General features: G+C 43.2%; 99 protein-coding genes and 3 pseudogenes (1 of these 102 running past the window's edge). 50 read left to right on the plus strand and 52 right to left on the minus strand.

The features are described 5' to 3' along the window. The 5 genes from C2M32_RS19105 to C2M32_RS19125 form a co-directional block, all read right to left on the minus strand. A protein-coding gene (locus tag C2M32_RS19105; protein ID WP_105169895.1) for a lytic polysaccharide monooxygenase crosses the window boundary here: on the minus strand, positions 1 to 444 show its 5' end (the start). The gene continues 993 nt to the left of window position 1, outside the view; only the first 444 of its 1437 coding nucleotides appear in the window; its start codon is at positions 442 to 444; its stop codon lies off the left edge, out of view. 47 nt (positions 445 to 491) lie between these two features. Then, positions 492 to 3614: a glycosyl hydrolase family 18 protein gene (locus C2M32_RS19110; protein WP_105169896.1), complete on the minus strand. Its 3123-nt coding sequence runs from the start codon at positions 3612 to 3614 to the stop codon at positions 492 to 494. A gap of 563 nt (positions 3615 to 4177) precedes the next feature. After that, positions 4178 to 5143: a sensor histidine kinase gene (locus C2M32_RS19115; protein WP_105169897.1), complete on the minus strand. Its 966-nt coding sequence runs from the start codon at positions 5141 to 5143 to the stop codon at positions 4178 to 4180. Position 5144: 1 nt separating this feature from the next. Next, positions 5145 to 5690 (minus strand): heme NO-binding domain-containing protein, encoded by a 546-nt coding sequence (locus C2M32_RS19120; RefSeq protein ID WP_105169898.1) that lies wholly within the window; start codon positions 5688 to 5690, stop codon positions 5145 to 5147. Positions 5691 to 5693: 3 nt separating this feature from the next. After that, positions 5694 to 6818, minus strand: a complete 1125-nt coding sequence (locus tag C2M32_RS19125; protein WP_105169899.1) for an HDOD domain-containing protein — start codon at positions 6816 to 6818, stop codon at positions 5694 to 5696. A 90-nt stretch (positions 6819 to 6908) separates the two neighbouring features. On the opposite strand from C2M32_RS19125, the gene C2M32_RS19130 reads away from it, so the two are divergent. Continuing rightward, a complete protein-coding gene (locus C2M32_RS19130; RefSeq protein ID WP_105169900.1) occupies positions 6909 to 8252 on the plus strand; it encodes an HD domain-containing phosphohydrolase in 1344 nt (447 codons plus the stop codon). On the opposite strand, the gene C2M32_RS19135 is transcribed toward C2M32_RS19130, so the two are convergent. The 5 genes and pseudogenes from C2M32_RS19135 to C2M32_RS21190 all read right to left on the minus strand — a co-directional run. Beyond that, positions 8215 to 11331, minus strand: a complete 3117-nt coding sequence (locus tag C2M32_RS19135; RefSeq protein ID WP_105169901.1) for an efflux RND transporter permease subunit — start codon at positions 11329 to 11331, stop codon at positions 8215 to 8217. The genes C2M32_RS19130 and C2M32_RS19135 overlap by 38 nt on opposite strands. Further along, the gene (locus tag C2M32_RS19140; RefSeq protein ID WP_105169902.1) at positions 11328 to 12689 is read right to left on the minus strand and encodes an efflux RND transporter periplasmic adaptor subunit; all 1362 of its coding nucleotides are present in this window, start codon (positions 12687 to 12689) and stop codon (positions 11328 to 11330) included. Before C2M32_RS19140 ends, C2M32_RS19135 begins: the two co-directional genes overlap by 4 nt. Before the next feature lies 1 nt (position 12690). Further along, positions 12691 to 13341, minus strand: coding sequence for a TetR/AcrR family transcriptional regulator (locus C2M32_RS19145; RefSeq protein ID WP_105169903.1), 651 nt, complete (start codon positions 13339 to 13341; stop codon positions 12691 to 12693). A gap of 122 nt (positions 13342 to 13463) precedes the next feature. Next, positions 13464 to 14558: a methyl-accepting chemotaxis protein gene (locus C2M32_RS19150; RefSeq protein WP_442792730.1), complete on the minus strand. Its 1095-nt coding sequence runs from the start codon at positions 14556 to 14558 to the stop codon at positions 13464 to 13466. 126 nt (positions 14559 to 14684) lie between these two features. Further along, a pseudogene (locus C2M32_RS21190) lies at positions 14685 to 15014 on the minus strand (PAS domain-containing protein); the annotation flags it as partial. Between the two features lie 336 nt (positions 15015 to 15350). On the opposite strand from C2M32_RS21190, the gene hemH reads away from it, so the two are divergent. Next, the gene (gene hemH / locus C2M32_RS19155) at positions 15351 to 16370 is read left to right on the plus strand and encodes a ferrochelatase (RefSeq protein ID WP_105169905.1); all 1020 of its coding nucleotides are present in this window, start codon (positions 15351 to 15353) and stop codon (positions 16368 to 16370) included. 50 nt (positions 16371 to 16420) lie between these two features. On the opposite strand, the gene C2M32_RS19160 is transcribed toward hemH, so the two are convergent. Continuing rightward, positions 16421 to 17161, minus strand: coding sequence for a hypothetical protein (locus C2M32_RS19160; protein ID WP_105169906.1), 741 nt, complete (start codon positions 17159 to 17161; stop codon positions 16421 to 16423). A 168-nt stretch (positions 17162 to 17329) separates the two neighbouring features. Between C2M32_RS19160 and C2M32_RS19165 the strand changes: the two genes are divergently transcribed. Further along, entirely contained in the window at positions 17330 to 18436 is a 1107-nt protein-coding gene (locus C2M32_RS19165; RefSeq protein WP_105169907.1) for a sensor histidine kinase, read from the plus strand. After that, positions 18429 to 19070 carry a response regulator gene (locus C2M32_RS19170; protein WP_105169908.1) on the plus strand — a complete coding sequence of 214 codons (642 nt, stop codon included), beginning with the start codon at positions 18429 to 18431 and terminating at the stop codon, positions 19068 to 19070. Before C2M32_RS19165 ends, C2M32_RS19170 begins: the two co-directional genes overlap by 8 nt. A 62-nt stretch (positions 19071 to 19132) precedes the next feature. On the opposite strand, the gene C2M32_RS19175 is transcribed toward C2M32_RS19170, so the two are convergent. After that, positions 19133 to 20278: an acyltransferase family protein gene (locus tag C2M32_RS19175; RefSeq protein ID WP_105169909.1), complete on the minus strand. Its 1146-nt coding sequence runs from the start codon at positions 20276 to 20278 to the stop codon at positions 19133 to 19135. An 89-nt stretch (positions 20279 to 20367) separates the two neighbouring features. Beyond that, positions 20368 to 22536, minus strand: coding sequence for a putative bifunctional diguanylate cyclase/phosphodiesterase (locus tag C2M32_RS19180; RefSeq protein WP_234401361.1), 2169 nt, complete (start codon positions 22534 to 22536; stop codon positions 20368 to 20370). Positions 22537 to 23152: 616 nt separating this feature from the next. Between C2M32_RS19180 and C2M32_RS19185 the strand changes: the two genes are divergently transcribed. From C2M32_RS19185 to C2M32_RS19195, 3 genes are all read left to right on the plus strand, one after another. After that, positions 23153 to 23563, plus strand: coding sequence for a hypothetical protein (locus tag C2M32_RS19185; protein WP_105169910.1), 411 nt, complete (start codon positions 23153 to 23155; stop codon positions 23561 to 23563). 188 nt (positions 23564 to 23751) lie between these two features. Then, the gene (locus tag C2M32_RS19190; RefSeq protein WP_105169911.1) at positions 23752 to 24288 is read left to right on the plus strand and encodes a hypothetical protein; all 537 of its coding nucleotides are present in this window, start codon (positions 23752 to 23754) and stop codon (positions 24286 to 24288) included. Positions 24289 to 24415: 127 nt separating this feature from the next. Next, complete coding sequence (locus C2M32_RS19195; protein WP_070993569.1) at positions 24416 to 24601, plus strand: hypothetical protein; 186 nt, start codon at positions 24416 to 24418, stop codon at positions 24599 to 24601. 57 nt (positions 24602 to 24658) lie between these two features. On the opposite strand, the gene C2M32_RS19200 is transcribed toward C2M32_RS19195, so the two are convergent. Further along, positions 24659 to 26821 carry a S9 family peptidase gene (locus C2M32_RS19200; RefSeq protein ID WP_105169912.1) on the minus strand — a complete coding sequence of 721 codons (2163 nt, stop codon included), beginning with the start codon at positions 26819 to 26821 and terminating at the stop codon, positions 24659 to 24661. A gap of 193 nt (positions 26822 to 27014) precedes the next feature. Between C2M32_RS19200 and C2M32_RS19205 the strand changes: the two genes are divergently transcribed. Further along, the gene (locus C2M32_RS19205) at positions 27015 to 27431 is read left to right on the plus strand and encodes a nuclear transport factor 2 family protein (protein ID WP_158678284.1); all 417 of its coding nucleotides are present in this window, start codon (positions 27015 to 27017) and stop codon (positions 27429 to 27431) included. Here C2M32_RS19205 and C2M32_RS19210 read toward each other — a convergent pair. Further along, positions 27428 to 28012, minus strand: a complete 585-nt coding sequence (locus C2M32_RS19210) for a MarR family winged helix-turn-helix transcriptional regulator (protein ID WP_105169914.1) — start codon at positions 28010 to 28012, stop codon at positions 27428 to 27430. The two genes, C2M32_RS19205 and C2M32_RS19210, sit on opposite strands and share 4 nt — an antisense overlap. Positions 28013 to 28120: 108 nt before the next feature. Here C2M32_RS19210 and C2M32_RS19215 point away from each other — a divergent pair, with 108 nt between their 5' ends. The 8 genes from C2M32_RS19215 (at position 28121) to C2M32_RS19250 (ending at position 39890) form a co-directional block, all read left to right on the plus strand. Continuing rightward, entirely contained in the window at positions 28121 to 28720 is a 600-nt protein-coding gene (locus tag C2M32_RS19215; protein ID WP_105169915.1) for a carboxymuconolactone decarboxylase family protein, read from the plus strand. A gap of 554 nt (positions 28721 to 29274) precedes the next feature. Continuing rightward, on the plus strand, positions 29275 to 31686 hold the full coding sequence (locus C2M32_RS19220) for a TonB-dependent receptor (protein WP_105169916.1): 2412 nt from the start codon (positions 29275 to 29277) through the stop codon (positions 31684 to 31686). Positions 31687 to 31758: 72 nt separating this feature from the next. Further along, complete coding sequence (locus C2M32_RS19225; protein WP_105169917.1) at positions 31759 to 33342, plus strand: tetratricopeptide repeat-containing sulfotransferase family protein; 1584 nt, start codon at positions 31759 to 31761, stop codon at positions 33340 to 33342. Positions 33343 to 34032: 690 nt separating this feature from the next. Then, positions 34033 to 34623 carry a transcriptional regulator BetI gene (betI, locus tag C2M32_RS19230; RefSeq protein ID WP_105170147.1) on the plus strand — a complete coding sequence of 197 codons (591 nt, stop codon included), beginning with the start codon at positions 34033 to 34035 and terminating at the stop codon, positions 34621 to 34623. Beyond that, positions 34613 to 36112, plus strand: a complete 1500-nt coding sequence (betB, locus tag C2M32_RS19235) for a betaine-aldehyde dehydrogenase (protein ID WP_105169918.1) — start codon at positions 34613 to 34615, stop codon at positions 36110 to 36112. The genes betI and betB overlap by 11 nt, the downstream gene beginning before the upstream one ends. Before the next feature lie 11 nt (positions 36113 to 36123). Further along, entirely contained in the window at positions 36124 to 37791 is a 1668-nt protein-coding gene (gene betA, locus C2M32_RS19240) for a choline dehydrogenase (RefSeq protein ID WP_105169919.1), read from the plus strand. 172 nt (positions 37792 to 37963) lie between these two features. After that, positions 37964 to 39181: a choline transporter gene (locus C2M32_RS19245; RefSeq protein WP_105169920.1), complete on the plus strand. Its 1218-nt coding sequence runs from the start codon at positions 37964 to 37966 to the stop codon at positions 39179 to 39181. Between the two features lie 10 nt (positions 39182 to 39191). Continuing rightward, positions 39192 to 39890: a TorF family putative porin gene (locus C2M32_RS19250; protein ID WP_105169921.1), complete on the plus strand. Its 699-nt coding sequence runs from the start codon at positions 39192 to 39194 to the stop codon at positions 39888 to 39890. 95 nt (positions 39891 to 39985) lie between these two features. Here C2M32_RS19250 and C2M32_RS19255 read toward each other — a convergent pair whose 3' ends face one another. Further along, the gene (locus C2M32_RS19255; RefSeq protein WP_105169922.1) at positions 39986 to 40411 is read right to left on the minus strand and encodes a hypothetical protein; all 426 of its coding nucleotides are present in this window, start codon (positions 40409 to 40411) and stop codon (positions 39986 to 39988) included. A 568-nt stretch (positions 40412 to 40979) separates the two neighbouring features. Between C2M32_RS19255 and C2M32_RS19260 the strand changes: the two genes are divergently transcribed. The 9 genes from C2M32_RS19260 (at position 40980) to C2M32_RS19300 (ending at position 49234) form a co-directional block, all read left to right on the plus strand. Then, positions 40980 to 41228, plus strand: coding sequence for a hypothetical protein (locus C2M32_RS19260; protein WP_105169923.1), 249 nt, complete (start codon positions 40980 to 40982; stop codon positions 41226 to 41228). A 283-nt stretch (positions 41229 to 41511) separates the two neighbouring features. Further along, positions 41512 to 41778 (plus strand): hypothetical protein, encoded by a 267-nt coding sequence (locus tag C2M32_RS19265; RefSeq protein WP_105169924.1) that lies wholly within the window; start codon positions 41512 to 41514, stop codon positions 41776 to 41778. 115 nt (positions 41779 to 41893) lie between these two features. Further along, complete coding sequence (locus C2M32_RS19270) at positions 41894 to 42202, plus strand: hypothetical protein (RefSeq protein WP_105169925.1); 309 nt, start codon at positions 41894 to 41896, stop codon at positions 42200 to 42202. Positions 42203 to 42323: 121 nt separating this feature from the next. Beyond that, positions 42324 to 43316, plus strand: coding sequence for a hypothetical protein (locus C2M32_RS19275; RefSeq protein WP_070993589.1), 993 nt, complete (start codon positions 42324 to 42326; stop codon positions 43314 to 43316). Positions 43317 to 43439: 123 nt separating this feature from the next. After that, positions 43440 to 43973: a hypothetical protein gene (locus C2M32_RS19280; protein WP_105169926.1), complete on the plus strand. Its 534-nt coding sequence runs from the start codon at positions 43440 to 43442 to the stop codon at positions 43971 to 43973. A 136-nt stretch (positions 43974 to 44109) separates the two neighbouring features. Then, positions 44110 to 45573, plus strand: a complete 1464-nt coding sequence (locus C2M32_RS19285) for an amidohydrolase family protein (RefSeq protein ID WP_105169927.1) — start codon at positions 44110 to 44112, stop codon at positions 45571 to 45573. 441 nt (positions 45574 to 46014) lie between these two features. Continuing rightward, positions 46015 to 47715 carry a hypothetical protein gene (locus tag C2M32_RS19290; protein WP_105169928.1) on the plus strand — a complete coding sequence of 567 codons (1701 nt, stop codon included), beginning with the start codon at positions 46015 to 46017 and terminating at the stop codon, positions 47713 to 47715. A 367-nt stretch (positions 47716 to 48082) separates the two neighbouring features. Continuing rightward, the gene (locus C2M32_RS19295) at positions 48083 to 48499 is read left to right on the plus strand and encodes a hypothetical protein (protein WP_105169929.1); all 417 of its coding nucleotides are present in this window, start codon (positions 48083 to 48085) and stop codon (positions 48497 to 48499) included. A 258-nt stretch (positions 48500 to 48757) separates the two neighbouring features. Continuing rightward, a complete protein-coding gene (locus C2M32_RS19300) occupies positions 48758 to 49234 on the plus strand; it encodes a helix-turn-helix domain-containing protein (protein WP_105169930.1) in 477 nt (158 codons plus the stop codon). Positions 49235 to 49330: 96 nt separating this feature from the next. On the opposite strand, the gene C2M32_RS19305 is transcribed toward C2M32_RS19300, so the two are convergent. Continuing rightward, entirely contained in the window at positions 49331 to 50074 is a 744-nt protein-coding gene (locus C2M32_RS19305) for a hypothetical protein (protein WP_105169931.1), read from the minus strand. Next, positions 50067 to 50315, minus strand: a complete 249-nt coding sequence (locus tag C2M32_RS19310) for a thioredoxin family protein (protein WP_199886190.1) — start codon at positions 50313 to 50315, stop codon at positions 50067 to 50069. The genes C2M32_RS19305 and C2M32_RS19310 overlap by 8 nt, the downstream gene beginning before the upstream one ends. 107 nt (positions 50316 to 50422) lie before the next feature. Between C2M32_RS19310 and C2M32_RS19315 the strand changes: the two genes are divergently transcribed. After that, complete coding sequence (locus C2M32_RS19315; RefSeq protein ID WP_105169933.1) at positions 50423 to 50986, plus strand: MarR family winged helix-turn-helix transcriptional regulator; 564 nt, start codon at positions 50423 to 50425, stop codon at positions 50984 to 50986. Positions 50987 to 51275: 289 nt separating this feature from the next. Here the strand turns inward: C2M32_RS19315 and C2M32_RS19320 are convergent, their stop codons facing one another. Both C2M32_RS19320 and hutH read right to left on the minus strand, forming a co-directional pair. After that, positions 51276 to 53276 carry a urocanate hydratase gene (locus C2M32_RS19320; protein ID WP_105169934.1) on the minus strand — a complete coding sequence of 667 codons (2001 nt, stop codon included), beginning with the start codon at positions 53274 to 53276 and terminating at the stop codon, positions 51276 to 51278. Between the two features lie 12 nt (positions 53277 to 53288). Continuing rightward, positions 53289 to 54782 (minus strand): histidine ammonia-lyase, encoded by a 1494-nt coding sequence (gene hutH / locus C2M32_RS19325; protein WP_105169935.1) that lies wholly within the window; start codon positions 54780 to 54782, stop codon positions 53289 to 53291. Between the two features lie 148 nt (positions 54783 to 54930). On the opposite strand from hutH, the pseudogene C2M32_RS19330 reads away from it, so the two are divergent. Beyond that, a pseudogene (locus C2M32_RS19330) lies at positions 54931 to 55829 on the plus strand (LysR family transcriptional regulator). On the opposite strand, the gene C2M32_RS19335 reads toward C2M32_RS19330, so the two are convergent. Continuing rightward, positions 55822 to 56583 (minus strand): hypothetical protein, encoded by a 762-nt coding sequence (locus C2M32_RS19335; RefSeq protein WP_105169936.1) that lies wholly within the window; start codon positions 56581 to 56583, stop codon positions 55822 to 55824. The pseudogene C2M32_RS19330 and the gene C2M32_RS19335 overlap by 8 nt on opposite strands. A 244-nt stretch (positions 56584 to 56827) precedes the next feature. Between C2M32_RS19335 and C2M32_RS19340 the strand changes: the two genes are divergently transcribed. Next, positions 56828 to 58858 (plus strand): ATP-binding protein, encoded by a 2031-nt coding sequence (locus C2M32_RS19340; RefSeq protein WP_105169937.1) that lies wholly within the window; start codon positions 56828 to 56830, stop codon positions 58856 to 58858. Positions 58859 to 58998: 140 nt separating this feature from the next. On the opposite strand, the gene C2M32_RS19345 is transcribed toward C2M32_RS19340, so the two are convergent. From C2M32_RS19345 to C2M32_RS19360, 4 genes are all read right to left on the minus strand, one after another. After that, the gene (locus C2M32_RS19345; protein ID WP_105169938.1) at positions 58999 to 59349 is read right to left on the minus strand and encodes a hypothetical protein; all 351 of its coding nucleotides are present in this window, start codon (positions 59347 to 59349) and stop codon (positions 58999 to 59001) included. 395 nt (positions 59350 to 59744) lie between these two features. Next, positions 59745 to 60758, minus strand: a complete 1014-nt coding sequence (ltaE, locus tag C2M32_RS19350) for a low-specificity L-threonine aldolase (RefSeq protein WP_105170148.1) — start codon at positions 60756 to 60758, stop codon at positions 59745 to 59747. Between the two features lie 13 nt (positions 60759 to 60771). Then, positions 60772 to 62079, minus strand: a complete 1308-nt coding sequence (locus tag C2M32_RS19355; RefSeq protein WP_105169939.1) for a metal-dependent hydrolase family protein — start codon at positions 62077 to 62079, stop codon at positions 60772 to 60774. A gap of 93 nt (positions 62080 to 62172) precedes the next feature. Next, a complete protein-coding gene (locus C2M32_RS19360; protein WP_105169940.1) occupies positions 62173 to 63063 on the minus strand; it encodes a LysR family transcriptional regulator in 891 nt (296 codons plus the stop codon). A gap of 184 nt (positions 63064 to 63247) precedes the next feature. On the opposite strand from C2M32_RS19360, the gene C2M32_RS19365 reads away from it, so the two are divergent. The 3 genes from C2M32_RS19365 (at position 63248) to C2M32_RS19375 (ending at position 65486) form a co-directional block, all read left to right on the plus strand. Then, positions 63248 to 63799: a flavodoxin family protein gene (locus C2M32_RS19365; RefSeq protein ID WP_105169941.1), complete on the plus strand. Its 552-nt coding sequence runs from the start codon at positions 63248 to 63250 to the stop codon at positions 63797 to 63799. Between the two features lie 18 nt (positions 63800 to 63817). Continuing rightward, positions 63818 to 64804, plus strand: a complete 987-nt coding sequence (locus C2M32_RS19370; protein ID WP_105169942.1) for a questin oxidase family protein — start codon at positions 63818 to 63820, stop codon at positions 64802 to 64804. A gap of 100 nt (positions 64805 to 64904) precedes the next feature. Next, on the plus strand, positions 64905 to 65486 hold the full coding sequence (locus C2M32_RS19375; RefSeq protein ID WP_105169943.1) for a DUF6151 family protein: 582 nt from the start codon (positions 64905 to 64907) through the stop codon (positions 65484 to 65486). Here the strand turns inward: C2M32_RS19375 and C2M32_RS19380 are convergent. Continuing rightward, positions 65483 to 65884: a cupin domain-containing protein gene (locus tag C2M32_RS19380; RefSeq protein WP_105169944.1), complete on the minus strand. Its 402-nt coding sequence runs from the start codon at positions 65882 to 65884 to the stop codon at positions 65483 to 65485. The genes C2M32_RS19375 and C2M32_RS19380 overlap by 4 nt on opposite strands. A 357-nt stretch (positions 65885 to 66241) precedes the next feature. Here C2M32_RS19380 and C2M32_RS19385 point away from each other — a divergent pair, with 357 nt between their 5' ends. Then, on the plus strand, positions 66242 to 66658 hold the full coding sequence (locus tag C2M32_RS19385; protein WP_105169945.1) for a VOC family protein: 417 nt from the start codon (positions 66242 to 66244) through the stop codon (positions 66656 to 66658). Positions 66659 to 66755: 97 nt separating this feature from the next. Here C2M32_RS19385 and C2M32_RS19390 read toward each other — a convergent pair whose 3' ends face one another. The 3 genes from C2M32_RS19390 to C2M32_RS19400 are packed head-to-tail and all read right to left on the minus strand — an operon-like array spanning position 66756 to position 70176. Beyond that, positions 66756 to 68165 carry an alanine/glycine:cation symporter family protein gene (locus tag C2M32_RS19390; RefSeq protein WP_105169946.1) on the minus strand — a complete coding sequence of 470 codons (1410 nt, stop codon included), beginning with the start codon at positions 68163 to 68165 and terminating at the stop codon, positions 66756 to 66758. A 41-nt stretch (positions 68166 to 68206) separates the two neighbouring features. Beyond that, positions 68207 to 69115, minus strand: coding sequence for a citrulline utilization hydrolase CtlX (gene ctlX / locus C2M32_RS19395; protein ID WP_105169947.1), 909 nt, complete (start codon positions 69113 to 69115; stop codon positions 68207 to 68209). After that, a complete protein-coding gene (locus C2M32_RS19400) occupies positions 69112 to 70176 on the minus strand; it encodes an ornithine cyclodeaminase (RefSeq protein ID WP_105169948.1) in 1065 nt (354 codons plus the stop codon). The genes ctlX and C2M32_RS19400 overlap by 4 nt, the downstream gene beginning before the upstream one ends. A gap of 175 nt (positions 70177 to 70351) precedes the next feature. On the opposite strand from C2M32_RS19400, the gene C2M32_RS19405 reads away from it, so the two are divergent. Beyond that, positions 70352 to 70783 (plus strand): Lrp/AsnC family transcriptional regulator, encoded by a 432-nt coding sequence (locus tag C2M32_RS19405; protein ID WP_105169949.1) that lies wholly within the window; start codon positions 70352 to 70354, stop codon positions 70781 to 70783. 17 nt (positions 70784 to 70800) lie between these two features. Here C2M32_RS19405 and C2M32_RS19410 read toward each other — a convergent pair whose 3' ends face one another. The 6 genes from C2M32_RS19410 to C2M32_RS19435 form a co-directional block, all read right to left on the minus strand. Beyond that, the gene (locus C2M32_RS19410; RefSeq protein WP_105169950.1) at positions 70801 to 71652 is read right to left on the minus strand and encodes a DUF417 family protein; all 852 of its coding nucleotides are present in this window, start codon (positions 71650 to 71652) and stop codon (positions 70801 to 70803) included. Between the two features lie 188 nt (positions 71653 to 71840). Next, complete coding sequence (gene feoB, locus C2M32_RS19415; protein ID WP_105169951.1) at positions 71841 to 73943, minus strand: ferrous iron transport protein B; 2103 nt, start codon at positions 73941 to 73943, stop codon at positions 71841 to 71843. A 9-nt stretch (positions 73944 to 73952) separates the two neighbouring features. After that, a complete protein-coding gene (locus tag C2M32_RS19420) occupies positions 73953 to 74183 on the minus strand; it encodes a FeoA family protein (protein WP_105169952.1) in 231 nt (76 codons plus the stop codon). 228 nt (positions 74184 to 74411) lie between these two features. Then, entirely contained in the window at positions 74412 to 74663 is a 252-nt protein-coding gene (locus tag C2M32_RS19425) for a DUF2999 domain-containing protein (RefSeq protein ID WP_105169953.1), read from the minus strand. Between the two features lie 173 nt (positions 74664 to 74836). Further along, the gene (locus C2M32_RS19430; protein ID WP_105169954.1) at positions 74837 to 75901 is read right to left on the minus strand and encodes a DUF418 domain-containing protein; all 1065 of its coding nucleotides are present in this window, start codon (positions 75899 to 75901) and stop codon (positions 74837 to 74839) included. A gap of 118 nt (positions 75902 to 76019) precedes the next feature. Continuing rightward, complete coding sequence (locus C2M32_RS19435; RefSeq protein ID WP_105169955.1) at positions 76020 to 76607, minus strand: GNAT family N-acetyltransferase; 588 nt, start codon at positions 76605 to 76607, stop codon at positions 76020 to 76022. A 124-nt stretch (positions 76608 to 76731) separates the two neighbouring features. Here C2M32_RS19435 and C2M32_RS19440 point away from each other — a divergent pair, with 124 nt between their 5' ends. Beyond that, entirely contained in the window at positions 76732 to 77748 is a 1017-nt protein-coding gene (locus tag C2M32_RS19440) for a hypothetical protein (RefSeq protein ID WP_105169956.1), read from the plus strand. Positions 77749 to 77781: 33 nt separating this feature from the next. Here C2M32_RS19440 and C2M32_RS19445 read toward each other — a convergent pair whose 3' ends face one another. Together C2M32_RS19445 and C2M32_RS19455 are read right to left on the minus strand one after the other, a co-directional pair. Further along, entirely contained in the window at positions 77782 to 79788 is a 2007-nt protein-coding gene (locus C2M32_RS19445; RefSeq protein WP_105169957.1) for an alpha-amylase, read from the minus strand. Positions 79789 to 79979: 191 nt separating this feature from the next. Further along, positions 79980 to 80972, minus strand: a complete 993-nt coding sequence (locus C2M32_RS19455; RefSeq protein WP_105169959.1) for an L-threonylcarbamoyladenylate synthase — start codon at positions 80970 to 80972, stop codon at positions 79980 to 79982. A gap of 137 nt (positions 80973 to 81109) precedes the next feature. Between C2M32_RS19455 and C2M32_RS19460 the strand changes: the two genes are divergently transcribed. Further along, the gene (locus C2M32_RS19460; RefSeq protein WP_105169960.1) at positions 81110 to 82018 is read left to right on the plus strand and encodes a histone deacetylase family protein; all 909 of its coding nucleotides are present in this window, start codon (positions 81110 to 81112) and stop codon (positions 82016 to 82018) included. 7 nt (positions 82019 to 82025) lie between these two features. Here the strand turns inward: C2M32_RS19460 and C2M32_RS19465 are convergent, their stop codons facing one another. Beyond that, a complete protein-coding gene (locus C2M32_RS19465; RefSeq protein ID WP_105169961.1) occupies positions 82026 to 82745 on the minus strand; it encodes a substrate-binding periplasmic protein in 720 nt (239 codons plus the stop codon). A gap of 158 nt (positions 82746 to 82903) precedes the next feature. Here C2M32_RS19465 and C2M32_RS19470 point away from each other — a divergent pair, with 158 nt between their 5' ends. Next, entirely contained in the window at positions 82904 to 83773 is an 870-nt protein-coding gene (locus C2M32_RS19470) for a TPR end-of-group domain-containing protein (RefSeq protein WP_105169962.1), read from the plus strand. On the opposite strand, the gene C2M32_RS19475 is transcribed toward C2M32_RS19470, so the two are convergent. The 6 genes and pseudogenes from C2M32_RS19475 to C2M32_RS19500 all read right to left on the minus strand — a co-directional run bounded on the left by C2M32_RS19475 (position 83748) and on the right by C2M32_RS19500 (position 89009). After that, positions 83748 to 84638: a hypothetical protein gene (locus C2M32_RS19475; RefSeq protein WP_105169963.1), complete on the minus strand. Its 891-nt coding sequence runs from the start codon at positions 84636 to 84638 to the stop codon at positions 83748 to 83750. The two genes, C2M32_RS19470 and C2M32_RS19475, sit on opposite strands and share 26 nt — an antisense overlap. Positions 84639 to 84657: 19 nt before the next feature. Further along, complete coding sequence (locus C2M32_RS19480) at positions 84658 to 84984, minus strand: hypothetical protein (RefSeq protein ID WP_105169964.1); 327 nt, start codon at positions 84982 to 84984, stop codon at positions 84658 to 84660. A gap of 71 nt (positions 84985 to 85055) precedes the next feature. Continuing rightward, positions 85056 to 85796 (minus strand): ferredoxin--NADP reductase, encoded by a 741-nt coding sequence (locus C2M32_RS19485; protein WP_105169965.1) that lies wholly within the window; start codon positions 85794 to 85796, stop codon positions 85056 to 85058. A 74-nt stretch (positions 85797 to 85870) separates the two neighbouring features. Beyond that, positions 85871 to 86854 carry a hypothetical protein gene (locus C2M32_RS19490; protein ID WP_158678285.1) on the minus strand — a complete coding sequence of 328 codons (984 nt, stop codon included), beginning with the start codon at positions 86852 to 86854 and terminating at the stop codon, positions 85871 to 85873. A 224-nt stretch (positions 86855 to 87078) separates the two neighbouring features. Next, positions 87079 to 87780 (minus strand): purine-nucleoside phosphorylase, encoded by a 702-nt coding sequence (deoD, locus tag C2M32_RS19495; RefSeq protein WP_070983555.1) that lies wholly within the window; start codon positions 87778 to 87780, stop codon positions 87079 to 87081. A gap of 15 nt (positions 87781 to 87795) precedes the next feature. Further along, positions 87796 to 89009 (minus strand): annotated as a pseudogene (locus tag C2M32_RS19500) (phosphopentomutase). 303 nt (positions 89010 to 89312) lie between these two features. Here C2M32_RS19500 and udk point away from each other — a divergent pair. The 5 genes from udk to C2M32_RS19525 all read left to right on the plus strand — a co-directional run bounded on the left by udk (position 89313) and on the right by C2M32_RS19525 (position 93914). Continuing rightward, complete coding sequence (gene udk / locus C2M32_RS19505) at positions 89313 to 89942, plus strand: uridine kinase (protein WP_105169967.1); 630 nt, start codon at positions 89313 to 89315, stop codon at positions 89940 to 89942. Positions 89943 to 89959: 17 nt separating this feature from the next. Continuing rightward, positions 89960 to 91183 (plus strand): NupC/NupG family nucleoside CNT transporter, encoded by a 1224-nt coding sequence (locus tag C2M32_RS19510; RefSeq protein WP_105169968.1) that lies wholly within the window; start codon positions 89960 to 89962, stop codon positions 91181 to 91183. Positions 91184 to 91438: 255 nt separating this feature from the next. Continuing rightward, positions 91439 to 92293: a hypothetical protein gene (locus C2M32_RS19515; RefSeq protein WP_105169969.1), complete on the plus strand. Its 855-nt coding sequence runs from the start codon at positions 91439 to 91441 to the stop codon at positions 92291 to 92293. Positions 92294 to 92365: 72 nt separating this feature from the next. After that, entirely contained in the window at positions 92366 to 92848 is a 483-nt protein-coding gene (locus tag C2M32_RS19520; RefSeq protein WP_105169970.1) for a GNAT family N-acetyltransferase, read from the plus strand. Positions 92849 to 93002: 154 nt separating this feature from the next. Next, entirely contained in the window at positions 93003 to 93914 is a 912-nt protein-coding gene (locus C2M32_RS19525) for a glycoside hydrolase family 16 protein (protein ID WP_234401362.1), read from the plus strand. A gap of 5 nt (positions 93915 to 93919) precedes the next feature. Here C2M32_RS19525 and C2M32_RS19530 read toward each other — a convergent pair whose 3' ends face one another. After that, the gene (locus C2M32_RS19530) at positions 93920 to 95539 is read right to left on the minus strand and encodes a tetratricopeptide repeat protein (protein ID WP_105169971.1); all 1620 of its coding nucleotides are present in this window, start codon (positions 95537 to 95539) and stop codon (positions 93920 to 93922) included. A gap of 392 nt (positions 95540 to 95931) precedes the next feature. On the opposite strand from C2M32_RS19530, the gene C2M32_RS19540 reads away from it, so the two are divergent. Next, the gene (locus C2M32_RS19540) at positions 95932 to 96522 is read left to right on the plus strand and encodes a LysE family translocator (RefSeq protein WP_105169973.1); all 591 of its coding nucleotides are present in this window, start codon (positions 95932 to 95934) and stop codon (positions 96520 to 96522) included. Here C2M32_RS19540 and C2M32_RS19545 read toward each other — a convergent pair. Together C2M32_RS19545 and C2M32_RS19550 are read right to left on the minus strand one after the other, a co-directional pair. After that, positions 96512 to 97714, minus strand: coding sequence for an RsmB/NOP family class I SAM-dependent RNA methyltransferase (locus C2M32_RS19545; RefSeq protein ID WP_234401363.1), 1203 nt, complete (start codon positions 97712 to 97714; stop codon positions 96512 to 96514). The genes C2M32_RS19540 and C2M32_RS19545 overlap by 11 nt on opposite strands. A 402-nt stretch (positions 97715 to 98116) precedes the next feature. Beyond that, positions 98117 to 99559 carry a chitinase gene (locus C2M32_RS19550; protein ID WP_105169974.1) on the minus strand — a complete coding sequence of 481 codons (1443 nt, stop codon included), beginning with the start codon at positions 99557 to 99559 and terminating at the stop codon, positions 98117 to 98119. Between the two features lie 284 nt (positions 99560 to 99843). Here C2M32_RS19550 and C2M32_RS19555 point away from each other — a divergent pair, with 284 nt between their 5' ends. From C2M32_RS19555 to C2M32_RS19565, 3 genes are all read left to right on the plus strand, one after another. Beyond that, positions 99844 to 100401, plus strand: a complete 558-nt coding sequence (locus C2M32_RS19555; RefSeq protein WP_105169975.1) for a GNAT family N-acetyltransferase — start codon at positions 99844 to 99846, stop codon at positions 100399 to 100401. A gap of 21 nt (positions 100402 to 100422) precedes the next feature. After that, positions 100423 to 101760, plus strand: coding sequence for an NAD(P)/FAD-dependent oxidoreductase (locus tag C2M32_RS19560; protein WP_105169976.1), 1338 nt, complete (start codon positions 100423 to 100425; stop codon positions 101758 to 101760). 193 nt (positions 101761 to 101953) lie between these two features. Beyond that, positions 101954 to 103150: a right-handed parallel beta-helix repeat-containing protein gene (locus C2M32_RS19565; protein ID WP_105169977.1), complete on the plus strand. Its 1197-nt coding sequence runs from the start codon at positions 101954 to 101956 to the stop codon at positions 103148 to 103150. A 49-nt stretch (positions 103151 to 103199) separates the two neighbouring features. On the opposite strand, the gene C2M32_RS19570 is transcribed toward C2M32_RS19565, so the two are convergent. The 5 genes from C2M32_RS19570 to C2M32_RS19590 all read right to left on the minus strand — a co-directional run bounded on the left by C2M32_RS19570 (position 103200) and on the right by C2M32_RS19590 (position 109187). Beyond that, on the minus strand, positions 103200 to 104591 hold the full coding sequence (locus tag C2M32_RS19570) for a S41 family peptidase (protein WP_105169978.1): 1392 nt from the start codon (positions 104589 to 104591) through the stop codon (positions 103200 to 103202). A gap of 189 nt (positions 104592 to 104780) precedes the next feature. Beyond that, positions 104781 to 105473, minus strand: a complete 693-nt coding sequence (locus C2M32_RS19575; RefSeq protein WP_105169979.1) for a DUF4386 domain-containing protein — start codon at positions 105471 to 105473, stop codon at positions 104781 to 104783. Positions 105474 to 105561: 88 nt separating this feature from the next. Continuing rightward, the gene (locus C2M32_RS19580; protein ID WP_105169980.1) at positions 105562 to 106719 is read right to left on the minus strand and encodes a helix-turn-helix domain-containing protein; all 1158 of its coding nucleotides are present in this window, start codon (positions 106717 to 106719) and stop codon (positions 105562 to 105564) included. A 92-nt stretch (positions 106720 to 106811) separates the two neighbouring features. Then, positions 106812 to 107684: an AraC family transcriptional regulator gene (locus C2M32_RS19585; protein ID WP_325047884.1), complete on the minus strand. Its 873-nt coding sequence runs from the start codon at positions 107682 to 107684 to the stop codon at positions 106812 to 106814. A gap of 3 nt (positions 107685 to 107687) precedes the next feature. Next, the gene (locus C2M32_RS19590; RefSeq protein WP_105169982.1) at positions 107688 to 109187 is read right to left on the minus strand and encodes a DUF3612 domain-containing protein; all 1500 of its coding nucleotides are present in this window, start codon (positions 109185 to 109187) and stop codon (positions 107688 to 107690) included. A 172-nt stretch (positions 109188 to 109359) separates the two neighbouring features. Between C2M32_RS19590 and C2M32_RS19595 the strand changes: the two genes are divergently transcribed. The 5 genes from C2M32_RS19595 (at position 109360) to C2M32_RS19615 (ending at position 114906) form a co-directional block, all read left to right on the plus strand. Beyond that, positions 109360 to 109842: a malate synthase gene (locus C2M32_RS19595; RefSeq protein WP_105169983.1), complete on the plus strand. Its 483-nt coding sequence runs from the start codon at positions 109360 to 109362 to the stop codon at positions 109840 to 109842. Positions 109843 to 110038: 196 nt separating this feature from the next. Further along, on the plus strand, positions 110039 to 111955 hold the full coding sequence (locus C2M32_RS19600; protein ID WP_105169984.1) for a hypothetical protein: 1917 nt from the start codon (positions 110039 to 110041) through the stop codon (positions 111953 to 111955). A gap of 311 nt (positions 111956 to 112266) precedes the next feature. Beyond that, positions 112267 to 113130, plus strand: a complete 864-nt coding sequence (gene kynA, locus C2M32_RS19605) for a tryptophan 2,3-dioxygenase (protein WP_105169985.1) — start codon at positions 112267 to 112269, stop codon at positions 113128 to 113130. Between the two features lie 20 nt (positions 113131 to 113150). After that, complete coding sequence (locus C2M32_RS19610; protein ID WP_105169986.1) at positions 113151 to 114338, plus strand: kynureninase; 1188 nt, start codon at positions 113151 to 113153, stop codon at positions 114336 to 114338. A 202-nt stretch (positions 114339 to 114540) separates the two neighbouring features. After that, positions 114541 to 114906 carry a cupin domain-containing protein gene (locus tag C2M32_RS19615; RefSeq protein ID WP_105169987.1) on the plus strand — a complete coding sequence of 122 codons (366 nt, stop codon included), beginning with the start codon at positions 114541 to 114543 and terminating at the stop codon, positions 114904 to 114906. Positions 114907 to 115169: the final 263 nt, after the last annotated feature.

The raw sequence follows: 115169 nt of genomic DNA on the forward strand, positions 1-115169 counted from the left end.
AAAGCTTGGATTGTGTGGCGTGGTAGCTCTAAACCTTACTGCTACTTCACCATTAGCATTTGGCATAATTTCCGTACTTTGCCAATGTGCGGAAGGCACATCCATGCCTCGTTTTTGATTGTCTCCCCCAGCGCACAATCGACCGTTAGGTACATTGGCTTCAACGGCACTTTGATCGTTGTAATTCGCGGTATTGACTGAGAACTCATGCTCTTGAATAAACTGGACATAACCAGACTCAAGAAATGCCGCGCGACATGCTAGATTTGGTATGTTTGAGCCATCTTCAGGCCACCAGTAGCCACCTTGCGCTTCGCAAATTGATTGCCTTGCTTTGGGAAAATCCATAAAGCCATGGGCATTGACCTTGTAACTCACGGCGCTCATAAACACAGTGCTGATACTTGCAACCAGCAAAGGGGTTTTAAATAACTTGCTGTTCATCGTTGTATGCTCCAAAGATGGGCAGCATATTGCTGCCCGTCCAATCGTTACAGGCTACAAGCCAATTGATAATCGCTACTGCCTTCTGGGGCTTTGTTAGTCCACCATTTTGCTTTGTAGATAATGTCGCCTTGGCGCACTAAATCACCTTGTGCGGCATGTGTACCACGCGGTAGCGTTGGATATACAACAATGTCTTGAATCGGTGTGCCTTCACACTCTGTCACAGGTTCACCACCATCATCACCCGGTACGGCTTCAGGTAGTTGTGGATATTCATACTTGAAGGCGAACTTCTTACCATCTTTCTCTGCGATAAAGTTGATAGGCCCTGTGATTGGCATGTAGTACATCACTTGTGCGTTAACAGTCTCACCTGGTTTGAATGACTTAGCTGTACCACCCCATTCGTTCTTCAACGTGATTGAGAAGCGGTGGAACTCATTTTCAAAGCCGCCGATGTTATTACCCGCAGCGTTCGAGCCATTTACCTCAACCGCCATACCAAGCTTTTCGGTGGCATTCCAGTTTGATTTAAAGATGGCTGATGTTGCTACTGGCACATCGAAGGAGATTTTCGCTCCGGTTAAATCAATTTGTGAGTTGTTAGTAAACGAGAATGTTGGGCTAATTGGATAGTTTGCATCCCCTAATGGGAAGTCCTTCGCCACAAAGCTGACATCGACCGATTTGGCAGGTAACTGGAAGTCTGCGTTACCTTGATGAACGTTGTATGGTGCACCACTTTGGTTAAACTTGTTATAAGCAAGTTTGGTCAGGCTCGACCCCATAAAGTATTCACCGGTTGCGGCATTGTAATCAAAATCCCCAGCCAGCTCCCAGAACATGATACCGCCAAGGCCGTTGTTGATAACATAATCAACCTTCGCTCCCATTGACTCCTCATCTTCGATAGAAATGAACACTTTTTTCTGTTCATTCCACAACCATGGAGCCACGGCAACAGAATCATAATGACGAGTATAGGTGCCTGTCAGCTGATCAGTTGGATCGTTCTCAGGGTCAAGGCCATAGTCACTAAGGTAGCTTGGCGTAACGCCTTGCTGTAGGTTTTTAGCATGCCAAAGTGGGTTTGAACCTGCAGGAACTTCTAGCCCCACATCATTCTTATCGTGCCATAAGTTATCAATCCCTACCGCGCCATTACCACATTTGTTTTTATCGCCTTTACCTGTTCCTGGCGGACAGTTTGCTTGGTCTGCCAGTGCAGCTTGACCCCATAGACCATTGGTACCGCCTTGCACATTTTGGAAACCACGGGTGTAGTAAGGGATACCGATATTAATACGACCCGCTGAGATTGAACCTCTGAAGTAACGGACCGCCCAATCCGTATTTAAATAGCCAATGCCTTCAAACTCAGGCGTGCCATAGACGTTCCATTGTTTAAGCTCAGAATCTTCACCAGTATCAAATAACGCAGCATTGTGACCAACATGAGAGTTCCAAGCTCCATGTAAGTCGTAAGACATAATATTCACATAATCCAGATACTTAACTGACTGGAAAGTTTCCATACCACGTAGTAAGTAACCTGAAGATGGCGATGCAATCGTCAGCATATAGTGCTGGCCATCTTTTTCACCTTCTTTGTCTAGCTCTTCGCGTAAACGCTTCATCAGCACTTGATAAGAAGCATTTAAACCAGCGCGACGAGCGTTAGAAATAGGGAAGTCATCGGGGTGCCCAGAGTCGTCCATTGATGATGGGTATTCATAGTCAATGTCGACACCATCAAAACCATATTTTTTGATGAATTCAACCGCACTTTTTGCAAATGCATCAATACCAGCATGATTTACAGAACCATCAGCATTGGTTGTCATGGTGTAAAAACCACCGCTGTTCACACGTTTGCCATCTGAACCAAAGTATCCGCCAGTTTCTGCCCAACCACCCACAGAAATCAGTGTTTTCACATCTGGATACTGCTTTTTGTATTTGTTAAGCAGGTTAAAATGCCCTTTGTAAGGCAAGCTTGGGTCCATTTCAGCACCTGCAACACCAGGCCATTCCATGTTGGTTGCAGGGTTACCCGCTGCGTTTGGATCGCCAATCGAAACTTTGTTATTTGCATCAACATGAGCAAATGCATAGTTGATGTGCGTAATTTTGTCCCAAGGGATATCTTTTACCAGATAACTAGGCTGACCATTCGCACCATTTCTCCAACTGGTGAAATAACCAATAACACGGCGAGGATGGTCTTGCCCCATGATCTCGCGACCATTTTGATCATAAACCGTACAATATGGTGTATTCACACCCGGCGTTTGATATAGGCCCTCAGGTTTACAATCATCAGTGCCTGGATTATCACTCACCACGTTAATTTGCTTACTGATCTGACCCGTAGCACCTTCGTTGTCGGTCACGGTTAGGGTAAAGGTTACTTGACCCAGCTCCGTTGCAACCCAAGTGTGCTCTGTTGCTGTGCCATTTGTCGCCACTACCTCTGTGCCATCAACAGCAAAGCTCAATTTAGTCACAGAGCCATCTTCATCCGTACCTGAAAGCGCGAACTTAACACTAGAGCCCACGGTTACTTTCGGTGGTAAATTCACCAGATCAAGTACAGCCACAGGCGCTTTGTTAACAGGAGTATCGCTTTTCACAATCACTTGGTGACTGAGCATACTCGATACCGCACCTTCGTTATCCGTCGCTTTAACTGAAATGGTGTGCGTGCCTTCTACCGCAGTCCAAGCCGCTTCAAAATTGTCATTTGTACCTGACGTATCCGTCAAGATTAATGAGCCATTTACGTAAAAGTCAACTTTGCTAACTGTACCATCCTCATCAGTTGCATTAGCGATAATGGCAACGCTGTCATTAACATTAAACTCAGAACCTTCAATCGGGCTTAACTGGTTGATTTTTGGATCTTTGTTAATGACAACGCTGTCACAAGCACCCAAATTTTTCCATTCTTGCCACGGACCAGAATGTGTTTCTGGCTCTGATTGAGTCCACCATTTGGCCTCATAGGCTACGTCATTTTGTTGAACCACGTTACCCGCTGTAAGCGTCATACCTGGCTGCCATACTGGGACACCGGTGCAATCGTATGCGTGTGATTGCGCCCCCATTAACCCTAAAGTTAAGGCACTCAGTTTGAGTGCCGACTTGAGTAATTTTTGTGAACTCATGATTATCTCCGACCTTTACATGTAACTTTTGTTTAACAAATTAACATTAAAGCTAACACATAAATTAGGAGCGTCAATCACGTTTTGTTCACTTTTCATCCTGCCATGCAAGCCGTTCGGGGTAAGAGTAGTAATATATTCGTATAAAAATCGAAAAAAAACCAAACAAAGATCATCCCATTCTTTTCAGTAATTACATGAAATGGATTCATAATGAATTTACTAGAGATAAAAAATTTAATATCTAAAAACAAAAGGTTGTGAAACCTAAGTGTCATATTAAAAATAATTTTTATAGCTAAATCGAAGAAAAACTAATCCGAATGAGCTGCAATTTATATATTTCAAAAAAATATAAGAAGATCATTTTTGCTATAAATAAATATAACTCACAACCGAATTACGTTTACGTTAACGTCAATAAGAATTGTGCAAACCTATACTTTTTAGTTATTTAAACTTGTTTTGATATTCGTTATGGAGCTAATGAAATGACACTGACTCTACATCCTGTCAGATCCGAGAGGTCAAGAATACAACGAAGAACTAGATAAAAAGTATGATTAAAGGGTAGTGGAAGGTTCAGTTAAAACTGGTAGCTTACATAAAATTTTACTACCACGGCCCTGCGTGCTTTCGATTGTTATAACCCCTTGATGTTCAGTTATTATTCCATAAACAATGGCCATTCCCATTCCCGTTCCTTGACCGACAGGTTTAGTGGTAAAAAAGGGCTCAAAAATATGTGCAATCGTTTGTTCACTCATGCCGCAACCATTGTCCTCAACACTCAAATAGATACAGTCCTGTTCACTGTATAGTTCAACTACTATTTCAGCCTTTTGTACATGTCCTTCACACGCTTGTTGAGCATTGAGTAGGAGGTTAACAAACACTTGGTTGAGCGCCGCTAAGTTACAGTAGCTAAGTGGTATAGGCTGTATATTACAGATCAAATGTGTATTTTTTAGCTGGTTATGTAATAGCTTTATCGCGCCTTCTAAAGATTCACCGATATCTGCCATTGCCAACAAGTTGTTTTTAGGTCTAGCAAAACTCAGTAAATTTTTGACGATAGCGCCTATTCTTCTCAACCCTTCCTGAGCATCGTCCAATAGCTCATCAATATCGTCCAACAAAAAATTAAATGACTGCTGCTGATCTAAACGTTGCAACGCTACTTTAAATTCTTCAGGACTTAACTGGTCATCCAACACTTTCTTTGCGATGACTAACAGCTCATGAATAATCGGCTTAACATAATTGAGACTTTCTAAATTGCTCATGGCGTACGCCAATGGATTGTTGATTTCATGAGCCACACCTGCCGATAGCGTGCCTAATGTTGCCATCTTTTCGGTTTGCATCAGTACTGCTTGTTGGTTTTGCAGTTGTATTACCTTTTCCTCCAATGCTTTGTTTGACTGGTACAACTCTCTGGTTTTTTCTTCTAGGATATGCTCTAGCTCGTCCCTTGCTTGCTTCTCTCTCAGGTATGCACGATAGTATTCGTCAGTTGATTTAACCATGTTATTTTTCCTTGAAAGTAAGCAGCAAAGTACATTCTTGTTCACCTTCATGCATGCATTTTTGATGATCTATATTCACATTCATCTGGTAAAATGCGGCGGCACCATTAATGAGTCCCTCAGCACAAAAACACAGCTTTCTATTGGAACGATAAAACATCAATATATTGTTTTCATTGATTTTTTCACATCGAATTTGCGGCAAGTTAGGTTCATGATAGAGCTTCGCAACTTCAGCATGGATCACCGTATCGATTCCCATGATCAACGAACTAAAATCTTTAAACTGGAGCAAAATCTCACTATGTTTTTGAGTTAAATAGGCAAACAGAAACTCACCGAAAGTTCTCAAAATATCCGACAAAGGCTTATCAACGACCAGCGCAACCTCCTGCGCCAAAGCAAAAAGCTCTTCATCGGGATAGTTTTTCGCAGACACATATACCCGATCTTCTGGGGCATGTTTTTCCAGTAGCTTTTCCCACACCGAAATGTCATATGCTTGCACAACCAGCTCTTCCAAGCCTCTAAAAATGATCCCTTTCATAACTCACTCTACCTTGTGTTCTCTACTCTGATACCAAGCCCTTAACGCATCGAACTGACCACATACCTGTAATCGTGAATAAAGCTCAGGGGTGAGATCAAACACTTTTTTTTGCATCAGCTGCTCAGTCACAGCATGGAGTAACGTCAAAGATATATTTGGTTCAAGCGGCAGATCATTAACCAGTTGCGCTCGAACTAATGACTCGTCGAATCCCCACAATGCGAGGAGATAAGCAGCCAATGCGTAGCTTGAAACCGAGTTTGACGCATGCTGCGGCAAAACACATTCTTTGGTCAAAACCCCAACCGCACTTAGCAAGCAACACGCAAATGCATTTTGCTGCACATCGCTACTTTGCTTCAAATAACGTGTTAGCGATTTAGCCATTAAAGCCTTCTCCAAAGCTTCATCAATCAAAGCTTCGATTCGAGCTTGTTTTAGCCGATTAATAAATAGCTGTGACATCTCATAACAAGTGACTAATGCCTTCAATGCAACCAAGCCGATTCGAACGACCGCTTCTTTGACATCAGCAGTATGGGTTTGGTAACCCATGAATGCAGAATTTGCGATTTGCAGTAACTTACCAACCAAAGCAGGGTCATGATTCAACAAATCCACAAGTTCATTAATATCTGGAGAGCCATGTTGTAGCGCTTCCATCAATCCTGAGATACTCGCTGTTAAACAAGGCAACCCTGTAATTTGTCCCAACTTTACACGGGTGAGCTTAGTAAGTGGCAAGCTTTTAAGGATCAAAGTGTTAGTAATGACTTGCTGTAAATGGGTATGGGTAAATGGCTTGACTAGATGAAAATGAATGGTGTTATCGACTTGAAATCGATATTCCTCTTGAAGATCCCCGCTGAGCAAGCATCTAATCGCACAAGGACACAATACCTTGGCGCGAGACAATACCTCCAGTCCAGAAACCGCACCGAGCTGCACCTCACAAAGAATAATATCGGGTTCGCCCTGTTCATGAAGACATCTTTCAAACTCTTCACTGTGTTGCAGGCTGACAATCACTGCGTTTTCATACAAGCGGCTCAATGAACGAGACAGTGCCTTAAGCACTAACTCATCGTCATCAATCAGCAGTATGTTTATCGTCAGCTCAGTCATGTAACTTTTATCCTGCGATGGGAAATTGTGTATATAGACAGCTTAGTCTAAATTTATTTACATACACATTTTTGTAATTCACTGTTTTTTATGCAAGATATTGAGAAGCTTAGCCAACTAGAAAAACGTCCTGCACAGGTGCTGCTGTTGGACGACGAGCCGAGCGTGCTACGCGCTTTGTCGCGCCTTCTAAATCACCATAAAATACAAACGACTACATTTACTTCGGGCGAAGAAGCACTCTCGGCGATGGAAAGTCATGAATTTGATGTCGTGATCAGTGATATGAGAATGCCAAATATGGATGGCTTGGAGTTTTTAACAAGGGCAAAGAGTGCCGCACCTGACTCACAACGTATGCTGCTGACCGGCTATGCTGACATAGAAGCCACCATTGATGCCATCAATAAAGCTAAGATCCATGCATACATGAACAAACCTTGGGAAAATGACCATTTAGTTCACGCTGTTAAGCAAGCCATAGAAAAGTATCGACTAACCAAACATAATGCCATATTACAAGAGCATGTGCTGGCGCAAAATAAGCAACTTAACGAGTTAAATCATTCTCTTGAGCAACTTGTTGAAAAACGCACACAACAGATTAGACAAGTTCTCAAAAAGCTTGAGGCTCAACATAAACATGAGCAACACGAGCATCGTTCAACCGTTGAGCTGTTATACAACTTTATCAACGCCAATCCGTATATTGATGGCAAACTGGCCAGCAATATCGCAAAAACCTGTCGCCTAGTTGCTAAGCAACTCAAACTTGATGGAGAAACGATAGCCACCGCAGGTATGGCAGGCTTTTTAGCTCAAGTCGGTTTGCTTGCAATGGACCCCGCACTATACAAGGTGCCAACAAGTCAATTAACAGACCAACAAAAGAAACTGTACTATACCCACCCAGCAACAGCACAGTTGATGCTCATGCCGGCGCAACACATGAACGATGTAACCGAAGCCATCTATCATCAATATGAGAAATACAATGGCGAAGGCATACCTAAGGGCTTAAAACGCAATGCAATTCCTATATGCGCACAGATTCTTGCCGTGGCAAGAGATTATTGGCAATACATGGCACTTAACCAAAAAGCGGATGACGAAAAGCAACTAGACGCGCTATCCCACATAAAAGCGTTTAGTGAGCACTTTTATAGCCCACGAGTCGTCGCTGCGCTTGAGGCTTGCGCAGGACAGCTGCACAAGCGAAACAACGAACAAGCAGGCTCAATGCAGATCCTCAATAGTGAACAACTCCAACCAGGTATGGTACTGGGTCTTCCCGTACACAATCATCAAGGGATCATGCTACTACCAAAAGGTCACGTGTTTACCAAAGTCTCCATCGCAAAGCTCAGACAACTGGAGCACCACAAACCCACGCCATTCAGGTTGATGATAAGCCATCATGCAAATGGTGCTTAGACGTCAAGTTAAAGTCCTCCAAAAGCACATATATGGACGGCAGAACAAAGACAATTAATAATGTCGACAGTGCCATCCCAAACACCATGCTCACTACCAAAGGCTGCACGACCTGTGCTTGTAAGCTGGTTTCCAGTAACAGTGGCAAAGTGCCCGCTATGGTGGTGGCAGACGTGATAAATATGGCTCTAAATCGTGCTTTTGCAGCCATGACTGCGGCTTCTTCAAGGCTCTTACCATCATTTTCGTGCTGTTTTATAAACGCAACTAATAAGATAGAGTCATTCACAACGATGCCAGCCAAAGAAATAAAGCCAATCATGCTTGGCATAGATAAGTCAAAACCAATCAGAAAATGTCCCCATATCACACCGATTAAAGCCAGAGGAATTGCCAACATAACCATAATGGGTTCAAAATAACTACGAAACTGAAAACTTAAGATCACAAACACGCCAATCAGCCCAAGTAAAAATTTACCCGCCATTGATTGCCCTGTCTGTGTACCCGTTTTAATCTCACCTTCATAGCTAACACGTAACTGTGGATTTTGCTCAAGCAGAGGTTTTATAGTCTGTTTTTGTAACTGAGCGACTACTTCATTGGTGTTGGCTACGAGGGCGTCTACATCTGCGGTGACAGTCACTGTACGTTGACCATCCACACGGTTTATACGTGTAACGCTTTGCTCTAGGCTAAGTTGTGCAATACTTCCCAGCGGTACCTGCCGACCTGTACTGAGCTTGATTGGATAATTCAGCAAACTGTCTATGCTATTTTTATCTCGCTCCTGCAACCGTACATACACCTCAATACTGGTGTTGTCCCTTTGCACCTCGGTAGCAATTTGGCCAAACAAAGCACTGCGCAATTGAGTGGCGACCGCCTGACCATCAATGCCATGTGATAAAGCCCCTGGCTTCAAACTTACACGCCACTCGTGTTTGCCCAGCCGTAAATCATCCATCACATTTGATACACCGACATACTGAGCCAGCTGAGCTTTGAGGGTTTCAGAAGCTTCCATCAACTCATCCAACTCATTGCCATGCAGTCTAATTTCTATTGCTCGCCCCGCAGGTCCGAGGGTAGGTTCTTTAAACGATACGGCTCTCACCCCCGCAACCTCGCTAACTTCTGCTCGCCACAACTCAACTAACTGTGCCATTTTGGTTTGTCGTTGTTGTGCTGTGAGCAAATCCACGCGTATGGTCGCCAAATGCTCCCCTTGCTCATAGGCATCAGAATTACGGTTATATTGCACAGTCACATGTTCAACCAGCGGGCTGATTTCTTGTTCTGACAATGTGTTACTGACAAGCGCGAGTGACTGAGTGTATTTTTCAACAACGGCTTGTGTATCAGAAAAGGCGCTGTTGGGTGGCAGCAATAAGCGTACCTCCAAAGTGTCTCCCTCTAACTGAGGAAAAGCCTTGAACTTTACAATACCACCGGCCATTAAAGCGACAGAGACAAAAAATAGCAGCAATACTGCACCAATAAACCGATAGCGCTGTTGTACACACCAGTGCACCGCTATGACTAAAGTCGTCGTTCTGAACCACTCAAATGCTTGGGTAAAGCGTTGTTTAAACGGCCAAGGTGACACTGTTCTGTGTTGATTGTGACGCAGTGAATGCAGCAGATGATTTGGCAAAATAAAAAAAGCTTCAATGATGCTGACAAAAATGGTCGCAATTAACACCAGTGGAATATCTTTTAGCACCTTGCCAATATCACCACTAATAAAGGCCAACCCGATAAATACCACTATGGTCGTTAAAAATGATGAAAAGACACCCGAGGCAACTTGAATAACCCCTTCGACCACATCTTTATCCAACTCTTTACCTTGTTCAACCTTAGTCGCGATACTCTCCGCAATGACAATGGCATCATCCATCAAAATACCAATTGACATTAGCAACGCCACCATAGAAATCATGTTGATGCTCACTCCCATCAACATCATCAAGGCAAAGGACCCCAAGAATGACACCGGCAGTCCCATAGAGACCCAAAATGAATAGCGAAATGAGAAAAACAAATACATAACCACCAGCACAAGTACAAACCCTTGCCAGCCATTGCCTAACAGCATTGTCAGCCTGTCTTCTATGATTTGCGCTGTGTTCTGGGTCAATGTCAGTGTGACGCCTTGGGGAGCAAGCCGTTGTTCTTGAGCGACAAACTCATTTATGTCGGCGACAAGCGTTATGGCGTCTTGATGCTTAGCCTTTTTAATATTCAGTAACGCGACACGCTGACCATTAAACACGACTTGCTCTTCGTCCAGCTCAAAACCTTCACTTAATGTCGCCACGTCACGTAAATAAACTTGTTCACCATTACTGAGGCTTTTTATTGTTAAACCCGCAAGTTCTTGGGCCGCCACGCGTTGCTGATCAAAGCGTACGGCCATGGTTTTACCGTCTTGGCTAATTTCCCCAACTGGCAGTTTGATATTCTGCTTTTGCAACAATGCCGCCAAATCACTCGCAGACAATCCATACTCACGCAATTTAAATAAAGACAGTTCTACTTTGATCTGTTGGTCTGAGAATCCTTCTATATCTATGATGTCGATGTCGCTTTGGCGTTTTAATTTATCTTTCAATTGTTGGGCATATTGCTTTAGCTTGTGCAAGGGTATATCCGCGCTCACAACCAAAGATATAAGGTGTTGATCACGACCTAACTCTTTTACAATGGGCGCTTCTATCTGTTGGGGAAAGTTATCAACGGCATCTATTTGTGTTTTCACATCGAAGAGTAAAGTGCTTGCGGCGACTCCTTCCTGCGCCTCAATGAGCAAATTGGCTACTCCTTCTCGAGACTCACAACTAAGCGTTGCAATGCCATTAACCCCGTCTACGGCCTCTTCCATCACCACACACAATGCTTGTTCAACCTCACTCGGATTAGCACCAGGATAAATCACACTCACTTGTATTTTATCACTACTAAATTCAGGAAAGGTTTCCCGTTTCAGTTCAGGTAAAGCAACCAGACCAGCCATACATATTATCAGCATCAATAAATTAGCCGCGGTTGGGTGGCGAGCAAAAAAAGCAATCATGGATATTCCTCCACCACTGTCACCTGCATACCATCAAGGGTGGGTAGGATGTCTGATATTAATACCCGTTCACCTCTTTTTACGGTGTCTGCCAACTCACTGTCTATGGCAGCATACTGCGAAGTGGTGAACAGCACTGCGATTGGTTTTTTGTGCAGTCTCCCCCTTTCAACCACAAACACGTATTTGCCTCTAAGTGCTGACAATGGCAAGCTCAAATAAGACTGTGCTGGACTAGTAACTTTGACTTCTACAAACATGTCCTCCAGTAATGGTGGCTGCTTAATCGGATCGAAGTTAAGCCATTGGTTACGTGTCTCTAAAACCATTTGTAAGCTATTGCTATGGGCCTCACCACCTTGTGTGATCCGTGTTACTTTGGCCGGCCAATGCAAGCTTGCAGCCGATGGGTTGGCTTCAGTTGTAGCGGCTCCTTGGTAATAAACAAGCGTGGCTTGTAAAGGTAGTGCTCGCACATCAGGAAAGCCCTGTGCTTTGATATCCTGATTTTGCCAAACCCGACTGAGTAGCGCGCGAGCTTGCGAATGATTAAACTGTGCATTCACTTTCATGATGCCTAGGTGACGAGCTTCGAGCAATGTTGAACGTAGCGTAACTACCTGCTGCTGCTCAATATTTACCTGTGTAATACGGCTATCTTGTGGCAAGGTAATAATCGTTTTACTGAGCTTCAGCTCTGCTTCCTCAACCCGAGCGCGCTGCGCTAGTACACTTGCTTGTGCTACCGCAAAGTCAGAAGGAATAAGATCAATACTGGTTTTTAATTCCAAGACTTTTTGCTGCTGTGAAAATACCTGACTTTGCTGCTGATCAACCACAGACTGAGACACTGAACCTTTTTTCAGTAAATCTGTTTTTCGTTTGAGCTCTTGGCGCAAAATATCGAGTCTATCAGACTCCAAACGCAATGACTGAGTCATTTTCTGTTGATTAAACTCAATCATATCCGCACGAGCTTGCGCCGAACTCAAATCATATTTTGCTTGTGCTAACTTGAGCTCATAATCTGCGGGGTCAATTTTTAGCACCACCGTACCAGCAGTCAATAACGCGCCGACTTCTAAGTCGGGATGTTTGTATATCACTCGACCTTCAACTTCCGAAACAGCGCGCCATATTTTTTTGGCTTGTGCACGGCCATAACCAACAATATGCTGCTTTAACATGCGCTCCTCGACGACTCCCACAACCACGGCTGGTTTAACTGTTCCATCCGCCTTTTGCTCTGGTGCAGATTTTAATTTCACTAACACGAGCAACACTAGGATGCCAATCAGGGGCAAAACCAATAACCAGCGTTTTTTACCACCTGTCATCATACTAATAGTTAAGGCCATACTACTGCTCCTCTGTCGTTTGAAATAGCCCAGTCGTCATCAATAATGTGTTGTGTTCAACCAATGCTTCCAAAAATTTATCATCGTATTCAATACCTTCCATTTTGTGCATCAACTCTCTGAGATACCAAGGGTAAATCATCATGCTCATCAATGAGATGCGAAACATAATCGGGTCAACATTGGGCTTTATCTTGCCAAGTGCCGCAAAATGCTTATACACGCTATCAATCACTTTCAGATGAGAGTTGCCCATTTGCTCTAGAAAAAATGCTCGACAAACCCCTTGATTTAAAATGACCTCTTTGAGCATCAACAATGGAAACTCGGGTGACTGTTTCATCACTTGCGTAAAGCTGCGAAACACATCACTGATGGTAGAGAACTCATTGCCAGACAAATGGGTTTGAATATTCGCCATTACTTGCCCCGTTACTTCGAGGATCATGGCTTTATATAGGCCTTCTTTATTTTCAAAATAGTATTTGATCAGGGCAGAGTTCACGCCAGCATAGTCTGCTAGTTCACGAATACTTACTTTATCGTATGGCTTTTTCACGAACTTATCTCGTGCAGCCTTAATCAACGCGGCGCGTGCTTCGTCATGGTGCTTGGTGGGGCGTCCAGCTTTTTTTGGGTGGGGGGATGTCATGTAAGGTCGCTACTATTTAATCACATGGTTAAATAGTAGCGACCCATCAAAAAGATGCGAGACAAATAATTAATCAATATGCAGATTTTGATTAACTACCATCAAAACAGTTACATCGTCATTTAGCGTTTGAAACGTACCACTAGCTCATACATTTCATTGGCCACATTGCTCAGTTCGCCGCTCACTTGCTTAACAGAATCTGCGCTGTTTGAACTATCATTCGCCAAGCCTGCAATATTCACAATCTGCTGATTAATATCGTCAGAAACCGCAGCTTGTTCCTCAACCGAGGTCGCAATCTGCATCGACATATCGTGAATTTGACGCACCGCTTGCTGAATTTGCCTCAACATATCAGTGCTTTGTGCCAGTTGTTCAATACCAGACAAAGATTCCTGCTCGCCTTGTTGAGCAATGTTCACCGCATGTTGTGTACTGTCGCTAAGCTCATTAATGATGGTGTGAATTTCTTTGGTCGATTGCTGTGTTCTCTGCGCTAAGTGGCGGACCTCATCGGCGACCACAGCGAAACCTCGCCCCTGCTCACCAGCTCTTGCCGCCTCAATGGCCGCATTCAGTGCCAGTAAGTTCGTTTGCTCGGCGATTTGTTCGATAATTTGTGCCGCATCAGCGATGCGTGTGGTTTGCCTAGACACACCTAAAACGGAATCACGGATCTGTAATACCGTTTCGCCCAAAGCTTCAATGGCATGCTTAGTAAGTTCGCCAATACGTGCACTTTCATCCGCCATCGACAAAGCACTTTGCGCATGTTCAGCACTTACCTGCACATTGCCAGCAACATCGTTGATAGTGGTGCTCATTTCATTCATCGCAGTCGCGACTTGCTCGGTCTCAAGTTGCTGGTTTTGCAACTGCTGATAAGTATCACCAGCTTGTCCGAGCGCTTGCTTAGCACCGGAGGTAACATGTTTGGCAGCCTGCTCAATTCGGGTGATCACAGTATCTAAATGTGCTCGCTCGCTAAGTAGCCGAACTTGAATGCTGGCCATTTTACCATCCCACGTGGAGTACACCTGAGTGGCAACATCATCACAAAAACTATGAGATAAGCTCTGTTCCACTCTTTTTAACTGTTCACCGTCACGCCATAGGTTATAGCTACACAAACTTATACTATTGACTAACAACCAAAAAAAAGCACTGTCAGATGAGACAAACCACCACAAAGCTAGGCCGACAATGCTCATCATCACAGGCCAAATTAGCCGCAATTTGGGCCATGTGAATGAGGTCGTCTTTTGTTTCAGTAAACGGTCATATAACGCTTGAGCCCTAGTTACCGTCTCTTTGTCTGGGCAACGTCTTACCGATTCATATCCGACGACTTTACCTTTTTGAGTAACTGGTGTGACATAAGCATCAACCCAATAGAAATCACCGTTTTTACAGCGATTTTTAACGATCCCCATCCATGGTTTACCCGCTTTTAGTTGCTGCCACATAGTGGCAAAAGCCTGAGCTGGCATATCAGGGTGGCGGACAATGTTGTGAGGCTGACCAATCAGTTCATCTCTAGAGAAACCACTCACAGCGATAAAATGCTCATTACAATCAACAATTCGTCCTTGTAAATCAGTCACGGAAATTAGTTTTACATCTGACGCAAAATGTTTTTGCTTTTGTGTTACTGGTTGATTGAGACGCATATACCCTCTTCACATGCTTTAATTATATGCGCACAGCGCACGACGCTAAAATGGCTATGCAAGGTACTGTGCAGCTCGCCACCTTGCAAATTTATTTAGTCCAACACCCTAAAAAATAAGGCAAAAGCATGAAGAAAACGCAGAAAATCATGACAAAGCCACCCTTCATTCACCCTTTACTTTTGATAAACCCGACATTTGCAATCAGATAGATCCAGTTTACAGTTACGAACGTACTGATAATCTTGTAAAATTATCCAATATGATGAAAGTGAGCTTGAACACCAAGCTACTCACCTGTCATTATTTTCCAGCAGAAATTCAAAGGAGCCGTGTGTGTCACGTTTTTCAGCGATTACCGATAACCCCCATGATGGGCGATTCAATCACAAAACCGGTATTTTAGTTACCAATTTGGGAAGCCCCGATGCTCCCACAGCTAAAGCATTACGCGTCTACCTTGCTGAATTCTTATCCGACCCGCGTATTGTGGAAATCCCTCGGTTGCTGTGGTTAATGATCCTACATGGCATCATTTTACGTGTCAGACCAAAAAAATCAGCCAAAGCTTACCAGAGTATATGGACTGAGCACGGCTCGCCCTTGGTCCATATTTCACAGCAGCAAACCGATAAATTGAACACACTCATCAAACAACATGGCTTTGAAAATACAGAAGTGGTGATGGCAATGCGCTATGGCAATCCATCGATTGAAGCGGGGCTTGAGGCGCTAAGAGATAAAGGTCTCACCCGTATTATCGTATTGCCACTGTATCCCCAATATTCGAGCCCAACCACAGGCTCAACTTTTGATGCCGTTGCAAATGTATTGAAAAAATGGCGCTGGGTTCCCGAATTACACTTTATCAATGGTTATCACAAAAACCCCTTGTACATAGAGGCGCTAGCCAATTCTATAGCAGAAGATTTAGCGGCTAATGGTACGCCACAAAAACTGGTGTTTTCTTATCATGGTATGCCTAAAAGGTTTTTAGACCACGGCGATCCGTACCATTGCTTGTGCCAACAAACTACACGCTTAGTTGTAGAGAAGCTCGGATTAGACAAATCTCTCGTTGAAACGACGTTTCAAAGTCGCTTTGGGAAGGCCGAATGGCTGCAACCCTATACCGATGCAACTCTAGCAAGCTATCCCGAACAAGGCATCAAAGACATTGCGATTATAAGCCCGGCATTTAGTGCCGATTGTTTGGAAACATTAGAAGAACTTGAAGAAGAAAACCGCGAAATATTTGAGCACGCAGGGGGCGAAAAGTACCGTTATATTGCCGCATTAAATGACCGTGATGACCATATCAATGCGTTGTTTGATGTACTCAAACCATTGTTATAAAGAACAAATGGCACAGTTTGTCATAGAACTGTGCCGTTAACTCAGCCACATTAGCTGGCCACTTTAAACTTTGCTGTGTAATAACGTCGGCCCCACGATATGGCGACAACTCCAATTACAGAAGGCATGATCCAACTCAGAAATACCGCCTGCTCACCCAAAATATAACTAAATACATGACGCCCACCAACAGCTGAAAATGCCGTGTAGACACCGATCCCTGAGCCCAGCATGGCCCCCATATGTTCAATCACCCAAGCTCTTGGTGCCACTTCTGACTGTACAATATACCGCAGCATTTTAGTGCCGACCAACAATGACACGCCCGCAAACACCACTAACAATGTCTGCGAAAACTGTATTCCCATCAACAAGGAAAGCGCCGCAACCACCAACAATAAAATCAGTAACGACAAGTGCAAGGGAGTGCGTAGCAAGTTTGTATTACCTTTGACTTTTAGGACTCGCTCACCATGATAAATGGATGCTAAAACCAACAGCGATAACATCAATAAGAACAGTGCAAAAATTCTACTTTGTTGAATATAGTTTACTTGCTGTTGAATATCAGCAAAGTCTCTGGGTTTAGCACTGAGTGGGTCAGCCAACACTAGAATGCACGCCAACACCCCCAGAAAGGACGTACCGTACATTGCCAAGTTGTAGTATCGTCCAAAACGATTGTGCATATGGCTACCTTTGTTAGTCATTATGGGCACCCAAAACAGCACCAAAGCTAGACTACCTAAAATGATATGTGTGTATACTGCAAATTTGTGGATGTATTCCATGACTTTTCCTTACTCACAGTTTATGTTGTATAGATTAGGAAAAAGCAGTGCATACACACAGTCACGAATGTCATGTTATGACTATGACAATTGTCATGGCCCTAAAACAAACTCTAGCAAGTCGCTCAGATGGGCGTTATGATGTGTGTAAAAAAGGCATAGAATTCAGTGTTTAAGTACCAACCTACTTGGCTATTAACCGTTTTACTGACATGGGCAGCAGTCGCTTTCCCCAGCCTGTTTAACGCAACCTCGCAAGTAATTAGCACTTCAGAATACATGCTTCACGGACTATTTTTGATACTTACTCTGTTTGTAGTAAACGAGTCCACGCGCATTGGTTATCGCATTCGATATATGGTTTTAGCCAGCCTTGTTACGGTGCTGTGTAGCTTGTTTTTCATCAGTGATGAAAATCTCATACTGATTTATAGCGTTATGCTGTGCTCCATATTAGTGTTTTATATCCCTGCTCTGGCCTGCTACGCATATATTTTCATTATCCATGGGCTTTTTTTGATCAGTCATGCGCTGTACTGGCAACATGGCTGGTTGTGGGCCAATGCAGCTATGTTTACGGCGTTCCATTTTTTTGCCTTGGTGGTTACACAACGTATGATCAGCGAGAAACAAGCAAAAGAGCAACTCGCCCTCACCAATGCCAAACTTGAAGCCACACAGAGTTTACTAAGCACTGCTGCTGAACAAAGTGAGCGACTGAGGCTTGCCAGAGATCTCCATGATGACGTGGGCCACTCACTAACCTCTCTTATTATTAACCTAGATATCGCCAGACGCACCTGTAGTGACGATCTTCAGCAACAACTACAAGCTTGTTATGAACAAGCTAAACAAGCGCTGCAAACAACGCGCTCCGTGGTGAGTGATAAGCGAAACAGTGTTGGCTTCAACTTGGTTGATTGTCTGCATAAATTAACACAGCAAATTCCTAGGCTTGATATACAACTTGAGATAGCGCAACATCTTGATAAGGTTCAACTGGATACGGCACAGTGTTTATTAAAATGCACACAAGAAGCCATCACCAATACACTTAAGCATGCACCCAGTGCAACGAGCATGAAAATTAAATTAGAGCATGTTGATTCTCAGTTAGTACTTACCATTTGTGATGATGGTGTATTTACTGGTGCCGTTGTGTACGGCAATGGCCTAAAAGGCATGCAAGAACGCGTTTCATTGCTCGCTGGACAACTCAATTTAAGCAATTCAAAGCAAGGGTTTTCCTTAATTATCAGAGTGCCATATGAATAAAATAAAAGTACATCTGGTTGATGATCAATGCCTCATAAGACAAGGTATGCGCTCATTACTACAACTGAGCGACAGCGTAACCGTCACCGGTGAAGCCGATGGTGGCGAGCGTTTTTTACAGCAACTAGAAAATAACCAAGTGGATGCAGACGTGATATTACTCGATATGCGTATGCCGAAAGGGTCTGGTTTGGATGTGCTCAATGCGCCTCAGAGTCAACAAAGCGATTTGAAGTTTTTGATTTTAACAACCTTTAACGAGAACGAATTGCTATTAGGCGGCATGGCAGCAGGGGCAAAAGGCTATTTACTCAAAGACGTGTCGTTAGAAGAGCTAGTCGCTGCGATTAAGCGTGTACAGCAAGGCGAAATCGTGTTGCAAAGTGAGCTAACACAACAATTAATAAAGGCTAAGCTAGACGTCGAAACTAGGAATTTTCCCTCACTCACCGCTAAAGAAAAACAAATTTTATCCCTAATGGTATCCGGTTTATCAAATAAAGAAATTGCCGCAAAAGTATTTAACGCCGAAGGGACGGTGCGCAATCACGTTTCAAATATTTTAAGTAAGCTGCAAGTCCGAGACCGTACCCAAGCCATTCTAAAAGCGTTAGAAACGGGCATACTCAACTGAAAAAGCACCGCTTATAAAGGCTAATTATCCACCATCTTGTTAGGTATGATGGTTCGCGATGCTCAGGTCTTTTGCGCCGTTTTGGCTGGGCTATCATTAGAAACTGGCTTTACTTTTAGACCAAAGATGTAACGACAAACATCAAAAGGCTTAATGACATACACACAAAGTAAAATACAGATAAACAGTGAACTTAGCAGCAAGCTCAGCGACTTTATCGCAATACTCGCCTGCCACTGTACAATGTAAAAAGCCAGTATCACAATCACCGTTTGATGTAATACGTAAAATGGATAGATTAGCTGATTGGCGGCTTTGAGCCATTTTGGCGTAGTTTTACAATAAGTAATTGCATATCCCATAAAAACCAACAAGCCCGACCATGAAACCAAGGTACATACCAACCACCACAGTTGCCAACGCATCTCTAATGATACATAAGCGCTGATATCAGGTTTAAAGTAATAACCATAAAACAGTACAGAGCTCGCTATAAACCATATTAGATTCGTCTTGCGCTGCTGAGCCAGTGCCATCCATATCTTTGGGCTTTTTATAAACATCATGCCAGTTATAAAGAAAAACAAAAAGAATAGAGAAACTGATAGGTTATCAATGCTATGACTTTGAGATGGCATAAAGAATTTAGCGGTTAATCGTAGTACAACAAGCACTCCGACGAGTAAAAATAAGCCATGGGGGTTATCAGATATCCGCTCAATTTTAGCTATTACAAAATCCAAACTGGACCGCTTCAATAACTTAAATACAGGCACGGCAAGGATCATAAACACAATAAGAAACTCGATAAACCATAAGTGGTTTGCTTCAAATGCCAGCAGTAAATCTTGGTATGCCTCCAGCATACTTGCATACTCATCGATATGTTCAAAATAACTCTGTGGTGGAACAATAAACATCATACCTATCAAAAGAGGTACCAATAAACGATGAAACTTACTCATCAAAAATGTGCTTGTAGTAGTGCGCTGTAAGAGCAGATAACTGCCAGCTCCGGCGATAAAAAATAGTGTTTGTAAGCGTAACTGTTCAAAATACACCATAATATCATCAAGTAACTTGCTGGATTCACGGTTCATTACATGCCAACCGTCACCATTAAATGGCATAAAGACATGATGTAAAAATACCGCCAAAATCAACATCACCCGCAGCCAATCCAACTCTGAATATCTTGCTTTATCCATTACGCAATCCCTGTATAGCTAGATAAAATAGCATACGATTAGAATGTTACACCCACCACTTTGGTGGGTGTTTTTTAACCAATTATGACTCAGGCAAATTCCGCCGTCACACGCTTTTCACGCTCTAACATGTCTAAGCACTTCTCGATGGGCTTAGCTTGGCTGTAGAAATAGCCTTGGATGAGATGACAGCCAAAATCTGCGAGCATACTCTGTTGCTGTTGCTGCTCTACCCCTTCGGCTATTACTTCTATTCCCAGTTGTGAGCTCAAGTCTATCAGACACTTAATCATCACCTGCTTATTAGCGTCTTCCACCATACTGTCGACAAACGATTTATCTATCTTCACATAATCTATTGGGTTATCAATTAAGTTACTCAAAGAAGAATAACCCGTACAAAAATCATCTAACGCGACTTTGACACCCTTAGCACTTAAGGCTCGTAACATTTGCCAAGTATAACTATTGGCAGCCATAGATTCTGTCACTTCGATAGTGATAGATTCGAATGGAAGCGCAAACTCTTGTATCGCTTCACTGATCAACACTAATTGATTGTTACTTGCCTTAAATTCATTGATTGAACGATTAATAGAAAAGCTAATGTGTTCAAATCCTCGCTGATGAAGCAATGCTAAGTCACGACAACTGGTACGCAACACATATTGACCTAGTGAATGAATTAACCCGAATTCCTCAGCGATCGGAATAAAGCGGGCTGGTGAGATAAAACCCAACTCTTCATCATGCCAGCGAATAAGGGCCTCAAATTTAGCCGTTTGGCCGCTTTTTACGTCTACAACGCTCTGATAGTGCACCATGAGTAACTCATGTTTTAAGGCATGTTTGAGTTTGTCTTTGAGTCTCAGCTTGTCTATGTAGGCGGCTTGAATGGCTTCGTTGTGTAATGCAACACGTCCTCTGCCTTGTTTTTTGGCGGTGCTCAGGGCATGTGCGGCATTGCGCACCAAAGTTGCCCCCGTTACGCGCTCCTCTGGCAAACAATGTGCAACGCCAATACTGGTGGTCAATTCTATCGTCAGTTCATCAAATACGTAAGGCTCGCTTAATGTTTGTTGCAAATCTTGGGCATGCGCCATCATATTATTTAAACTTTGCTTGTGTACAAGTACCGCAAACTCGTCTCCACCATATCGACTGGCGATATCCTTTCTTTTAAGCGTTTTTTGTAGTCTATCCGCTACCGCTAAAAGTACTTTATCTCCCATCTGTGGACCATATATGTCATTGACCTCTTTGAACCTGTCTAGACCAACGAATAGCAATGTTGCAGCACCTTGTTCGCTTACATCTTTTGCCATACTCTTCTCAAGAGTCTGCATAAAGCTACGACGATTTAGCAAGCCCGTGAGCGTTTCATGATTAGCAAAAAAAGTCAGTTGTGCTTCATTACGTTTCCACTCGGTAATATCTCTGAAAATAGCCACATAGTTAGTTATCTCGCCGTCTTCTCCTTTAACCGCGTTTAAAATCAACTCCTCTGGAAATACCTGTCCATTCTTTCGACGGTTATAGATTTCGCCTTTCCAAACCCCAGTTTGTTCAAGCTGCTGCCACATTTCTTGATAGAACTTTTTGCTTTGTTTACCAGATGACAAAATGCTTGGATCTGCGCCATACAACTCTTGTGCGCTATAACCTGTTTGTGCTTCAAAAGCACGATTGACCATCACTATTTTATTGTGTTGATCGGTGATCATAAATGCTTCTGATGCATTCTCAAATACCACATTGGTCAGCTCTAGTTGCCGATTCAACGCGGTGGTGTAAGTGATATCTTGTACCGTAGCTCTCATCACTCGTTCAGACGGTCGGGTATCACTGACATCTACCTCAGCCACAATATGAAACAAACCATCACTTTGGTTCTTATATTTGTGAGAAACAACCAGCTCGAACGAGTCAACTTCCCCATGACTAATTTGCGCCATTTGGGTCAATAATCTACCTTTGTCTGAATCTAACAAACTGGCCAAAAAACTCTCTAATGACACCTGCTCTTCTTGTGTATTGAGCAAATTTTGCATTTCCTGACTGAAACAATGCACATTTTGTTTGGTATACCAAGTCCATGAACTCAACTTAGCAATGCGCTCCCCCGCAGCCAACTGCTTAAGTAACCGTTCCTTTGCACTCATTTCTAGGTTATGGCTAAGTTCAGTAGCGACAATGTGACCCAGCTCGGCAAACCACACTTTTTCTTGCTCACTAAAGACTTTGGGATGATTAAACATACACACCAATATACCGATTGGCTGATGATTTGGTGCTCGTAACGTTAGTCCAATATAGCTATTGATGTTTAGCGTCTGTAGCAAATTATCTTGTGGGTATCGCTCTGCAAATCGTACTCAAACGTACAAACTTCTCGTGTACATGTGGCATCTTTACAAGGAGTGTCATGTAAATCATAAACAAAATTGTCTACACACCTGCCATTTTGCAAATAATGTAACGTTTTGACACGCTTTCCCTCATCTATAAACTCGCCGATAAAGCAATGATCACAACTAAAGTGATGACTAAGCGTATCAAGTACAAATTGGTAGCGCTGTGCACTACTTTGTAAGCTATAAAATTGACTGATCGACAAGCGCATAAAATCCCGTTACTTAATTAGCCTTTAACAAAAAAGCCGATGCAAGCAGCAAATAATAACAAACTAAACTACAGACAACTTTTAACAGGATCAATAAAACTGCGATTGAAGCAGTAATTATCTGCTCACTTAATTGTTAACACTCTACCAATGATTACAATACATTTGCGCAGTTTCTTACAGTTTATTACTGGTGTGCTTTAGGTTGCTTCTGAATAATAACAAGTACACAAACTGTTCAGGAAAGTCCGATGAAAAATGTATTAATCGCAGTCACTACTGCAATCATACTCAGCGCTTGTGCGCATCATGATGATGTTAGGCCAAGTAACAATAATCAGCATTATGTTGTCATACAGTCTGTTGATAGAAGTGAGGGAGTAAAAGAAGCGCTGGGTCAGGCAACCCATTATTGTGACCAAAGCAAAAGCACTATGGTCGTTTTAAATGAGAGCGTTGATTACCAAGGGGACATACCAGAGCAAGATTATTTAAAAACCCGTTCAGCCGCAGAAGCTGTAACGGAGGTAGGGTCATGGTTGTGGGTACTTGGAGATGGATATGTTGATGATGTTGCCGCCGTAGCAACGATCGCAGGTGCAGGTAAGCTTCACAGTATGGGCGCACCTTACTCTGTCACTGTTAACTTTCGCTGCACATAATGTTTATTATCTCGGTCTGGGTAAGCACTTTTATCGCAAAACGTTTACCCACCGAAGCACATAAAAAACAACACATATACTCACAATCTCGCTCCAGGCTATTTTAACTTCCAGAGCGCGTTGTCTTTTGTTTTATAGAACAATCCTTTATATTGACGCCACAGCCATTCATATTAAGAAAAAAATCAATGAGAAACCGAATGATTCCACTGCTATTCGCATTGAGTATCACCACTTATGCCAACGCAGCTCAACCCGATGTAACCGAGTTTTTGCAAGTATTGCCCCAGTATGTTGAATGGGCAAAACACATAGATGAAGAAGGTCAAAAGGCGGGGAAGCCCCTTAACAAAGCTGAATTACAAATCGCAAAAGATGTCGGCGTTATTCACCCTGAAAAGATACGAATTGTCTATGTTGACAGCGTGCCTTACCCATATGAAAACCCCATACTCAAAGAAATGGGTGAACGCATCGGTTTTATTGGTGAAGGGATCACCAACAATGCTCAAGTATTTGGTTACTCCATATACGTACGCAAAGGCTTTACCTTAGATACTCCTAAGCTCGCGCATGAATTTGTACATGTGAAGCAAATAGAGCAAGCCGCGTCGCTACTGGAGTACTCTAAAAAGCACTTGGTTGATATGGCAACATATGGTTATGCAGATGCACCATATGAGAAAGAAGCATTTAAAGCCAATGAGAAATATAAAAATAAGTAGAAAAAGCTTATAGCTCAAAGCGTTGAACTAGCAATGTGCGAGATATAATTGCATTCGTACCTCGCACTCCCATTGCAACTCTGTATAATTACAAAACAGGTAGTCGTACAATACACAGAATGCGAGCATGAAAAATAAAAAGGTTAACCCTCTTGTATCACATTTCACCATAGCTTTTACGGTTTTGGCTGCGATTTGGATGTTTGTAACAGATAAAGAAATGCTAATTTTGGGCAACTCTTTGGTGTTAATCTATATTGTCTGTGCGCTGGCATCTAGAATGCTTAAAAAGAGCAAATCAGACAAAAAATAAACCGCATATCATAAAAAAGCCCAGTTAATACTGGGCTTTTACTATTTTATTCAATGCTTACAAGCGACCGTTAGCCAGTTCGATGAAAAAGGCATAGTTCAAAGCGGTATCTTTAATTCTTTTAAAACGCCCTGATGCACCACCGTGACCAGCTTCCATATCCACTTTAAACAGTAACTTATTGTCATCAGTTTTTAGTTCTCTTAACTTTGCAACCCACTTTGCCGGTTCAAAGTACTGTACCTGAGAATCATGTAACCCTGTGGTAACGAGCAAATTTGGATAGCTTTTGGCGGTCACTTGATCATAAGGTGAATAAGAGCGCATATAATCAAAGTACGTTTTGTCGTTTGGGTTACCCCATTCATCATACTCATTTGTTGTCAACGGTAGGGTTTCATCAAGCATGGTATTGATCACATCCACAAAAGGCACGGCAGCATGCACACCATGATAAAGTTCAGACGCTTGATTGATGACTGCGCCCATAAGTAATCCACCGGCACTACCACCTTGCGCGTAAACTCGCTGTTTGTCTCCATATCCTTGTGCTACAAGTGCTTTTGTAACATCAACAAAGTCATTGAAGGTATTTTTCTTGGTCAGTTTCTTACCGTCTTCATACCAAGGACGTCCCAACATTTGTGAGCCGCGAATATGCGCAATTGCATACACAAACCCTCGATCAAGTAAGCTCAAACGGCTAACCGAAAATCTTGGATCAACGGTGTAACCATAAGACCCATAGCCATATTGCAATAACGGGTTAGTGCCGTCTTTTTTAAATAATGACTTCTTGTAAACAATTGAGACTGGCACTTGTTCACCATCACGAGCAGTAATAAAAATACGCTCAGACTGATAATCGTCAGGCTTAAAGTCGCCAAGGACTTTCTCTTGCTTCAAAGTTGCTTTTGAATAATCGTTTAAATCAACTTCAAAGGTTGTTTGAGGCGTGGTCATACTGGTATAAACCACTCTCACACTATCACTGTCGAGCATCGTATTACTTGTCATATACACTTGATATGCAGGATCGTTAAAAGTAAGTTCATGCTCTTTGTTTTTATGCAATTCACGAATCGTTACTTTTGACTGCCCTTGGGCACGACTTTGATACACCAAGTGATTTTCAAACAGGTTAAAGTCTTCCAGCTTCACGTTTGGACGATGCGCAATGACAGTTGTCCAATTATTTTTGTCCGAAGCTTGGTCAACTTTCACCTTCATAAGCTTGAAGTTCACCGCATCCAAGTTGGTCATTATGTAGTACCAATCATTTAATTTTGCGATGCTATACTCATGGCCCTTCTCACGAGGGATCAAGCGTTTTGGTTGTGACTTACTGTCATTGGCAGACAACACTGAGACACCTTTAGACTCTGTGCTTGAATGGTGTATAAAGATCTGTTCACCATCTTTACTCTTACTCACGCCCGTGTAGTAAGTATTGTCTAGCTCTTCGTACACCAGTTCGTCTTGCTCTTGCGAAGTTCCTAATGTGTGTCGGAACACTTGAGTACCAAGCAAAGACACCGGATCTTTCTTAACGTAATACAGTGTTTTATTGTCATTGGCCCAAATCACACCACCTTGTGTACCTGTCAATTCATCACTTAGTAGCTCACCTGTTTCAAGATTCTTTACCTTAACGGTATAAATCCGACGACTCAATGTATCTTGTGAATAAGCCATTAACTTAGCGTTTGGGCTTACTTCAATACCACCGATAGCAAAATAATCATAAGCTTTGGCAAGCTCATTAATATCGAGTAATAACTCTGGGTTATCGCCTTTTACATTGACGCTACGATAAATCGATGCGTATTCCTGCTCTCCAACAGTCTCGTTAAAATAGTAAAACTGCCCTTGTCGCACTGGCACCGAACGATTGTCTTTTACTATTCGAGATTTAATCTCTGTAAACAACTGTGATTGCAGCGTATCGGTGGAGGCTAATACCGAGTTGGTGTAGGCATTTTCTTTTTCTAGGTGCGCGATTACCTCAGGTTTTGAGCGAGTGTCATCTCTGAGCCAATGATAGTTATCAACTATCTCATATCCATGGATTTTTGTTATATGTGGAACTTTTGCCGCCAAAGGTGCTGTCGCCACCTGAGCTTGAGTAAGACTCGTATCATTTTCAGGCTTAGTTAAGTGACATCCTGTAGCTAAAACAACCGATGACAGTGCAAACTGCCAAAGTATTAAACGTTTCATTATTATAATATCCTTGTTTAGTATATTAGGTGTAACCGTTACAAATAAAGTTACTTGAGCATAAATATAATTGAATTACAGGGTTATTAACAGTACCCTACTGTAAAGAAAAGTGAACCGATTATTGTATATGAAACAATTAACTCTCAGCATTATCCTGCTATTTATAATTACAGCTTGTAAGACAACACACATGGAAAATAACGCAGCCATTAAACTGTGTGAAAAAACCGTGCATGATTATATTCAGTATCGAGATCTTGGTCCCGTTGAGAACTATCAAGCCTTATTCACAGATGATGCAACCTTTTCGGTCCCCAAACTGAACATTGCTTTAAGCTCTAGTGAAGCAATTGCCAACAGGGCAAAAAACGCATTAATGAATAAGAAAAGTATTCATATGATTACCAGCACACATATCCAGCAACTATCGCAAAATAGCTACTCCAATGTGGCACATTTTATTCTTCATTTAAGCGATAAAAACACGCCCGATGCCCAGAAAAAAATATTCAACGGCCGCTATGTGGATACCTTAATTGTCGACAATGGCAAATGTCTAATAAAAACACGTGATGTGCTTATTGATAGAATGGATACGCTACCTTAACCAGACTTGCTCGAACGTTTGTGCCAGCGGATCAATTCAGCTTGATCTCTGGTAATGCTGTGACCTTGTGCTGCAAGGTCCTCAGCACTTTGGGCCAGTTTAGCCTCAGCACGCAGCTCTATTTTCTCTAGCAAGCCTAGTAGCAAGCGCTTTTCTTCTTCGGTTACATCTGACAAAACGTATGCTTCACGTTGACGCATGTGCTCTATCACTTGTTGATATAAAGGCAAGCCCAGCTCACTCAACTTGACCAACTTGCTTCGCTGCTTCACATGATCATTGTCAGGACAGATCAAGCCTTGTTTGAGTAATGTATTGATTGCTCTGTTCACCGAGTAAGGGTCCAATCGTGATTGATACGCTATGTCAGCGGCGTTTATAGGGCCGTACGACCCGATATTCAACAGCACACGAATTTCTCGTGTTTCAAGCCCCGTTAGACTTTTGATATACGCATCCCGATCCATTGCAAGCAAGTTACTTGCAACAGCAATACGATAAGGAACATGATTATATAAATCATAGGGTTGCTCTATATTTTTGGATAGCTCAAAGGCCGCTTTACGTGCTTTGTTGTTCATATACTGACCCTATTTTTAACTTCAATGTCTAATTTTTGTAGACAGGCGCTTTAAAAGCCTCTAAATTATGTTGCAGATGCAACATATAGATATCAACAGGAATACATTATGGCTTTAGTTACACCACTGGCACAAGATGCTAACGCTGAGGTTGCAGAGTTAGCAAAGTTTTTCAATGAAACACTGGGCTTTTGTCCAAACAGCGTACTGACCATGCAGATCCGCCCTCATATCGCAAAAGCTTTTATCAACTTAAACAAAGCGGTCATGGAAAACCATGGCAGAGTCACCAGCGAGTTAAAACGATTAATTGGTTATATCACCAGTGCAAACACTGGATGCCGCTACTGCGAAGCACATACGATTTTAGCCGCACAACGCTATGGTGGCTCTGATGAACGTCTCCAAAATATATGGCAGTTCAGACAAAGTACGCTATTTAACGATGCTGAAAAGGCCGCGTTTGAGTTTGCACTTGCCGCCTCTAGCGTACCAAATGCTGTCGATCAAACCATTGAATCACAATTAAAAGCACATTGGGATGATGGAGAAATCGTCGAAATTCTTGGTGTGATCTCTTTGTTTGGTTATTTGAATCGCTGGAATGATTCTATGGCGACTACCTTAGAAAGCGGTGCGATAAATGCGGGTGAAAGCTACTTAGCCCACAATCAATGGCAAGTAGGCAAACATCAAACCAGTAACTGATAACTGGAATTGAGCGTACTGGGAAAATACTTGCTGGGGCATTCGTTTTTTTTAGAAGCACATACGCATAATAATAACAATAAGCGCTGAATGATTGTCCACTCGCATATGTGCTTCCCAGTACGCTCACTCTTCACATTGTTTGTACCTATAAAGTATATATCGTTTTATCTAGCTAGTTACTCAAATAATTCTTCCACACATTAATTGCTCACATATTAACCATTCATTTTTTTAAATCGACATTGTTTTGTTAAGGCAAAAACCACCACTACAAATATAAGCCATCGAATAAAACACAAAAAATATGCAAAAATGATGAATAAACATTAATTTTGTGAAAAATACATTCAAAATTTCCAGTAAATTTATTAAAAAAAATTTTAATTCATAATTCCACTGTATTTTTGTCAAATCCCGCCCTAGAATGCATGAAATTTCACATTTGAAGAATATAAATTCACTTCAAATTTTCTGCTTACTTGTCGCATTGCACTATTTGTGCTTTCTTTGTGAGCATAAAAACAACAATGGTAACAATGGGAATGAAAATAATGTTTAAACCTAACATACTTTCACTAGCAGTATATGGCGCTCTAACTTCAACGCTTGGTACTTCATTCGCGGTTGTCGCTGATGAGGGAATTAACAAAGACAAGTCGCTTGAGGTTATTCAGATAACAGCAACAAGGCGCTCTGGTTCAATCCAAGAAGCGCCGCTAAATATTACCGCATTGGACAGCGATGTAATGCGTGATCAAAACATTGGTGAATTGGCCGATGTAGCGCGTTGGGTACCGGGTCTAACCGTCACGGATCAAGGTGGTCGTTCAGGTTCACCCATCATAGTACGAGGCTTGAATACAAATTCATCAGGACCTTCCTCCGATGGAGGTACGGTGGCTACCTATATCAATGAGATCCCAGTCGCCATCGATATGCGTCTTACTGATGTTGAGCGTGTGGAGGTTTTGATCGGTCCACAAGGCACACTATACGGAGCTGGAACTCTGGGCGGTGCAATCCGATACATTTTAAAAGACCCTGAACTCGACCTAACTACAGGTAAAGTCTACGGCGATGCATTCCAAAATAGTGAGAGCGACTCATTTGGCGGTGAAGCCGGATTTATTTTCAATACACCTATTATCGAAGATAAACTCGCAGTTCGTGCCAGTGTCAACGTATTTAAAGACCCAGGCTTTGTAGATTACAACTATGTGGTGCGTGAAGCGGGTGTCTCAAAACCAGACCCTGATTGGAGTGATTTAGACGATATCAATCACAATTTACGTCAAGAAGAAGACAACAACGGTGAAACAACCACAACCGCTCGTATTTCTCTGCGTTGGCTACCAACGGATTGGTTAGACAGTACCCTGAACTACTTCTATCAAAAACAAGACAGTGCTGGACGTTCTATCGTTCACCATGGTGCTTTGCATCCTGATAATGGCCTGAACAAGCGTATTGGAAAATATGAATCAGCCTATCGCTACGAAGAGCCAAGAGAAAAAGAAGATTCACTATTAAGCTTGGAAGTCAAAGCCGATTTGGGCTTTGCTGAACTGGTCTCTGCCACAGGTTATTCTGAGTTTGAAGCCGATGGACAACGTGATCAAACCGACTTGTTGATCCGCTTAGATTACGGCTACGAAGAATTTCCTTCATTCTCGTCGTTCACGCGTGAACTTGAGGAAGAAGAAAACTTTACGCAAGAGCTTCGTTTAGTTTCAAAAGGAGATTCTGACCTAAGTTGGATCGTGGGTGGTTTTTACAATAAGAGCAAGAGCAATGGTTCAAGTAAAGAATATACACCGGGGTTCAGTCAGTTTGCCGTAGAGAACTTTGGCGGCACACAAGTTCGCCCTGATAGCCTAGAGTATTATTCAGTAGATCGAAGTGAAGTTACTGAACAAGCCTTATTTGGTGAAGTAGGCTATCAAGTCACTGATAAACTTACAATTACTGTAGGTGCTCGTTTTTACGAATACAAAGTCGATGCAGATTCTGCGGTTGACTTCCCGCTGCTGAACACAGTCTTCGGTGATGCAGGACCAAATGACATTACTTTGGAGTTCGAAAACAGTTATGCCGAAGATGATGGCAATTTATTTAAGTTTAACGCCAGCTATCAATTCTCAGATAGCGTAATGGCGTATGCAACTGTCAGTGAAGGGTTTAGGATTGGCGGTTCAAATGGTTTGGCTCCTTGCCCAGATCCGCTCCCTGCAAATCAGGCAGGTTGTGGTAAACCAAACGAGATGCTCTACAAAGACGATACCACCATCAACTATGAGCTTGGTCTTAAAAGCACTTGGCTGAAAAACCGCTTACACTTTAATGCGGCCTTGTTCAACGTCGACTGGAAGGACGCACAAGTTGCGGGGGCAACAGAAGTAGGCCAGTTACCCTATACCTCAAATGCGGGTTCAGCCAACGCAAAAGGCGTAGAAATTGCGACTCGTGCTATGTTGAGCGACTCGTTCACCGCCTATGCAACCTATGCATACACAAAAGTAGAGCTCACAGAAGACGCACCATTTTTGTTTAATACCGACGGAACTGACGGCGGTGTAAGTGGTGACAGACTGCCAGGCTCACCTGAGCATCAGTTCTCATTGGGTGTAAATTACCAAACTGAAATAATGAACAACAAGTTGTTAGATATAAATTACGGCTTAACCGCCCAAAGCGACGTTATTTCTAAGGTAGGTCTACATGACAATGGCGAAACTCTACCAGGCTATGCACTGAGTAATGTTTCAGCGAAAATCACCGGTGATCAGTGGTCAACAACATTGTATATCAATAACTTATTCAATAAGTATGCGTATACATCTGTGCGTCGTAGCGATGCCGATATTACCACCGCCAACGGCGCAGAAATTCAACGTAACTACGGGCACTATATCAACCGTCCACTGACAATCGGTGTTAAGTTCGATTACCAATTTGAACTATAACCCAGTTACCGTTACTCTAAAGGCTCAAACTTAGTTTGAGCCTTTTTATTTAACAATAAGAACACGCTTTTTATGACGCTCAACGCAAAACACCTTCATCAACAAGCCATTAAGTCGTTAAATCTCGGCCATGTTCAACAAGCACACCAGTATCTAGTACAACTCATACAAACAACGGCGGAAAGCAGCCCTGAACACGCCGATGGCTACTTTCTGATGGCCATGATCAATGTTCAAGTTGGGCAAATTAAAAAAGCCGTAAAACTTATCGAAAAAGCGTTAAGTTTGAGGCATAACATTGAATATTCAATTCATTTAGCCAAATGTTATGCGTTGGACGGGCAACTGACAGTCGCCAAGCAATTAGCACTTGCAGTCGATGTTGGCGACCTAACATCCGCCTTAAATGCCGATACTTTGGGTGTCACTCTCAGTCATATTGGCCTGCATGAAGACGCTCAAAGGTGCTATCAAAAGGCACTGGAACTCAACAACTCCAATCCACAGTTTTTCTATAACTATGGAGTATGTTGCAAATTTTTGGGGTTATTTAATGAAGCTGAAGCAGCATTTGAACAAGCCATCACACTCAAACCAACTTATCACCAAGCGCATTTTGCCTTATCTGACTTAATGAAAGTGAACGCACAAAATAACCACGTTTCACGTTTAAACACCGTATTTAATCAAGTTGAACACCCTGATGCCAAGCTGCACTTGGGTCATGCGCTGGCCAAAGAATACCAAGATTTAGGGCTATATGATTTGGCCTTTAAGGCACTTGAACAAGGTAAATCCTCTAAGCTGCAACAGACCCGTTTTGATGATGCAAGTTCACAACAGCTTTTTGATTTGATCCAACACCTCAGTGAAGCGTCTAAACAGAATACCGAGCTGGGCGCCACCACTAATGAGCCCATCTTCGTGCTGGGTATGCCACGCTCAGGTACAACTTTGGTGGAGCGAATTCTATCCAGCCACAGTGATGTCACGTCCGCCGGAGAATTACAAGATTTTGGCATAGTCACAAAACGCTTAAGCCAAACATCTACACCTCAAGTGCTTGATGAACAGACCCTCAAAGCAGCCTACTCATGTAATTTCAAGCAACTAGGGCAAGACTATCTCGATGCCACGCGAGTGGTCACAGGGCATAGCCAACATTTTGTCGACAAACTCCCCTTTAACTTTTTTTATGTGGATTTGATCCGCAAAGCGCTCCCGAATGCCAAAATCATTTGTTTGCTGCGCAACCCACTAGATACCTGCATCGGCAACTATCGTCAGTTATTTACTATCAACAACCCTTACTACCGATATTCTTTAGACTTAATGGACACGGCCAAATTCTATGCGCGCTTTTATAAACTGATGCAACACTGGCAAGCGTTACATGGCGAACATTTTAAGTTGTTAGAGTACGAACAGCTCGTTGCAGAGCCAGAAGCGCAGATAAGTAGTTTGCTCGGCTATTGCCAATTACCTTGGCAAAGCCAATGCGTTGATTTTCATTTGAATGACGCGCCGGTCTCTACCGCAAGTAAAGTGCAAGTCCGTGAACCACTGAACGCTAAATCAATTGGCCGCTGGAAAAACTTTGAGCCTTATCTCAATGAAGTTAATGCTTATTTCGATGAGCATGGCGTTCCTTATTGACACTCGGCACTCGACGATAATTTACACAATGGCGCTCATTTATGAGATCCTAACCTTCGTCAGGAAGACAGCATGTGTGTTTAGGCAATGCCGTCTTTCTAATTGGGTCTCATCATTCTGAACTTGTTTCGTCATTCTGAACTTGTTTCGTCATTCTGAACTTGTTTCGTCATTCTGAACTTGTTTCGTCATTCTGAACTTGTTTCGTCATTCTGAACTTGTTTTGTCATTCTGAACTTGTTTCAGAATCTCATCATCTTAAGCAAGTGGTATTAACGATTATTCACTCGGCTTATTATTCAATGTTTGTCAAAGGCTCTGTGTTTGATAAAACAAGCACAAGCCAACATGAACCTATAGACTCTGCATTAAAAGAGTTACTTCTTTGACCACAATGATCGTTTAGAGCTTAGAAGCCTGTGACTTTTTACCCGCCACCCTATGTCGCTACTGTAGGTTGATAAAATCATGTTGTCATTATTTGTACTGTTTTTGGTGAAAACCCATACAAACCAGCTGTTTGATTAAAAAATATTCCAATTAATTTTAAAGCCAATTTTATTAAATAACATCAAACACTTATACATAAACAAAAAACACAAAGAACGGCTAAAACGCAAATGTCAACATTGAAATGTGCGGCGCATCTCTTTAACCTTTATTTTTATTGAACGCTCAATTAATAAAAATATGCCAAAAGTCGGAATGGAACCTGTACGCCGAGAACAGCTTATCAAGGCCACGATAGAGTCGGTTGCTGAACTGGGTTTGCAAGGTACTACTATTAACAGCATTAGTAAGAAAGCAGGGTTATCTTCGGGGATAATCAGCCACTACTTTGGCGGTAAGCAAGGTTTAATAGAAGCCACCGTTCGCTACTTGCTATCGAGTCTCAAGTATTCATTGATGGCACAGGTGACCGAGTCTACATCACCCGAGCAACGATTGATGTACATCATTGAAGCCAACTTTGCTTTAGTACAGCAACGTAAAGATACCACGCGAACGTGGTTAAGCTTTTGGGCGCAATCAATGCACGACCCAGAGCTGCACCGACTACAAAACGTCAACAGCAAGCGTTTGTATAGCAACCTTGCAAGTTCGTTTCGACAATTAATGAATGCCGACAGTGCGAAACGCGCCGCTGAACTCAGCGCAGCAATGATCGACGGTTTATGGCTACGCGCCGTACTCAGTCAATCAGATAAAGACCAATTTAAACACAGTGAACAACTAGCAAAGCAGTATGTTCGTTCGCTGATCAGCCAGTATGGAGCCTAATATGACGACAACGAGCAGCCAGCAGAGCAATGTGCCAGTTTATCAAAACTTTATCCACGGTCGCTACATGGCAAACCAAAGTGGTGAGAGTTTTGCGGTAAGAAACCCGGCCACAGATGAAGTAATTTACCATGTTGAAGTTGCCGATGAGTCAATCCAAAGCGCCGCGATTGAAAGTGCCAAGCAAGGTTTTGCAGTTTGGTCTGCAATGACCCCTATTGAACGTAGCCGTATTTTATTAAAAGCCGTAGCGCTACTGCGTGAACGCAACGACGAGCTGGCTAAAGTGGAAGTACTCGATACCGGCAAGCCTTGGCAAGAAGCCGAGTGTGTAGATGTACAAACGGGTGCGGACGTTATCGAATATTTTGCCGGTCTTGCGCCAGCGCAAGTTGGCCAACAACAAATGGTTGGCGATGACTTCTATTACACTCGCAAAGAGCCTCTGGGGATCTGCGCAGGTATTGGCGCTTGGAACTACCCATTGCAGATTGCGTGTTGGAAATCAGGCCCAGCCCTTGCCGCGGGCAACGCTTTAGTATTTAAACCTTCTGAAGAAACCCCGCTGGGGGCATTGAAGCTGGCTGAAATTTTTGTTGAAGCAGGCGTTCCTGAAGGGGTATTCAACGTGGTTCAGGGTGCTGCGCAAGTGGGTCAGTGGTTAACCGCCCATGCTGATATCGAAAAAGTGTCTTTCACTGGTGAAGTAGGCACGGGTAAAAAGGTCATGACTAGCGCCGCTAGCACCCTCAAAGACGTAACCATGGAACTGGGTGGCAAATCTCCACTCTTAGTTTTTGATGATGCCGATATTAGTGACGCAGTCAGTGCAGCAATGTTAGGCAACTTCTACACCCAGGGTGAAATCTGTACCAACTGCACACGGGTTTATGTACATAAAAATGTATACGAGCAATTCATCGACGAGCTTAAAACCCGCACAGAAAATAACATTATCGCCGGCGACCCGATGAACCCAGAGGTTAATCTTGGCGCACTTATCTCAAAGCCTCACCAGCAACTGGTTTTAAACTACATTGCTAAGGGCGTTGAAGAGGGTGCTAAGTTGCTGACTGGGGGCGAAGCGTTGCGCCCAGACTCAGCACCCAATGGCTACTTTGTTGCGCCAACGATATTCGTAGACTGTCACGATGATATGACCATCGTCAAAGAAGAGATCTTTGGCCCTGTGATGAGTGTGTTGGTATTTGACGATGAACAAGACGTGATCAAGCGCGCCAACAATACGCACTTGGGTCTAGCTGCCGGTGTATTTACCAAAGACATACAACGTGCTCACCGTGTTATTCATCAGCTTGAAGCTGGGATCTGCTGGATCAATGCCTACGGTAATTCTCCAGCTGAAATGCCTGTAGGCGGCTACAAGCATTCTGGAATTGGCAGAGAAAACGGCGTTGAAACCTTAGATCAGTACACCCAAACCAAATCGGTGTATGTCGGTATGAACAAAATCGAAAGCCCGTTTTAACAGGAGACTTCATGAACCAAAAATATGATTACATCATAGTTGGTGCTGGCTCCGCAGGATGCGTTCTGGCTAACCGACTCACCGAAAATGGCCAGCACAAGGTATTGTTGTTGGAAACGGGTGGCAGTGACAAGAGCATTTTTATTCAAATGCCCACGGCCCTATCCATTCCAATGAATACCGACAAATACGCTTGGCAGTTTCACACACAGCCAGAGCCTTATTTAGATAACCGAACCATGCATTGCCCACGCGGTAAGGTGTTGGGCGGCTCATCCTCAATTAATGGCATGGTTTACGTGCGAGGTCATGCCAAGGACTTTGATGAATGGCAGCAACACGGTGCTCAAGGTTGGGATTACCAATCTTGCCTGCCCTACTTTAAAAAGGCTGAGTCTTGGTATTTAGGTGAAAATGCGCACCGAGGCTCTGAGGGGCCACTCGGTGTAAACAACGGTAATGAAATGGCTAACCCGTTATACCGTGCCTTTATTGAAGCGGGTGAGCAAGCCGGATACGCAAAAACAAATGACTATAACGCTGCGCAGCAAGAGGGCTTTGGCCCCATGCATATGACGGTAAAAAATGGTCGTCGTTGTTCAGCAAGCCGTGCGTATTTAGACCCAATTAAACGCCGCAGCAATTTAACCATTGTCACAGGCGCACAAGCGCAGCGGGTTTTATTGAACAATAAACAAGCGCAAGGCGTTGAGTTTAAAATCAAAGGCAAAGTTCAAAAGGCCTATGCTCGCAGAGAAGTGATCTTAAGCGCGGGGCCAATCGGCTCACCGCATTTGCTACAGCTGTCTGGCATTGGCGATAGTAAAGTTCTTGAGCAAGCGGGTGTTGAAGTACAGCATCACTTGCCGGGCGTAGGCCAGAATTTGCAAGATCATCTGGAGTTTTACTTCCAGTACAAGTGCAAACAACCGATTACCCTTAATGGCAAACTCGGGCTTATCTCTAAAGGCTTGATTGGCGCGCGTTGGCTACTGACGAAAGATGGTTTAGGGGCTACCAACCACTTCGAGTCATGTGCGTTTATTCGCTCAAAACCTGGGGTTGAATGGCCTGATATTCAATATCACTTTTTACCTGCGGCCATTCGCTACGATGGTAAAAGTGCATTTGACGGTCATGGCTTTCAGGTCCATGTGGGCCATAACAAGCCCAAGAGCCGCGGGTCTGTCACGATTGCATCAAATAATCCCGATGAGCCGCCTCAGATCTTATTTAACTATCTACAAGCACAAGAAGACATCGAAGGCTTTCGCGCCTGCGTGCGCTTAACGCGTGAGATCATCGAACAAAGCGCTTTCGATGAGTTTCGCGATGGTGAAATTCAGCCGGGTAAAGAAATACAAACGGACGAACAAATCGATGCCTTTGTACGCCAAGCGGTGGAAAGTGCCTACCACCCTTCTTGCTCATGTAAAATGGGCGAAGATGAAATGGCGGTGGTTGATTCACAAACCAAAGTACACGGTATCAATAGTTTACGTGTGGTTGATTCGTCAATTTTCCCAACCATACCTAACGGAAATTTAAATGCACCCACAATCATGGTGGCTGAAAAGGCCGCCGATCATATTCTGGGGAAAACACCTTTAACTAACCAAAACGCTGCGGTTGCAATGGAGCCTCAATGGCAACAACTACAACGCAGTTCGGAGATCTAGATTTGCCACTCGCTTAGGTAGTGATACCTAGGTGGGACTTGCAGTGGCGTGCGGGATAAATTGGTTATCCCAAGGGGGTTAGCTTGGCCTCAACCCCTTAAGCATTAATGCGAGACTAAGAAAAAAAACGGAGAAACAATGAGTTACTTTTACTTATTTTGGGAGGGTGACAATGACCTTATGGCTTAGTGCAGGTATCATTTTCACCCTATTGGCAATCGCTTTAATTTTGTTTAAATGGGGAAATTTACAGTGTGTTGGCGTCACACCTGTTAAAACCTTTACCTTTATCGCCATTTTGTTTACGTCAGGCTTAGATGTCGGACTGATAATGTTTCCACTTACTGAGTTTGCGGGTTACGCAGACATAAAAGCAAGCCCAGAGTATGCGTTTGCAAACCCACTCGCCATCGAGTTTGGCTTTTGGGGGTTTTTAATCTGGGGATTTTATTTCCTTACCTGCTTTTATTTCTGCGTAATAGAGCCCAAAGTGAAGTTCTTTGAAATTCCTTGGGTGAAATTAGTCAATAATGTGATCATTATTGGCACCTGTGCCTTTACAGCATATTTGCTGCTAACAAACCTGCCTTGGTATTTACCTGAGGTTGGAGATGGTAGCTCGATTATTCCAACATTTTATTTGTTGGTCTTTGCGGCGATTTGCTTTGCGGTTTATTCAAGCACCAGCTTGAAATATGTACGCTTTTTGAGTATTTCGACCACTTGGTTGTTTATCGCTTTAATTGCTTATATGTGGGGCGCGGCATTTGTATTTGGCGACAGTGCCATGAGCAGTTTTGCCAATAAGTTTGCACTACTTGGCGACTATTTTACGCATATCAACGAGTTTGTATTACCACTGAACGATTACCATGAATTTTATCTGTTCTGGTGGTTTGCTTGGAGCATCATGATTGGTCAGTTCACCTCTCGCTTTGTTGGTGGACTAAAAACCTATCAAGTACTGGCTGCCATGTTGGTGTTCCCATCTATTCCAATCGCTATCTGGTTTAGTGTGCTTTATCACTACCATGAAGCGGGAATTTCGACTGCGGGGATTAAAAACTTCGCCATGGTATTTGTGGGCATAGTATTTGTGATCAACTCTCTTGATTCACTCATTCGCCTGTATACCGACAACTTGAATCTAACAGTAAAACGTTTGGGCCTGCGTAACTATATGTTATTTAATATTATTGCCCTATCTCTGTTAACTTTGCTGTTTAAACTCGAGTTTTTACAAATTCAGTGGGTTGGCGCGTTGGTGATAGGCGTATTCTTCTCTTGCGCGGCCTATATCGGTTACGGCAAGTTGAAAACCGTTCGCCAAATCGATAGTTCACCCAAAGATAACAAAATTGACTACAGCAAAATTGAAACTGCTAGCTAAGGATTTCGACATGACAACAACGAGAACTCTACTTTTCGGTGCACTGGCACTCGCCTCAACACACGCAGCGGCAAATTGGTCTACGACCGTGACGGCTGCATCGGACTATACCTTCAACGGTGTGAGTCAAACGCAAAACGACCCTGCTCTACAAGCAAGCCTTGACTATGCCTTTGATAATGGCATTTATGCAGGTACTTGGGCCTCAAATGTAGATTTTGGTGGCGACACCAACCTTGAGTGGGATGCATATGTTGGTAAATACGTAAAGCTAAACGATAGCTGGAGCGTGGACTATGGTATCGCTTATTACACCTATCATGGTGACAGCAACTCCAGCGACGGTAATTACCCTGAGGTTTACTCAAAGTTTGGCTTTAGCAATTCATTGGGCCAAACCGAGTTTAACTTTTGGTATAGCTGGGATTACTTTGGTACAGGTGCAGGCCACACCATTGCCATGGTTGCTCACAGTGTAGAAATTGCCAAAGGCCATACACTACGCGCAAGCTTTGATGTATCAAACTCATTAGACAGCGATAAGTACATGTGGGATGCGGGAGATAAATCTTACCATCACTACCGTTTGGCTTATCAAACCAGCTATGAGGGCTTCAATTTTGAAGTGGCGGCTGAAAACACCAGTTTAGATTATGATACCGCTGATGAGCGTATCGTACTGAGCGTGTCACGCACCTTCAATCTGTAAGTTTACAAGTCTCCTACTACTTGTAATAAAGGCCAGATGAAAATCTGGCCTTATTTTTTATTTGATGCTTGGTTTTGATGTTTGGTATAGCAAGGCTAACGGGATATAACCGTCTGAATGACCTGTTTAAGTTCAGTGGGCTTATCTGTGCCTAAGCTAATCACTGAGCCATCATGCAGTACGATGTTAACGGCATCAAAACCCGACACATTATATAGTGTTCCGTGATTGATTTTTCGAATTCCCCAGCCCGTAATCCAGCGATTCTCAACGACCGTAACTTCTTTGATGTCTTTGACGGCAATACTGCCATTGATAAGACCAGCCCCCATTTCCCAGCTTACAGAAGAAGCATCTACAGTGACTTTCAACTTATAGAAATTCAGCATCACAGCCAACACAATAAAGGCCGTGATATATAAAGCCACGGGCTGCGCTTTTACAAAATACACCACGAGTAATAAAACAATAACCAGCACCGCTATCATTGAATAACCGTACTGAACGTTTTCATACACCATATTTAAACTCCTTCTCTACCCCATGTAACCGTATTTTTCAAACCCAAAAAGTGCTCGTACACCGGTATTAACCTAGCCGTAAGGCGTAGCCAAAGTGACCAAAACATTGGCTCTATAGGTTCACCATAGAAAAAGACCGTGTTTAACACAACGCTGAGTGACGCTAGTTAGAACGCAAAGCACAGCGACAATACAAAGTTTGAAGAGCACAAACTCAACCAAGTGAAGTAGTAGCTCACATCACCAAACTCGCTGATTAATAAGAGTAATAACACTCTGCTTCTTGCGCCTTAGGCCAAACACTCACAGGGTAAGGGCCGCCGAACATAGCGGACATAAGCATTTTAGAGCATTGGGTTAAGTGGAGTCTGATCGACATAAACGAACATGGAACGAGCATTGATAAAGGTAAAATTTGTCTGTTTTTACACGGAACGCCAGATTTTGTCCTATAACATTATGAACCGCCGTTTTGGTGGAAAGATAAAAGCACGTAATACAGCCCGTTATGTCTGTTTTAGTTTGGATATTTGGGGGAGTTGTTATACACCACTACAGGAAGTGAGTAATGAAAGTAAATATAAAGTCATTTGATGTCGCTATGGAAGTGAAGCAAAAAGGCGTAGAACTCGAAGTTAGAAGCCCTGATGGCAATAATTTTCACGGCGATTGTTATGTGACAATGACTGGGCTAGTCTGGTGTCTGGGTAAAACGTCTAAGGCTCAAGGAACAAAAATAAAATGGGAAGAGCTGATGGAAATATGTGGTTCTAAGGAAAAGCTAAAAGCCGCTTTGAAGGCCGCTAAAAGTACATAACAAGTTAAAGCATCGGAAAACCACTCCAACTTGCTGGTCAATTACGGGTACATTTTTGGTAATATGATCACAAAGCGGATATCGCCAATAGAAAAGGGTCTGACTAGCTCGTTTTTAAAAAGGGTGTCCTGTTTAGTACTGTTTAGTAGGAATTGGTAAGGTTCTTTATACTTACCGATAGATACAACTTTTAAAGATATTTAAGCAGGCTCGCGCTCATTCTTAGTTTATTTTAACCAAGCTTATTACTCTGATTGCAGCGTTAAGAATATAAGGAGGTTAGGTGCCGATTTACATCAAAGTTGAAAAATCTAATGAACGGCTAGCACACCTTGCGAGAGAAAGCTGGGATCTTCCGACTCAAATCATAGAACTTGAAACGTGGTTATTCGAAAACCCTTTAAATTTAACTCCTGCTAATTACGTGGCTGATATTGGTTTCAGTATTAGAGAAAATGCTTGTGGTGGTGGTGCGATTTTATCACCTAAAGCGATGACAATTATGGGAAACTTAGGAATAAAGCTGTACTTATCTGAGTATGGTGATTAATGTGTACCTGCCAAGCGAATTGACGCTCGGATTAATAAAGTTTGACTTGGTTCGCTGCGCTCAATGATGAATCCAAGCAATATCAACACCTAACTGAAACGTTATAAGGACATAGATGAATCGACTATTTGGTAAAAATGTAATAAAAATTGCAGCACCTCAAGACAGGAAAGAGCTTAAGTTTGAGATGCTTCACGACCACGATGGTTTCAACTCTATCAATGTTCGTTTTTTCAACGCTGACAATTCACCTATCACTATCGACTTTTCAGACTTAGCAATTCAAATGCTTTTCGATCCAGATACAGAATCAACCAGTTTAGGTGAGTTTGAGTACGTAAAAGCAATTGAAAATGGCTTTGAGGTGTGTGGTGATTTTGGAATTATTTGGGTGTATTGTGATTCAAGCTCGCCCAAGCTGTAAGCCTATCAGACTAGTTATGAAAGAGTAATCTAACAAATCAGTTAGCTCCTCCCTTTGGCGCCAGAGAAGAGCGGCGTTGCGGGTGTTGTAATCGTTTAATAATAAATTGGTGGTATTTAGGTTGATTAAAAAGATTCTGTTGTTTTTAGTCGTTCAGTCCTGCTTTTTTTCTCAGTTTGTTTTCGCAGATGAAGCAAGTGTTCTCTATCTGAAAGTATTCTCGGTAAATGAAAATATTGTAGTTAAAGCTAACCTTATGGGTGAACATCTAACCTATAAGGTTAAAGAGTCTAAAACTAAAATCAATCTAGATTTTAGCCATTTGTGGAATGAATTAGATACTTGGGAAGTAACAAAAGAAAGTGTAGATAAGCGGATTTCTCACTATGAAGATTTATTTTTAAAACCCATTAATGGGTTGCTAAAAAAAGCTAAACAAATACATTTTATTGTTGATGAAAATTCTGTTCGCTATGCTATGGGCTTAATCCCATATGAAGGTAAACCTCTCTTCCTTCACTACCCTATTTCATATAGCTATAACAACGTTGTTGTAACACAAAAAAGTTTTTATTCAGAGAGTTGGAGCGGTTTATCAATTTCTGATCATACTGCGGATCCAGAAAATGCCGCTTCATATTTAAGTAAATTTATCTTAAATAACAGCCACTATAAAATGGAGGACTTGAGCTATAGTAAATTTGTCGAGTCGGGTCCCTTTGACGTATTGTTATTTAGCCTTCATGGTGTAAGAACTGACTCAAGCGCCAGAATGACTTTTAACGAGCAGTGGCTTAGCGCCAACGATTTTTCACACTTTAAAAGTAAACTTATTTACTTGGACTCATGTCAGATGGGCTCTTCAATTGATTTTTTAAAGAAGCTACAAGATTACGGAAATGAGTTTTTTATAGCCCCACTATTTAGTAACGAAGCTGGAGGCTCTTCAAGTGCAACAATAAAAGGGTTCTTTTCAAACTTGAAATCTGGGGATTCCCCTGCCGTTTCAATGTATAAAGTTCGTAAAGAACTTTTTGAAAAATATAGTAAAAGTGATGGCGTTGATGTTGCTTACTGGAAGGCGTTTCCGTTTAGAGTATATCAACAAATCTAGTAGGCAAGTCACCTGAGAATCATTTACAACGCAACAAAAATAGTTGATTTGGTTGCGACACACATTTTAACCAATGATTATTAGCCGCACAGTGGGGCTTGAGCAGTAAAACATGGAGAGATAATGATAAAGTTTTTATTCGTTTTTTGGGTTCTGTTTTTATCTGGCTGTACCAGTATTCCTATTTCGACCATGCTGGAGCTTCGCGATTTCAATGAACAAAGCTTTGTGGCTTTAAACCCTGTAGAGATCCGTTCAAAAATAAGGTTGTCTGAGCCGCTCACGTTAGATTTAGCAAAAATTACTTTATCGCTTAGCTTAGAAAATGAAAAAGGGTTTAGAAACTTCACATTTCCACTCGTGCTTGAAAACGAAAATAAAATAGCAGCGCTAGAGGGTTTATTTTCATCACAACCAGCCAACACAGAATACACTTTTAGGCTATCGGACATCGCTCTTAAAAATTTTGTGGAAACGCAAAAATTATTTTCAGATGGCATCAAAAGACAAGGGTCTTTTTCAATCGGAGCGAGTTTCAACCAAGAGTCCAAAGAAGTGCAAGCAGCCTACATCTCAATTTTGCTACAACTCAGTGATGAAGAAGGCTTTTTTACTCTGCTTGATAATGCCGAGGTTGATTTTAAGCAAAAAGGTTAACAAATCACTTTAAAAGGAGCTTTCACTATTAAGTTATTAGAATTGATTGTTTTTTAGCCTTTTGGCACAATGAGTTAGGTTTGGTGATGTTTCTCTCTCAACATGGCGTTTGCAATATAAATGGAGCCCAATTCTCTTGAAAACCTGCAAATATATTTTCTTCCTGTTGTTTTTACTTATTTGTGTATTTTTTATTTTTGGCGCATTAACAGCCACTCCCTCGCCACTAAAGCAGAAGGCTGAAAACCTACCAATTTATATTAGTAACATTTCCATAGTTGATGTATTGAATGGAGATATTAAAGAGTCTCATCATGTATTAATTTTGAATGGAAAAATTGCTGATATATCACCAGACCCAATAACCGTTAACTTCCCTGATTTCATTCCGGTCGACGGTAACAATAAATACATACTGCCATCGCTGTGGGATATGCATATTCATACAATAAACCGTTCTGATGTTTTGCATTACCCGCTTTATTTCGCCAATGGCATTTTAAACGTTAGAGATCTCGGCAATACATGCAGTTGGAGTGACGATCGAACTTGTACCGCGCCAAATAAACACTGGCAGCGCTCAGTTGAAAGTAAGTCATTACTTGGCCCGAATACATGGACACAGGTAAGTTTTCACATGGAGGAGTTGGAAGATAGCGATATCAAATCCACTTTAACTTGGCTAAAAGACCGTGATGACTCTGTTTTGAAGTTACAACTTAACCACGATACAACGAGTCAACAATTTCAATCGATTTTAAACGATGCGGAAAAGTCTGACATATCTGTCGTTGGCCATCTCCCAGCAAACGTTGATTTGGCTAAAATTGACCTGAAGAACCTAAACAGTATTGAGCATGATCGGGCTTTCTACTCTCATTGCTCTGAACATCAAGATGTATTTGAAGAACGCGTATCTGTCATGGTTCACTTTGTTAATAGCTACAGTGAAGAAAAATGTCGGATAGTCATGCGAACGATACAAGAACAAGGCGTTGCCTATACGCCAACTCATATCGCCTCAAGCCAGCAAGATATCAATATCAGTCATAAATTATACGAAAAAGGTGAGCTCAATGAATATATTGACGATACGACTCTCACATTATGGAGAATGTACGCATGGCTCACAGAAAAAGGATTCGACGAACAAGATAAACAAGATCTTACAGTATTAAACACCACCAGTTTAAAGCTCTCCAGATTAGCTGAAGATAATGGTGTGCTATTGCTTGCGGGTACCGATGCACTTGACGCTTTTATTTACCCCGGTTTTAGCCTTTATGATGAGCTTGAAATGCTATCTAAAGCTGGGTTATCAAACAGTGAAGTCATCCGAACAACAACCATAAATCCTGCAAAATACTTTAATGTGGAAGCATCATTAGGCAGTGTTGATATAGGAAAACGGGCAGATTTAGTCATACTCAACAGTAACCCACTGAGTGATTTATCTTCCCTAAAAGAAGTGGATAGCGTGATATTTAATGGCGAACTGTATACCAACAAAGAGCTAAATGAAATAAAACGACATGTAGCAAGCACTGCTAAAGATCTATCCGTCACAGCAAAGCGATTTTGGGAGTTATTTTTTAACTAAGTTTTTTCCAATCTAAAGCTCACTGACTTGGTACAAACATTTTTACAATTGAAAATACCGCAAACATCGCACCTATCACCAACTTTTTAAATGGACACCCACCCCAACTTGCTGGTCAGTTACGGGTACATTTTTGGTAATATGATCACAAAGAAGATATCGCCAATAGAAAAGGGTCTGACTAGCTCGTTTTTAAAGTGGGTGTCCTGATTAGGGTATTGATTAGGGTAACTCATGCCGAGCGGCGTGGCTTCGCAACTTATTTAACCTACTTTGAAGCACACATAGGTTGGTGGCGTAACACCATGTAATAGATAAGTTATGACCACTGCTCTAACATGCACGCAGAAATTATCGGTAATAGTAACTTAATGAGTGCTCGCTCATCTGTTCGCTTGCCTAATGTTGTTTGCTGGCGCATAAGCGCCCTAAGGAATAAGAATGCGTTGCATACGCAAAATACTATGTTGCAGTATCGTGATGGTAGCGATGTTATGTTCTATCAGTTTTGCACAATCAAAAAGCGAAAACCCTATTTTAAACTTTATTGGTGGTGCGTTTGATAGCTGGGGTAAATCTGAGTTTTTAGGCTTAATTGGGTTAGGTGGACACGGTGCGACCAGCGCCCAAATTGGTCAAGTTATCGATATGCTTAACGACATAGAGCAGCAGATAGGAGAAGAACAGCAGGAACTTGTTGAATTGCAAGGTGAGTTTTTTCAGTTAGAAAGTAAAATTGATAACAACGAATTAAAGTCACAACTGCAAATGATTTTGACATTGGAAGAGTCTGTTAACACACACTGGACTGGGTTCAGTAATGATGTTGGAGGGTTAAGCACCTTTGCAGATATCGCCAAATCACAGTCCACATTGGCCAAGTTACAAAAATTTGCTGATCAGAACTTGATGTGTAGCCTAGGCGAAAACTCGGATCTTTTGAGCAACCTAAACGCAGACGGCCACTTTGCGTCGGGTTTGCAAGCTTACAAGACAGTACTTGGTGATAATCTAGATACATTAACTAGTCAAAGTAATTACCCACAAACATTAGAGTCATACAATAACTCCTTGCAGATGTACTTATTTAAAGTCGTAGCATCACTGCAAATGAGTTATACAATTCAAAACACCTATTTGTACCTAAGTTATAATACCTCTGGCTTTGAGGATTTAACATTCTGTATTCCTGGGATAACCGCAAAGAGTTACACCACAGATTTAAATGCGCTTAATTCATACTATCAAAAACAGATCAACAACTTGGTACTTGCAGTTATCCCAGAGTTAATTTCAGATGATTGGAGCGCATTAACCTACCCTCGCGGTACCGATATAAACCCACAAATGGCGAACACCCTATCATGGACTGGGCCTGATGGTAGCAACAAGCACATTATTGGTGGTGGATGGGCAAACTCGTGCCGTATATACAGTTGGGTTGGCGTGGATAACTCCCCTTATACTAAAGGTATCTATACATCTGAAACCCTTGCAGCTCAGTGCCATGGTGAGCAACAACAAATAGATTATAAACAGTACTGTGTTGTCGATGGTCACAATAACGCCATCAGTGCCTTCATAGGTAAAGACAAACAAGGCAGCACAAAGACCGCATTACAATGTGTAAACTACCAAGCGGCTAACTATGACTCAAATTATAAAACAGATGTATTAAGCCCAACCCCTTGGTTTTTTACTGGTGACACTGATGCTAAATTTTATTATTACCCCGGTGGCATGGAGTCGTTTCCAACGGCACCTAGCATCAACTTTAATGGTCTTGGTGATCATATGCACCAACATAATGATGGCGCATATGTAGAAACTGCAAAAATAATCTATCCAGACACTATAGGGCCACAAGGGAGATACTCATTTTATTTTCAATATAATGGTACCGAGAACTCAGAGAAAACCTCTACTCATAGCATCTTGTATATCAATGGGGAGATGCACCAGAAAGGTTTCCACTACCACTGGAACATGACCTTGAGCTGCCAGGTTAACGATGATTTCTGTTGGGTGATGGATTCAGATAAAAACTCATTATGTGTAGGTGGTGATCAACTAAAACTTACCATTAAAAGCAGTGGAGATGATAAAGCAAACATCCAGTACGTAGGAGACAATTGCTCTTAAAACCAACACTGTAAGCCCTTTATGATTAAAACAGCCCATCAGCGAGTGCCAAAAGCGACTTTGGCATTTGACTTGATGAGGCTGCCAGGCGATTAGCTTGACCTACCAATTATTTTAAACTACCTACAACAGCCTTAGAGTCATACGACGATTGATAGGCCACATAAGAAATACCGCGGTAACGATAAAACTAACAATGGAGCTAACAATCAATATTGCTAGCGAGTAAGTGTCCATAATTCGCCCTTATGCCTGATAACAAAATTAAGCACATAAAACTATCGACGCAAGCACAAAATAGGTACAGATATTTAATTTTTTACTTTAAAGTAAAGCTCATCTTCAGTACAACTCATGGAAAGACCGCTTGAACATCGTTAAATATACCGAATTTACCGCTTTATCTTATCTTGTGATCAGTGCGCCCGTATTTGCTTTGTTGGCCGCGCTATTTGGTGTGTCAACATTTGATATCTACTCCATCACCATGCTTATTTTTATCGACTTAGTCGCCAAAGCCGTCCCCTATTTCACTTTATTCCTAGGTACCAAGGTGCCACATAACCAATACAGTAAAGTGTTCTTCTACGCATTTTTGATATTTACCTCAGCGATCATGGCGCTGATTTACTTTACCTTGTTTATTTATGACTTTACTGGTGCCACCAGCGGGCCGCTGTCTGGTGTGGTGCTCATCACCCCTTATGTTTTGCTGATCCCGTTAGGTGCTGCAATCGGTGCTTTGTGTGTGGTCGCTGTGACGTTTGTGCAAAACAAGCTTTAGCGACGCCATTAGACTGAGCAGGCACACGGCTCGCTCAGTCGAATAAGCACTGTAAAGCCGCTACACTACGTTCTAGGTTAATTGATTGTGTTGCCTGTCTATTCAAAGTTTTGTTACTACACGATGAAAAGACAAGCGCAATTAAATACATAACTATATGAAAAATAAAGTTTGTCGTACCGATGACATAAAGCTGACGTTACCATGGTTGGGTTTTTACCCTAGGCTCCGTTTAGACACAACAGCAAGGACTAAAACGTGATTATTAGAAAATTAAGATTACAAAAAGGTTGGTCTCAAGAACAACTGGCACAATTAAGTGGCCTCAGTTTGAGAACAATTCAGCGCATCGAACGAGGTCAAACGCCAAGTTTAGAATCGCTTAGGTCTTTAGCTGCCGTTTTTGAAACCACAGTTGCCAGTCTTCAACAGGAGCTAACGATGAAAACCGACACAAATACAGCCGCTATTAGCGACCAAGAAAACAAAGTTATCGAGCAAGTATGGGCTATTAAAGCGTTTTACAGTCACTTGATACAGTATGGGGTAACCATCATTACGTTGTTTATCGTTAACTACTTCGTATCACCTCACTATTACTGGGCTTGGTGGGTTGCCCTGGGTTGGGGTGTGGGTGTCATCAGCCATGCGCTCGATACGTACGAAGTGTTTAATCTATTTGGCGCCAAGTGGGAAAAACGGCAAATTGAAAAGCGCCTTGGTAGAAAGTTATAAAATATATTCAAAATTTCAAAAAGTTACAATAACAACACCGTTTCAGTAACCACATACACACTGAGACGGTGTTGGCTTAAACCCATTCAAACGCAGCTATTTATTTACCTTACCCGGTAGGCTGAGGTTTCCTGATGCAATATCCATGACGTTGACCACGCATAACAAAGGCGCATGCACGCTTTGGTTGACTCGTAAGCCCGCGGTTACACCATCAAACGCGGTATCTTCAACTATTCCTATATTCTCAAATGGGATCTGTACTTCAACCACATCATCGTTGAAGGTTGGGCTCCACCCAGGGCTATCCAACAAAATGGGTAATCCAGGCCAGGTTTTCGGTAATCGAGGTTTATTGCCTTTTGGTATATCAACCACCCCCAAGGCGTCTTTGCCACATTGCTCATTAGGCGTTAAAACAACCCAATGGCTGTGCCAAATGTTGCCGTCGTTGCTGGTATTACCATCACCATTTTCATCAAACAGTGGCGTATCATCAAAATCAGGGTGTGCAGTTACAGCCAGTGCCAGAATGCCCGCATTGCGCTCAAAGCCAACTTCATAGCTGTCGATTGCAGTAGGCCAAACGTAAGAAAATACCTCACTTCCTGCAAGCTTGCCGCTTACCGTGGGCTTATGTTTGCCCGCTTGACCTGAAACCGCCATGTGAAACGTTGCGACATTTCCTTTGGTGGTTATTTTTGCGTGAATAATATCAAACGGTGCCAATGTGGTTTCATTAGCCGAAGCCTTTATTCCACCTTGGTGCTGTTGATGGCTCAATACGGAGAACGAAAGACTCGCAACCAATAATGGCGTAAGTAAATTGAATTTACGCATGAGCCACTCCTTTCACCTCATCAAGTGATGCCCCAAAGTTAATATGAAAAACCGCGCCATCCAGCAATAAAGCAGGCACCGATTTCACCCCCGCTTGTTCGGCAAATGCTATAGCAGACTTTTCTTCCACTAAATGAACAACCTCAACCTGATAACGACTTTTGTCCAACGCCTGTAAAACCTGTTGCTCTGCTGCCACACATATCGCGCAGCCAGCATGATAAAAAATAGCCTTGTTCATGATGATTCCTTTTTCGTCAAAATTAACAGTATCGACTCGATACCAATTAAACTGTAAAGATCAAAATCAGGGTTGTCAATATAGTATTTAGTCGATACTATTTAGCTATGAAACAAAATCACATCTATAACAGCGTTGAACGTTTGGGCGATCTCCTCAAAGTGGGTGCTCGACAAGCAGGTGCAGAGCATGGGCTTCAACCCGTGCATGTGGAAGTATTACATTATCTATCAATCTGCAACCGCTATTCAGACACGCCAATGGCGGTAACAGACTATTTGGGGTTAACCAAGGGCACGGTTTCTCAGACACTTAAGGTATTGGAAAAAAAAGACTTACTGGTCAAATCAATCGACGAAAATGACAAGCGTATCACCCATTTGAAGTTATCCGAAAGTGGTCAGAAGCTGGTCGCTGATTTGCTCCCTACCAGCTTATTTATGAACGCCTGTGCACAACTATCTCCCGAGCAGCAATCAAACATTGATTCGTCACTCAAGTTACTGCTTAGAGCATTACTAACAGCAAATAACTTAAAGACTTTTGGAGTGTGTAAAACATGTCGATACAACCAACAAACAAGCGATGGCAATTACTTTTGTGGCCTTGTTAAGCAGCCGCTAACCTCGGACGACACACAGCTGATCTGTCGCGAACATGAAGATATTTAGCGGTGTCCCACAGGTGAAATCTCCCAATGTTTAATCGCGACACCGATGTTCATTCCGGTTCTATATTTAACACACTGATTTTAAAGCTTTGATTTTACCTTCGCATGTCTTGGCGGTTAATTTACAGGTGGTGTTTTATGGGGCGTTGCTAAATGAAAGGGTTCTCAAGTCGTTAACTATCAAGCTCGCATGCTGCGACTGAGCTGAATAACAACGGAGCTCACCCCAATCAAGTAAATAAAAAAGGCCAGACAATATTATCTGGCCTTTATTTGTTATTTTACCGCGCTTACAGCGATAAGCTGTTTAATATCTCATCATCAACACGATTTGCTAGTGTCACTTTTAGCTTAGGTGTGCGCGCCATTTCACGTTTAATAGCAAAATCAGCTTCTTCGTTACGCGCCCAACTACGACGAGCAATTCCGTTATTTACATCAAACAACAGCATGGATTTAAGGCGGCCTTCGGCCTCGGGAGTACCATCAAGCAGCATACCAAAGCCACCATTGATCACCTCACCCCAGCCCACTCCACCACCATTGTGGATTGATACCCATGTTGCACCACGGAAACTGTCACCAATCACATTATGAATCGCCATATCCGCAGTAAAACGACTACCGTCATAAATGTTTGACGTTTCACGGAACGGTGAATCAGTACCGCTCACATCATGGTGATCGCGACCAAGCACAACCGGACCAATTTCACCGCGTGCAATGGCATCGTTAAATGCTTTAGCGATTTGGGCACGACCTTGGGCGTCAGCGTATAGAATACGTGCTTGCGAGCCGACCACCAGCCTGTTTTGCTTAGCGTCTTTTATCCAAGTAATGTTGTCTTGCATCTGCTGCTGAATTTCTTCAGGTGACTCCGCCATGATCTGGTTCAGAACGTCGGCGGCAATCGCATCGGTTTTGTCCAAGTCTTCAGGTTTGCCTGATGTACATACCCAGCGGAATGGGCCAAAACCATAGTCAAAGCACATAGGACCAAGAATATCTTGGACATACGATGGATATTTAAAGTCAATGCCATTGTCAGCCATCACATCACCGCCTGCGCGTGATGCTTCAAGCAAGAAGGCATTACCATAGTCAAAGAAATAGGTGCCTTTGTTGGTGTGCTTATTCACTGCATCGGCATGGCGTTTCAACGTTGCTTGCACTTTCTCTTTGAACACTTCAGGTTCTTCACGAATTAATCGATTTGACTCTTCGTAGCTAATATCAACTGGGTAATAGCCGCCTGACCACGGGTTATGCAACGAAGTTTGATCCGAGCCTAAATGCACAAAAATATCTTGTTCGTAGAAGCTTTCCCACACATCGACCACGTTGCCAATGTAGGCGATTGAAACCACTTCTTCATTCTGCTGTGCTTCTTTTACACGCTTGATTAGCGCGTCCATGTTGTCGATAAGCTCATCAACCCACCCTTGCTGATGACGTTTAGTCGCGGCTTTCGGATTAACTTCCGCGCACACCGTAATACAGTTTGCAATGTTACCCGCTTTGGGTTGAGCACCACTCATGCCGCCTAACCCTGCGGTTAGGAAAATCTTACCTTTTGGACTTTCACCCTTGTTCAGTACTTTACGGAACGCATTCATCACGGTGATCGTCGTGCCATGTACGATGCCCTGTGGACCAATGTACATGAAAGAACCCGCAGTCATTTGCCCGTATTGCGTCACACCTAACGCATTGAATTTTTCCCAATCATCCGGCTTTGAATAGTTCGGGATCATCATGCCATTGGTGACAACCACGCGTGGCGCTTCTTTTGATGATGGGAATAAACCCATTGGGTGGCCAGAATACATGTGCAGCGTTTGATCTTCTTCCATTTCGCTCAAATACTTCATCGCCAACAAATATTGTGCCCAGTTTTGGAAAACAGCGCCATTACCACCGTAAGTGATAAGCTCCTCAGGGTGCTGCGCCACTGCTGGGTCTAAGTTGTTGTCTATCATCAACATGATGGCGGCTGCTTGCTGACATCTTGCTGGATAGTCCGAAATTGAACGGGCTTTGAGCTCATAGTTGGGCTTAAAGCGATACATGTAAATACGGCCGAAATCTTTTAGCTCTTGTGCAAATTCCTGTGCCAACTCTTGATGCCACTCTTTTGGGAAATAACGCAGGGCATTGCGAATCGCTAGTTGCTTTTCATCTGCTGACAAAATATCTTTGCGCTTTGGTGCGCGGTTAGCATCCGCAGGATACGGCTTCGCAGCAGGTAACTCACTTGGGATCCCTTGCTTTATTTGCTCTTGAAAATTCATCATGACTCCCTCTTAGTTAACTTTAAATGCTTGTGATTTAACTAATGCTATCATGGCATCAATATCAGGCTTCAACAGCCTGTCTTCTTCTAGCTTGGCTACTTTTTGACGAATGAGCGCGAAGTTTTCTTCGATGATATCTGAGCATTGATTAGGTCGTCTAAACTCAATAGCCTGCGCTGCATACATCAACTCAATAGCTATGATCTTTTCTAAGTTGCCAAGAATTTGATTAAGCTTTCTACCTGAAATACTACCCATAGATACGTGATCTTCTTGGCCCATAGAGGTCGGTACACTGTCCGCTGATGGCGGGAAGCATAGCGATTTGTTTTCAGTCACCAGCGCTGCTGTCGTGTATTGTGGGATCATCATGCCTGAGTTTAAGCCGCCCGATGAGGTCAGTAATCTGGGTAAGCCATGTAGACCTTCCAGTAGCAAGTAACAGCGTCTATCGGCAATGTTGCCTAGTTCCGCCGCCGCAATAGAGGCGTAATCCAGCACCATAGCCAAAGGCTGACCATGGAATCCACCACCAGAAATTGCCTCTTCACTGCTAATCACAATAGGATTGTCAGTCACTGAGTTCATTTCTATTTCAGCCAACTCTTTGAGGTGGTTATATGCGTTACGTGACGCACCGTGCACTTGTGGAATACAACGCAATGAATATGGGTCTTGAACGCGATCACAGTCGGTATGTGCTGCCATATTTTGCGAATCTTTGAAGAAACGTCTCATCCGTGCAGCCACTTCGATATTGCCAGCAAATGCTCTGATCTGATGAAGCTCTTCTCTAAATGGAGACTGACTCCCTTGCATCCCCTCAATACTCATGGCGCCTGCCAAATCGGCCAAGTCGAGCAAATAACGCATTTTGGTCAGTGCTGTAATAGCATGGGACAAAATAAACTGTGTCCCGTTGATCAGTGCTAAACCTTCTTTAGCATGTAATTCTAGTGGCTCTAAGCCATGCTCTTTGAGTGCTTGCGCCGCTGGGATGGTGTTATCGCCATGCCAAAACTCACCTTCTCCAATCAAAGGTAAGAATAAATGTGAAAGTGGCGCGAGATCGCCAGAAGCCCCCACCGAGCCTTGCTCAGGCACAACAGGAATAAGGTCAAGTTCGATAAACGCCAACATACGCTCAACCACTTCTAAGCGAATGCCCGAGTAGCCCTGACTCAAGGCGTGTACCTTAGTGATCAACATCAATTTAGAAATCGGCTTGGCGATTGGCTCACCCACACCAACAGCATGAGTGATCAGCAGGTTTTTTTGTAGTAAGTGCGTTTCTGCTGGCGAAATTTGCGTATCACACAAAGGGCCAAAGCCTGTGTTAATGCCGTATATGGCTTTGTCTGAGTTCGCCATGATATCGACATTCTGTCGGCTAGTGTTTATTTTATCTAGCGCTTGCTGGCAAAGTTCAGCTTTAATACTGCCATCGGCAATCCCATTTACGATATCAAGATTTAGCTGGTCAACACCATATCTAAACGTCATCTTTCTCTCCTAAGCGTTTGTCTTTTCAGAGCAACTGAGTGCTTCAATGGCCTAATGCTAACTTGCCGATGATGTTTTATAAATGCATAATAATCGTAATTCATTCCGATTTTATCGAACAAAGATAGAGACAAATAAGGCGCACAAGATGCAGGTTCATGACGTTGATTTAAGGTTACTAAGGATCTTTGTTGCCATTGTTGAATGTGGCGGCTTATCCGCCGCTGAGTCACGCCTCAATATTGGTCGCTCTACCATCAGCTCTCATCTGTCTGATTTGGAAGTCAGGCTTGGTATTAAGCTGTGTAAACGCGGTAGAAGTGGGTTTGAATTGACCGAACCTGGGCGCATTACCTACCAAGCCTCTTTGGAACTCCTACAACAATGCGAAGCGTTTGCGACCACCGTGGCAAGCTCCAAAGATCAGCTTTCTGGCCGTGTAACAATCGCTGTCATTGATACCATGGTCAGCGATCCGCGTTGTGGCGTCGCCAGTGCCATTTCAGCCTTAAAAGCAAAGAGCAACAATATTCAGTTTGATATTAATGTATGTGAAGCACGGGAGGTAGAAACGTCCGTCGTAAACGGCCGTTCGCTGGTTGGATTGGGTGTAAGTAGCACCATTTACGTGGTTTGGACTATTTCCCTTTACATAACGAAACCAACTATTTGTATTGTGGTGTCGCCCATCCACTTTTTGATTGCGACCCTGCACAAATCGACAAGTTGCTGCAAGATGCGGAAGTTATCACCAGCAACTATATGCGCGACAAAGAAACACGCAACGATGGGCTGAACTATCAAAACAGCGCCATCGCTTATCACGATGAGGGGATCGCTCACTTAATTTTGTCCGGCGCGTTTATTGGTTATTTACCCGAACATTATGCCAATTTTTGGGTAGACAAGGGGTTGTTTAAGCCCATTCGGCCAGACAAATATTGTTATCAAATCCCCGTGGTGCTGATTTCTTCCAAAAGCAATAGCGCATCGCCACTGGCTAATGCGCTCATAGAAGAAATCAAACGTTGTCACTCTATTACATAAACACAGCGATTAGGCTCGCCCATTGTTGCTCAAGCTGGGCAAAGCTCTTACCGGTCACCGCACTAATATCTTCACCTCGATATATTTTCAAATAGGCATCCAAACCATAATTTTCAATTAAATACTGAGTAAATGCGCCTTCTTGTAAATATGCCAACTGACGGGCTACGCCCGATTTCGCAGCGTTTCTGGTACGCTCCGCATCGGTAAGTGGAATTAACCCTCCGTGTTCTTGTGACTTTTGCGCAACCATACGGTAAAGATCCGTACCAAAGTCTGGGTATTCGGGTGATTCACCAAATCTGTGCTGCAAGAATACCGCTAAGCCATCATCGTAGAAGCGATCTTCTCTGTTATGCTTTAGTTTCTTACGATAAGCGCTAACGGCATAAACATGGGTGAGCTCATGAACAATCGCCATACCGCTCTTTTCTTGTTCATTTTGTGAGAATGCTTTAAGCACACGACTTTGTGGAATATGAATCGTATTCCAATCTTGATAAGGGATACGATGCTGCTTTGAGATATAGACAGTCAACTTCTCTTTGATTGGTGTACCTTGATACTCTTTAGATTGTTTTAAGTAGGCCAATATCACCTGACGATTATCGCTAACGCGCTGTGCCAACTCCCCCACTATACTTTTGGGCACATCCTCATCGTATTCAATATCGAAATTATCGGTTTGATAGGTTGCTGCTAAACCAGCGAAAGAGTACAAACCTGCGATCAGTAGCAGGGATTGTTTGAACATATCTGTTTATCCTTGTTCTTTATGTATTTTTTGGTACAAAAATGTTGAGCAACGCGATAAGGCCAACACATCATTTGTTCCATTTTTAGTTACATCATACCAGTGCGCTCGATAAATTGTCCAACTAATCAGCCCTTGCTATGCCTATTGCAATTATTCTATCGTTGCACAACCTATGGCTCGTAAAAGGCATAATCTTAACTAAACTGAATAAAGTGGTCGCTTGCAATGAGCAGTACAGTCAATGAAAAAGTGTGGGTTGTTGATTCTTTTTGTCGCCTTGTTAACTCAAAGCTCAGTGTTTGCCAAGCTCCCCGATGACACATTTACCCAGTTACGTGCGCAAGTCACCGCCGCAGGCCAAACGTCACCGTCAGCAGGCATCGCGAAAATTGATGAGCTTTTAGTGCTACACAAAGACACGTTAGCCAAAGCACAAACCATTCGCTTGTTGTATATCAAATCTTGGTATCAAATCAATTCCGATTTTATCGAACAGGCCATGAATACGCTGGCTGAAGCCAGATTGATGGCCGCAGATATAGACGAACCAGGCATTTTGTATAGCTATTACAGCATTTCCGCCAGTGCATTATCAAATGCAGAGCTCTATGAACTGGCGCTGGAAAACAACCTCAAAGCCTACCAAGAAGCGCCCCTACTCAATCGTTCTGAATTTATCAGCCAAACGGAAAATAATATTGGCCATATTTATTTGAAATTGGGACTTTTGGACGAAGCTGAGCACTATTTCCAGCGCTTTTACGACTTCGCCTTGGCACAAGACTTGATACCACAACAAGGCACTGGTTTGAACAACTTAGGGGAAGTTGCTTTGTTAAAAGGTGAGATAGACAAAGCGCATACGTTTCACCAGCAAGCACTTGCTATTCGCCAAGCCAACGGGCTTGCCTACCATGAAGCTTGGTCACAATTTAATCTAGGTCGAGTCTACGCCGCCAAGCAGGAAGTTGATTTAGCTGAGCACTATCTTCAGCAAGCCATTGAAAGCTGGGAAGACAAACATGCCGCCTCTAAAACCCTTCAAGCTAAGCTTGAACTGGCAAAAATTTATTCCAATGAGCAACGTTATGACGAAGCGATGCGCTTACTTGAAGATGTCATCACATTAGGACATGAGCATCGACAGCTTACCTCGTTACTAACCGCATTGAAAATGCACAGCGAACACCTAAAACAAAAGGGTGATTTAAAAGCTGCTTTGGCCGCTCAGGAGCAATATAACCAAGTATCTGATCAGTTTGTTAAAAAACAAGCCGCCGTTGGTTTAGCTTACATGGTGTCTCAAACCGAGTTACAAACCAAAGAGATGGAACTCAAACAGCTTGAGCAAACCCATCAAGTGACGGTGGCCATGGCCGAAGCTGACCGCCAACTCGGTTGGTTTATACTCTCCAGCGCGGTGCTGATCATTGTCATCACCTGGTACTTTATGTACCGACTCAACAACAAAAAGCGCCAGTTGCAGACCCTACTCACACAACTAGAACGCACTCAAGAGAAACTGGTAGAGTCTGAAAAAATGCGCGCCATGACCACGTTAGTATCTGGCATGGCCCATCAGCTAAACACACCGCTTGGTTTGGTTATAACAGCAGATTCAACACTGCAATCATTGGTAGAGAAATTGGCTGACAGTTTTAGTGACAAAACACTCACTCAAAAACAACTCGCCCATTTCATTAATGAGTCCACAGAGTTACTGGCATTAAGTCAGAAAAACAGCGAAAAAGCTGCGAACATGGTGCAAAGATTTAAAATGATGTCCGCCAAGCTTCACATGAGTGAATGTTCCACTTTTCTCTTATTAAGCTTTTTAAAAGAAAATATTCATCGACTGGCTGAATCACACGATCAGACAATCAGCTTTAATTTGTCGGGCGAAGATATCCAAGTCACCAACTATGCACCGGTTTTATTAAAAGTGATTACTCAACTTATCGAAAATTCAATAAAACATGGTTTTGTGCAAACACCCGACCCTCAGGTTGATATCACCATCTCGCGTGACTGCGACGAAGTGATCATACATTACAAAGACAACGGTTCCGGTATTCCAGTAGACAAGCATAAACAGGTATTCAACCCTTTTTACACCACCCGCTTGGGTGAAGGAAACTTGGGGTTAGGTCTCAATATTATCTATAACTCAGTTGTTCACATTATGAATGGTCAGGTGGAATGTGTGGAAGATGCACAAGGTGCGCACTTTGTGATTCGTTTCCCTCAAAGAGTGCTCAATTCTGAGTGCTAATTACAACAAAACTCAATGTTCCTATAAACTTAAAAACTTGCTTATAAAGTATAAAAAAGCACACACAAAAGGCCTCACAGCCCTATGTGCGTGCTTAGTTATTATAAGCTAGGAAAGGCTTAAACTTACGGTGATTAAAATTAACATTGTGACTTTATGTACTCGACTTCGTCACGTCCAACAACGCCTGTGCCATTAGCTGCGGCATTAAACTTCTCCGAAAAGCACATGGCTCTGCGATTGCTGTATTCACCAAGCTGTGTACAATCTTGGCCATGCATAGGGTCATACGCTCTGTAACCTTCTCTGGTTCCCCAAAGTACTTTGAAGTTTAAATAACAGCTCTGATACCAATAGCCTATCAATTCCTGCTTGGTAGAGTCCGCATAATATTCAATACTAATTATGCCTGATGGCGCTGCAAAAGAAGCGGTTGAGGCGACACCTAAAGACAATACCGCTGTTTGTAATAGTTTTTTAAAATTAAGCATAAATGAGTTCCTTTATAAATTATTTTTATGAATCGATGATATTCACGATTAATCTCGATAAACCTCATATCGTTTGGGTCTATCTACGAAACAAAGTACTCATGACCCATTCTATTCGTCCTATTAAATGTCTATTAATTTCAAGAAATAGAATTTCGATAGATGCCATTATGCTTAAATACAGCGCAAAGCATTGATTGTAAAACTTATTATTAGGTAACAAGTTATTACGACTCACTCATCTGATGGGGAGTTATGTGAAGACTTTGCACAATGTGATGAAACACGCGTCGTTATCGTGGGCTTGGATGCTAAATTAAAAACAAAAAAACGCAGAGGATGTTTTAGTCTTCTGCGCTTTTTACTTTATTTAGTTAACTGTATTAATGTAAGTACTAGCCAAGTAGTTTGGCCATCGCATTAATCAGTGTATCGATATCATCTCGCGTCACATCTTTATGGGTTACAAAGCGCATTCCCTGATAACCTGGGGTAATAATAATGCCTTGTTCCTTGAGTGCCGCGCAGACGCTGAAAATATCAATTTTTTCGTCAATATCAACCAACACAATGTTGGTATGCACGGGGTAGTTGTCCGTATTAAAACCCGGTAAAGTATTTAACTGATGCGCGAGGTAATGTGCATTGTCGTGATCTTCGGTCAATCTACTCACGTTGTTGGTCAATGCATAATATCCAGCAGCAGCGAGAATACCGGCTTGGCGCATGCCACCACCAAGCATTTTGCGTAACCGTCGTGCTTTTTTAATGAAAGCTTCATCCCCAAGTAGTAATGAGCCAATCGGGGCTCCAAGCCCTTTTGACAAACAGATCGTCATAGAATCAAAATGTTTAGATATCTCTGTAATGTCCACATTAAGAGCAACCGCTGCGTTGTAGACTCTCGCGCCATCTAAGTGCAAGGCCAATTGATGCTTATTGGTAAAGGCACGCGCTTGCTTTAAGTATTCAAGGCTTAACACTTTGCCGCCGATGGTGTTTTCTAAGCTTAGCAAGCGAGTTCTAGCAAAGTGACTATCATCTGGTTTGATTGCACTGGCGAGTTTATCAAAACACAAACTACCATCAGGTTCGTTCTCTATGGGTTGCGGTTGGACTGATCCCAGCACTGCCGCGCCTCCAGCTTCGTAACGATAGTTATGGGCTTTTTGGCCACACAAATATTCATCGCCGCGTTCGCAGTGACTCAAAATACCCAGTAAATTAGCCTGAGTGCCTGAGCTGACAAATAAACTGGCTGCAAAGCCGTGTCGCTTAGCTACCCATTGTTCCAATTCATTAACCGTTGGATCGTCACCATAAACGTCATCTCCTACTTGCGCATTACACATTAGCAAACGCATTTGCTGGCAAGGCTGGGTCACCGTGTCAGAACGAAAGTCTATCATGTTTGGATTATCCTTAATTTTCTTGTTTATAAACAACACCATTTTTCATCACAAAAGCAACTTTGCTTAATGCCTTAATATCTTTTTCTGGGTCTGCTTCGAGCGCGATAATATCTGCGAATTTCCCGACTTCAAGGCTGCCTAAATGCGCTTCTTGACCAAGCAGCTTTGCCGCAGAGCGTGTAGCGCTGATTAATACTTGCTTGGGCGTCATGCCATACTTCACCATTAGTTCAGCCTCTATCGCGTTATCGCCATGTCGTGACACACCAGAGTCTGTACCAAATGCAATATTTACTTTATTTTTTAAAGCACTGCGAAATGCTTTTTCCATTTTTGGCGCAACTTCACGGACCTTATCGGCAACCGCTTTAGGCATGTTCGGGTTGCTTAATACTTCTTCAGAAACCGTGTGGCCTGCAAGCAGCGTGGGCACCAAATAAGCGTCATGCTTTTTAAACAGCTTAATTGACTCGTCGTCTAGGTATGAGCCATGTTCTATTGAATCTACACCTGCACGCAGTGCCGCATTGATGCCACCCGTGCCATGCGCATGAGCGGCCACTTTGCGACCAAGATTGTGTGCAGCACTAACAATCGCGGTGAGTTCATCATCCGTAAGCTGTTGATTAACGCCTGCTGCGGTGTTACTCAAAACGCCTCCAGTTGCCGTGATCTTAATCACATCTGCACCATGTTTTATGACATCACGCACTGCACGCTGACAATCATCCGCGCCGTCACACACACCCAGACTATAGCTCATTGCCTCGGTTACATCGTGACGATAGCCATGTAAATCGGCGTGTCCACCCGTTGCTGTAACCGCATTACCTGCAGCAAAGATTCTCGGTCCAGCGATGGTTTGTGCTTCAACGGCACGTTTTAGCGGGAAGATCACTTTGTAGTTCGATCCCAAATCGCGCACTGACGTAAAACCCGCATCCAAGGTACGCTTTAAATAAGGAATTGAGTGCAAAGCATAATCGGCGTCTTCTTTAGTTAGCCAATTATGAGGATTCGCATCTTTGTCACGCTCAAAAGTCACATGTACATGCATATCTATCATGCCAGGCATCACGTAATGATTTTTCAGATCATAAACTGGCACGTCCGCCAAACCGAGTGACGTTAAAGAGCGGTAGCCCTCATGAATCGCCGATACTTTACCATCTTCAAGTACTAACGTTTGCTCAGTTAATGCATCTTGTTCGGGGTTGATCAATATCTTTGCCGCATGGATCACACCATCAACCTGAGCAAAAGCAGAAAAACTAAGCGCTAGAGTTGTTACTAGTAAACTAATATTTGTTGTTTTCATTACTTTCTCCCTTATTTCTTATGTTACCAATAGCATATTGCTCAATGCTAATGATGGTATTTGCGGCTAGTGACCAAAAGCATTGGATAAATTTCATCCGCTTGCTGCTTTGCATAGACGTCTGAGTTCATCTATGAACGTCCGTGCCGCCAATCCTAAACGGTCGCCATCATGAAAAACCAAGTATAGCGAACTGCTACGGGTTGCGTTGTGTGTTAGCGGTAAACGCTGCAAAACCCCCTGTTCTAGCTCCGCTTCTATTGAGCTTACAGGCAACCAAGCAAATCCGAGCCCATTACAAATCATGTCAATCGAGGTTCGTAAATGGCTGACCGTCCAGCGCTGATTGGCACCAAGCCAGCCTGAGTCAGAACGCTTGGTATGAGCTGAGTCTCGCAACACAATTTGCCGATAAGACTTGAGATCCTCCAGCGTTAGTTCTCTTTGTAACAAGTGCAATGGATGTGTGGGACTTGCTACAGCTGCAAATTCAACGTGACATAAATGTTCGTTAAAACCATTGAGCAGATTGATAGGAGAAATTGCGATATCAGCCTGATTACTTTCAATGAGTTCATGAGCTCCGGTGAGAATGGATTCAATAAGTTCGACACGTAATAACGGGTACTTCTGTGAAGTGGCTTCCAACGCTTGGTACAGAATATGTTGCGCAAATACTTCATCAACAGCAATGCGCAAAGACGCTTCGACGCCTTCTGCCAAGGTATAACCAACGGCTTCCACCTTCTCAGCTTCATCTAGCAGGTAATTCGCCCGACGTAGTAACATTTCACCAGCTTCTGTCAGCTTAGTTTTTCTACCATCAACACTGAAAACCTTCACTCCCAAAGATTGCTCAATTTTAGCCACCGCACTGTGAATACTCGACTGGCTCTTGTGGATGTGCGCTGCTGCTTGATTAAAGCCACCATGCTCGGCCACCATACGAAACATGCGCCATTGTTCAAGCGTGATTCTTAACATACTTAGTTGCTTTCCTATCGCTGCTAGTCAGTTGCCCTGTAAGTAAAGCATATCACTTTGAAGGTAAAAACGTTTTTAGCTATTTATCCTCAAAGTTCAGTTACAAAAAAGTGTAAAATAACACTTTACCTCAAGTTAAGTTGAGCTTTTAGACTACTCCAAGTTTCAAAAAGGAGTACATACTATGCGTAAAACTGTTATTTTATTTTCTAGCGCCAATCAAACAGGCAACACCTACCAACTGGTCAAACTCGTGTTGGCAAAACTACCCAAAGAACAGGTGAAGTTTATCGAAATAGACCCTCTCACATTTAGCGATTACAACTACGACAACCACTATCCTCAAGATGACTTTTACACGATTGCACAAGCACTTGAGTGGGCAGATAACATTGTTTTCGCCTCTCCCATCTACTGGCATGGAGTCACATCGAACATGAAGCGACTCATTGACCGTATGACTGAACTCACTGAAAATCTCGCCGTTAAGCACATTGGTAAAGGACTGAAAAACAAGCATGGCTTTGTACTGACTACTTCAGCCCACACTCACCCCTGCGAAGTTTTTACAGGCTTTTTTGAGCGCTTATTTAGCTATTTTGATATTACACACTCAGGGCTGGTTCATGCGCCATGCAACGAAGGATTCAAGATGGAGCAAAATGAAGTAGCTCATTTAATCGCGCAGCTCCAAGCGCCACATACGGTAGACAATTGCAAACAGGCTATCGCTTAATAAAAGGATGACAACACCATGAATAATAAGGATACACTCAGGCAATTGTTAGTTCAGCTTGAAGATTATCAGCCGCTTTATTCAGACCGCATGGCCTCCCACTTGCCTATGGTGTTGTCTGCTCTCAGTTATCTTGGGGCAACAGCTGAACACCTCGCACACTTCTACCACAGTGATATTACGTCACTGCAAAAAAGAACATCACCTAGAACGGTCGTTCACTTGTCTGATTTTCGTCAACACTTGGGCAGTAGCGCCCACTATGAGCACTACTTAGCTTATTTTCAAACCCAAGTATCACAATTTGGCGTATCGTATACTTTGCGCCAAACGTTAGATGCGCTCATCAAAGGCGTGAGTGCTTCTGCGTTCCATGCTTTGATCCGCCTTGCCTATGCGCTGGACTTTAACCACCAGCAAGAGGTCGTCATCGCGCTGTCCTATTGGTGCTGTGAATACCAACCGTTTAGCGTGTCTGATGAGGTAACGGAAGAGACTATGGATGAGACACTAAAAAGGCTCTCTAAAATAGGCGAACAACATGTATTTTCACCTGGGATCATTGTGGATCGTATGGATGAAATATCGCACCAAATTGCAGAGCTAACACTCGCTATTCAGCCAAAGGAGATTGATATTAACTCCCTGAGAAGGTTCTGCTTAAGACATTTTTACCAGCACAATGATTTTACGCTGTTACACACAGTAACTGGCTGCCACGCGTTCGAACGTATATTACCGTATATCAGAGATAAAGATGCAGCGCTAAGATATATGTGGCAAGCCATCGTCATGGCTTGCTTAAGTACAGGGCTCAATTTCTCACAAAATGAAAAATATCCACTTAACACTGAGCAAGGTGACTTCTCTCCTTTGGTAGCCGCCGCGCTTAAGTCAAATAATGACCATATGATTAAGCTGATATACACGTGTTTACGTGATTTCAAAAAGTACGGCGAACCCATTTATTACACATTGGCTAAACGAGCTGCCTATGAGCTATGAGTCACATCTACATGGGCGCAAGTAGCGCTTTACTATATTTACTGAACCCAGTAATTTGATAGGAATTATATTTTGATTCGCAGAAATTAAGGATAGCACAATGGCCCACCCCCCTCTTTCACTTAGCTGTCAATGTAACAAGGTCACGGCAAGTATTGCGCCGATATCACCTAAGGTCGCCAATCATCTGGTGTGTTATTGCCGCGATTGCCAGCAATTTGCCCATGCACTCAAGCGTACAGATGACGTCTTAAATGCCTATGGTGGTACTGAAATCGTGCAGGTCCCTATCGCTGACTTTAATGTACTTGACGGAGAGGAGCACATTGCTTGTTTAAAACTGAGCGACAAGGGTTTACATCGTTGGTATGCCAAGTGCTGTAATACCCCGATTGGCAATACATTATCCGCTAGCTGGCCATTCATTGGCGTTATCCGCAGCTTTATTAATGATCAAGCGTTGGATGAAAAAGCAGGCACCATCAAAGGCTCTGTACATTTGAAAGATGCCACAGGACTCGTACCCGATGAGTTGTTGGGGCCGCAAGGTCATAAACGTTTGATGCTCGCCACTTTGGTTAAATTAGCCTGTTGGAAGCTAAAACAAAAACACACTCCAAACTGCTTGTTTAACAAAGATGGTACACCCATAGTGACCCCACACATTCATCAAGCACACTAATGAGTGTGTTTGATGCTTAGTGGCTGACCGACTACGCCAGCATAAAAAACAAGGATCTCAACAGGTTCATCACCGTTATTTTTGCCTTCATGCCACTTATCAACCAACTCCACGATTGCATCGCCCGGTGCGAGTTTAAGCACTTCACCTTGTTCAGAAGTCACCGTCAAGTTACCTTTGAGCATGACACCGGCATTAATCATCGGATGTTTGTGCGCTGTCACACTTGCTCCTGCGGGTACAACCACCTTCAAAATAGTCACTTCTGGTTGGCCTTCTGGATAACTGGGTAGTAAATCGCCATTCCAGCTTTTGGTGCTTTTAGTCACGACGCTAAATGACACTGAGTTAGTTGTATTCGCCAGCTCTGGAGCGGCACTCGCAACTCCCCCTAACATTAACGAACCTATTGCTATTGTCCTGACAATCGTATTAATCACGTCTTGATACCTACTCTTTTGAAACTGATTATAATTTTTTCTTAGCATATAGCATTCTTGGCCGTTAAAGCACACCCTTTTGCATACATTGTGAGGCTAAATGATGTCTCTAAATGCACATTTCACGCTTTACCATTATTTTGCTCAACTCATACAAAAACCCCTTTACCTCAAGTTAACTTGAGGTTTTATAGTTAACGTACATCACTACAGGAGGTACGTATGAACACACTCAATCTACCAATAGATCACGCCTTACTCAGCAAAATCTTTGAGCTTTTAACCAATACAATGAAAAATAAATAGGAGCGAACTATGCGTTTGGAACATGTGAATCTAGTCATTACCAATATGAAAAAATCTCTGCACTTTTATCAAGCTGCATTCCCCCATTGGCACGTTCGCAGTGAAGGCCATGGTGAGTGGTATGGAAAAGCGCGACACTGGCTACACTTTGGCGATGACTATAACTACATTGCTTTTAGCGATCATGGCGAAGGCGAAAACCGCAAATTAGAGGGCCACCAAACGGGTCTCGGCCACTTCGCTTTTGTGGTCAACAACCTCAGCGCACTTGTCGAAAGAATGAAGCTCGCTGGCTACTTCGTTGATAAGGGCAGTAACGACAATCCATTTCGCCACAACGTCTATTTTATCGACCCAGACGGGTTTGAAGTGGAGTTTGTAGAATACTTTAGCGATCTACCACATGAGCGAAATAATGATGATTAGCAATGCACAGTGGTGCAGACGTATCAATCTGACTAACAAAACTCGTTAGGTTAACCTCAACCTAACGAGTACAACATCCGGTTTTCTTCAAACTCGGTTATTTATCCCACACGCCGGGCTCACATTGACCCTGAACTTTAACTAATGCCGCATTAAATTCAGGCTCTTTTTGTTGTTTTCGCTGCGCATGGTAATCCTTGTTGAGTGCAACAACGGTTGGCGTCAATTGTATAATGGCAAATATGTTGACCAGCGTCATAAGCCCCAAAGCCATATCAGCCAAACTCCACACTTCTTTGAGCGTCGCTGTTGCGCCCCACAACATCATGCCTAAATAAAGCGCGGTGTAGATACCGCGTCCCAGTTTATTATCGAGCTTAAACAGGTGTAGGTTACTTTCTGCGTAGGCAAAGTTGGCCACCACGGAGGTAAAGGCAAACAAGGTGATCGCTGCGGCAACAAAGTACACGCCACCTTGCGCTAAATGTGCGGTCATTGCGCTTTGGGTCAACCGGATCCCTTCCATTTCTCCACTGATATCCACGTCAGCCAATAAAATAATGACTGCGGTACAACTGCACAACACTATGGTGTCAAAAAATACCCCTAACATTTGGATATAACCCTGAGTAACCGGGTGATTGGGCACAGGGCTAGCAGCGCCTGATGCGTGCGGCACACTACCGGCTCCCGCTTCGTTGGAATATAAACCACGTTGGATACCGTTTTTAATCGCCGCCCCCATGGCGCCAGCTCCGGCTTCTTGTAGACCAAAAGCACTGAGTATAATGTCTTTGATCATCGCTGGCACTTCACTGAAATTGATCAGGGTGATCAATACCGCCGCCGAGACAAACACTATCCCCATCACGGGCACTACACGCTCAGCAAAACGTGCGATTGCCTTAAAGCCCCCCATGATGATGGACCCTGCCAACACTGTGATCACAATGCCCGAATACAAAGGCGGAATATCAAAGGCAAATGACAGCGCATCTGTGATGGTGTTCGTTTGCATGGCACTAAAACTAAAGCCGTAACCCAAAAATAAACAGATGGCAAACACAATGGCCAACCAGCGTTTGTTGAGTCCTAACTGAATGTAATAGGCTGGGCCACCACGAAACTCCCCTTGGCTGTCACGCACCTTATAAACTTGGCCGAGTACGCTCTCAGCAAAGCCTGTAGCCATACCAAGCAGCGCAATAACCCACATCCAAAAAATAGCGCCACTGCCCCCCAGTGAGATGGCCACAGCAACCCCTGCTAAATTCCCCGTTCCAACCCGAGCAGATAGGCCGGTACACAACGCTTGAAAGGAACTCACTTCTTGAGTGCTGGCCTTAGTGCTACCTTTGAGCAGCGTAAACATGTGAGTGAACTGGCGTAATTGAATTAGCCCTAGACGAGTCGAAAACCACACCCCAGCAAATAGCAGAATATAAATCAGGAGTTGGCCTTCTCCCCATAATAAGGCATTAACGCTGCCAATCACTTCACTCACCATAATAGACTCCTGTTGTGCACCACTAAGTGCTTTTGTTGTTATTATCTTTTTTGCAAATGTACACCACCGAGCATACAGCGGATCGAGCCACCAGCCGCCTCAAGTGTGGGTATTGCCATGGGCATAAGTTTAGCTGAGCGCTCAATCACTTCTTTTTGCGCATCGGTGAGCGCGTCAAATGCCGTTTGTGACAGCGCCAGTAAACGCCCATCGCGGCCTTGTAGCTCTAATGCGTTACCACAAAATTGAGCGATTTGCGCTTGGGTTAACGCAATCACCGGTTTATTTTGTTGAGCAAAGCGTTTTTCTAGGTCGGTTCGTTGGTTTTTTGCCACCATATCCAAGCAAATCATCACAAACTCGCTAGCGACACACATCAAAACATTGGTGTGATATACCGCAACCCCCTGATCATCAAACGCGTTAAATACCACTGGCTCGTAACCAATCTGCTTACAAACCTGTGCAACTAACTTAGCACATGTACGCTTTGACTCAACCGCATAAGCAACTTTGTGGATATGATCCATCACCATCGAGCCCGTTCCCTCTAGAAATAACTCACTGTCAGCTAAGCGACTTAAATCGGTAATGGATTCAACCTGATATTGTGTTTTGAAAACATCGATCACGTCTGCGCGGCGCTCCATACGACGGTTGGGCGCATACATAGGATATATTAACAACTGCCCATCCCCATGGGTTGAAAACCAGTTATTGGGAAAAACAGAATCAGGTGTAAGTTGGCTTTCATCCTCAAACAAATGCACAGTGACCCCCGCATCCGAGAGAGCTTGAGCCACACTGCTCACCTCTTGATACGCACGCTGACTAACATATTGACTGTCAGCCACAACCTGATAGGCATTATCTTGCATCGTTTGTGGGTTCGACACAAAGTGATGAGGACGAACCATCACCACGGCGTTGGGAGTTTGAAGTGGTTTCATACGGCAACCTGTACAGCTGAGTTCGCTTGTAACACGGAGAATAAATCACGAGGGTCGTCTTGCTGAGTGATCAAATCGAGACGTGTTGAAGCCTGTTTACTTATTAATTCATTAACATAGCTTAAAGCGCTAAAATCCTCCAGCGCAAACCCTACCCCATCAAAAATCGTCAATTGCTGCTCGTCCACTCTCCCATGTGCCTTACCATTTACCAATTGATGGAACTCTGTGACGGCAAAAGACTCGTCGAGCTGCTGAATGTCGCCTTCGATACGAGTCTGCGGTTCGTATTCTACAAACACCTGAGCTCGCTTTAAAAGCGCCGCATCAAGTTCCGTTTTACCAGGACAATCGCCACCAATGGCATTAATGTGTACGCCATCTTTGACCATGTCCGATGATAAAATGGTGGCATTGCGTTTGTCTGCGGTGCAGGTTGTGATCACCTGAGCGCCTTCTATTGCCTCTGCCGCACTGGTGAAAATGTCTACCTCTAAGCCACTATCTGCGAGATTCCTCTTCACTTTGTGAGATGCCTTTATGTCAATGTCAAATAAGCGAACATGTGACACCCCTAACAACGCTTTGAACGCGAGTGCCTGAAATTCAGACTGCGCGCCATTGCCAATTAATGCCAAGGTGGAAGTATTTTTGGGCGCCAAATATTTTGCTACCAGCGCAGAGGTTGCAGCGGTGCGCAGTGCGGTCAGTAAACACATTTCAGACAGCAGAATCGGATAGCCTGTATCCACATCAGCCAGCACAGCGAAAGCTGCCACGGTTTGTAGTCCAACATGTGTATTTTTCGGATGTCCGTTCACATATTTACAACTAAAGAACTGACCATCACTAATCGGCATCAGCTCAATCACCCCAGATTCGGAATGCGACGCATAACGGGGCGATTTATCAAACTGCTGCCATCTGGCAAAGTCCTGCTCGAGTCTGCGACTCAGCTCGACTAAAAATGCCTCTATGCCAACTTCGTTTACTAGCGCACGCATCGTGCCTACATCAACCAAAGGTACACCTTGCTTAAGGTGAGAAATAAACGGCTGCATAGCCCCTCCAAAATAGTTGTCATAATGTCAGGGATACTATAGCCAGCCATTCAAACAGTTAAAATGTCAAAATAACATACAAATTGAACTATTTTTTATCACTTTTAATAAGACTATTGTGCAAAGTGTAAGTTGCTGCTATTTTTTCCTCATCTTCATCCATTGTATCGAAACCATGCAACCTTACCTTTACGACTCATTAGACAAAGCACTCATTGGGGCACTGCGAAAAGACGGCCGAGCATCCATATCAACACTTGCGGAGTTACTCAAGGTCTCTCGCGGTACGGTGCAAAATCGTTTAGATAGGTTAATAAGCTGTGGTGCGATTCTGGGTTTTACCGTAAGAGTGCATGAAGAGATAGATAGTGATTCGGTACGTGCAATTATGATGATAGAGGTGATTGGTCAGTCCACATCGCAAGTGATTCAAAAGCTCAAAGGGATCCCTGAACTTACTCGAATACACACCACCAATGGCGCATGGGATCTCATTGCAGAAATCAAAGCAGCCAATCTGAGTGCTTTCGATGGGGTATTACGTGAGGTGCGCACCATCCATGGCATTTTAAACAGCGAAACCAGCATCATGCTATCAACTACCTAAACGTTACTTTACAACCGCTAAGCTCTATTTTTACGCGTATTGGCAAGCTGCTTGGTAAAGCATGCAATCACCAACAGGTTGGCAATAAACCACAGATCTTTTATAACAAACTGCCCAAGCCCTCCCAGCAGAGTTTGCGCACTAAAAGCCCCTTGCGCCGACAGTAGAAAAGTCTGTGTCATTACAAACACACTGCCGCATCCCAATATCGCAACCCAGACTATGTTTGCCCTTTTAAGCCATAGCCCAAGTCCCAACAAAGAGGCAAAAAACAGGTCAAACACACCAATCACATTAGACGCCTGCTGCACAGAAAAAACATCATATAGCCACGACATAAAGGGCGATGTACTGACCAGTGACACAATACCTTTTGCTTCGAATTCAAAGAATTTCAAACCACCAATCCAATATAACACCATCGCCACTGGCATATAGTTAAACCAGGCTAGTTGTTGCTTCGAAAAGTGTTTATTTAAGTATAGGCTCATGATCAGTGGTATGAGCGCAGCATATTTTATAATGCCCTGCCCTGATCCAAGCACAGGGAAACCACCCAGCGCTTGAATGTAGCGATTTGGACTTAACAATGTAAGTAAGGCAACAGCGGCGATCAGTAATAATAACCCTGCTGTGATGGGGTGTAATTTAGGTTGCGTTGCCAACGCAACCATCAGCGCAGCCACCACCATGACAGTGCCGCTGAATATACCAGCGCTGTGAGCGCTTATAACCGACTCTACATGGTAAAAATCTATTAGTGCCGTCATTCCTCTTGCGTTGCCATCTAATATAAATGACACACCCAACAGCAATAAGCTCACGACTAAACAAGCCTTAACCGCCCCATTAGCATATCTATCAAACATATCTCTTTCTCATTAATCGCAACATAAGGCACTAGACCGCCAACCCCAAGCTTTTAATTCAAAGCCAATCGATTTAGTGCGTTGATGAGCGAATGAAAAAGGCCAGTGTCAGAATTAAGGACTGTTCTACTCAGTTTGCACTGGCTACAAAAAACGGCGCATTATGCGCCGTTTTTTCTGAGTACTCGCTAGCCTAAGTTAATTTGATACGTTGGCGGTTGGTTTAGTTGCTTACCTAACCCCCTCAAACCGGCCCACCATGCAAAGGTAATCACCGCCATTGCAAGTAGCCAAACACTGGCAAATACTGGCTGCTGGGCAAAGTTTGCAAGCTGATAAATACTGGTTGATAAAATATATGCCAAGGACGTTGTCCAACCGATTACTAGCCACATCCAGCGCGCACCTGATTCACGTTTAACCGCTCCTAACACGGCAACACACGGGGTATATAACAAGATCAGTACAAGGTAACTAAACGCCCCTAACTGGCCTTTAAATTGGCTGGCCATTTGCGTGAGTAAAGCATTGCTATTGGCATCTTTTTCGTCTAACGCCCCTAAACCTAACGGATCGCCAAGGTTGTTAAGCAAATCACTAAAGTTATTGGGAATAGTCTGCAAAGCTTCAAGCGTTGAGTTTATCAGTGAGTACTCGTTGGATTGCGCTTTTTCACCAACATATAGCGCATCCAAAGTTCCTACAATCGCTTCTTTGGCAAATAAGCCCGTTACCACCCCAACTGTTGCAGGCCAATTGTCCTCTTCAATTCCAAGTGGCTTTAATACGGGAGTGACCACCTGAGCAACTTTTGCCAGCACAGAGCGTTCAGTATTTTCATTGCCAAAGCTACCATCAGTACCAATCGAATTAACTAGGCTCAACAACACTACCACCAGCACAATCGTCTTTCCCGCTCTCATAACAAAGCTCTTCAAACGATGCCAAGTGGTTAGCCAAATATTACGCCACACCGGTAAATGATATGCGGGCATTTCTGTATATGAAGGGGTTTTCTCACCGGTGAACACTAGTTTTCTAAATATAAAACCACTGCCGATGGCAACTATGATGCCCAACAAATAAAGTGCAAACACCACATTTGCGCCATTGGTTGGAAAAAAAGCAGCGGCAAACAGTGCATAAACAGTTAAGCGTGCACCACACGACATAAAGGGTGCCATAATGATGGTTAACAAACGGTCTGATTCGCGATTCATGGTGCGTGCTGACATAACCGCTGGCACATTACAGCCAAAGCCGACTATCAAAGGAACAAATGCGTTACCCGGTAAGCCTATTGATGACATCAGCCGATCAATGACGAACGCGGCCCGAGATAGATAGCCACTATCTTCGAGTAACGACAAACACAGATATAACACACCTATCACAGGAATAAACGTTGCAACTAGCTGTACGCCGGCGCCAAAACCATCAGCCAAAATAACCCCTAACCATTGAGGAGCATTAATCGCACTGAGTGTTTCTTTAACGCCATCAATTAACAGAGCACCAACAAAAATGTCAAAGAAATCAATAAATACTGCACCGAAATTTACCGCGATCGTGAACATGAGATACATCATCGCGAGAAAAATAGGCACGCCTAAAAAGCGATTCAATACTATTTTATCTATGGTGTCTGTAATGTCTGAACGTTGAGGAGAGATCACATTCACTCCTTGCGTCAAACCGCGTACTTTTTTGTAACGCGCTGTGGTTAGTGCAACGGGGTCGCTCTCTTTGCTTTGTGTTTCTGTCGATACCAAAGGCGCTAACCCGCTACTGCTTTTGACTTTCGATAACGCAGTTTTAAGTGTGTCTGTGCCTTTACCTGTCGCACCTACCATTTCAATAACAGGCAGCCCTAAACGTTCACTCAGTAAATCAACATTTAAGGTTTTGCCACGCTGAGTCGCCACATCTACCATGTTTGCAACTACCACCATTGGCACACCCAGCTCTTGTAACTGAGTGGTCAATACTAGGTTGCGTTCAAGGTTTGCTGCATCGAGGATATTAATGATCAGATCTGCTTCACCGTTGCGTAGAAAATCAATCGCAATCTGCTCATCCTGTCCGGCATCTATTTGCTCAAGGCTATACAACCCTGGTAAGTCGATTAATTCAACTTCTTCAACATCCTTACCGATGGCAAGTGAAAACAGCCCTACTTTTTGCTCAACCGTCACGCCTGGCCAATTGCCGACCTTCTGCTTGGCGCCCGTCAAGCGGTTAAATACCGTCGTTTTACCACAGTTAGGGTTGCCAACTAATGCGATTTTCATTTTTAACCTCTAACCCGCTGTTTGTAGTGCAATCAAACTTGCATCACTTTTACGCACGCTAATTAACGTGTCTCCTACTTTGACCTGTAGCGGACATCCCATTGGTGCTACATTCATAAGTTCAATCGTCTCACCAGGGACCAGTCCCAAGGCCATGATACGGCTTGCTAGCGCAATATCTTGATGATTCAAAGCTGTGATCACTGCTTTTTGCTGAAGTTTTAATTCGTTTAAAGTCATAAGCCAAGCCACTTATTGTAATTAGCAATAATTCCTATTACGATTTTTATGCATAATAACTCAGTCCCAAAACGAATGAAAGCGGTTGCGCTGTTCGCCTATGTTATTTTCATGTATTCACAATGTGATAGCGGTGAGCGTGTGACTTGTTGGTTGGATAATTAAGGAGTGATGTACCTACAACTACAAAAGAAAGCGGCAAGCTGAGTGCTTGCCTTACAAAAAAGTTTACTGATTGAGTTTCGCTTTCGCTTCTTCAACTTTAGAAAAGTCTAAACCTAGCTCATCAACCGCTTCTTTTATCAGTGCTGGATTTTGCATCACCAATCCCATTAACTGTTGTAGCTTTTCAGGTGGAATACCCAATGATGAAATCACTCCCATTGCCATCAGAGGGTTCTCTGTTAGCGTCTGGAATAATTCATTCACTTGCTCGTCGCTAATATTATGTTCTTTTAAGATTGCTAAAATAGGATTCATGACTATGCCTTAACTGTGTAATTTGCTTGTCTGTATCTGCGCGGTAAAAATCGCAAAACTAAGTGGTATATATAAGTAGTGGCGACTCAAGTAATTTTCAAGACTGCGATTAATGTCATGATGGCAATATACACAAACGACACCCGACCGGCACGAAGCTAGCAAAATCCTATTTACCTAGTGATCAGTCTAAATATCGTCTCCAGCGGGCCTGACTTAAATTTTGCTAACCACATCGCACTTAACAATATCGCCACTAAACAAAACACTGTCGCACACCACAAGGCGGTCTCGATTGTCTGCCCTCCCAACATATTGAGTGCTTCCAATGTCCCCATGCCAATCAAAACATGGGCCACATAAAAAGTTAATGACAACTTACCTACTTGAGCAAGATGTTTAATCACACCATGCTGATGATACTTTTGTGCAATCCATATACAGGCAATAAGCACAATCGTCGCAGAGCAGCTAGCAGAAACCATATAGGTGGGAAGCGGCGGCATCATTTGTGATGACAACAGCACGCCAAGTTCGCTGGCTTCATGGTTTGGCACATCAAGGGTCAACCAACGCCGAAAAAGCCACAAGGTTGTTTCCGTCGTCACCAGAATCAGCAGCGCCCACTTACACACTCTAAACTGAAACGACTGATCGAATAACGGCTGCCGCGCCAGCCAAATACCAAATATGAGGAAAGCACTCCATGGAAATATGGGATGAAAACCGTTAAAGAACAAGTGTCTAAACATGCCTTGCCAAGACCACATATCAGTATAAGTTAACGTGTCCCAATTCCAGCCTTGCTCATAATTAAACAGCCCTAAAAGTAGCAAAAAGCTCATGTTCAAACCCACACATAGCCACAACAATGCACGATTAGAGAAAGTGATCACCGCTGCCGCGAGCAAAAAGTAGAGCCCATAAAAATGCAAGATATCGGCAGGCCAAATAGGTGTGTAGGCTAAACCAATTAGAAACAATGCCAGCGCGCGTTTACAAATTTGCCAACGCACCAATAACATCCGCTGTACTGGTTCTGCATTATTCGCCATAAGACCCAGGCCTAAACCCGCTAGAATCACAAATAATGCGGATGCTCGACCTTCCAATAAACTGGCCATGTAATACAGCTGCGAATCATTTTCCTTCACCCCCATGACCAGCTTAAAGTTCACAATAACCATTCCGAACAGCGCCAGCGCCCTTGCTACATCAATCCCTACTAATCGCGTCATCAATCCTGTTGCCCTGTGTCCCAAATCCGATTGGGTTAGCATAAAAAAAGCACAAAAAATTATCTGTAAGGATTTGCTTGGAAATTGCAAAGTATACTTACTGATATCCTACATTTTATTACATCTTCAACGTGAGCTTATGGAGAAGATTATTGCGCACAGCGGGCCACTCGCTCGCGATAATTGAATAAACAGCCGTATCACGTAGCGAGCCATCTCTGGTGATCTGGTGTGCTCTTAGTATTCCGTCCAATTTTGCGCCCAAACGTTCAATTGCCCGGCGTGAAGTGTGATTTAAAAAGTGTGTTCTAAACTCTACTGCAATAGCATCATGCTCAACAAATAGGTTTTCTAGAAGTAACAACTTGGCTTCGGTGTTAATCGCTGTTCGACAAGCAGAGTTTGCATACCATGTGTAACCAATAGCCGCTCTACGGTTATCGCTATCTACCTGATAATAACGGGTCGTTCCGACAATTTCTTGGCTTTGGTTATTAATCACAGCGTAAGCAATATTGCCTTTTTCTACATCCGATATAGCACTTGCTACATAATCTTCCATTTGCTCTGGCTTAGGGACACTTGCGTACCAAAGACGCCAAGCTTCACCGTCTTGCACTGCATTTATTAACGCTTTCACATGTTCAAATGCCAGTGGTACTAAGGTGACATAGCGCCCTTCAAGTGGTACATTTTTCATCCACATTATTGTTATTTCCTTTACGATAAATTATTCGATGTTACACTGCGTTTAATTGCTTAACTTTTGCATAAAATTAACCCTGTAACATTAGCCACATTGGCATTTTGTCATACTAGCTGGAGTATATGTGCTACTACATTTTGCTTTTTTAATTGGTTTGATTCAAAGCACGCCACCAGACTTAGCAGAACTGAAATCCCAGTTTATGCAAGAACCTATTGAGCTTGCCGAGCGATATTACCAGCATACAAACTTACCGGCGAATACCGGATCTGCACAATTTTATCAGCTAACTTTACGAGCTGCGATAGTCAGCAACCAACCAGAATTGGCCAATGACATTTCAATGAAACTGGTACAACCAGTGTGGCAACCCATCATAGATAACCATAAAGCTAAGTTAATTAGTAACATGGGAGTATTGATGCGCATTAATGGACATTACCAAGATGCAATTATTGCCTATCAATGTGCATTGCAGCTCAATCAAAAAGACCCGCATTTTCGTTTTCACACCTTACTCAATTTGCAATCTGTACTGGTTCGTTTAAAACGCCATGACCAAGCACAACGAATCCTCGAAGAAGCAAAACTGCTGGCAGCAGATACCCAACAACATCTGCGAGTTAAAATTAATGTAGCGAATAGCCTGCTTGATAACAATCAACTCTATCAGGCGAGAGATCTATACAAAGAGTTATACCGTGACTTGAGCTTGGCGAATGAGACTGAAACCGCTGCGAGAATCGGTTTGAATTTGCTCAATACAGAAGTGTTATTGGGTGACTTTGCACAATTCTGGCGCTATCAAAACTCAGTTCGACAAACGATCTTTGCCGTCCCCAACAATAATCACCACTATTACTATCATTTTGTCGTCATGCGTGCATTGGTGAACGCCTTACAAGCACCAAATGAGGTGCATTTACAGCGTTTTGCGTACGCCATTGAACATGGTGATTTTTTATTTGAACATGGTCAACAACAGTCAATGCAACTCTATGTTGATATGATTAATGTTCGCTGGCTAAGCGAACAGTTCGCCAAACAAGTAGCACAATTTGAGCGTGTCAAACCACAAAAAAAAGTACCAAGACAATTGATTAACGAGCATTGCACTACGAATATTGCAACGTCAAAGTGACCCTTTGTCGGGCCACTTTGCGTCAAGCTCTGATTATAAGTCCACGTAGGACACACTGTTTGCGCCAAACTCAAATACATTGATTTTGCCACATTGAGCGAAATGATTGTTGCTAGGATATGGTGCATCAGCTTGGGCAATGTCGCTTTCCCAGCCTTGACCATTTTTAACGTAAGCCTTTAGTTCAAACCAGCCATTGACGGTGTTAGTACAATCCATCTGTACATCCAACATCCAATAATGTGCGCCGTATTGGTTAAGAGGTGTTTCACCATAGCCATCTTGCTCAACTGTGCGTTTTACTCCCCAATCACTGGGCCACAAATTAGTCGTCCAATCCAGTGGGCTACCTTGCGCAGAAGTATCTTGACCGGCCTCATTCGCGCCCCAATCTAGATAGTTATCACCCGCTTTCCAAACGTTGGTGGTGGTATTTTTCAGGTTATTATGAACGATTGGTAATGCGCAATCATTGGCGTTGAGTGCGCAGTTTCGACCTAGGCTTTGTGCGTATCCGTGGTCGATGCCACCACGAATAAACATATCCTGACCCGTTTGAGTTAGTGCTTTGATGAACACGATTGTGCGTTGCATATCAGGAGATGACATCCCTCCCTGTGTTTTAGCGTTATGATGTATTGCTATCGCATCCATTGCAGTCAATGAAACCGTTGCCAATCCTTGCCCGTTCACCACGATTTGTCGTCCTGTACAGCTCTTTTTATCTGCACTAAGCTGGCCACTGAGTACATCACAATAAACCCCTTGTGTCAGCCCTGTTTGCAGGGATTGCTGCATTGCTCCAGACTCTCGGTTAATGGCGACAAAGCCTTCATCACCACGTGAAAAGGCAATTTGGTTATTACCGTTATCCCACCAATTGCTTATTTGCCAATGCCCTGTCGTATTATTACGAAAATCCACTGCACCTGAGATCAAGCTATGGCGATGCTCACACTGCCATTGGTCTGCAAAGCAATTAAGCTGTCCATTGTCATGCACGCTCACAGCGGGTGCGCCCGCATCACTATCATGATTAAAGTCATAGCTTGACATCACTTTTGGGTAACCATACGGATAAGCCAACATAAAGACATTTGCCAAGTCATACAATTTGCCATCTTCGAAGGTGACAACATTACCCGCTCCACCGTGGCCTCGCTGGTTGTCATGATTATCGACGAAGACAACCGCTTTGTAACTGGGCATCATACCCCAAGCCTCGCCAAAGTTGCTCAACCAAGCCAATTTACCACTTTTAAAGGTTTCACCCAGTTTGGTGGTGTATTTAAACTCAGTGACCAATCCATTACCAAAGTACTCGCTGGCACTAACAGCTTCACTGCCTTGGTCTATGACTTCTTGAAACACCAACGGAGTACCATTGACTTGAGAAAGGATACTCGCGATGTCACCTGCGGGCATATGCTTTGATGCATCTAGTCTAAAACCAGCAACACCTGCTGCCACTAGAGAGTTCAAATAGCCTGACAATTGCGACTGCACATAGGGAGCATCGGTATCTAAATCGGCTAAACCTACTAATTCACAGTTTTGTACTCGCCATGGGTTATTGCCATAATCCTCGCCGTTGATAGCACAAGACTCATGAAAATCTTGTGGGCTATACATGGGAAAATATTTATCGCCATACACACTGCCAGCAACACCTTCGCCACTGCCTGCCGCCATATGATTGATCACCGCATCAACATAAATATCAACGCCTGCCGCCTTACAACGACTGACCATATCTTTAAACTGTGCCTCACTGCCTCCGCGACTTTGTAGTTGATAGCTCACGGGTTGATAGCGCGTCCACCAAGGGTCGCCAGCAATATGCTCATTGGGAGGAGAAACTTGCACGGCAGCGTAGCCTTTGGGTCCCAGAAAAGTTTCGCACTCCTGTGCCACATCAGGCCAAGACCATTCAAATAAATGCACGAACGTAGTGGGTTGAGCTTGCACGGATTGCGCTAAACTTAGCAGTACAGCACCACTAATTAGCGATGCTTTAGATATTCTATTTAATGTTGTCATAATGTGCTCTTTATTATCTTTTATTTATTTACAAACCGATAACAATGTAGAGCACCACTTCACATTTATCCCGTTGAATACGTATGCAATAAAAAATCTAACCGCCCTTAAGCCATTGTTGAATGACTTAAACCGTAGCCAAAGCATCGTTCAAAACAACCGAAATTATAAAATAAAAATTATTAAAACAACTACTTAGCAGATGAGCGACTTAATCTGTCATGCACATCGAGCCAAGGTTCATCGGTTGGAGGCAACTCCACCCAAATTTGGCTAACATCCGCTTGGTCCAATTGATGCAGCGCATAATACAAATTTTGTCCATAAAGCTGTTTATCCGATGACAGCTTCATCTTTACTGCTTGATTACCTACAATCGCATCTTGTAACTGCTCAGAGTAATAGAGCACCGCGATATCATTTTGCGCGGAACGCGGCAGCTCTGTTAAGGTCGTCGCTAATAGCTCACCACTTAGTAATTGTACTGGTTTGCTAGGCTGGTAGTGTGCTTTTACGTTTCCTGGCACTGCCACATTATGGCTTTGCGGGATATGAACTTCACAGCCTAAAACCGCTTCAATTTGTGATTTAGTAATGGGTCCTGTGCGTAAAATTCTGGGCACCTCAGTGCTAACGTCCAAAATTGTGGACTCTAAACCCACTTCGCATGGACCACCGTCTAAAACCGCTGCGATTTTACCATCCATACCATACATGACTTGCTCAGCATTGGTGGGGCTAATACGTTTGTAAGGATTTGCAGAGGGCGCAGCCAACCCAGAATCAAGCATACTCAACAACTTTAATACACCAGCTTGATTCGGTACACGTATTCCCACTGTGCTATGACCACCAGTGACCACAGAAGAAACATGCTCAGCTTTTGGTAATATGAGCGTAAGAGGGCCGGGCCAAAAAGCATCCGCCAGTTTTGCCACACACTCGGGTACCTGCGCCGCCCAGCGGTCAACTTTATCAACACTATCAACATGGACTATCAATGGATGGTCCGCAGGACGACCTTTTGCTGCAAAAATTTTGCGTACCGCATCAGGTTGATTTGCATCAGCAGCTAAGCCATAAACCGTTTCAGTTGGAATAGCCACCAAGTCGCCTAAACGCAAAGCAGCCAATGCTTTGTCCAAGCTATGTTCATCATCTATCGCTAAAACTTCTGTTATCATGTATGTTGCTACTCACTGCCTGTATAAATGGAGCCAAATGTCTGCAATACGCTCGTAGTTGCGCCCAAAGCGCGATATTATACCTAATCTGCAAGACACCTCCATCGTTAATTTCTGCCATTACAACAGGTGAGTGAATGACATTTAACCCCAAGCTTCCGCTGGTCTACCACGAAAACTATTCGTTTAGCTTTGACCCGCAACATCGCTTTGTAATGAGCAAGTTTGCCCGTCTATACAGTCAATGCCTAAAAAAAGGATTGATACAAGACAACCTCTACACACCAGAGTTAGGAACGCCCGAAGATTTAGAGCTTATCCATTGCGATAACTATATATGGGATCTTTGGTACAATCGGCTCAGTGCCAAAGCTATGCGTCGTATCGGTCTGCCTTGGTCTGAACAGCTGATGGCGCGTACCTTCACAGCCCCTTTGGGCACATTAAAAATGGCTCAGTTGGCGCTAAAATATGGTGTCGCATGCCACCTTGCTGGCGGAACACACCACGCACACTACGATTTTGGATCAGGCTACTGTATGGTTAACGATCTGGCATTTACTGCTACAACGCTAATAAACACTGGCTTGGCGCGTAATGTTCTAATTTTTGACCTCGATGTACATCAAGGCGATGGCACCGCAGCACTACTTAAGCACAACCCTTATGTTTTTACTTGTTCTATTCACTGTGAAAAGAACTTCCCGTTTCGCAAGCATGAAAGTGACTTGGACATCGGCTTAGAAAATCACACCTCGGACAAAGTTTATCTCGCGAAAGTTGAAGAGGTGTTAACAGGGCTGTTGCAAGATTTAACCCCTTCCCTCGTGCTCTATGATGCGGGAGTTGATGTATGGGAACATGATGGTTTAGGTAAACTCAATATTAGCTGGCAAGGCATTGCACAGCGCGATGCTTTGGTGTTAAAAATCTGCCAGCAACATGGCATCCCTGTGGCGACAGTTATTGGTGGAGGATATGACAAAGACCATCAACGTCTAGCTCAGCGCCATAGTATCGTTATCGAACAAGCTGCAAAACTATAAGCGCCTATCAAGGGCCAACAAATCGGGCGTTGTGATCAGCGAGTGCTTTACGAACGCGTGATAACAGCTCCGGATCAGTGTCTTTATTGAATGCCATACATGCGCGACGTTCATCCGCATTTTTCACCTCATGCACTGCTTCCAACAGTTCATACGGGTGACCAAGTTCCTTCATCCTCTCATATGCGGTGTACTCGGTGGTGATAATAAAGTCGACTCTTCTGGCTAATAATTTGCGTGGACTAGCGCTTGGATCTGCGGTGAGATCCAAGTTAACGCCGTTCTCAAACCCCTGCTCAAGTAAATACTCGTGAGAAATGCTGCCTCTTACCAAAGAGATAATGTACTTTTTCGCGTCATCAAGACTTTCAATGTGAATGTCATCTCGAGTGCGTAGCTTGAACAGAAACTCTTTTACAGGGTTAAGTAACGGACACGCCCAAAGGAACAGGTTTTCTCTTTCATTGGTGCGATATATGGAGTAGATCATGGTATTTTTCTTACTCTGTGCAAGCTTCATCGATCGCACCCAAGGGTAACTCCGAATCTCATATTGCACCTCGGCTGCATCGAGCACTTCTCTTACTTTCTTGCTGGCACGGCCGACTATTTCACCATTTTCGTCGGTAAAGTTATAGGGCACCCATTCTTCAGTTACCACATTCAACTTAGGTTGCGCACTGCTAAAGCAAGAAAGCAATAACAACGCCAGCCAACATATTCTCATTTCGCAGCTCACTATGATTAACGGTTCACCATTATGCGCATTGCATGTTTATATTGCAAAATTAGCGATAGAATAATTGCTTAAAACCCGTCTGCTTTTGCTTTTTTTTATTACTTCATGCACCATGCAACTTGAATTAACTTAAAGTATAGTCAGTTATGAAATCACTCTTCTTTATATTAAGCGCTTTTATCTTTAGCTTACACGCCAATGCCCAACAAACTACCCCAAATGAAGCACAGCAACAACAAGTGCTGAATGAACTACAGGCGCCGATGTACAAACCTTTACTTGAACGATATATCCTCGATGAACTCAAGTCTGTTCGCTATGATCAGCAAAAACTCAGAGAAGATTTAACCAAGCAAGTAACCCATAGCCAACTTGATGCAGCTGATCGAGCGCTAACCTACACCACAGATACTATCAATAACGTATTGTTCATTATCACCGCCACAGCATCCATATTGGTGGTCGTTGGCTGGAATTCACTACGAGACATCAAGAGCAAGGTTGAAGACTTGGTCAAAGAGCGTGTTGGCAGTATCACGCTAGAGTATGAACAACGCCTGCAAGTGCTGGAATCTAAACTGAAAGAGCGTTCTGAAGAAATCCTCAATAATCACAAGAAAATCACCATAACCAATGAAGTTCACTCATTGTGGATGCGTGCCAATCTAGAGAGCGACATGAACTCTAAAATTGAGATTTATGACGAGATATTAAAACGAAAACCTGAAGATGTAGAAGCCATCGCGTACAAGGCCGATGCATTATTAGAACTTGGGCAAACCGGTGTGGCCATCCAGTTATGCAATCAAGCACTCGAGATGGATAACGACTATGGTTATGCCTACTGGCAACGCGCGTGTGCTTTCGCTATGTTGCACCAACATGCAGATGCTATGGCTGATATCCGTATGGCGTTAGAATATGCTCCGAACCTAAAAAATGAACTTCTTCATGAAGCCGCATTCGCTAGCCTGCATGATAATGCCAGTTTTAATGAGCTGATTGAAGGTAGTTAGACGCATTGCCAATCAAGCGTTTTTGCATCTTGTAGATCTGTTCGAGATCTACAGATGCATGTAGCTGTCTGTTGTTCAACTGAATAAACTCAGCTTTTTTAAAATCGAAGGCAGCAAACGCCTTACGGTGATGCTCAAATGAAAAAAATAGCTGCTCTAAAGAGCCATCTTTGTATGCTGTACGTAAGCCTTGGGTGAGTTTTTGTGCCAACTCTAGATTATCTTTTCGAACATAGAAATACATCACAGCAGGATACTGCATAACAAATTTTGGCGTTATCATTAACTGCTTGTTGTGCAACATCGAAAGCTCTGAGTTAGCTTCAGTTACCGCTCGTGGAAAATAGTAGCCATTTTCATTTTGTAATACGTCATACAATAACTCCTCGTTGTGGGAGTCATCTATTCGATACCCATTGTCCAGTAGGATAGATTTATCTGGCCAGTCCCGACCAACCAGAGCGGTTAGTTTTTGTAATTGTTCCGCTTTTTCTACCCTGGCAAATACATGCTTGTCGCCTTTATTGATCACCAACAGCCGTAACCCATAACTTCCAAATGCCAACGGTACGGGTACAGCCAGCGCTTGCTGGTCTCGCTGCGCCGAAGACATGGTCCACATAACGTCAATATTTTTCTTTTTTAGCTCAATTAATTGACGCCTTTGCGTGATCATCACATCCAAGGGTTGTAACCACTCAGTATCACCATCGTTTGTTGACTTCGAAAGTGCGAGCTCCAATACTTTCACAAAGTACATGTTATTGGGATTATTACGCAGTGCCGTGGCATCGACATATCTAATGGTTTTTGTAAAACCGTTGAATGACATTATCGCCAAAATACAAATCAATACATGTATCATATACTTACCTGAGAAGAGTTCACGCCTTATTAGTGCGCCTTAAGTAACTATCAATAGCGTGAGAAAGTAGCTCATCGATCTGCTCTTCAAACTCATTCTTATCCTTTTCAAGACGGTTTAAGTAAGCACTCACTTGTTGATCCGATAGATTTTTGTTGCCAACCCTATACTCTCTCTCTGGCAAAGATTTATCGTAACGGGGCACAAAACTAAATAGTGCATAAACAGGTGGTTTGATTTTCTCATTCGCAAAATTACAAAAGCCTTCTATAAAATCCTTACCTGTTGGACCCAAGCACCCAGGCTCAACTCGGTAGAGTAGTTTTATCCTTTTATCATCACTCATTTTTAATACCAATTTATGAAGTTTATCGGTGAGGCTGGATTAAATACAACCTTTACCTAAATGTCTTTTAGCTACCAGTATTGTTCAACCGTTATATGGCCCGACTGAGCCCTACGGTGTCTATTGAACCCTTTATTAATTAATAAGTTAGTTGTATCTTTAACCATTTGTGGATTACCACACAACATAAAGTGACTCGATTGCGGTAACGTATCGTAGCCGCAATATTTAGCCAGCTTACCTGACTCCAACAAGTTCGTAATCCTGCCACTTAAGCCAAACTCTGGTTGTTCTCTTGTTACCGCCGGCACATATTGAAACTGCGGGAAGGATTTCTGTACGGCTTTGATTCGATCTTGATAGGTTAAATCTGTATTTTGTCGCACCCCATGTACCAATATTACTCTTTTAAATCTATTCCACAATTCGCCTTGAGCAAGAATTGATAAAAATGGTCCAATAGCAGTCCCAGTACTTAGCATCCATAGTGTGTCCGCATCTGGGAGTTCATCCAAGGTTAAAAAGCCATTTGCCCGTTCCTCAACCATTATCTCGTCTCCTACTTTCAATTGGGCAAGGTGCTCAGACAAACTCCCATCAGGAACTTCTATTAGATAAAACTCTAAAACAGGGTCTTGGGGAGAATTAACGAATGAGTATGCGCGGGCAATTCGCTTGTCGCCAACTTGTAGCGCCAGCTTTGTAAATTGGCCTGCTTTAAAGGGTTGGATATTCGCCGAAATTCTCAAGCTAAATAAACTGGGCGTCCACCAGTTTACTTCCAACACACGCCCGGTTGTCCACTGTGCCATTCTTTAGCCTCCCGCTATGTTATTCTCTGATGATTCATACCGCTAAGTAAACCATGGCAGATAAACGATTAAAGTCAAAGTAAGGCACACCACGGCTTTCCGAGATTATCTGGGAGCGCTTGTTCGCCTTTTCTAGCAGCTATTTGCTTGGGATAAAGATGCAGCGCGTTAATGCTCTTCAAATGCTCTTTCAACGCCTCTTTATAACCTAGTTCAGCTAAAGGGGTAATGTGCTGTTGTAAAAATGCTTCGTCTTTGGCGCTAAGCACTCCTTTTTGCCGACTATCACTAATGATATCCATCCAAGTTAGGTAATCTCGTGACTTGGCGCTGTATTGGCTTATCTCATCTTGGTAAGTAACTCGATATTTGACGTAGCTTTGTGGTTGTTTTGAAGCGAGTGCTGCACCGAGGATATTGCGCGTAATACTGACCCTATGCTGCTGATTATCCATCTTGATGTAGAGTTGATGTGCCTGTTCAAACGACGCTAATGCGTCGTCAAAGCGGTGTAAGGACTGAAGAATATTACCTCTCACCACACTATACCCAGCTTTTACACGCATCGTTAATTGCTCACTATCGATACTATCAATGAGCTGAAATGCCATCGCTGGCTGTTCCAACAAACGAAAAACGATAGCCAGATTAACTTTCAATGTTGCCAATTCTAGATCACTGTCGGCTAAACCTAACGCACACTGATAATGCAGTTTAGCCTGCTCCAATTGGTTGTTATATCTATATGCTACCCCTATTCTGGTCAGCAACTTAAACCGTTTCTCCTCTAAAACGCTCTGAATTTCAGGTGCTTTGAGTGACTCTGTAATGGTAACAAAAGCAGGCCAACTACGCCCATTCATCGCCGCTAGCAGCGCCTCTATGCGTAAAGCAACTTGCATATCTATATTTTGCGCATCCAACTCAGCCAAATACTCTGGATAGAGCTCTAACGCTTGCTGAGGATTATTGGCAGCCAACTGTGTGAAGTTCTCTAATTGGGCAACTGTAACTGGCATCATCAGCCAAGTAGAAACTAAAAACGGTATCAATGTCATAAACTTGACCATAACAAGTCATCATGTAATAAGCATAGTTGAAGATATTAAGCTGGTTACGGTGAAGTTAAGTAAAGTCAGCGAAGTAGCGTAAAAAAAAAGCCGCACTAAGTGCGGCTTTTTGGGTGTGATTCGCTTTGTTTTAGGCGTGTCTCCAAAACTCTGCGATTACGTTACCAAGGAACTTGAGTTTGCAGGTTGTGATAACCTACAAACGAAAATTGTTAAATCGACTCTAACGCGATTTTTACCATCTCATTGAAGGTACTTTGACGCTCTTCAGCAGGTGTAGCTTCACCAGTGATCACATGGTCACTTACTGTGAATAAAGCCATAGCTTTAGCGCCATATTCAGCTGCAACACCGTACATACCAGCGGTTTCCATATCAACAGCCATGATACCAAGCTTGTCTAGCTGCTCATAAAAACTACTGTCTGCTTGATAAAAAGTATCAGTGGTAAATACATTACCTACTTTCGCTTCAATCCCTAATTTACGTGCTGCATTAACACCATTCTCGAGTAAACCGAAATCAGCAATCGCTGCAAAGTCGTAGCCACGAACGCGAGCGCGGTTAACATTTGAATCTGTGCTTGCGCCTTGCGCAAAAATTACATCACGAATTTTGATGTCTTGACTTATACCGCCACAAGTACCGATTCGGATCAGATTTTTTACGCCGTAACTCACAATAAGCTCTCTGGCATAAATAGACATTGAAGGAATACCCATACCCGAGCCCATGATACTTACAGGTTTACCATTGTAAGTGCCTGTAAAACCGAACATATTACGTACACCAGTCACTTGGCGTGCATCTTCTAGAAAATGCTCCGCAATATATTGCGCACGAAGCGGATCGCCTGGCATTAATACTGTTTCGGCAAAATCACCACTGTTTGCACTAATATGAGGTGTGCTCATTGCTTGTTTCCTTTTTTATGCTTTGTTTAGCGAAGAAATAAACCCTTCACCATACTCAAGCGCAGATAAATTAAACCACTGGGCAAGGGTTTGACCTATGTCTGCAAAACTTTGTCTTTCTCCTAACGGAGCATTTACCATACCCGGCGTATAAGCCAATACAGGCACATATTCGCGAGTATGATCAGTACCGGCTGCTGTTGGGTCACACCCGTGGTCGGCTGTGATCATCAGCAGATCATCGCTTTGCAACTTATCTAGTATAGTCGGCAAAAAGGCATCAAACTGAGCCAGTGCTTCTGCATACCCAACGGCATTACGGCGATGACCAAATTTCTCATCAAAATCCACTAAATTAGTGAAAATCAAACTGTGATCGGTGCACTGTCAATCAATTCAGAGGTTTTCTCTAACAAATTCATCAACCCTGGCGCTTTGTGCTTTTGTGTTATGCCTTGGTGCGCATAAATATCGGCAATCTTGCCTACACTGATCACTTCTCCACCATCTGCAGCCAACTTGTCAAGAACGGTTGGCGCCGGTGGCAACACCGAGTAATCACGACGATTACCAGTACGAATAAAGTCGGCACTTGAAGTGCCTATAAACGGCCGCGCAATCACTCTGCCTATATTCATTTCATCAAGCAGTGCCCGTGCGATTTCACATACTTGATAAAGCTTGTCAAGGCCAAACGATTGCTCATGAGCGGCTATTTGAAAAACGCTATCAACCGAGGTGTAACAGATAGGCATGCCTGTTTTTACATGCTCTTCACCCAGTTGTTCTAAAATTGTCGTTCCAGAGGCATAGCAGTTACCTAAAATACCTGGAATGTCAGCTCGCTTACATAATTCATCTATAAACGACTGAGGAAAACAAGGCACCGTATTTGGGAAATATCCCCACTCAAATAGCACCGGCACACCTGCCATTTCCCAATGGCCTGAAGGTGTATCTTTACCGCTTGATAGCTCTTTGGCATAACCCCATGCGGCTTTTGCTGCTTGGCGCTCACTGGTTTCACAGTGCTCTTTACCAGCTGCTTCACACGCATCAAGTAAGCCGAGTCTACTCAAGTTTGGTAACGGTAATGCTTTACCTGTTTCCTTTTTATATGCTTGTAAGAGGTGTGCAAGGGTATTTGCACCAACATCACCAAACTTTTCAGCGTCTGGCGCGGCACCAATGCCTAGGCTATCTGCCATTAAAATAATTGCTCTTGCCATTGTTTACCTCTTATTTACAAGACCTGGGTTTACATTTGTGTAATTATTCAACTTGCGCTCCCATTGATTGCTACTTTATTGTTGCTCCGAATAATCGTACAGGACATAAGTCCGCTGTCATAAAAGCATCATAAAATTCATTATCTGCGTTGAACTTGTTGATTTTGTCCCACAGGACATAAGTCCTGTTTTGTTGTCTGCAAAATCGCTAAATTTGCATCCTAAGCGAAGCAAAAGAGATTAATCGTGTCTTTTTTGCTATTGTGATCTTCCAACGTTAACGACTGCTGGGTGTGAACTTTAGTGACACGAACAATTATAGCTATTGCTGGGGCTTCTGCTTCTGGCAAATCTCTATTTACGCAAACAATATATAACGAATTAATTAATGAGCTCGAATCAGGCGCTATCGCCATTATTGAGGAAGACGCTTATTATAAAGATCAATCGCATTTACCGTTTGAGCATAGAACGCAAACCAACTATGACCATCCAGATGCGTTTGAGCATGACTTGCTGCGCTCTCATTTAGAGCAATTGCGATTGGGTAATCCGGTAGAAGTACCTACCTACGATTATGCCCAACATACTCGCAGCAGCGAAACGCGCACAGTGACTCCTGCTAAAATATTGATTATAGAGGGAATCTTACTGTTAAGCGACCCCGCTTTAAGTGAAGAATTTGATATCAAGGTGTTTATTGATACGCCTTTGGATATTTGTTTACTGCGTAGAATGCAAAGAGACATTGAGCAACGCGGTAGAAGCTTACCGTCTGTGGTTGAACAATATCAAGCAACGGTAAGACCAATGTTTTATCAGTTTATTGAGCCTTCGAAGCACAATGCCGACTTGGTCGTCACCCGTGGCGGTATGAATCGCGTTGCGATTGATATAATTAAAAGTAAAATAAAATATTTACTGCAAGAATAAAACGGGAACTTTAGGGCATGACAACAATAATGAGCTTGGTGGGCATGTTAATGCTACTAAGCGTAGCTTACTGTTTTTCAACAAACCGTAGCGCTATTAATAAACGAACGGTTGGCGTAGCGTTTGCGATGCAAATTGCCATCGGTGGCTTTGTACTGTTTGTTGAAGCGGGTAAAAACGCTTTAGCGAGTATGTCCAGTGCTGTGTCAGCAGTGATAGGCTATGCCAATGATGGCATTGGGTTCTTATTCGGACCGCTGGCAGATAAAAGCTCTCTGGGCTTTATCTTCGCGGTGCAAGTGTTACCCGTTATTGTATTCTTTTCAGCTTTGGTAGCGGTCTTGTACTACCTAGGCATTATGGATTGGATCATTAAAATTTTAGGTGGTGGGCTACAAAAGCTACTTAAAACATCAAAGCCTGAATCGTTATCGGCGACGGCGAATATATTCGTCGGCCAAACTGAAGCACCTTTGATTGTTAAACCGTTTATACCTACGATGACTAAATCGGAGCTATTTGCGGTGATGGTTGGTGGTTTAGCGACGGTAGCAGGTTCTGTTATGGCAGGTTATGTTGCCATAGGTGTAGAGCTTAAGTACCTCATTGCAGCCAGTTTTATGGCGGCACCGGGTGGCTTTTTGATGGCAAAAATGATTGTGCCTGAAACAGAGCAGCCAAAGCAGACCTTGGCGGATGTTAGTGCCGAGGAAGATAAACCAGTTAACGTGATTGATGCAGCCGCAGCGGGTGCCTCAAGCGGTATGCATCTAGCACTGAATGTCGGTGCAATGCTACTGGCCTTCGTCGCGTTAATTGCTTTATTAAATGGCATGTTAGGTGGTATTGGTGCCTGGTTTGATCACCCAACACTGACATTACAAGAAATTTTAGGTTACCTCTTTGCTCCAGTTGCGTGGATGATTGGCGTACCATGGCATGAAGCGGTAACGGCTGGTAGTTTTATCGGCCAAAAGCTAGTAGTTAACGAATTTGTTGCCTACTTAGACTTTATGAATTATCGAGAAGGGTTAAGTGAACATACACAAGCGATTGTCACATTCGCGTTATGTGGCTTTGCTAACCTATCATCGATTGCAATCTTACTAGGCGGACTAGGCGGTATGGCGCCGAGTCGTAGAAAGGATATCGCACGCTTAGGGCTCAGGGCGGTTTTAGCAGGGTCAATGGCTAACCTAATGAGCGCAGCAATTGCAGGGTTTTTCCTCTCGCTAGCTTAGAAACTTAACGAGATTACCTGCCGCATTTGCAAAACAATTGGTTGAATGCCTTAAGGGGTTAAGGCATTCATACTAACTTGAACGATACTTCACCAAAGGGCCGTAAGGCCCTTTTATCGTTTTAAACGCTGACAAAATTCTCCTTATCTAAAACCTCCAGCAATGCTTGTCTAAAGATACGATTTAGATACAATGTACCCAATAAAAGAACTTACAAACTAAACACTCACATTAGTATCAATTTACGAGTTATCAATGACAGTCAGACCGTTTGCCATAGCAATCGCTATATTCTTTTCTCATCTATCCCTCGCCAGTATCGAAAACAACTTTACTATTGGAGAAGATAAATATGTTATCAAGGTCTCTAGCAGTGAAGTCACAACGGCAACGGGACAAGCGCAATTAATAAAATATAGCGTATATGAAAACGGCCAATTTGTTCACAGCAGCGCCGCTGGTGGCCGCTTCTTTAGCTGTCGAAAGGACATGCCAACGCTTAAGCCTGTACAATCAAAACAAGGCACAATTGGTTGGATGATTGTCGGACATGGGATATGTGGTAATACCCTTTCAAACAATATCGAACTCGTTATTCCAGCTAAAAATCTTTGGGGTGGAAAAACGCTCTATTTAAACAAAACTTTTATCGCCAAAGAAACACCTCATCTTGTGCCAACAAAAAATGGTGCCGAAGTGTGGTACCACCAACAAAACTGGGGCAATGGCGGAACGGCAACCAGTATTTTCGTACCAAGAAAGTGGCTGATTTTAAAACGAACGGATGCTTCTTCAATTAGTAAGGGAGATGTCTTTGAGAACATCAACACGTTAGAAATAATGGCTAAGGACAGCTGGCTCAAGCCCAATTTTATTTCCCTATTTGTTGCCGGTATTGAAGATGCAAACCCAGCATTAATGCAATATGCAATCGACAAATACTATGAAAAAGATATGCAGTCTTGGTATGAAGTCTATGTACAAGATGGCAGCTTTGCAGGTGTTAACTCTCTAGTCAAACAGCTAGAAGTTGTACGTTCACTCTACCATAACATGAAATATACCGTATCTTGGGACTTCGACTTATCAACCGTAAAACAGGACGAATAACTCAAAGCGGCTATATATGCGAAAATAACCGAGTATGATCACCATTTTTCAAATTTAACTTGGATGTGAATAATGCAGACCTACTACCTCGAAATGCTGAGTGAACAAGCACTCATTCCTTCATCAATTCCCGAACAGTTGGTGATCAGCGAAGTTGAACTCACTCAGCCAGAGTTTAATCAGTTTCTATACGCTTTTGTAGGAAAACAATGGCAATGGACAGATAAACTGTCTTGGTCAACCGCACAATGGCAAAGTCATATTGAGAGTAATCATATTCGTACTTGGGTCGCCTATGTGCAAGGCGCTATTGCCGGATATTATGAATTGAGTGTGCAAGATAATGGCAACGTAGAAATAGCCTACTTTGGCCTCACGCCCGAGTTTATAGGTAAAGGGTATGGTGGCGCATTACTTAGTCATGCAATCAGCTCGGCATGGTCGTTCCCATCCACTAAACGCCTTTGGGTTCATACCTGTGATTTGGACCATCCTAGCGCACTAAGCAACTACCAACGTAGAGGGTTTGCTATTTATAAAACCGTAACGGAGTGATGACTTCGCATGAAATATTAAAAAAACTAAGTATATTAATCATTGGTTTATCTGTTTTTTAAAGACGGTTTAATTATTTTTAATTAGCGTTTTGAGGTGTTTTTCCTTACAAGGTTTTAAAGCCAACCCATCCAACAAGAGTAAGGATAAAACAATGACTATAGATAAATTAATAAAGCTAAGTGTCATCACGGTAACAATGAGTACAGTGTATGCTGCCAAGGCACAAAATGCGGTCATGTTTGATGACTTTAGCTACAAGACTTTTACACACGCCAAAGAAAATGGCTGGCAAGCACGCACACAAACAGGACATCCCGGTGTACAAGGCGCCAAATGGTGGCAAGAAGGGATCACCTTTCACCCAGATGCACTTGATCACAGCAACACTGTGATGCGCCTAACTTCAAAAACCGATGGTACCGCTCAGAACACTCGTCACACACAAGTGTGTCATAAACGAAAATACCGTGAGGGAACTTACGCGGCTCGAGTGTACTTTAACGACCAGCCACAATATGGCCCAGATGGCGATGGTATCGTCGAAACCTTTTACGCTATCAGTCCGCTAGCCGCACCAATGGACCCAGATTATAGTGAAATGGACTTTGAATACCTTGCCAATGGCGGTTGGGGAAAAGGTGAAAAAACGCTGTTTTCTACTTCATGGGAGACTTTTAAACTCAACCCATTCACACCGGTGAATGAGAACAGCACTATCCAAAATAGCTTACAAGGCTGGAACACTTTACTGCTGCAAGTTGCTGACAATCAGCTACGATATTACGTCAATGGAGAACTATTCGCCGAACACAGCTCAGAAGTTTACCCAGAAGTGGCAATGTCGATTAACTTCAATTTGTGGTTTATTGCAGAACAGCTTTTGCAAAGCAAAGAAATGCGTCAATATTATCAAGACGTAGACTGGGTTTATTTCATCAAAGATACCGAACTTGATATGCAGGCGGTTATGAACAATGTGGCAGAGCTGCGCAAACAGCGCATTACGCAACTCGATACCGTGCCTGATTGGAGTCCAAAGCTGGATGACTATTGCAGCTTGTAACCCGACTAGTTCAAAGAGTAAGGTGATCGGTCGTTAAACCAATCTTCTACGCGAGAAATAAGGTGTGGCTGATCACTATGACGAGCGATAGACTGTGCGTGAACAGCATATTGCTCGGCTTTTATTAGCTCATTTTGTAACCGAGCAATATCGGCTTTAGCAAGTAAGACCCAAATTTGATTTGCAGGTGCACCATTGTCGTCCGCTATGTCCTGAGCTTGTTTAAGATATTGATTTGCTAAAGAAAACTGACCTTGCTCGGCCTTCACTCTGGCCAACTCAATGAGTGCCGCCGTTTGCCCATATTGACCATAGAATGATTGGTGATATTCCAGCGCCTGTGTGATTAATTGTGTGGCTTGCTCAAACTGCCCTTGCAAACGTTTAATCTTTCCCAACTCTTCGTAGGTGTATGCAATGAACAGCTTGTCTTGCTGGTTTTGGGCGAGCTTTTGAGCCTGCTCGATATGAGACTGTGCATCTTGTAATTCTTTTACTCTGGGTTCACCCTGCGGCCAGTTTATGAGTAGATAACCTATCATCAAATGTGCTCGGATCAATTCTCTGGTATTTTCAATGCTGGGAAGTTCGATTGTATGCTGCAAGATAGCAATGGCTTCTCCTTGGCGATCAAGGTTCGCATAACTCGCGGCTAAATAGCGTCTTGCTGCAAGTAAATTTGGCTCTACTTGCAAAGCAGAAGATAGTAGCGGAATTGCTTGTTGATAGGCCTGTTGTAAATACAGCTCAACGCCACGGGCAAATGCTTCATTGCTAAAGTCACTATGCCAGTTTTTCCCAGTCAATTGATACTGTTCAGCGTAACGTTTTGCCAACATAGCGATAAGCTTATCAAAGCTCTGCTCTATGGTCTGGGCAAACTCAACTCCTTTTTCAATGCTATGTTCAAACACCAATGTGTAATGTAATTGATAATCTTGCGGATAACCCGTTATACGCGTAAGTACAATCAAGTTGGCAGCCAGCTTACGCTGTAGCCTGACCAGCATGTCTTCTGTTGGTTGTAATGATGCGGTCGCTTTTGAATATTCAAGGGCATACAAAACCTGATCGTGACCAATTACCTGAAGATCAGAATGATGCTGTAATTGCTGTGATAAATACTCCATTCCTCTTAACGGCACCCACTGATGGATCTCGTCAGGAATGGCATTTTCAACCGGTAAAAAAGCGATATTCAAGTGGGCTTTGTGAGGCGTTGCCACCAAACTGCTAAGCAGTGCTATCACGATTGCACAACATGATGCGAGCACTAACACAGACGCCTTTACACTGACTAGCGGTCTGACGGGAGCAACCCATTGATACCCCGCTTTAGGGAATGTTTTAATAGCGTCTGCGCCAAAAATGTCTCTGAGTTCTTTAATTGATTGAGTTAACACTTGCTCTTGTACAACAACGTCCTGCCAAATAGCCTCTAACAGACGCTGTTTTGACACAATTTGATGATTGTTCAACAATAGTATCTGCAACACTTGTAGCGTTTTAGCTCGTACTCTATGGCACATGCGTGCTTTAGAGATCACACCTAACTTTAGGTCAATCACAAAGCCTAAACTTTTAAATTGTGAGGCACGCCTGAACAGTCCCTTGCTAAAACCCATTGATACTCCAAAGATAGGCAAACAAATTATTACTTTAATAGACTCTCGTTGTCACAACAAGCGCGGCGTAAGCTGTTCAATATGAAGAAAATAGAAGTATTTGTTAAATCACCCTGTAATAACCACTTTAGCTGAACTAATTCATTGCTTATTTGGCCATTCACATTGACAGCTTTGAGTTTGTAAACAAAGCTTAAAGTATTGTTGAAATCAAAATAATACACCATAAAGTACGTAGAACCGCGCCAAAGAGTCTTGTGTTCGGTTTATCATTCTAACAACAATATGCCCGTTCTACGGCTTGCTTTTAAACTATGTAATCACCGTATGCAGACTCCAATGCGCCTGGGCTAATTCACCTAGCCCAGCGGCATAAGCTATGAGGAGTTGTTATGTACGACGCTCTGTTCTCTTTGCTTTTTATGACATTATTATTATTTGGTAGCCCCGGCCCTGCCCCCATTTCTTTACTTGCCTCAGGCGCTAACTTTGGATACAAACGCAATATGCCGTTTCTGGCTGGTATTCTTACGGGTCTATCGCTGGCGATGGTATTGGTTAATCTTGGCCTGTCACAATTGTTAGCACGTTCACCACAGCTTGCGTCGCTGCTATCATTGGCTTGTGTGGGCTATCTGGTGTACTTGGCCTACAGACTGTACTTCCAAGATGCACAACACACAAAAGAAGCTAGCCTGCCTAGTTTTTCGCAAGGTGTATTGCTAAATCTTATCAACCCCAAGGCATATGCTTCTTTAATCACACTGTTTACTCAGTTTGAAATACATACTGAACAAAAAACACAGAGCATTGTTTTGACTGCGCTAATTTGTATTACTTTGGTCAGTATTATTGATGGATTATGGCTGTTGGCTGGTGCAAAACTCGGCAGAATATTCAAAAGCCGCCAGCATATCAAGCGGCTTAATGGATTATGTTCGGTGGCTATTTTAGTTGTAGCCTCGGTACTTATCAGTCACTGATACGTTCTAATGCAGCACCATAGAACCCATCGAATTCGCTGTTTATACCCGGTAACAAGTGTAACTCTTCCACCAGTTTAAATTGCGGGTTGTTGGCTAAGAAAGCCTGTACCTGTTGCTGATTTTCGCTAGGCAGTATCGAGCATGTCGCATACACCACACGACCACCAGGTTTACACATTTGGCTATAGCGCTGCAAAATTTCACTTTGTAGCTCCCGCAACGAATCGATGTTTTGGTTCTTTATATGCCATTTAGCATCGGGGTTGCGACGAAGCACCCCCGTGCCAGAACAAGGCACATCCAGTAACACACGGTCAAACTTATCTTTTAATCGTTTGATTGTTTTGCTGTTTTTAATTACACGAGTTTCAAGCATGTGTACGCCAGAGCGCTTTGCACGCTTTTTAAGGGCGTCCAATTTGTGCTGATGGATATCCATCGACAAAATGTAACCTTTATTTTGCATCAAGGCCGCAATATGAAGACTTTTGCCCCCCGCACCTGCACATGCATCGGCTACCCGTAAACCGGGTTTTAGGTCAAGCAAAGGTGCTATCTGCTGTGAACCTGCATCTTGCATCTCAAACCAGCCTTGTGAAAAAGCCTTGGACTTAAAAAGGTGTCCGTGTTGTGTCACTTCTAAGGCATGCTCAAGCGCCAAAGCTGCTGTAACAATGTTTTCTTCATTCAGTGCGTGTTGTACCTTGTGAGTCTCTGCTTTTAGCGTATTAACTCGCAGATAAGCCTTGGCTGGCATATTCAACCCTTGAGCCACATTTGGCCATTGCTCCGCCAGCTCTCGCTCAGCGCGCTGCCAAAGCCAATCAGGGTAACTGCTCAGCTGAGCATCACTGGCTTTAGCAAGATTTTCTTCTAGGTGTTGCAAACTAAGCCCATCCAATTCAGGCCATTGCGGTAGGCTTCCCCCATCAAGCAACTTATAGGCACCCCACATATGCCAAATTGAAGTTGGCTGCACCTCGTCACTACCACTCAGGGCAAATGCCAATTTGCGCCACCAGCGAATAATATCGTATGTCTGCGTTACAAAAACGTGCCGTGTTGAAAGATCCCAATATGGCTGCTCAGCAAGCGATCTTTCTATCACTTTGTCTGCATATTGTTCGGTAAACATAATTTGCTCAAGAGCAATAATTTGCGTTTCTACACATTGGCGTTCTGCAAACACAGGTGACCTCATATTCAGGGGGAATTATAGCCGCGAATTGTAACTGCTTTTACGCGTAACAGCGAGAAAATCTGGTGTATTAAAAAGGAGGGATAGAACGACTTACTGCTTGCTCATGTGTGCTATTTAAAAGCCATATAAAAGCCATTACCATTGAAAAAAACCACTTTGCTTACAATTAATTACATCTATTTCATTGTAACAAACCACCATCAGTTTAAAATACTAAATAATCCGGCGTGTATTGCATACATAGTGACTTTGTTTGTATCTAAGTCAACTAGGTCGATATTTTTTAAGCCCAAACCAACCAATAATTAAGTTAAACTAGCCTACTCTACGTTTAACGCAAAGCCGATAGTGACACACTATCGGCTTTTTACTGTTGCCCAATACTAATGATTACTCAGCGTTTTTGACAAACTTCCAAGGCTGTGATGAATCCGGCACATCGCCTTTTGTCCACCACTTGGCTTCGTAAATCGCGCCTTTATAACTCGCCTGATCGCCTCCTACATAGACTTTATTGGCATCCCAAGCAGGCACACCGCCTACAGGAGGTTCATCAACGGGCGGCTCTAGACTGTCTACGACACGAACTTGAGGCCAACTGGCGTGAGATTTATAAAAGTTAGTGACACACTTTTCATAATCTCCAGGTACGAGCGCCGAATAAGCGGTTTGATAACCCACTAATTTACATTCAAATGAGTAACCACCTGGTCTGTCTGAATAGTAAGCCCAATCACCTTCCCAGTTGGTGTAAAGCACATCGGTCGCACCGTTTAGGTTTAGACTACCGTATGGCGTTTGTTGCCAGCAGGTGTTTTCTTCATCGCTCTCAATTGGCACATTGTAGTGGTGCGATAAGCCTTCCCAGTAGCGGATCCGATTAACAGGTTGACCTTTGTTTTTGTTCTGTTCACCACATTCAATACCACCATTGATGACGTTAATTGTCGTACCAAAACCATAACCAATCCCTGCTTCTAACTCGCGTTGCGATGGTTCCCAAGTGCGGTCAATCACATGCAACATAGCTGGTTTTGGCGCTTGAGGGGTCAAGAAGAACCATATCGCTGAGGCCAAGTTGAGCCATGAGTCTGCCACAAGTCCTGGGTTATTCAGCAATACTGTCGCATCGCCATCAAACATAACTTCGGAAAATGCTCCGTAGTTGAAGTGATAAGATAACTGTTTTGCGCCGCGGCCAAAGTACCCTTGCCCACTTGCACATGGCCAACGTCGATTTTGCCAGTCGTTCTGACCACAACCTGTGGTATATCCCGGCTGTCCCTCTGACCAGCCCATCTCACGAACGTGAACAAGTGCTTGTTGCCATTCCTCTAATCCCTGCGGGTTGTCAGACACATTATCCTTAGCAATATGGCCGCCAGTTTCTTGTGAAAAATGTGCAAATGCAGTCACTATGGATTTTTTACAGATAGCATCGGCATCACGACCATCGGTATAATCACCGCAAAAGGCAGGAAATTTTCCAATAGCACGTAAAAAGCGTGTGTAGGTGTATTCAGGCGCAGCCATCTGCGTCAAGAAATTCCATTGTGCTTTTGGAAATACTCTTTCAACGCGTTTTACATTGTCAGGGTTCGAACTAAGACCCGGTGAAATCGCCTCTACAATAGCATTGTCGCGTGTTTCTAGGGCTTTGGCCCAATTAGCATACATAGGATCGCTCGTTTTGTTTTTCGCGATCTCATTTAACTCTGCTTTTGAAACTAAATAGCCACCAGGGTTTTGTGGATCGGGTTCAATCGTCATCGCACCCGCTGCAGATATTGCCGCCAAGTTTAGTGCAACCACCAAGGGAGTGAGTTTGTACATGTTATTCTTCCTTCCTTTACGTTGTATCAAGCGTGAAACATAAAATTCACACGATTAACTCACAGTATTAATTAGATGACATCGCTGTCAATTACTTTATGTAAAGGATTGTAACAATCTCCTGTGTATATTTTTCAACCTAACCACTGTCTTTCATTGCTAATTAATTAATAACAAAGTAAAAAACCGTACTGAAAAAAATTTCTGTGTACCTGCTTTTTCATAAAGATTTATTATTAAATTCACAGTAAGGTAAGAGGGTTTAAAACAAGCAGGTATCTAAAATGGTCATTACTGAATTACGCCCAGAGCATCATCAAGCAGTCATCAAACTGGCCAATCAAGTGCATGGAGACAACTATCTTGATGCGTCAGGTCTTGAAAAAATGGTGGCAATGGGGACTAAGTTCGATATTAACGCTTGCTTTGTGGCATTGGATGAGCAAGGGCAGTTGCTAGGTTTTCGAACCAGTTATGCCGCGCAGCAGTGGCCGATTGATAAATGGTGTACACCCAAAAGCTGGCCAGTATTGCCCTCACAAATGGCTTACTTCAAGTGCATAGCCGTCGCGCCCGAGGCGCAAGGCCAAGGTATTGGCCCAAAGTTACTCCATGAATCCATCGTAGCCCTGAGACAACAAGGCGCCCTCGCTGGTATCGCTCATCTATGGATGCAAAGCCCAGGTAATGGTGCGGTAAAATACTTCACTAAAGCTGGTGGGAAGCTGCTCAAAGTCCATGACGACCGCTGGCTTGAAAACTGTATCAATGACGGCTATGTGTGTACTTTATGTGGTAATGAGTGTCACTGCCAAGCCGCTGAAATGGTTTTAATGTTTTAACTAATAATGAATAAGAATTTTATGAGCAACACTCTTTACGACCCGCTTACACACCCACATTGCCAAGCTTCTGGTTATGCGCCAAGCTATTGGGCCAGTACTATAGATTTACCTAGCGCGAATAATGCACCCACGAGCAATCAACATTTTGATGTTGCTATTATTGGTGGCGGTTTCAGTGGCCTTTTGACGGCGTACTATCTGGCACATGAACAGGGTATCAGTTGCTGCGTCTTAGAAGCCAATCAGGTGGGCTTCGGCGCGAGTGGCCGTAACGCTGGGTTTGTACTCAAAGGTTCTGGTCGCCTCAGCTATCCACAAATGGCTAAAAAATGGGGAATGGAAACCTGTAAAGGCATTTATGATGAATTTAGTGCTGCGGTTAATCGCGTCGAGTCACTTATCGGTGAACATAATATACAGTGCCAAATGCAGGATAAGGGCTATTTGAAAATTGCCCATAACCAAAAGGCTATGCAGGGATTGCGTGCTCAAGCAGAGTTTTTACAGCATTTGGGAGGCGATGCTCAGTTCTTAACCAGTGCGGAACTCGAACAAGAGTATATGCTTAATCAGCAGGCCTATGGGGCAATGAGACTGCCTGATGGATTTGGCATCAACCCTTTAAAACTGTTACTAGGCTATCGCGAGATGGCAATAAAAGCCGGTGTAACACTGTTTGAGAATTCGCTGGTTGAACACGTCGAAGCAAAAAACAATCGCCATCATCTGCGCATCAAAGATACCACCATCACGGCAAACACCGTGGTTTATACTGGGAATGCGTACAACAGCAAACAGTCGCATCCATTTATCAATAATCGATATTTACCCATTTTAAGCAGCATTTTGGTCACCCGACCTTTGAGTCAGCAAGAGCTTGAACAGACCGGATTGAGAACCCATCAGGTGACCATGGATACCCGCACTCTCAAGTATTACTACCGTTTGCTACCAGACAACCGCATCTTGTTTGGTGGCCGCGGTGCTGTTTTCGCTAAAGATCAGCACTCAGAGGTGTATCTTAATAACCTCAAACAAGGCTTAACCGCTTGTTTCCCTTCCCTAGCCAACATTCAGCATGACTATTACTGGAATGGCTTTATCGCCGCTGCACTTGATGACATGCCTCATGTGTGTCTCAAAGAAAATGTCGGTTATATTCTAGGGTATTGTGGCGCGGGTGTGTCTTTTAGTGCTCAAGCAGCCTATCGACTAGCTCAGCTGATTGCCAAGCAACCCGTCCCAGAATTACCGCTTTACCAAACCCCTTTACCGTATCTGCCTTTCCCTCGATTTAGGCGATTTGGACAACTGGCCTACTACCAATATGCTCATTTCAAAGATCGATTTGGATAACAGGTCTAAGCCATTACAACTACCGATATGCTTGATAGATAGCGAGAACACACAATGCTTTCGGTATCTATCAACTGATATAATACTATCCTCTTAATTTAGATCTATTTACCTCATTCACATACATTAGTACTTGCAACAATTCAATTTACCTGTTTAATTATTGTGGACAAAAATAAATTAGGGATATTTCATGAAACATTCTTCTTTCGCTGTGTACAGTTTATTAAGCGCTTCGGCATTACTCACAACGTCAGCTTTTGCTGCACCAAATGCCACTAATGAGTGCGATTTTATCGTACCTTCATCACAGTATTTAATTGACGGTATCGCAATGAACGTCTCTGCTGGAGATACAATTTGTCTAGCAAAAGGAGAGCGTGGCCCAATTAAAATTACTAACTTGATTGGCAGTGAATCGCAACCAGTGCAAATTCGAAATCAAGATGGTGTCGTTACCACTAACCCGTATGAATACAGCATCGCTATTGAGCGCTCTCAGTGGGTTCGCTTAACATCTGTCTCCGACAGTGAAGCAGTCCCATTTGGTATTCGCTTAGGAGGCACGCTGAGTGTAGGTAATCTAACCGAGCAAATCGAGGTTGATCACATTGAAATATACCGTGCAAGATTTGCTGGGATGCTCATTAAAACAGACCCCAACTGTGACTCGGCAACATGGGCTGAAAACTTCACCATGAATGGCATTAGCATTCACGATAACTACGTGCATCACACAGAAGAAGGCGAAGGCATGTATGTGGGCTATACGGGTAGAAGCAGAACCTTAACTTGTAATGGCGAAAAAACCACGGTCTATCCCCATAAATTAGAGAATGTTCGTATATATAACAACAAACTAGAATATACAGCAGCGGATGGCATTCAGTTAAATTCCGTGTTAGGAAATGCCAAAATCACTGGTAATAAAATCTACCGTACCGGTGTTAGCCCGTTTGCCCCTGTATGGCAAAACACGGGGATTCAAGTTGGTGGAGATGATGTGGAGATCAGTAACAACCTAATCTACCGCAGTGGTGGTAACGGGATGGTCTTGGATGGTGACAACCTAAGAGTACTTAACAACAATGTGATATATGCCGGTGAAAATGGTATTTTTGCCCGTAATGCTGCACAACAAAACGCTCAAATAAGTGGTGGGTTGCCTCATGTTTATAAAAACAACCTGTTGGTACAACCGGTTACTTATGGCATCAAGCTATATGCAACCAATACCTCAGCGCCACACATTATCACCGACAACACCATTGAGGATGATGGCTCATTAGACGCAGCCAGCCGCCCAATGACGTTCTCTTTCTTAAATGACCAAGTGGTTAGAGAAGTCCACAATAACCATCATTATATCGTCCAGCAGGCCGACCAATAATCTGTGTAACACCGTGGCACTAAATCGCCACGGTGTTTTATGTCGACCTCTAGAGCGAAGCGTCCGTTGCTAACTTTGCCAGTTCATCTTTTAGGTGCTTTTTGTGATATTCACCTTTAACTTGCGTTAGAGCCATTGATAGCACTTGTTGCGCGGCCACTTTATCACCACTCTGTGCTAGCGCTTGTGCCCAATAACCGTAAATAAATCCTGAATTTGGAAACTGTTGTGCGTTCGCTTCAAGTAGTAACGCAGCTAAATTAGGCTGTGTTTCGATAACTTCCAACGCTAGATCTGTCAAAGCAAACCTATCTAATTGTAAAACCTTAAAAAGTTCCGCTAACTTTGTCAAATAAAGCTGTTTTTGCGCATCATTATAGGTCTGGTGTGTACCGACGCTTTCAAGGAAACCAAATAGTTTCTGGATGTCTTTTTGTCTTTGTTGTTTTGTTGCTTGCCAACGAGTTTCAACTTGCTGCTTGGCAAGCGACACAGCCTCTGCAAGCGCCTGCTCCGCCTTAACTTTAACATGAGGTTCAACCCCCGTTGTTTCCCAGTTAGTTTTGGTGATTGGATTAATAGCAGTGCCAGTGGCAATAAATGCACTGAATACATCATTGATTGTAAACATACCACCAGGGTTGGCCGCGCCACCAGTATGCTCACCCACCAAGGTTGCGCGCTTGCGCGTTCGCATGTTGTAGCTAAATTCTTCGGCAGCTGAAAATGTTCGCTTACTGGTTAGAACATAAAGGGGTATATCAGTAAGCTTATTGCCCCCCACTTCACGCAGCACATAAAAATCTTGTGTTTCATTGCCTTGGCGATAATAGAGGCTATTCAGTAATAGCTCATCGGCAAAAAAGTAACTACATAGATACTGTACGGTATAGGGTGAACCTCCACCATTTTTACGCACATCGATGATCAATGCTTGTGCAGATGATAGCAATGTCAGTGCCGCATCCAAATAAGGCTTGGCATCCTCTAACACGTTAAAACCATTTAGTTCTAAGTAGCCAATGTTGTCCTCTAACATACTGGCTTCAATCACACCTTGAGACCCCTCTCCCAGTGGTGCAGGCGTCAATAATTGTTGTTGTAACCCTGCCTTTGCGCCTACTTTAGCGTCTGTTTTTGGGTTTATTCGCACTCTTAAATGGCGGTCTTTTGCATGTTGCTGTAGCCACTCAGTCAGTGCTTGCGCAAAACTTTCTGGGTTTTGGTATTGAGCAAATCCACCTGTATCAAACTCGCTTTGCAGTTTAGCTGACACATTTTTAGCAACATCGACAAACACATATTCATCTACTAACAAAGAAGAGAGTTTGGCGATTGTTTGTTGCTTGGTTTGCTCAGAAAGGTCGGTAGCATATGACACACTACTAAGCAGGCCGCTCAGCACTATGCCACTTAAAATATGAGTTAAGCTTCGTTTCATGGTCACTTATCCTAAAGTTACGGTCAAAGCTAAACATATCGAAAAAAAACGCTGAAAAATTGTATAAAAGTAAAGGCCCACTAATGTATTGTTCGTGTGTTAAATCCATTTACTTAGCTCTAAATATAAAAGCCAAATGAAGTGGATATTGAAACACACGAGCAGCCTTACTCTAATTGAAATTTAAACTTAACTATTTGTTTTTATTCCTTTGAAAAACAACCAAAGTCCAAATAGCAGCTCAAATAACGCCCCTGGATACATTGCATATTGTAACTCCTTAGGTGCATCAACCATAGCCACATTGACCACACCGTAAACAATCATAGTGCTGTAGGTGACCATACCCCAAATAGCTAATGCTTTTGGCACATAATTAGACTTGTAAAATAAGTAGCAGTAGATGACAGCACCCACCCCCATCACAGGAAGAAGTATATAATAAGCAACGCCGCTTGATTTGATGAACAAAATTGCAAGCGCTCTGAGTTGCTCGATATTAAAGGCAGCTAAGTAATCCGCATTGCTTAAAATCACCAAAGGCATGATATAAAAAATCAGGGTAACAAAGCCTAGAATTGCTTCAGCGGACCTAAATGCAAATCCCATCAATGCCATCCCTTTATTGACCGGTTTTAGAACCTTATAAAGCCCCCAAGACAACATCAACACCAATGTATACATTACAAAATCAGCAGCGATGGCAAACCTAAAAGCTTGTTCAAACTCGCCCATCGCTTGTATCGGATCCTCTGCACGAAAAATCACACGTTTATCGAACATGACTCTTGGTAAAAAGCCAAATAAAATAACCAGTGAATAAAAAATCCCCGTTATTTTGACATAGTTTAGATTAGTACTCTGTGCATTCTGCGCGTTCATATTATACCTCTTAAATATCGATAATTTGATGCGTGCAGTGTGCGAATTTTTAAGTATCGAGTCGTCGTAATGGGCCTATTCGAACGAATTAATTCAATATTTTTTCGTCACTTATGCTTTTTTGTTGTTTTTTAAATACGGAGGGCGTTAAACCTGTCTGCTTTTTAAATGCGGTGTTAAACGTTGATTTAGAATTAAAACCAACTTCATATGCGATAGTAGACACTAACTTATCGGTTGTCAGCAACAGCGTTTTTGCCAACTCTATACGATAGCTGTTTACGAAATGGAAAAAGTTCATGTGTAAGAACTGCGACAGGGTTTCTGAAATATGGTTCTCACTAATGTTCACTGCGTTAGAAAGTTTATTAAGTGACAGTTCTTCTTCCATAAATATTTGATTTTCAAGCATAACATTTTTTAAATCAGCCGCAATTTGCGCCATTCTTTGTTCGCTTAACATTGTACTTCTAGTATTGCTTTGTTGTGGCTTACCTTTTTCTGAATCATCTAATACAGATTGTTTTAGCGCTAAATGTGCAAAGGCCACCAGCACCAGCGCTTCAAATAGTGGCAACACAACGCCTGTACCAAACCAGCGCCACCCGAAAAATACCATGACGTATTCTACTGAATACATAAACCACGCAACCCCCCACAGGATCAACACCACTCTAAACCACCCCATAGATTGACGTTCTATGGATGAAAATTTCTCCATCAGTTGTTGGCAATGGCGACGGTGAAGCTTTAAGGTCGCGGCCAAATATAAGCCTGTAAAAATAACAAAGACCAGCATGGTGCCTACGCACATCAATATGCCTAATTTATAGTGTTCTGGGTTGCGTGTGAGAGGGTCAGCAAGTGCAAGTTTTTCCGCTGAACTTAGACCAAAAACGAAAGGTAACATAGGTAGAATTGCTAGCAATGGTCCCGTTAAGGCTATCAGGTAGGTTCGTTGCGATGGGGCCTTGTTTGGTGACATACAGGCGTAAGCATACAAGTATAACGCTGGGCCCAATAACATCCTGATGGGTAACTGTGCACCAACCAATGAGGGCGCATATTGATAGGCACCTGAATAGAAAAAAAGCTCGCCTAGAATATTTAACATCAACAGCGATAACAGTGCACCTAAAAAGATAGTTGGCTTTTGCTTCTCTCTGGTGCATATATCTACCAAGGCCAGTGCAGTGGCCCCTAACATACTCGAATAGATAACCGTTTGTACAACATCAATGTTCATTTATTCCATAACCTATTGTTATAAAAACTTATATTTATAAATAACTGTAGTGCGCCGTCGATAAATACAACCGTCCACGGCCTCATAAGTCGTCAGTCAGTTTGGATAGCAGGGCTAGTGGGTGGGCTGTATGAGCCACCAAAACGCTTGGCTATCTGAGTGATTGTTGCTACGTCGAAGTTAGCATCGCTAAAAAATGCTTTGGGGGTATTGCCAAATACCCCTTTGAATTCTCTAATTAAATGCGCTTGGTCGTAAAATCCCGCAGCGATTGCACTGTGCGTCATCGATGGCAGTTTACCTGAGTGTTCCAACATCAAAAAGTGATTAAGACGCCAAATTTGGCTCAATTCCTTAGACAGCAATCCGCAGTGTGCCAAAAAGTGCTTGCGAATGGTTACTTTACTCAATGAAAAGTTGTCACAAAGCGCGTGAACTTGGATATTTCCCATATTCCTCAGAATGTAATTAGACTCAGCCCTGAATAATGCCGGGACGACAAAATTTGCTTTGATCAGTAGGTTTTCTATCAGCCAAGTTTGGGCAAGTTCGGCACATACTGCCAACAGCATATTTGCTGTTTGTGCTTTGTTTTCACTGAGTATATCAACTATTTGATTGGCAAGCCCACTGCCGCCAAAATTGCTGGTAATACTGTGTATTGAATTTTTTATTTCTACCGCGCTAAATTGAGGAAATGGTAAAAGCGCAAATGGCTTTAAGCGAATAGTGAACACCCAACAAGGTTGTTCCGCTATCAGTTGATACTGGCGAGTGTGTTGGCCCACCAGCCACATTGATGGCAACAGCAGTTGTTTGTCTGCACCGTAAATGAGCGCGTGTGTATTTATAAGAATATCAAATACACCTTGTGGCACACTCCTTTTAATACCGCGCACTTGCTCTAAGCAAAAGCACTCCACGTAGTCGATTAACCTTGGGGTAGGCAAACATTCTATTTTCACTTTTTACTGGGCTTCGTAACAACCGGGCTGGCGAGGACACGCATTCCCACGTGTACAGATCACTCTAACCTCACTACTCAAAGCGCGTTCTATCCAGCCAATATTTAGAATACGTGCTACGCTCAAAAGCTGCTGCTTAAGGCTATGTGGGATCACACTCGCGCCACCGTGTTTAATACATAAAGCCTGTAGCTCAGCCACAACCGCCTCTGCATCCATTCCTTGCGCCGCGATAGCTGGATTGAGGTCTAACCCAGCACATAAAACATGCGAGTTGTCTGCTAAATCCTTCACCTGTACTGACTCACAACAGTACAGCCTAGGTTTGCCATCCACCAGTAAAATTGATAACTGCGTACTGCTGTGTTGCGACAATTCAGCAAACTTTCTAAATACAGCCCAATGCTGACAAGGGTCTTGAACCGTGCGCATATTCCCCCACGGCAGAGGGATCCCGTTACCTCGATAGACAGCCTTTAACTTGCCGGGCTGATACGCATCAAAGTAATGCCAATGTGGATAAGGTGAAACCACCGTCATGCGCCGCATTGCAACCGATGCGGAGATATTTAATTGCTCATGTATGCCCACTTCATAGCCATGGCTGTCCAGCAATTGTCGAAAGGGTGCTTTCGGGCACAATAATGCGCCAGCAAAGAAACTGGCTTCAAAGTCACGCCATGCGTTCAAAATATCCTGTGCATTGGGGGTATCGTTGGTGCTGTGCGAGCTATCGCGAGCGCCGCCCACAGTTAATCGGCACTGCAAGCCATCTTGATTATGTAAAACCGCATGGCCAATATGAACCGCCAAATCATATTTCAAGCGACTTTCACGACTTTTCAACACACGATTTAAATACACCTTGTTTGGCGCGACAAAATAAGAAGTGGTTAAATGTTTCGTCACTTCACCTTCTTCACCCAGTTGCGTACTGCTAGATTCATCGAACCAGTGCAATTCAAGCGCGTGCGAGCGAGCAATTGTCATCAAGTCATCACTGTTGAGATAGAGATTTTTATTGCCTACTTCTTCGGCTGCTCGCTCTAAGTCGGGAAAGTGGTTTTGGTGGTGTTCTTGGTGAGCACGTATCAGTAAGTGAGCAAACTGGCGACCACTGATCCCAGTCTGAGATAGCATCTCCGGTATGGCAATTTGTAAAATATCATTCGAGAACAAAAAATTTGGCTCAAGGGCCATGCCCGAGATCCCGCCATGATTACCTTTTGCGGGTATGATATTGGTCGCTTCTGGCTCATTGTCTAAAAACCAAGAGACGGGCTTTTGGAACACCTCGGAGAGATTCTCCAACATACTATGACTGGGTGTGCGTTTACCCCGCTCAATCATAGACAGATAGGATACTGAGGGAGCTGATTGTGCATCGACACGAATACAGCGGGCCGACAGGTCCTCTAAAGTAAGGTGATTACGTTTCCTCAAGTTACGAATTTTTGTGCCCAGAAAATGGGATTTTCGCATCAAACTTTGTTCTTTTTTCATTATTTTTATACCAACAAATGTATCTGCCTGTGTTTAAAAATAACACAATTTGTAAAATTTACACTGTAAAATTCTTTTTGTGAAATTATCTAAAAAAGTCGCATACACTGAATTTGAACACTCTCACAAATCATGTACACAATTACAACGACCAGGAATGAGGTAACACATTATGACAGCACTCACCCGTTCAAATTTTGAAACGCAACCACAAAGTTGCCAAAAACTTAGCATTGCCAAGCAATTCCTTGATCAGCACTGTCCGCTGGATCATGGCTCCCATCTACAAGCGACCCACTATGTTGTTTACTACAACCACCTAATGGCATTTTTTGCTGACGGCAGTCACTGTGGTTTGAAATACCCTAAACAGTTTGTTGCTTTATGTGGCCACAGAGATGACCCCAGCGCAATTTTGCTCAAGAAATCCGACGGCTTACATATTGAAATCGCCTTCAACCGCTGCGGAGAAACCGGCAAAATTGACCACGCCAACATTGACGATATTCAGGTTGAAACGCAACTGAGCAGTGTAGAGCATCAAGCTCAGCAGGTGCAGCTTAATCGTTTGTGGATGAGCTTTTTAACAGGCGTCCAAACCGCTACCCACTGTAAACAATATACTGCTAAAGATGGCAGTGATTACCTGCTGTAAGCCACATGCGTAACCATAAAAATGGCACTGCAAGCCATAGCAGTGCCTTGAATTTTAGGTAACTTTTAAATTCTTCGCTGATTATTTTTCCTGTCACTAACTAGTATTACCACTTTATTGGCATCGCTCACACACGCTGACATTGTGCTTATCCCCCAGTTAAGGCTATATTTCCACTATCTTCATGGAAATAGGAATGGAAGAAGCAATGGATATAAAAGTACTGTGCGGCCCCATGCTCAGAAGGGTCGACTCACAAACAGCCTGCATTTGGTTGATCATACACGGTGTATTTGAACAGCAAGCACTGACCGCCACAACCTCGTTAATGATGGCGTCCCTGAATGACGATGCACACGTTGACAGCATTAAAATTGGCAACAATTTAAATGCGGTTATGATCACGCTTAAAGCGCCTCAGAGCGGCTGGCCAGAACAGGATTTAATTCACTACGATTTACGCTATAACAATACCAGCCTCTTTCAAAGCCAGTTCTTTAATGGCCCGCTGCCCGTTTATCCAGGTCACGCTCTACCATGTTTTCGGTATGTGGCAAACAATCAAAAAATATTAAATGCCTCTTGTCGCAAACCTCATGGTGCCAAACAAGACGCTCTAGCTGCATACGATAAAAGTGTCGAACACAGTAACAAGTTGGACACACTGCCTGATGTCGCATTTTTCACAGGGGATCAAATCTACGCCGATGATGTAGACCCGCAAGTCGCTAAATACCTGTTTGAGCAATCGCAGTTGCTATTTAACGATGAAGCGCTGGCAAGCCCTGTAAGCGACAATACTGAGCATTGGCGAAGTCACTTAAGCGACCTTGGCTGGCAAAACCGACACTTATTACTGAATAAAAAAGAAGGTTTTTACACTACGGCAGGGCACCAACATTTAATTGGTTTTGCTGAATATATGTTGATGTATATGCTGGCGTGGGGTGGCCTGTGCCACGAACTTGCAGAACCGACCGACAAGCTACCGAGCAATCGCCATGCACTGCCATATAAGGAGCGCAAACGGATCCGCAATGAATGGGAAAGCTATGAAAAGGCCAACACTTTTGTAAAACAAAGCTGGCGCGTGCGGCGCTTATTGGCCCATGTTCCAAGTTATATGATGTTCGATGACCATGAAGTAACTGACGACTGGAACCTAACCCAACAAATTACACAACAACTGAGCCACTCAGCCAGCCTAGGCCAGCAGGTGGTGACCAATGCATTGGCGGCGTTTACTATTTGTCAGGCGTGGGGCAATCACCCAGAGCAACAAAAGCCGCTTATTGAGAGTGTTTTGCCAAACTTCATCAATGCGCTGCCAGCGTATAATCCGCAAAGCTATCAACAAGCCTTTGAGCACCTCACAAGTCAGAACTTTACAACGCTTGCCCCAACCTCACCGCCTGCATTATTGGTCGATACCCGCACCCAACGCACTTTTCGCCCTGAGCGGCCGCTATATCCGCTACTTGTCGATGATGCCGCGTTAACCCATATTCGCACTTTGCTTGCCACACTTGATGGAGCAACGGAGCGATTATTGGTGCTCTCGCCCGCACCTATGTTTGGGTTTACTGAGCTAGAACAGATGCAACTTGGCTCCGTAGATATGCTCAAACACACCGCAGCAACGGCCGTTGATGGTGAATGCTGGATTAGTGACGAGCAACAATTAGAGAAGTTTTGTGAAGCCATCACCGCTGTTAGCAATTTGAAAGAATGTTATGTGCTCTCTGGTGATGTGCACTACGGCTTTTGTCGAAAGAAAACAATAGCACACCCAGCTAATGCGCATAATGTTAACTTTTGGCAACTGACCAGTAGCTCCATCTCCAATCGCCCGGTTGGCGCGATGGAGCTGGCGCTGGATGCACTGCATAAAGGCACCGTATTTGGTTTATCAGTTAATCCATTTAAGAAGAAGCATACCCAGTATCTAAAACCTGAACGCTGGCAAGGCAAATTCCTCTCTGGGCATTTAAATCTGGGCATACTTACACTTGACGCGCCAGATTCGCACCACTATTGCATGCATGTGCTTAGGCCAAAGGGCAAATGGAAAAAGTGGGAATATGATTTACGCAAACCCGACTTGCTACAATGAGCAACCCCAAGACAGTTGTGGTTAGCGCAACTGTCTCTCATTCCGCATGTAGCGTGATGCCCAATTCTCCCCCAATACGTTACTGCCACAGGCGAATAAGCTCTTGAACAATGTAAAAATAAGCACCTACTCCCAAATAAACAGCGCGATTTGCGCTACAGGCTATGTGTAAAGTTATTTACACACTCAATATCATCACAACTGGTGTTTACTCTTTGTTGTTCTGTTAATTGGTTGTTATTCTTGGGCAAACCACCTTTAGTCGCAGACCTCTATAAGCGTTGCGACTTTTGCTAAAGCAGGACTAAACCATGAGTTGCCCATACCATTCTGACAACAAACCTAGTAATTACCGCGCCATGGAAAAAGACATTCATACCGATTTTAAGGATGATATGTCGTATGGTGACTATTTAAATCTTGAAAAGGTGCTCAGCGCCCAGCACCCATTGTCTGACCAACATGATGAAATGCTCTTTATTGTTATTCATCAGGCCAGTGAACTTTGGTTAAAACTTGCAGGTCATGAACTGAACGAAGCCATTGAAAACATTAAAAATGGCGACTTCGGTCATGCCTTTAAGGTGATCTCTCGCGTAAAGCAGATCTTAAGTCAACTAACGCAATCATGGGGCATTCTCTCCACCTTGACGCCTGTTGATTATCTAAAGTTTCGCGATGCATTGGGTCATTCGTCTGGCTTCCAGTCATACGGGTATCGAAAGATTGAATTTTTGCTTGGCAATAAAAATACCGAATTGCTGAAAGTGCACGAAAGCAACCCAGCCGTGCACAGCGAACTCAATGATATTTTGCATAAACCTAGTCTCTATGACGAAGCATTAATCGCATTACAAGCTCAAGGCCTACCAATTGACCAAAGCGTACTAGATAGAGACTTTAGTCAGCCTTACGAAGCTAACCAAAGCGTGTTAGATGCTTGGCTTATGGTCTACCGTGACGCCGATAAATACTTCCATTTGTACGAGTTAGCTGAAAAACTGGTTGATATCGAAGATAGCTTCCAACAGTGGCGTTTTAAACACATGTACACGGTACAACGGATTATCGGAAATAAAACAGGAACAGGCGGTTCATCAGGTGTTGAGTTTTTGAAAAAAGCACTGGATATCAGCTTTTTCCCTGAATTATTCGAACTGCGAACACACTTGTAATCCAACTCGGAGCCATAACTATGACCACTGAAATTGCACTAGAGCTGCAACCTCACTACAGTGACTTCCAAGTTGATAAACGCATTTTGCTTTCTGGGCACTCGCATCAAGCTTGGCCCAATGTTGCCAAAAATGGCTTGTTAGAATGTTATCAAGATGCCGCACTGCATGTTGACGACAAATGGTCCAACGCCTTTGCTAAAGCGCAGCGCGTGAAAAGCTTTTACAGCGAGTTGTTGGGCGAGCCAGATGCCGAAATCACACTAGGTGCCTCGACCCATGAGTTGCTGTTACGCTTTTTATCGGACTTAAACTGTTTTAAACAGCCAAGCTCCAAAGCGGTTAAAATTGTTACCACTGATGGCGAATTCCACTCGATGCGTAGGCAACTAAACCGTTTTAAACAACTGAATATGCACATTGAGATTGTGCCAGTTGCCCCCAGTGAAACGCTGGCGCAAAGATTGATCGAGAAAATTGACGCGCAAACCGATGCAGTAATGATCTCCGCGGTGTTTTATGGCACCAGTGAGATTTTTAGAGGCGTTGGCGCGGTTGCCCAGCACGCCCACACCCTCAATGTACCTTGCTTGGTTGATACCTATCATGCCTTAAATGTGGTGCCATTCGATATTAAAAGCTGGCAACTTGAACATGCTTTTATCGTCTCGGGTGGCTATAAATACTGCCAAGCCGGTGAAGGTAACTGCATGATGCGCATTCCCAAAGGCTATAATGGCAGCCCAATAATAACCGGCTGGTATGCGGAATTTAGCGCACTGAACCAAGCCCCAGGGCAAGTGGGTTATGGGCCCGGTTCAAGCGCCTTTGACGGTGCAACGTACGACCCAAGCAGTCACTACCGCGCCGCTGCGGTGTTTGACTTTTTTACCGAGCAACAGCTTACACCGACCACACTCAGAGCCATTAATCAGCAACAAATTGCTCAGCTTAAAAATGGTATTGCTGCGGTGCCTAAGCTGGCAGACGCCTTTACGCTTGCGGCTCACCCGCTTGAGAATAATGGTGGATTTTTGGCACTCACCACCGCCAATGCCAGTCAATGGGTTACCAAACTCCATGAGCATGGCATTCAAACCGATAGCCGTGGTAGTCAGCTAAGATTGGGACCCGCGCCTTATATCAGCCAAGCCCAAATTAATCAGGCTCTGAATATAATGGAAGACATTGTCGGCGATTTATCGTAATTCCTTTTGCTATCACCATGGTGCAACGCCATGGTGATACTAACTTAGCAACCGTAACTACAAACCCACATTGAAATTTTCCCTATAAAACAAAAGCTAACCTACTGTTTTGATGAGCCCACACGACTTTACACAAGTACAACAAGAGAGTAAATTCATAAACTAGCTACAGCGGTTTCCCTTCAATTATTAGGACAGATTTATGTCATCGGAAAAAATCAACTTACAGGAAAAACTCGCTAAGTTCAGTGAGCACTGGTCTCCTCGTGTTATTGCACAAATGAATGATTACCAGTTTAAACTCGCCAAATTTAAAGGGGAGTTTACTTGGCACGCCCACAACGATACCGACGAAGTATTTTTAGTGATTGAAGGTAAGATGGGCATCGAATTTAGAGACAAAGTGGTTGAACTTTCTGAGGGCGAAATGTACGTGGTACCCAAAGGGGTGGAACACAAGCCCTTTGCTCACGAAGAGTGCAAAGTCATGCTGGTAGAGCCATCCGGTGTGGTCAATACCGGTGACGCTGGCGGTGAACTAACCGCCCAAAATGATGTGTGGATTTGAGGTTATTAACCTCAGTAACTCGCACTGGGTTCCAAAGTTTAGGTTGTGGGATAGCGTTAGTTGGTTGTTCCAATGCTTGGTGTTAACACAAAGGTGGACCATCAGCGTAACTCATTTCTGCCCCATTGTGAGTTAACGTGAATGTTCTAAGCGCGGCTTAGAGCGAAGAACGGCCGTTGGTAGCGAGCAAAGCTATGAGCGAGGAATGGACATTCAAAATCTAGACTTAAAAACAATCGATTCTCGTTATGTAATTTAAGCGG

The sequence above is a fragment of the Pseudoalteromonas sp. T1lg23B genome (assembly GCF_002964665.1).
GTDB lineage: Bacteria > Pseudomonadota > Gammaproteobacteria > Enterobacterales > Alteromonadaceae > Pseudoalteromonas.

Bases quoted from the DNA above. Each gene is read 5' to 3' on its own strand.
- C2M32_RS19305 (WP_105169931.1), bottom strand. From the start codon at position 50,074: ATGCGTAAATTCAATTTACTTACGCCATTATTGGTTGCGAGTCTTTCG.
- C2M32_RS19595 (WP_105169983.1), top strand. From the start codon at position 109,360: ATGACAGCACTCACCCGTTCAAATTTTGAAACGCAACCACAAAGTTGC.
- C2M32_RS19490 (WP_158678285.1), bottom strand. From the start codon at position 86,854: ATGACATTGATACCGTTTTTAGTTTCTACTTGGCTGATGATGCCAGTT.
- C2M32_RS19355 (WP_105169939.1), bottom strand. From the start codon at position 62,079: ATGAAAACAACAAATATTAGTTTACTAGTAACAACTCTAGCGCTTAGT.
- C2M32_RS19575 (WP_105169979.1), bottom strand. From the start codon at position 105,473: ATGAACGCGCAGAATGCACAGAGTACTAATCTAAACTATGTCAAAATA.
- C2M32_RS19195 (WP_070993569.1), top strand. From the start codon at position 24,416: ATGAAAAATAAAAAGGTTAACCCTCTTGTATCACATTTCACCATAGCT.
- C2M32_RS19260 (WP_105169923.1), top strand. From the start codon at position 40,980: ATGAAAGTAAATATAAAGTCATTTGATGTCGCTATGGAAGTGAAGCAA.
- C2M32_RS19145 (WP_105169903.1), bottom strand. From the start codon at position 13,341: ATGACATCCCCCCACCCAAAAAAAGCTGGACGCCCCACCAAGCACCAT.
- C2M32_RS19315 (WP_105169933.1), top strand. From the start codon at position 50,423: ATGAAACAAAATCACATCTATAACAGCGTTGAACGTTTGGGCGATCTC.
- C2M32_RS19515 (WP_105169969.1), top strand. From the start codon at position 91,439: ATGACAGTCAGACCGTTTGCCATAGCAATCGCTATATTCTTTTCTCAT.
- C2M32_RS19540 (WP_105169973.1), top strand. From the start codon at position 95,932: ATGTACGACGCTCTGTTCTCTTTGCTTTTTATGACATTATTATTATTT.
- C2M32_RS19255 (WP_105169922.1), bottom strand. From the start codon at position 40,411: ATGGTGTATGAAAACGTTCAGTACGGTTATTCAATGATAGCGGTGCTG.
- C2M32_RS19140 (WP_105169902.1), bottom strand. From the start codon at position 12,689: ATGGCCTTAACTATTAGTATGATGACAGGTGGTAAAAAACGCTGGTTA.
- C2M32_RS19520 (WP_105169970.1), top strand. From the start codon at position 92,366: ATGCAGACCTACTACCTCGAAATGCTGAGTGAACAAGCACTCATTCCT.
- ltaE (WP_105170148.1), bottom strand. From the start codon at position 60,758: ATGATAGACTTTCGTTCTGACACGGTGACCCAGCCTTGCCAGCAAATG.
- betA (WP_105169919.1), top strand. From the start codon at position 36,124: ATGAACCAAAAATATGATTACATCATAGTTGGTGCTGGCTCCGCAGGA.
- C2M32_RS19270 (WP_105169925.1), top strand. From the start codon at position 41,894: ATGAATCGACTATTTGGTAAAAATGTAATAAAAATTGCAGCACCTCAA.
- C2M32_RS19160 (WP_105169906.1), bottom strand. From the start codon at position 17,161: ATGGAATACATCCACAAATTTGCAGTATACACACATATCATTTTAGGT.
- C2M32_RS19615 (WP_105169987.1), top strand. From the start codon at position 114,541: ATGTCATCGGAAAAAATCAACTTACAGGAAAAACTCGCTAAGTTCAGT.
- C2M32_RS19550 (WP_105169974.1), bottom strand. From the start codon at position 99,559: ATGTACAAACTCACTCCCTTGGTGGTTGCACTAAACTTGGCGGCAATA.
- C2M32_RS19110 (WP_105169896.1), bottom strand. From the start codon at position 3,614: ATGAGTTCACAAAAATTACTCAAGTCGGCACTCAAACTGAGTGCCTTA.
- betI (WP_105170147.1), top strand. From the start codon at position 34,033: ATGCCAAAAGTCGGAATGGAACCTGTACGCCGAGAACAGCTTATCAAG.
- C2M32_RS19200 (WP_105169912.1), bottom strand. From the start codon at position 26,821: ATGAAACGTTTAATACTTTGGCAGTTTGCACTGTCATCGGTTGTTTTA.
- C2M32_RS19610 (WP_105169986.1), top strand. From the start codon at position 113,151: ATGACCACTGAAATTGCACTAGAGCTGCAACCTCACTACAGTGACTTC.
- C2M32_RS19470 (WP_105169962.1), top strand. From the start codon at position 82,904: ATGAAATCACTCTTCTTTATATTAAGCGCTTTTATCTTTAGCTTACAC.
- C2M32_RS19170 (WP_105169908.1), top strand. From the start codon at position 18,429: ATGAATAAAATAAAAGTACATCTGGTTGATGATCAATGCCTCATAAGA.
- C2M32_RS19215 (WP_105169915.1), top strand. From the start codon at position 28,121: ATGGCTTTAGTTACACCACTGGCACAAGATGCTAACGCTGAGGTTGCA.
- C2M32_RS19460 (WP_105169960.1), top strand. From the start codon at position 81,110: ATGACATTTAACCCCAAGCTTCCGCTGGTCTACCACGAAAACTATTCG.
- C2M32_RS19280 (WP_105169926.1), top strand. From the start codon at position 43,440: ATGATAAAGTTTTTATTCGTTTTTTGGGTTCTGTTTTTATCTGGCTGT.
- C2M32_RS19250 (WP_105169921.1), top strand. From the start codon at position 39,192: ATGACAACAACGAGAACTCTACTTTTCGGTGCACTGGCACTCGCCTCA.
- C2M32_RS19430 (WP_105169954.1), bottom strand. From the start codon at position 75,901: ATGACGCGATTAGTAGGGATTGATGTAGCAAGGGCGCTGGCGCTGTTC.
- C2M32_RS19210 (WP_105169914.1), bottom strand. From the start codon at position 28,012: ATGAACAACAAAGCACGTAAAGCGGCCTTTGAGCTATCCAAAAATATA.
- C2M32_RS19390 (WP_105169946.1), bottom strand. From the start codon at position 68,165: ATGGTGAGTGAAGTGATTGGCAGCGTTAATGCCTTATTATGGGGAGAA.
- C2M32_RS19420 (WP_105169952.1), bottom strand. From the start codon at position 74,183: ATGACTTTAAACGAATTAAAACTTCAGCAAAAAGCAGTGATCACAGCT.
- C2M32_RS19205 (WP_158678284.1), top strand. From the start codon at position 27,015: ATGGAAAATAACGCAGCCATTAAACTGTGTGAAAAAACCGTGCATGAT.
- C2M32_RS19590 (WP_105169982.1), bottom strand. From the start codon at position 109,187: ATGAAAAAAGAACAAAGTTTGATGCGAAAATCCCATTTTCTGGGCACA.
- C2M32_RS19475 (WP_105169963.1), bottom strand. From the start codon at position 84,638: ATGATACATGTATTGATTTGTATTTTGGCGATAATGTCATTCAACGGT.
- C2M32_RS19485 (WP_105169965.1), bottom strand. From the start codon at position 85,796: ATGGCACAGTGGACAACCGGGCGTGTGTTGGAAGTAAACTGGTGGACG.
- C2M32_RS19465 (WP_105169961.1), bottom strand. From the start codon at position 82,745: ATGAGAATATGTTGGCTGGCGTTGTTATTGCTTTCTTGCTTTAGCAGT.
- C2M32_RS19335 (WP_105169936.1), bottom strand. From the start codon at position 56,583: ATGTTCAAACAATCCCTGCTACTGATCGCAGGTTTGTACTCTTTCGCT.
- hutH (WP_105169935.1), bottom strand. From the start codon at position 54,782: ATGACGTTTAGATATGGTGTTGACCAGCTAAATCTTGATATCGTAAAT.
- C2M32_RS19565 (WP_105169977.1), top strand. From the start codon at position 101,954: ATGAAACATTCTTCTTTCGCTGTGTACAGTTTATTAAGCGCTTCGGCA.
- C2M32_RS19480 (WP_105169964.1), bottom strand. From the start codon at position 84,984: ATGAGTGATGATAAAAGGATAAAACTACTCTACCGAGTTGAGCCTGGG.
- C2M32_RS19600 (WP_105169984.1), top strand. From the start codon at position 110,039: ATGGAAGAAGCAATGGATATAAAAGTACTGTGCGGCCCCATGCTCAGA.
- C2M32_RS19190 (WP_105169911.1), top strand. From the start codon at position 23,752: ATGAGAAACCGAATGATTCCACTGCTATTCGCATTGAGTATCACCACT.
- C2M32_RS19580 (WP_105169980.1), bottom strand. From the start codon at position 106,719: ATGAACATTGATGTTGTACAAACGGTTATCTATTCGAGTATGTTAGGG.
- C2M32_RS19570 (WP_105169978.1), bottom strand. From the start codon at position 104,591: ATGAAACGAAGCTTAACTCATATTTTAAGTGGCATAGTGCTGAGCGGC.
- C2M32_RS19560 (WP_105169976.1), top strand. From the start codon at position 100,423: ATGAGCAACACTCTTTACGACCCGCTTACACACCCACATTGCCAAGCT.
- C2M32_RS19555 (WP_105169975.1), top strand. From the start codon at position 99,844: ATGGTCATTACTGAATTACGCCCAGAGCATCATCAAGCAGTCATCAAA.
- C2M32_RS19525 (WP_234401362.1), top strand. From the start codon at position 93,003: ATGACTATAGATAAATTAATAAAGCTAAGTGTCATCACGGTAACAATG.
- C2M32_RS19225 (WP_105169917.1), top strand. From the start codon at position 31,759: ATGACGCTCAACGCAAAACACCTTCATCAACAAGCCATTAAGTCGTTA.
- C2M32_RS19510 (WP_105169968.1), top strand. From the start codon at position 89,960: ATGACAACAATAATGAGCTTGGTGGGCATGTTAATGCTACTAAGCGTA.
- C2M32_RS19245 (WP_105169920.1), top strand. From the start codon at position 37,964: ATGACCTTATGGCTTAGTGCAGGTATCATTTTCACCCTATTGGCAATC.
- ctlX (WP_105169947.1), bottom strand. From the start codon at position 69,115: ATGAAACCACTTCAAACTCCCAACGCCGTGGTGATGGTTCGTCCTCAT.
- C2M32_RS19185 (WP_105169910.1), top strand. From the start codon at position 23,153: ATGAAAAATGTATTAATCGCAGTCACTACTGCAATCATACTCAGCGCT.
- C2M32_RS19135 (WP_105169901.1), bottom strand. From the start codon at position 11,331: ATGATTGCTTTTTTTGCTCGCCACCCAACCGCGGCTAATTTATTGATG.
- C2M32_RS19370 (WP_105169942.1), top strand. From the start codon at position 63,818: ATGAATAATAAGGATACACTCAGGCAATTGTTAGTTCAGCTTGAAGAT.
- C2M32_RS19345 (WP_105169938.1), bottom strand. From the start codon at position 59,349: ATGCTTAATTTTAAAAAACTATTACAAACAGCGGTATTGTCTTTAGGT.
- C2M32_RS19530 (WP_105169971.1), bottom strand. From the start codon at position 95,539: ATGGGTTTTAGCAAGGGACTGTTCAGGCGTGCCTCACAATTTAAAAGT.
- C2M32_RS19380 (WP_105169944.1), bottom strand. From the start codon at position 65,884: ATGTTAGGGGGAGTTGCGAGTGCCGCTCCAGAGCTGGCGAATACAACT.
- C2M32_RS19175 (WP_105169909.1), bottom strand. From the start codon at position 20,278: ATGGATAAAGCAAGATATTCAGAGTTGGATTGGCTGCGGGTGATGTTG.
- C2M32_RS19125 (WP_105169899.1), bottom strand. From the start codon at position 6,818: ATGACTGAGCTGACGATAAACATACTGCTGATTGATGACGATGAGTTA.
- C2M32_RS19455 (WP_105169959.1), bottom strand. From the start codon at position 80,972: ATGATAACAGAAGTTTTAGCGATAGATGATGAACATAGCTTGGACAAA.
- C2M32_RS19310 (WP_199886190.1), bottom strand. From the start codon at position 50,315: ATGAACAAGGCTATTTTTTATCATGCTGGCTGCGCGATATGTGTGGCA.
- betB (WP_105169918.1), top strand. From the start codon at position 34,613: ATGGAGCCTAATATGACGACAACGAGCAGCCAGCAGAGCAATGTGCCA.
- C2M32_RS19340 (WP_105169937.1), top strand. From the start codon at position 56,828: ATGAAAAAGTGTGGGTTGTTGATTCTTTTTGTCGCCTTGTTAACTCAA.
- C2M32_RS19400 (WP_105169948.1), bottom strand. From the start codon at position 70,176: ATGCAGCCGTTTATTTCTCACCTTAAGCAAGGTGTACCTTTGGTTGAT.
- C2M32_RS19115 (WP_105169897.1), bottom strand. From the start codon at position 5,143: ATGGTTAAATCAACTGACGAATACTATCGTGCATACCTGAGAGAGAAG.
- C2M32_RS19120 (WP_105169898.1), bottom strand. From the start codon at position 5,690: ATGAAAGGGATCATTTTTAGAGGCTTGGAAGAGCTGGTTGTGCAAGCA.
- C2M32_RS19375 (WP_105169943.1), top strand. From the start codon at position 64,905: ATGGCCCACCCCCCTCTTTCACTTAGCTGTCAATGTAACAAGGTCACG.
- C2M32_RS19320 (WP_105169934.1), bottom strand. From the start codon at position 53,276: ATGAATTTTCAAGAGCAAATAAAGCAAGGGATCCCAAGTGAGTTACCT.
- C2M32_RS19425 (WP_105169953.1), bottom strand. From the start codon at position 74,663: ATGAATCCTATTTTAGCAATCTTAAAAGAACATAATATTAGCGACGAG.
- C2M32_RS19410 (WP_105169950.1), bottom strand. From the start codon at position 71,652: ATGTTTGATAGATATGCTAATGGGGCGGTTAAGGCTTGTTTAGTCGTG.
- C2M32_RS19445 (WP_105169957.1), bottom strand. From the start codon at position 79,788: ATGACAACATTAAATAGAATATCTAAAGCATCGCTAATTAGTGGTGCT.
- C2M32_RS19405 (WP_105169949.1), top strand. From the start codon at position 70,352: ATGCAACCTTACCTTTACGACTCATTAGACAAAGCACTCATTGGGGCA.
- C2M32_RS19360 (WP_105169940.1), bottom strand. From the start codon at position 63,063: ATGTTAAGAATCACGCTTGAACAATGGCGCATGTTTCGTATGGTGGCC.
- C2M32_RS19435 (WP_105169955.1), bottom strand. From the start codon at position 76,607: ATGTGGATGAAAAATGTACCACTTGAAGGGCGCTATGTCACCTTAGTA.
- kynA (WP_105169985.1), top strand. From the start codon at position 112,267: ATGAGTTGCCCATACCATTCTGACAACAAACCTAGTAATTACCGCGCC.
- C2M32_RS19220 (WP_105169916.1), top strand. From the start codon at position 29,275: ATGTTTAAACCTAACATACTTTCACTAGCAGTATATGGCGCTCTAACT.
- C2M32_RS19290 (WP_105169928.1), top strand. From the start codon at position 46,015: ATGCGTTGCATACGCAAAATACTATGTTGCAGTATCGTGATGGTAGCG.
- deoD (WP_070983555.1), bottom strand. From the start codon at position 87,780: ATGAGCACACCTCATATTAGTGCAAACAGTGGTGATTTTGCCGAAACA.
- C2M32_RS19385 (WP_105169945.1), top strand. From the start codon at position 66,242: ATGCGTTTGGAACATGTGAATCTAGTCATTACCAATATGAAAAAATCT.
- C2M32_RS19150 (WP_442792730.1), bottom strand. From the start codon at position 14,558: ATGATGAGCATTGTCGGCCTAGCTTTGTGGTGGTTTGTCTCATCTGAC.
- feoB (WP_105169951.1), bottom strand. From the start codon at position 73,943: ATGAAAATCGCATTAGTTGGCAACCCTAACTGTGGTAAAACGACGGTA.
- C2M32_RS19130 (WP_105169900.1), top strand. From the start codon at position 6,909: ATGCAAGATATTGAGAAGCTTAGCCAACTAGAAAAACGTCCTGCACAG.
- C2M32_RS19365 (WP_105169941.1), top strand. From the start codon at position 63,248: ATGCGTAAAACTGTTATTTTATTTTCTAGCGCCAATCAAACAGGCAAC.
- C2M32_RS19180 (WP_234401361.1), bottom strand. From the start codon at position 22,536: ATGTTTAATCATCCCAAAGTCTTTAGTGAGCAAGAAAAAGTGTGGTTT.